The organism is Qipengyuania sp. B-5 (genome assembly GCF_056857815.1).
On record NZ_JBSXNU010000052.1, the window covers coordinates 54,151 to 167,152 of the forward strand.

Below are 113,002 nucleotides of genomic sequence, written 5' to 3' on the forward strand. Positions count from 1 at the left end.
GGACGGAAAACGGGCCTCTTCGACCACGAGCCTGACAGGTATCGAGACAATCGATCAGGGCATCGTCGCCAAGTGGCGCAAAAACCCGGGGCTCATGCTCTACAAATTGCAAACCAACTTTTACAAATTCAGCTGGCTGCTGATCCCCCTATCCATCCCCTTTGTGTGGTTACTGTTTGCCTGGCGACGCCGCTTCAAGGCGTATGATCACGCCATTTTCGTGACCTATTCGCTCAGCTTCATGAGCTTGCTGGTGCTAGCAGTGACTCTGGCAGGGCTTGCAGGGCTGCATACGGCTCTGATCGCACTTGCCCTCATGCTCGTCCCGCCTCTCCATATCTACAAGCAGCTTCGGGGGGCTTACGGGCTGTCACGCTTTTTAGCGTTCTGGAGGCTCGCGGTCCTTACTGTGTTCATCATGGTGATTCTGACGCTGTTTCTCCAGCTGCTGCTGGTGATGGGCGCCTTCTAGTTCACTCGTTTGGATCGGCCCGATCGGCATTCAACTCATCGCCGAGCACAGGCGCCGGCCCCGGAGTTTCCGTATCGTTTTCCTCGATATGGCGTTCCAGGTTAGAAGCACCTTCCGCAACCGCACCGGCGGCTTCCTTCGCGCCTTGTTCGAGAACCTCGCCTGCGACTTCGGCATTTGCCTTGATGTCGTCGCCCGCAAGATCAGCCGTGCGTGCTGCATCTTCCTGCGTTTGATCCGAACATGCGGCAAGGCCGAGGAGGGTTGCGGCAGCGAGGCTGGCAGCGATCATGCGTTTCATCGGTTCGTCCCTGTATTCTGGCGACCGTTCAATCGGTCCGTGTCTATAATGAACGCAAAAAGGGCGCCGAGAGTTTCCCGCTCGGCGCCCTCATTGCTTCGAAATGTGAAGTTCAGGCTCCGGCGGGGGCGCCTTCACCCGATCCGCCGAACTTCTTGCCGGCTTTCGGAACCGTGCTGCCGCCGGGCTGGCGGACTGCAACCGGTCCCTTCGATTCAGCGGGACGGTCGATCTTGCCATCTTTCATCAGCTGATCGATTTCCTCGCCGGTCAGGGTCTCGTATTCGAGCATGGCCTGGGCGAGGAGGTGCAGCTTGTCCTCCTGCGCGGTGAGAATCTCGCGCGCGCGGGCAAGGCCACCTTCGACCAGTGACTTGATCTCCGCATCAATGAGCTTGTTGGTTTCTGCCCCGCCCATGGTGCGAGCGGTCTGACCCATGCCGAGATAGCCTTCCTGGCTTTCCTCATACATCAGCGGGCCGAGCTTGTCGGACATGCCCCACTTGGTCACCATGTTCTTGGCCAGGTCGGTAGCGTACTGGATATCTCCGGAAGCGCCGCTCGATACCTTGTCGTGGCCGAAGATGATTTCCTCCGCCACGCGGCCACCCATGGCCACGGCAAGGTTCGCGTGCATCTTGTCGCGGTGGTAGGAGTAGTTGTCCCGTTCGGGAAGGCGCATGACCATGCCCAGCGCGCGGCCGCGCGGGATAATCGTCGCCTTGTGGATCGGGTCCGATGCCGGCTCGTTGAGGCTGACCAGCGCGTGGCCTGCCTCGTGATAGGCGGTCATCTTCTTCTCGTCCTCGGTCATGACCATGCTGCGGCGCTCGGCGCCCATCATGACCTTGTCCTTGGCGTCCTCGAATTCCTGCATGGCAACGAGGCGCTTGTTGCGGCGCGCAGCCAGAAGCGCGGCTTCGTTACAGAGGTTTGCGAGATCCGCGCCCGAGAAGCCGGGGGTACCGCGCGCGATGGTGCGCGGGTTTACGTCGGGTGCGAGCGGAAGCTTGCGCATATGGACCGCGAGGATTTTCTCGCGCCCGTCGATGTCGGGCACGGGCACGACGACCTGACGATCGAAGCGGCCCGGGCGCAACAGCGCGGGGTCGAGCACGTCGGGGCGGTTGGTCGCCGCAATAATGATGATACCTTCGTTGGCTTCGAAACCGTCCATCTCGACCAGCAACTGGTTCAGCGTCTGCTCGCGCTCGTCGTTCGAATTGCCGAGGCCATGACCACGGCTGCGGCCGACCGCGTCGATTTCGTCGATGAAGACGATGCAGGGCGCGTTTTTCTTGGCCTGTTCGAACATGTCGCGCACGCGGCTCGCGCCGACGCCGACGAACATTTCAACGAAGTCCGAACCGGAAATGGTGAAGAAGGGAACGCCCGCCTCGCCAGCGATGGCGCGGGCGAGCAAGGTCTTACCTGTACCCGGGGAGCCGACCAGCAGCGCACCCTTGGGGATTTGACCGCCCAGCTTGGAGAAACGGCTCGGATCCTTGAGAAACTCGACGATTTCTTCCAGTTCCTCGCGCGCTTCGTCGATACCGGCCACGTCTTCGAATGTCACACGGCCCTGCTTTTCGGTGAGCATTTTGGCCTTCGACTTGCCGAAGCCCATGGCACCGCCTGCGCCGCCACCCTTTTGCACCTGGCGCAGCGCGAAGAACGCGATGCCCAGGATCAGCAGGAATGGCAGGATATTGATCAGCGCATAGACCAGCATGCTGCCGTTTTCGGCTTCCTTGCCGGAGAACTGGACGCCGTTTTCCTCAAGCAGAGGAGTCAGCGTAGTATCGCCCTTGACGGGGATGGTGCTGAACGGTTCGTTGTCGTTGGTTACCCCGGTTATCTGCTCGTCGGAAATCTCGACCGACTTGATCGTCCCTTCGGCCACCTTCTCCTTGAAGTCCGAATAGAGCAGCTGGGTGCCTGCGCTCTGCCCTCCGCCTCCGAACATGGAGACGACCAGCAACAGGCCGAGGAATACACCGCCCCAGACCAGTAGGCTCTTGATCCACGGGTTGGGACCGTTTCCTTCCGGATCGGGTGTGCGGTTGTCATTATCATCGCGCATTGCGGGGGCAATCCTTTCCTAGCGTGTAGAATGTAGGATGGCCCAGGTGAATGGCAAGTTTAGAGGGCGGCGAATTCTCGCTTATTTCCGCTCACACTTATCGACGGCATAGGCGCGGCAAAACACCTCGACCGCCCCCTCGATCCGCTTGCTATTGTATTCAGGATCGTTCGGCTGGCCGAAGCGCCGCTCCATATCGCCCATCCCCTTGCACATGCTGGCAAACTGTTCGGCAGCAAGTTCCGGATCGTCGAGGTCGAGCTCGCCTGCTTCGGCCATGGCCGCAAGTAGCATGCCGAAATTGCGCTTCATGCGGTGCGGGCCAGCCGCAAGAAAGGCGGCACCAATCTCCGGCTCGTGCTCGGTTTCCGCAGCAATTCGACGATCAAACCGAATCATTTCCTCGCGGGAAAGAAACGCCACCATCGCTTCTCCGATGATACGCAGCCGATCGCGCAGGGCTCCGCTCGGAATTTGCCGGAGCGTAAAATACTCGCGCATGCGCGCGCATTCTGCCCCCACCGCTTCCGCAAACAGCCCGCGTTTGTCTCCGAAATGATTGTAAACCGTGACCTTCGAAACCCCCGCATCTGCCGCGACCTGCTCGATAGAGGTCGCCGCAAATCCGCCTTCGAAAAAGGCTTGCGTGGCAGCGGCGAGAATGGCCTTGCGCTTGGCGGCATCCGCTGGCCTGCCTGCCTTCTTCGACTCGCTTGACAAAATGAACGCTCCCGTTCAATTAAACGTAATCGTTCAATAATGGACGAGTCGGGACAGTGTGGCAAGCTCGGCCAAGCAGGAGGCAGCGACGACATGATCTGGATCGCGATCCGCATGCTCACCGGCGATGCCCAGAAATTCTTCGGTCTCGTATTCGGGATCGCCTTTTCGACGCTGCTGATAACGCAGCAGCTGACCATTTTCGTGAACCTGCTCGAACGCGGCGCCAGCGGGGTCTACAACGTGTCGAGCGCAGATATCTGGGTCATGGACCCGGTTAGCCGCACCACCGATGTCGCCTATGCCATGCCCTCCACCGCACTCGATAAGGTTCGCGGCGTGCCGGGGGTTGAATGGGCTGTGCCCCATATCCGCGCAAACGCCTCCGTGCGTACGAAAGATGGCGATCTGGAAGGTGTCGCGGTCATCGGGGTCGACGATGCTACCCTGATCGGGCTGCCCAAAAATATGGTCGAAGGTTCGACCGACGTTCTTTCACGCCCCGACAGCGTCATCATCGACGACGTTGGAACCACGCGCATGTTTCCCGATCAATCACCCATCGGCGAGCGGCTCGAGCTCAACGATCAGCGCGCCGTGATCCGGGGAATCGCGGATGCCATCCCGAGCTTCACCAGCACGGTCGTGCTCTATACCAAATACAGCAATGCGCTGAACTATGTCCCCGGCACGCGCAACCGGCTGTCGTTCGTTCTCGTGGGCGCCGAGGATCCTGCGGCGGCGAAAACGCTCTCCGAACGTATCGAACGCGAGACAGGCCTGAAGGCGCAAACGCGCGAGGAATTCGCGCGCGATGGCGTCCAGTTCATCATCGACAATACGGGCATACCGCTCAACTTCGGGATAACCGTGGCGCTCGGCTTTATCGTGGGAGTCGCCATCGTCGGCCTGACCTTCAGCCTTTTCATCCGCGACAACATCAAGCAGTTCGGCGCGCTCAAGGCCATCGGCGTGACCAACGGCAAGATACGCAGGATGGTCGCGGCGCAGGCAGGTCTGGTCGGATTGATCGGCTACGGGCTCGGCGTGCTCGGCACCGTGGTATTCATCTCCGCCTTTTCCTCCGACCCGACCTTCAAGGGCTTTTACATTCCGTGGCAAATCCCGCTTATCAGCCTGGTCGCGGTCGCGCTCATTCTCGGCCTGACCGGCTGGCTGGCCTTGCGGAGCGTGCTGAAGACCGAACCCGCGGCGGTGTTCCGGTGAGCGCGCCCGCCATCTGCACGCGCGCAGTCACGCGCGACTTCCAGGCGGGGCAGCAGACCATCACCGTGCTGCACGGGATCGACCTCGATGTGAAGGCGGGAGAGATGACCTTTCTCGTCGGCGAGAGCGGGTCGGGCAAGACCACGCTCATCTCGATCATGTGCGGTATACTCTGGCCCACGCAGGGAGAGGTGAAGGTCTTCGGCACCGACATTTACGATCTCAGCGACGACGAACTCGTCGAATTCCGGTTGAACAACATCGGCTTCATCTTTCAACAGTACAATCTGATCCCGTCTATCGATGCCGCGAGCAATGCTGCCGTGCCCTTGATGGCGCAGGGCATGGACCGTGAAGAAGCGCGCATGCGCGCGGTCGCCATGCTGGAAAAGCTGAATATCGGCGATCAGGCCGCCAAGCTGCCGAACCAGCTTTCGGGCGGACAGCAGCAGCGCGTCGCCATCGCGCGCGCTCTTGTGCACGAACCCCGTCTGGTAGTGTGCGACGAGCCTACCGCTGCGTTGGATGCTTCGTCGGGACGACGGGTGATGGACCTTTTACGAGAAGTGGCCGTCGCCGAAAATCGCGCCTGCATCATCGTAACACACGACAATCGTATATTCGATCTCGCCGATCGCATCCTCGTGCTCGAGGACGGCGTGGTTACTCATGACGGCACTGAAATGCCGGAGGATCACTGATGGCCCTTGATATCAAATCGCTTAGCTTCACCCGCCAGATATTGCCCCTAATCGCGGTAGTCGGGCTTGTGCTTGCTGCCTTCTACATCTTGTCCGGCCAGCCCGATCGGGAACTGTCGGATCCCGACCGCGAACCACCGCGCGCACCCGAAGCGCTGGCGAACGAAGCACGCGTTGCAGGATCGGGCGTGGTAGAGCCGTCGAGCGAACTGGTGCAGATCGGCTCCGCGCTTTCGGGACTGGTCACCGGAGTATTTGTCCAACCGGGGGAAAGGGTCAGCGAGGGGCAGACCCTGTTCACCGTCGATGACCGTCAGGTGCGCGCTCAATTACGCGAGGCCGAAGCCGCCATTGGCGAAGCACGCGCAGCAATAGCGGAAGCGCAGAGCGCCGAGGCGACTGCCAGCCGTCAGCTTGCGCTGTACCGCAGTGTCGACGATCCCGCCGCCGTAAGCCGCAGCGAAGTCATCCGCGCAGAGGGCGAAGCGAGCGCAGCGGCAGAACGCCTGCGGCTTGTCCGCGCCCGGCTCGATGCGGCGCAGGCCCGGGCGGCTTCGGCACGCACCGAAATCGGCCGGTTGACCATACGCGCACCTATTGCCGGCGAAATCCTGGCGGTGAATATCCGCAAGGGCGAATATGTCTCGACCATGGGCGGAGGCGGATCACAGCCCTTCATCGAGATGGGCCAGACACAGCCGATGCATGTGCGCATCGATATCGATGAGGAACAGGCTCCCCGTATCGCACTAGGACAGCCTGCCACCGTCTCACCCCGCGGTGCAGCCGAGCAGCAGGTGAAAGCCAGCTTCGTGCGTGCCGAACCGCTCGTCGTGCCGAAGCGGTCGCTGACCAATTCGGCTGCGGAACGCGTCGATGTGAGGGTGTTGCAGGTCATCTACGAACTGCCTGCCAGCGCAACCGGCGACACTGGCATATTTCGGGTCGGCCAGCAGGTCGATGCCTATATTCCGGCCAGGCAGAGCAAGTGATGCGGCAAATCCTCCTCCTCGCGGGCACGGTGGCACTGGCCTCATGCGCTGCCGGACCACCGCCAGAAGTAGCGACCCCGACACCGGTGCTGCCTCCCCAATTCCTCTATGCGCCTGACGTCCAGACTGATGCGGAGCTGGCCGCTCTCCTTCCGCAAGACGACCCCGGCTTCGGCACACTCGCGGCCCAGGCTCTGGCCAGCTCGCCAACCCTGGCGGAAGCACTCGCCCGCATCGACCAAGCCCGCGCGGGCGCGAATCGAGCTGGGGCGGAACGTCTGCCCTCGGTCGGGGCGAACGCTTCGGTCACGGGCCAGCGCACAAATCCCCGACAGTTCGGCGCCTCGCTTCCTCCCGGCGTGAGTATCGATACCGAACGGGTCAGCTACGCCGCCAACCTCACCGCTCGGTGGGACCCTGACCTGTTTGGTCGCTTGCGAGCACAGGAACGCGCAGCGTTGGCGCGGATAGATGCCGCCAACGCCTCTTCACGCGCAGTACGCAACGCTCTCCTCTCGGAGATTGCCGCCAGCGTTATCGACTGGCGGACACTCGAGGCGCGACAGAAAGCAATCGAAGAAGATATTGCCGCTGCCGAAGGTCTTGCTCGATTGGCGGGTGTGCGCGAACGGGCAGGCATCGCGCCTGGCTTCGACAGGGTCCGCGCCCAAAGCGCCGCCGATGCCTCCCGTAGCCGCCTAGCCGCTTTGGAGAGCGAGCGCGCCCGGCTGACCGGCAGGCTGGTGACGCTGACGGCACAGGGAGCAGCGCAGGTTCACGCAGCGCTGGCCCTTGATCCGCCTGTTGCCGAACTTCCTCCCCCTCCAGCCGCCCTGCCATCGACGCTGCTTGTGAACCGGCCCGACGTGCTGTCTGCGGCTGCAGAGCTTGCAGCAGCGGATGCCGAACTCGCTGCAACTGCACGTCGCAGGTTTCCCTCTTTTGACCTCTCTGCTGCGCTCGGATTGCTCGCTTTCAGTCCTGCCGACCTGTTCGACGAGGATAGTCTGGTAGGATCGCTCGCCGCTTCGGTTGCCGCACCCCTGTTCGACTTCGGTCGGATCGAAGCGGAAATAGACGGCGCAGCCGCCACAAAGCGAGCGGCGTTCCAAGCCTATCGCGGATCGGTCTATACCGCACTTGGTGACGCGGAGGCCGGATATGGGCTTGTCGCAGCTGCAGACCGCGAATTGGCGGCAGCACAGGCGGAGGCAACCAGTCTGCAGCGCGCCGCACGTCTGGCGGAAACGCGCCAGCGGGCGGGACTCGCCGATTTCCTAACGGTACTGGAGGCTCGCAGGGCAGCCGACGCAAGCGGTGAGCGGGCGGCAGCGGCACTTGGCCGCGCAAGAAGAGCGCGGGTCCTGCTGTGGCAGGCCTTGGGCGGAGAGGTTCAGCCGGACGATTGAAAGATGCCGGCGGATTTACGCTGAAATAATAAGCGCGTTGCTCGTCATTAGGGTGAAGCGATCAACCCACCCGAAGTGCAGTGTCTGCCGAAGTCACGATCGCCAAGCCCCCGGCTCCACCTTCCTCGTCATCCGACGTGTAATAGTAATAGGTCCCACCACCTATCGCGGCGACTGCCAATAGCAATGCAAAGAGCATCACCAGTCCATCGTGCACGATCAAGGCGAGGCCGATGGCAGCAATCGCGAGCATAGGGCCGGAACTGGCGAAAGGGAGGAACTCGAGCGGCGGAACTGTGACGCACAGAATGATGACTGCCAGTGCCGCGACCTTAAGCCCGATCCCTCCGGTCAGTTTCCCGAGCCGGTCCTTGCTGTGCCCGTCCAGCCAGTGTGCGATGCCGCGCAGCTTCTTGACCGACTTGTGCAGCTTCTTAGCGCCGACCGCACGTCTCTGAATGAATTGCGGCATCCATACGTGGTCCTTTCCAAACAGCATCTGGACCGCGACAAGCGCGATGATCACAGCAAGAAAGGTCGGTACGCCAGGGATACCGCCCACGGGGGTGATCTCGATCAGGGCGGGCAGCATAATGAAGGGTCCGAAGCTGCGCCCGCCGAAATCGTCGAGCACATCGCCGATGCAGACCTTGTCGTTATGCGCCGCCAGCTCGTCGAGTTCGCCGATCACGTCCTCAACGCTTTTCGGTTCGTGCCGGGTCTTATCGTCGCTCACTCGCTATCCCCTTCGCCCCTCAACGCACGATGGGACAAAAGAGGTGCCAACGGTCGTTCAGCCGCTTTTCCTGAGCAGCGCCGAACGTTCGCACCGGCATACGACCTCGCTGCGCTGGTTCACTGCTTCGTGCAGGAAAGTGACGATACCCGTGTCGGGCCGCGACTTGCTTTCGCGCAGTGCAATTACCTCGCTGGTGGCATGCAGCGTGTCGCCTATGAACACCGGTTTCGGCATGATCAGCTTGTCGTAGCCCAGATTGGCAACCAGTGTGCCGAGCGTCGTATCCCCTACACTCAGCCCCACCATCAGCGAGAAGGTAAAAGTCCCATTGACCAGGATCTGCCCGAACTCGCTTTCCTTCGCCGCTTCCACGTCGAGGTGGAGCGGCTGCGGATTGTGGGTCATAACGGTGAAGAAGAGGTTGTCCGCTTCCGTCACCGTACGCCGGATTTCATGCGTCAGCCTGTCACCGACCTGCCATTCGTCGAAGAATTTGCCTGCCATCAGCTATGGCCCATCACGGCTTTCACCTCGAGGAAATCGTGGAAGCCCCACTCGCCCCATTCGCGGCCGTTGCCGGACTTCTTGTAACCGCCGAAGGCCGCATTCATGTCATAACCGCCATTGATAGCGACACGACCAGCACGGATACGTTTGGCGAGGCTGCGGGCGATTTCGATGTCTTCGCCGGTGATCGCACTGGCAAGCCCATATTCGGTGTCGTTGGCGATGCGGATGGCATCGTCATAATCGTCGTAACCAAGGATACAGAGTACCGGTCCGAAGATTTCCTCCCGCGCAATGGTCATATCGTTGTCGACATCGGCGAATACGGTCGGCTTCACATAATGGCCGGTCTCCAGACCTTCGGGCTTGCCGGGGCCGCCCACCACCAGCGTCGCACCTTCCTCGATACCTTTTTCGATGAGCGCCTGAATCTTGTCCCACTGCGTGCGGCTGACAACCGGCCCGATGGCAGCGTTGCCTTTCGGATCACCCGGGATGACGCCTTCTGCGGCTTCCTTCGCCACGGCCTTGGCTTCTTCCATACGCTTGTGCGGCACGAGCATACGGCTCGGCGCGGTACAGGTCTGGCCGGAATTGCCCATCATCGAGACTGTTCCCTTGGCCACCGACTTCGCGAAAGCGCTGTCGTCGAGAACGATGTTCGGGCTTTTCCCGCCCAGTTCCTGCGCCACCCGCTTGACGGTGTCGGCAGCGTTCTTGGCGATTGCGATGCCCGCGCGCGTCGAGCCTGTGAAACTGACCATGTCGATGTCGGGATGACCGCTGATGGCTTCGCCCACACCCGGCCCATCGCCATTGACCAGGTTGAATACACCTGCAGGCACGCCCGCAGCATCCATGATCTCTGCAAATATATACGCGTTGAAAGGCGCGATTTCGGACGGTTTGAGAATCATGGTATTACCAGTCGCCAGCGCGGGGAACACCTTGCAGGCGATCTGGTTCAGCGGCCAGTTCCACGGGGTGATCATGCCGACCACGCCGATCGGCTCCCACACGTGGAGCGTCGGGCCATCCTGACGTTCGAATTCGAAACCTTCCAGTATCTCGATTGCCTTCTGGCAGTGTCCGGCGAGCAGGCCCACGTGTGGTCCGTTGGCAAGGCTCATCGGCGCGCCCATCTCGTCGCTGACAGCGGTCGCGAGTTCTTCCTTGCGGCTTTCGATTTCGGCCTGGATTGCACGCAGCAGCGTGAGCCGTCCTTCCCTGCTGGTCTGGCTGAAGATCTCGAAAGCTCGGCGCGCGGCGGCAACTGCCTTGTCGACATCGGCCTTCGTGCCGAAACTGATGTGACCGATGGTCTCTTCCGTCGCGGGGTTTTCGACCGCTACGGTGTTTTCCGTGACCGGATCGACCCATTGGCCGTCGATGTAGAACTTCGTGAATTCGCGCATGAGGTATCTCTCCTTTTGCCCGCTCCACTAGCCCCTTGTCGCCCAGCGCGCCACCACCTCTTCGCCATCTTCTGCACTGTCGCGGATCGTCCCTGGCGTGCGACCGAAACGCGGTGCCGGCGCCGTGTGCGAAAGACCGCCGTGCTCGACGAATGCCCCGCGCGCTTTCATATGCGGATGATCCTTAGCTTCATCCAAAGGCACGACCGGGGCGAAGCACGCGTCGGTTCCTTCGAGCAGCGCCACCCACTGCGCCTGAGTCTTGGTCTTGAACAGCGCGGCGAGCTTTTCGGCGTAGTCGTCCCAATTCTTCGGATCGAGCTGTCCCTCGGCAAGCTCCTTCGGCGCGTCTGCACGAGCCAGCAGTTCTGCATAGAATTGCGGCTCGATAGCACCCACGCTGATCTCGCGGCCATCGGCACATTCATAGCAGCGGTAGAAATGCGCCGCCCCCCCCAAAAGCCCTGCACCCCGCTCGGTCGTTCGCAATGCGCTATGCGGCTGGCCGTAGAAAAAGCTCATCAGACTGGTCACGCCATCGACGATTGCCGCGTCGACGACCTGGCCCTTCCCGCTCTTTTCGCGTTCGTAGATCGCCGCAAGGATCCCGAAGGCGCAGTACATCGAGCCGCCGCCGAAATCGCCGACGAGGTTTTGCGGCGGAATGGGCAACTGCCCCTTCGCCCCGATGCTGTCGAGCGCCCCGGTGATGGCGATGTAATTGAGATCGTGGCCAGCTGCCTGCGCGAGCGGCCCCTCCTGCCCCCATCCGGTCATGCGAGCATAGACGAGCCGCGGGTTGAGCGAGAGCATTTCATCCGGACCGAGCCCCAGCCGTTCCATCACTCCTGGGCGGAAACCTTCGACGAGAACATCGGCATGCGTAAGCGCCTTCTTGACGAAAGCCTGACCGTCCTCGCTCTTGAGGTCGACCGCCGCCCTGTTGCGCGCCCTTTCGACTACCGCATTCATTGGCTGGTGTCCGGGCCGTTCGATCCGCACTACTTCCGCACCCAGATCGGCAAGGAGCATCGCCACGTGAGGCCCCGGCCCAATCCCCTGAAACTCGACAACTTTGAGGCCTGCCAGAGGTCCGTTGCTCATTTTTCTCTCCCGATCTTGCGTTTAGTCCACACAAATCCAAACAGTCCGTAATTGCAACCGAAATGGCTGTACCCCCACGCCATAGCGAACGGTGGCCTTGTTGCAGGGGAGCGTATATGCCTCGGGTCAATGGCACTGTTCGCCCCTCAAGCCGACGAGACGCATATGGATCGAATCGCTGATCGCGTCCCTCTTCACGACGGATTCGGACGGCGCTTCACCTATCTTCGCCTCTCCCTGACCGAGCGCTGCAATTTCCGCTGCAGCTATTGCCTGCCGCAAGGCTTCGTGAAGAAGAAAGGCTTGCCGACCGAACTTTCACCTGACGAAATCCGCCGTGCGGTGAGCGCTTTTTCGCAACTTGGCCTTCGCAAGGTGCGGCTGACGGGCGGGGAGCCCACGGTTCGTCCGGATTTCACGGAGATCGTACGCGAATTATCCTGCATCGAAACGGTCGAGCGCATCGCGATGACGACCAATGGCTACCGCCTCGCCGAACGGGCGGCCGAATGGCGCGAGGCGGGGATCGACGCGGTAAATGTCAGCATCGACACACTCGACCGTGATGGTTTCGCCAAACTGACCGGCCATGATCGTCTGTCCGAAGTCGTCGCCGGTGTCGATGCAGCGATCGGTACCGGATATTCCTCGGTCAAAATCAACAGCGTCCTTCTCCGCGAGATGGAAGGCACCGGCTGGGAAAAGGTGCTGGACTTCGTCGCCGAGCGGGACGTTACCTGGCGTTTCATCGAATTGATGCGCACCAACGACAATGCGCAATATCATGCACAACAGTCGACGCCGGGAGAAGCCATCCGCGAACGGCTCCTGAATTCTGGCTGGACCCCTGTTGCGCGGGAGCGAGATGCCGGACCGGCAATCGCATACCGCCATCCACACTACCGCGGTCGCATCGGCCTGATCGCGCCCTACTCGCCCGGCTTTTGTGACAGCTGCAATCGCCTGCGCCTTTCCAGCCGGGGCCGGCTGCATCTTTGCCTTTTCGGGAAGGAAGGTTTCGACCTACGGAATTACCTCCAGCACAAGGACCAGCAATCCGAGCTGATCGATCGCATAGTCTCGGCGATGCCATACAAGGCTATTGGGCACCGCCTCCATGAAGGCGACAGCGGGGCCACGCCAAATCTCGCCTCCATCGGCGGTTGAGAAGACGAGCGATGCTGAGCTTTGACGAAGCCATCGCGCTATTGGCTGAGAATGTCAGACCTCTGGGTACTGAATCAGTACCACTAGAACAATCGGCTGGCCGCTTCCTCGCTGAAGACCTTCTTGCGCGCAGCGATGCTCCGCGAAGCGACGTCTCGGTCATGGATGGTTATGCCGTAAGGCTTGATTCCCTCGGCGAAACGGACTCGCTGGAGGTGGTCGGTGAAGCGCGGCCCGGCGCTCCTTTCAAAGGCAGCTTGGGAAAGGGCGAAGCGATCCGTATCTTCACCGGCGCGGCCATTCCCCCGGGTGCCGACTGCGTAATCATGCAGGAATATGCGCGCGCCGAGGGTAACGCCGTATCCTTTTCCCCAGGTCATGGACCGGAGCGACATATCCGCACCGCAGGGAGTGATTTTCGCGCTGGCGACGTAATCCTCGAACGCGGAACTCACATTACACCGCCGATAATCGTGCCCGCCTCCGCCGCCGATCAAGCCACAGTAATGGTCGCAAGACGGCCGAAGATCGCCATCATAGCCACTGGCGACGAACTCGTATCCCCCGGCAAGGCATTCGCGATCGATTCAGGGGTGCCGGATTCGATCAGCTACGCAGTTGCCTCCCTGTGCAAAGTAGGGGGAGCGCAGGTGATATCTCGAGTCAGGAGTCCCGACGAGCTTGCCGAACTCACCAAGCATGCTTGTGTAGCAGCCGCGATGGCCGACTGTATCGTGGTGACCGGCGGCGCTTCTGTCGGCGAACGCGACCTTGCGCGACCAATGTTCGCGGACACAGGAATGGACCTGATCTTTTCCAAGCTCGCCATCAAACCGGGAAGGCCGGTATGGTTCGGTCTGGCCGGCGCGAAGCCCGTTCTGGGATTGCCCGGCAATCCTACCTCGGCCATGGTGACGGCACGCTTGTTCCTGCGCCCACTATTGGCAAGATTGCAGGGCGGACCGGTTGAAAAGGAACTAAACTTCGTCCCGGTAAGGCTGGCGTCGTCCCTGCAGAGCTCCGGAAAGCGGGAAACATTCGTACGAGCGTCATCGACGGCAGAGGGATTGGTACCAGTCGGCAATCAGCAGAGCGGCGCTCAATCGCCGCTCGCCGTTGCCGATTGGCTTATCCGAATTCCTCCGGGCTCTAACGCATACACTGCAGGTGCTTTCGTAAAGGCTTTGGCGCTGTGATCGAATAGGTTGGCGCAGATGCCGAGGGAGTAATCGTTGGCATTTTACAGAGTAGTTAGGGTCCCCCCGACACTGCCTACGACAGAAGCTTTAGCAATGTCGCGTGCGTCAGGACCTCGGTACTTCCGGCGTGCACCGCCCGGGTCGATTGCCTGAACGGCTTTCAGCGAATAAGGCGCGCAGATGTCTGCAACCCAAGAATCCGGATTCAATTCTATTCTAGGCGAAAGAGCCGCATTTTTCTGGCTCGGTTGCGGGGCCATCAGTGCAGGTATCCTGCTTCACCTCCCGATGCTGTTCCATGCACATCACATGGGCGACAACCGTCTCGTCGGCATGCCGATGGATCCCTGGATGTATCTGGGAATGGCGCTGATCGCGCTCGGTGTTCCGCTCTCATGCTGGGGGGCCCTGCCCAAGCATCGGACGCCGCATGGCGATGCAGCGGGCACAAGCTATGAAGCGGACGATACCACTCCCCTTACGCGCTGGCATGCCGGCGTGCTGGTCGTTTTGACTTTGGGCCTGGTCATCGATGTCATGAAGCCTGCGACCCTTGGCTTCGTGCTCCCAGGCATGAGCCGTGAGTATGAAATCTCGCAATCGAAGGCAGCGCTGCTGCCTTTGATCGCCCTGACGGGAACCACTATCGGCTCCTTCGTCTGGGGCTGGCTAGCAGATATCTACGGACGCCGCGTGTCGATCCTGCTGTCGACGATCCTGTTCGCCTCGACCGCCATTTGCGGAGCGATGCCTTCGTTCTTCTGGAACGTCGTGATGTGTTTCCTGATGGGTCTGTCTGCGGGCGGGATGTTGCCGGTGGTCTATACGCTTCTTGCCGAGGTGATGCCGCCGCGCCATCGTTCGTGGGTCTTGGTCCTGGTCGGCGGCACCGGGCTTATCGGCGGATACCTTGCGGCCAGCGCTGCCGCCCATGCGTTCGAGCCCGATTACGGTTGGCGGGTCCTCTGGCTTCAGGGCTTTCCGAGTGCGTTGCTGCTTCTGGCGCTTGCGCGCCTAATCCCCGAATCGCCTCGGTTCCTGGCCGAGCAGGGCCGGACGAGCGAACTCGCCAGAATGCGGGAAAGGTTCGGAATAGTACCCCGCCCCAAGGTCGTCGCACCGCAAGATGCCGCCACCGCCCACCAGCGCCACAACGGGCTGACCACCGCGTTGACGATAGCCGCTTTGTCGTGGAGCTTCGTCAATTTCGGCCTTCTCCTATGGCTTCCGAGCGACCTCCAGCAGAGGGGCTATTCCTCGGAGCTCGCCAGCGGGATCCTTGCCAGCTCTGCCCTTCTGGCCTTGCCCACGGTTGCACTGGCAGCCTGGCTCTACAGCCGCTGGAGCAGCAAGTGGACGCTTGTCGGAACGGTGGTGCTTACCCTGATCGGTCTCGTCGGCGCCCTCCTTCCTCCTTCTCTGCTGTCGTGGCCTCCGCTGCTGGTGGCGGTGATCGCCATTCTCATCGTCGGAACCAACGGTATGATCGCCGTGCTGTTGCCTTATACTGCAGAGAATTACCCGCTTGGCGTGCGCGGGCGGGCGACAGGACTCATTGCGGGAAGCAGCAAGTTCGGCGGTGTAGCGGTGCAGGGATTTGCACTTATCGGCCTTATTCCGACACTGGGAGGAGCCGCGCTCGCCCTGTTGGTCCCTATGACAGTTTCTACAGGGCTAATCGCCTGGGCTGGCCGTGAAACGCGCGGACGCAGCCTGCGTGAACTGGAGGCCTAGCCGCGGTCTCATCATCACTAGGACCCGTAAAACGAAAACACCCGTGCTGGAGGTCGAGTCGAGCCGGTTGAGCAACGGATCGTCCCGTTTAGGGTTGTGCCAAGGCATGTGGCCAATAGGTCGGCAGCACCTTTCACGCCAACCAGCGAGATTTTCATGAGTTTCAAGTATCTTTCCGCCGCCGCGCTTGCCATAGGAATTGCCAGTCCGGCCATCGCACAGGATGTTGCAGTACCCAGCAGTGCGGCCACGGTAGACGCCGGCACCACGATCTACGGTTCCGATGGTGCCGCGATTGGCACCGTTGCGCGCGCCGAGGGCGAACTGCTCCTGCTTAATGTCGATGAGCGCGCAGTACCGATTCCCCGCAACGCCGTTACCAGCGGCGAAAGCGGAGCGACGATCAATATCACGAAGACTGAACTGGTTGCGCAGTTCGACCAGCAGATGGCCGCTTTCGAAGCGAAACTCGATGCCGCTCTTACTGCCGGCGCAGCCGTGAAGACGGCCGACGGTCAGGCGCTGGGCACTATTCAAGAGGCTTCCAGCGCAGCCGTTGTTGTCGAGAGCACCGAGGGACCGGTCACGTTGCCGCGCGAACTGATGACCCTCGATAATGAGGGAACACTGATCGTTCGGGCAACGCTGGATCAGATCAAACAGGCGATGAGCGCCGAACAGAGTCAGGGATAAGGAAAAGGCAAGGGGCGTGAATTTGACCTCACGCCCCCTTCAGGCCATAGTCGCCACACTGCCACTTCCGAGCAGATACAAGGGGATATGTAATGAAATTCAAGCCCGTAACACTGGTGGCTTCGGCCTTTGCCTTCGCCGCACTCGGTGCCTGCGCTGAAAGCGAGCAGGAAGCCCAGGAAGACCTGGTTGAACAGGAATACGAAGCTCAGGAAGACGTCCTTGAGGAACAGGCCGATCTTGCTGAAGCCCAGGGCGATGAAGCAGCCGAAGAAGCGCTTGATGCCGAAGCGGATGCCATGGGCGAAGCTGGGGATCAGGCTGAAGACCAGGTCGAAGAACAGTACTGAGCTTAGCGTCAGCACGTTCTTGCGTGCTGGTTTAAATCTGGCGGCATCTGTCTCATTCGACGGGCGCCGCCATTTTCATGCGTGAGCGCGAAAAGGCCGCGCTGCAGATCGGCAGGTCACAAAGCGCCTGAAAATCGGAACTCGATTAACCGGACTGGCTGGAATTAGTTTCGAGTTCCTGGCAATTCGCGTTGTCTGCAACCTCCCATACGCGATCCGATCGGCCGTCCCGTTCCCTCGCGTAGTTGACGACGGGGACAAAATCCTGCTGCACGTTGCGCGTTTCGTTGTCGCACAAGATGGTGAGAACCCGATCCTTAATTCGGGCGTCTTCCGAAATCGATGGAGATTGCTCGCGGCTACGGGTGTCCTCGACGGTACATGATGCCAAGGTTGCTCCGGTGAGAGAAAGAAGCAGAAAACGCAGTTTCACGAAGCGTATTCTGACCGGAGCGAGCGGACTTGCAAGTGCCATTGCTTCAGCTCGTCAGGCGGAAAACTCCACTTGCCGCAGTTTGATTGTAGAGGTTTTCATCCGAACAGGAATTGGGCTTTCCCTGATCACCCTTTGTGGCAGCCACTACTCTTCGAAAAAGGTGTCTTCTTCGTCATCCATATCGGCATTCTGAGGTGTATCGTCCAGACTGAGGATTCCCCACACAATTGCGCCCGTGATGAGCCCCGCAATCAGCAGGGCCCGAAAACACCCTCGATTGTAATCCTTAAGTCTGGGAATTTCAGTCATTTCTCTTGCGGTACGGATACTGTGCTTCGAGTTCCATTTCAGTACACTATCGCGAAACATACAGGGTGGCCATAAGCTTCTCTTCAGGCCGGAAGAGCGGGCGCAGGTCTTCGGGCCCGACCGCCCCTAGGCATCCGTTTGCCCGGAACCAGACGTCTCACGGGGGTGTAATCCCGGTGAGGAGATTTGAAATGGCAGAAGAGAATACAGAAGCCGGACAGGACCGGCATTCCGCCAAATGGCCCACTTTCGCGGCGATGATTGCGACGTCCATCGTCACGATGTTCGTCCTCAAATACTCGAACGTCTACGAGACTGGCCACATATGGTTCAGCCAGACCCGTATGTGGATGGCCCTGATGATGGGCATGGCAATGATAGCCATCATGCTCGGCTTCATGTGGGGAATGTATCGCACGCTTCTAACCAAGATTCTGGTCATGGTCGGGGCAGCAGTCGGCTTTGTGCTGTTCCTGTACCTCGCCCGGAGCCAGTCGATGGTCGATGATCGGGCCTACATGAAGGCGATGATTCCGCATCACTCGATCGCTGTGCTCACCAGCCGGCGTGCGGAAATCACGGATCCGCGTGTACGCGAGCTTGCCGATGCCATCATCGAGGCGCAGGTGAAAGAGATAGCGCAGATGGAATTGCTGCTCGAGGACATCGAGGCAAATGGCGAGATGGGCGGAGATACACCACTGAAGCCGCGCACGGCCGAACTGACACCATCGTTACGCGCCGAGGCGGAGTCGACGATCACGAGGTGACGGCGGAAATGCACGAGAAACTCGCTTACCTGCCGTGATCAGATCACAATCCAGCCAATGGCTTTCGCGCCCATCCACAGGCCCATACCGATCATGAACAGATTCTCGGTGAGCGAGACGAAACCGAGCGGTACATTGCTGTTGCCCCCCACGCAGGCACATTTGAGTTCGCGCTTGTCGATATAGACGGCCTTGAAAACGCTGACTGCCCCGACGGTGCCGATGAACAGCGAAACAGGAACTGAAATGATCGGCAGAGCATGCGCCACCATCAAAATCCCTGCCAGAGCCTCACCGAACGGGTAAACGTATCCATAGCGGACCCAGCGCCGCGCCAGCAGATCGTAGTTCAGGAACATGGTCGAAAAACTGCGAATGTCCTGGAGCTTCTGGATAGCAAGCAGTGCCATCGACAGGCTCACGAACCATTCGATGGCTTGCACGGTGAAGATCGTATCGAAGACATACCAGCTAATCGCGAGACCAAGCAGGAAGGCCACGCCAAATATGGCCATGACGGGCTGGTAACTCGTATCGCCTTCCTTCGGTTGGCTACGCGATTTGCCGAGAAATACGCGCAGGTCCTCGTACCCACCGATTCGCTTCCCATCAATGAAGGTCTGCGGCGTGGTTTCGACCCCGTGCTTCTCCTTGAAAGCGTCGGTTTCTTCGCGACTTGCGAGATGATGGTCGTCGACTGAAAAGCCTTCCCGCTTCAGCAGGTCGACGGTCTTCAGCCCATAGGGGCAGACATGGCCGGGCATGACCATCCGATATACGGTCGCGGTCTTTTCGCTCATGAGGCGTTACCCGGATAGCTGGCCCAGACGCTGCGACCTTCGGGGCCGAACGCAATGACCCGGAAGGGCTGGCGATGATTGCCATGCTCCATGCCGGGCGAACCCATGGGCATGCCGGCGACCGCAAGACCGGTTACGCCTTCGGGACGCTCGGCCAGAAGGCGCTCGACATCGGCAGCGGGGACGTGGCCTTCGATCACGTATCCGTTGGCCAGCACGGTATGGCAGGACCTGAGATCGTCGGGTACGCCATTCTGCGACTTCACCGATGCCATGTCGGGATGGTCCACCGTCTCGACGACATGCTTTTCGCCCTGCTCCATGTGGTCAGCCCACGCGAGGCAGCAGCCGCAATTCGGATCGCGGTACATGGTGAAGGTTGCAGCTTGCGCGGCACAGGCGGAGAGTGCGGTCCCCAGGAGCATTGCCCCGGCGAAAGAGCGGCGGGCAATCGCGCTGCGAAGGAAATGAAGCATGGCAAACTCCTTTTGGATTGACGGAAAGAGGATAGAGGCGAACGGCATAGTGGCGGGATCTGCGTTCACCTCCGCGCTTTTTCGAAAAGAACGACCAGTTCCTCGAATTTCTCCCGCTGCTCATCCTCGTCACCGCTAGCGATTGCTTCAGCGACGCAGCAGGCTGCGTGGTCCTTCAGCACCTGGCTTTCCACCTTGGCGAGAGCCGACTTCACCGCCTGCATCTGATGCAGGATGTCCATGCAGTAACGATCATCCTCGATCATCTGCGCGACCCCGCGCACCTGGCCTGCAATCCGGTTCAGCCGGTTGATTTTCGCAATCTTCGTTCCGGTCATGCTCGAATCCTGCTTGTAATACCCTAGGGGGGTATATAATAGACCGGTCGAAGGATCAATGATGCATAAAGTTTCCCGCCGTCGCCTGATCAAAAGCACCGCAGCGCTGGCCGCAGCAAGCGCACTGCCCTTGCCAGCCTGGGCGCGGGGCGCGTCACTCACCCATGCGGGAAAGGGCTTCGGTGAAGTGTCGGGCGAAGACATCGAACTCGCCATCGGAAACCATCACTTCACAACGGGCGGGCGTTCGGGGCATGCAGTGGCAGTCAACGGCACGGTGCCGGGGCCGCTGGTTCGCCTGCGGGAAGGCCAGACCGCCAGGCTCCACGTAACCAACAATCTGGACGAGGACAGCTCGATCCACTGGCACGGATTGTTGCTACCGTTCCAGTTCGATGGCGTACCCGGCGTAAGCTTTCCCGGTATCCGTCCTGGCGAAAGGTTCACTTACGAGTTCCCGATTCGTCAAAGCGGGACCTATTGGTGGCATTCGCATTCGGGCTTGCAGGAGCAGGCTGGCCACTACGGCCCGATAATCGTCGAGAGCGCAAATCCCGATCCGCGCTACGACCGCGACTACGTCGTTCTGCTTTCCGAATTCACCCCGATGCACCCGCACGAAATCATGCGGAAGCTAAAGGTCGGTGAACATTACTTCCAGCGTGACATGCTCACCGCGAGCGAAGGCGAGATGTCGGGCGAGATGCGGCGCATGTGGGGCAAGATGCGGATGAACCCGCGTGACATCTCCGATGTGACGGGCAGCACCTACACCTTCCTCATCAACGGGCACGGGCCGCAGGATAACCTGCAGCTGGCGTTCCAACCCGGTGAGCGCGTGCGGCTGCGGGTCATCAACGGGTCTGCCATGACCTTTTTCAACCTACGTATCCCCGGCGTGCCGATGACCGTGATCCAGGCCGACGGTCAGGATGTGGACGAGGTCGAGGTTGACGAGTTCCAGATCGGCGTGGCGGAAACCTATGACGTGATCGTTACCCCGCCGTCCGGCAGCCACGCCATCGTTGCCGAAGCGATGGATCGTAGCGGCATGGGTGTCGCCAGCCTGACGAGCCACAAGGGCCATATCGCAACCCCTCCGCCGCTGCGTGAAATCCCCACACTGACAATGGTCGATATGGGAATGATGGACCACTCGGCGCATGAGGGCGGCATGGACCACTCGATGCGGGACAAGTCGCTCGTGCCCGACGATGTCGAGGTGGGGCCGGGCGTGGACATGATCGCGCCGATGCCAATGGACCGGATGGGTTTCCCCGGCCTTGGCCTCGACGGGGTAGGCCACCGCGTGCTGCGCTACACCGATCTCAAGGCCAGGCGGATGAATCCGCATCGCGAGATCGAGCGCGAGATGGAAATCCATCTCACCGGCAACATGGAACGCTACATGTGGTCGTTCGACGGCAAGAAGTTCACCGCGGTCACCGACGATCCGATCCGTTTCGGATATGACGAACGGGTTAGGGTCAAGCTGGTCAACCAGACAATGATGGCGCATCCGATCCATCTGCACGGCCATTTCTTCGAACTGGTCAACGGCGCGGACCACATGCACCAGCCGTTGAAGCACACGGTGATCGTGCAACCGGGCGGCACCGCCACCTTCGATCTGACCGCCAACGAGCCTGGCGACTGGGCTTTCCACTGTCACCTGCTCTACCACATGCACGCCGGCATGATGCAGGTCGTCACGGTGCGCCCGTTCCCCGAAGGAGACGGTGCATGATCCGCGTCGCGCTGCTCGCCGGGTCGATGCTCGCGGTTACGCCGCTCGCCGCTCAGGACCATTCCGCGCACGGTGCGGCTGCCCGACCGCAGCCCGAGATGGATCACTGCGCGATGGGGCATCTTCTACCCGAGCAGTGCCCCCCCAAGGGCGAGCCCGCACCCGAACAGTCTCCCGAACCGGAGATGGACCATTGTGCGATGGGTCACCTTCCGCCCGAACAATGCCCGCCGAAGGACGAGCCGGAGCCTGACACGGGAACGGATGGCGAAATGGCGGGCATGGACCATTCCTCGCACGGTGGGATGAGCGACAAGTCCGCCCCTGGCGCGGCACCCGAAAGCGCCTTACCGCCACGCGCGCTGGAAGGGCCGCGTCACGCCGCCGATGCCGTCTGGGGTGAAGCAGCCATGGTTCCTGCCCGCAATCAGCTGGCACGCGAGAACGGCGGCATGACCACGGGTATGGTCCTGGTCGAACGGCTCGAGGCGCGCATCGCCATCGATGGCGGCGAGGACGGTTATCTATGGGATGCGCAGGGCTGGTATGGCGGAGATATCAATCGTTTTGTCCTCAAAACCGAGGGCGAAGGCGAATTCGGCGGCGCGCTGGAGGATGCTGAGATCCAGGCCCTCTACAGTCGTGCCATCGGCCCGTTCTTCGATCTGCAGGCGGGTGTGCGGTTCGATCCGGAGCCGGATAGCCGCACACACCTCGTCATCGGCACTCAGGGTCTCGCGCCCTACATGTTCCATGTCGATGGCGCGCTGTTCCTGTCCGACCGGGGTGACCTGACTGCGCGGCTGGAAGCGGAATACGATCAGAAAATAACGCAGCGGCTAATCCTCCAGCCGCGGATCGAAATCGAATTGGCCGCCAATGACATACCGGAGCGTGAAATAGGGTCTGGTCTCACGAAGATCGAACCCGGGCTTCGTCTTCGCTACGAAGTCATGCCGGAGTTCGCACCCTATATAGGGTTCGAATACGAGGCCAAGGTCGGCGAGACGGCAGATTTGACGCGTTTGGCCGGCGAAGATCCCGATGGCCTCAAGGCGGTGTTAGGGCTGCGCGCCTGGTTCTAGCGAGGCGCGCGATGAGCCTTGCAATGCTCACTTGGGTTGAACGCACTTCCATCCGACTCGGCTCATTCAGCGAAGGTTAGTCGGCGGCCCTCCAGCGCGCAGATGTTGTTGCAGTGCAACACATTGTAGCAGCCCCGCGCTGGTAATCGCTGCAGGAAACGTTACATAGACATGACAAAGTGTGACTCTTCGAAGAAACATTTAGGTTTGCCCTCTGCGCTCAGGCAAAGGCGACGGGATCATGAAACGCACCATATATCAGTTTGATCATCTTTCCCGCATTGCGGAGGGTATCAGGAGTGCGCCCATCTCGTTGCAGCCCGGTCATCGGGTTGGCAATGCGGTGCGGGTCGGGGTCATCCTCAATCGTCGCAGTCACCAAAATACTGCCGAACGGCGAGAATGCGAAGACCGCAGCAATGTCTCCGTCGCGTGTCCGGAAACTCGCCTCGACATCGCGCATGAACTGGCGCGGTTCGCCGAAAACGGGATAGATCTGCTCGTCATCAGCGGCGGCGATGGCACTGTGCGCGACGTCCTGACCATGGGCCAACCGGTCTTTGGTTCGCGGTGGCCGAAGATTGCTGTACTGCCCAAAGGCAAGACCAATGCACTGAATGTCGATCTGGGATCGCCTTCGGACTGGACGCTGGCGCAAGCAATCGATGCCTATAATGGCGGTCGTACCGTCAGGCGCCGTCCTTTGGCCATCCGTAAGATCGGTAGCGATGATCCGGCCATGCTGGGTTTCATCTTTGGAGCGGGTGCATTCTCGCTCGGTGTCGAAGCGGGACAGGACGCGCACCGGATCGGGTTTTTCAATTCGCTTGCGGTCGGCATGACCAGTGCCTGGGGCGTGTTACAGGCGCTGTTCGGCAGCGACGCCAACCGCTGGCGTCGTGGCACACAGATGGAACTGGCCTATCTTCCTTCGGGTGAAGCGATGTCGCATTCACGCCACGGCGATCCGCGTCGTCGGCATCTCATGCTGGCATCGACGCTGGAGACCATGCCGCTCCATATCAAGCTGTTCGGCAAGGGACAGGCCGGTATCAGGATGGTCGTGCTCGACCGTCCGCTCCGCCGCATTCTCTTCTCCGTTCCAGCCATCCTCGCCGGCTGGCATCCTCGCTGGTTGAGCGATGCAGGGCTGCACCATTTGTCCGCCACTGGCTTTGCGATTGAACTCGATGCGCCCTTCATCCTCGACGGGGAGCATTTCGCGCCGGGTAGCTACACTATCGAGCAGGGCCCCGAACTGACCTTCGTCGCGGGGTGAGCGAAAGCCTGCAGGATCGGGTTCGCCGGACGCTCGCGCAGGAGGTGCGTAGCGAAGTGGCCGGTTACGCGCGCATGCTGGGCGAAGAAGCCGGGGCCAGCGCAGTGCTGTTCTATGGTTCGAACCTTCGGACAGGTTCTCTCGAGGGCGTGCTGGACTTCTACGTCCTCTTACCCGGGCCGCAGCGCGAGCGGATCTGGCCGCGAGTCAGTTATTGCGAACGGCCTTTCGAGGGACACATTCTTCGCGCCAAGATCGCCACGATGAGCCTTGATAAGTTTGCGCAAGCGGCCACTGGTCGCAGCCGCGACACCACAATCTGGACGAGGTTTGTCCAGCCAAGTGCTCTTGCCTGGGCGAAGGACGAACCCTCGAGATCGGCCGTGGAGGATGCCATCGGACACGCGGCACGAACTGCAGCCCGGTTCGCAGCGGTGCTTGGTCCGGAAAGTGCGCGCGCGAAGGATTACTGGCGAGCGCTTTTTCAAGCCACCTATCGTGCCGAATTCCGCGTCGAAAAGCCCGGCCGCGAAGATTCGATACTGTCAGTCAATGCTGAACACTTCGACGGCCTTTTGCCGCTTGCCTGGGATGCCGAGGGCGTGCCGATCGAACGCGGTCCTGACGACACACTCAAGCCGGGCATGGGGGACAGGCGCCGTGCCAAGATCATGAAAGCATGGCGGGCGCGTCAACGGCTGGGCAAGCCACTTAACATCCTTCGCCTGGCCAAAGCGACGACGACCTTCGAAGGTGCTGCGCGCTACGGTGCCTGGAAGCTGGAGCGACACACCGGGATTGCACTAGAAGTCACGCCTTTCCGTGAAAAGCATCCCCTGCTCGCCATGCCGGGAGCGGCATGGGAGCTATGGCGCAAACGCAGGCGCTCCGGCTAGAAATCAGCGGTAGCGCATGCGGATCGAGATGTTCTCCACTCCGCTGCCGACATCGAAGCCTACCTTCTTGTAGCTCGGCTTGCCGAGGTTGAAGAGATTGATGCTAGGATCGTTCGACATGGCGCCACCGTCTCCGAAAATATCTGTTTCGCCATCCCCGTCGACATCGTGGCGAACGGCAATACCGTAGTGACCAGCCTTGGGAAGCGGCATGCAGAAGCGCATGGTGCCGGCCTTCGCAGGAGCTTCCATTCGATAAATCCAGCGGCCCTTCTCCAGCCAATCTTGCTTGGTGGCACGGTAAGACTGGATACGGATCGTACCCTTGCTTTCCTTTATCCCCGTAATGGCGACCGACACAGCAGGGCCCTTGCCTGCCGCGCACAGGCCCGGATTATTAGTGATTTTTTCGCGGTATTGCGCTTCGGCAGGTGATGCCAGCGTCAGAGCTACAAGCGCAAACGTGCCGGTACCTGCAATGGCAGCAATCAGTTTCTTCATACGGAAAGCCCCGTCAATTCAGTGTCAGTGTGAGTGCAGAGAAATCTCTGCATCTTGTTGGCGGGATTCCCGCCTCGATACACTGAGCTGTTTGCCAAATTTCCGCTGAATTGCGGCTGAATTTCCCGTTCAGCGACAAAAGAGGGCGAGCAAAGGAGGCAAGCTGCTACCAACGGCAGCGGTGGTTCGTGGATAAGCCGGGGGACAAGCTTGTGGAGACTTACGGGAGAAGGGTATTTCGAATGCTCCAAGGCTAACTCAATCCGAAGCCGGACAACGCGATCATGACTGCCCCACTGATTTCGCCCTCCATCCTCTCAGCCGATTTTGCCCGGTTGGGTGAGGAAGTGCGTGCGATTGACGAGGCCGGAGCCGACTGGATCCATATCGATGTAATGGACGGACACTACGTGCCAAATATCACCATCGGGCCTGCGGTGGTGAAAGCATTGCGTCCACATACCGGCAAGCCCTTCGACGTCCATCTGATGATTCAGCCGGTCGATCCTTACCTGGAGGCTTTCGCCGAAGCCGGCGCGGATATCATCACCGTCCATCCCGAAGCGGGGCCGCACATCCATCGCACGCTGCAGGCTATCAAAGGGCTCGGCAAACAGGCGGGCGTAGTGCTCAACCCGGGCACCCCGGCAAAGATGCTCGATTATCTTATCGAGGAAGTCGACCTCGTTCTTGTAATGAGCGTCAATCCCGGCTTCGGCGGACAAAGCTTCATCCACTCGCAGCTGCGCAAGATCGAGGCGATCCGCAAAATGATCGACAAGACGGGCAAAGACATTCGGCTCGAAGTCGATGGCGGGGTCGATCCGAAGACTGCGCCGCTCTGCATCGATGCCGGGGCCGATGTGCTCGTGGCTGGCTCTGCCACATTCCGCGGCGGACCCGAAAAATATGCCTCGAACATCGCCGCGCTGAAGGGCCGGAAATGAGCGAAGGGCACGTCGATCTTCTGAATGCCGCGCGTGAAGATGCACCGGGCGGAATGCAGGCGGCCTTGCCGTTGTTCGACGAGCCCGAACCCCATGTAGAAGCGAAAGATCGCGAACCGGAGGTCGAGGTCTGCCACGTTGCCGAACCGCAGCCCGTTGCGAAGACCCCAGCTCCTCCATCAGAACCAATCGTCGATCCCGAACCCCTCGAGCCTGCTCGGGCTCTCGTGCCCGCCGATTTTGCGCTGCCTGATACCGGACCGGTCGAAATGGCGATGCGCTGGGCCTATAGACTGGGCGTACCCGGCTCGATCCTTTGTGCCCCGTTGCGCAAGCCTGCACGCCCGCGTTTTCTCGCGATGGTCGAAACTCCTCTTGCCGGCGATCGCGCCTCGGGAATGGCTCTGCGTGCCGGGTATCTCCAGGTTGCGGGGCACAAGACGCTCACCACCAGGCTTGATTTCGCCTCACCCTCCAAGCTGGCCCTGCCCGTCGCCCGCGCTGTGCATGGCTTCACCTGGATGCGCGACCTGTCTTCCTGTGCGCCGCGCGGACAATGCGCCGATACGTCGGGACGCCTCTTTCGCGAGTGGCTGAAGGCGAATCCCGAGCCCGGAAAGGGGCCCGCATGGGATGTAGAACTTGCCGGTTTGCGCCTGCTGAACTGGCTGGTCCATACACCGGTCCTGCTTTCAGGTGAGGGCGAGAAACTCAAGACTCCTCTTCTGGGTGCGATCGAGGTGACGGCGCGCTGGCTCGACCGGCACGTACCGAACGGGAATGATGGCCTCGCGCAGGTGACAGGCTGGACGGGTCTGGTGGCGGCCGGACTGCTGCTGCCCGATGGCAAGCCGCGCCGTTTGCATGCAGAAGCGGGCCTCCTGCGGACGCTCGGCGAACTCGTTAGCGACGATGGCGGTGTACTCTCCCGCAGCCCTTCGGCGCAGGCGCAGGTCATCGCACTGCTTGTCGACCTGCGGGCCTGCTACGAAGCGGTTAAGCAGGATCCGCCTGCTGCGTTTGCTGCGCTTCTCAGCCTGCTCGTCCCCGCGCTCCTGTCCCTGCGCATGGGCGACAAGGGCCTCGGCAGTTGGCAGGGTAGCTCCGCCATGAGTGAATCTGCGCTCGATGCCCTCGTCACCGCGAGTGGAGTACGTGCACGCCCCATGATGGATGCTCGCCACTGGGGGTATCAGCGGGTGCGATCGCGCGACGGACTGTTGGTCATGGATGCTGCACCACCGCCGAAGCCCCGCCACGCACGCCACGGCTGCGCTTCTACGCTGGCCTTCGAATTTTCTCACCGGACGCAGCGAATCATCGTCAATTGCGGTGGCGCAGAACTTGCGGGCGCGCTGGTCCCGGCGCGAATCGAGCAGGGTCTGCGCGGAACCTCGGCCCATTCGACGCTGGTACTCGACGAAGCCAATTCCACTGCCGTCCTCCTCCACGGACAGATCGGCAAGGGGGTCGAGGAAATCGAGTTCACTCGCGAGACCATCGAGCAGAGCGGGCGTAAGGCGGTCAAGCTGGAGGCTTCGCACAACGGATATGTTGCGCGCCATGGCCTGCTCCATCGCCGCATTCTTATCCTCTCCGACGACGGCAGCGAACTGCGCGGCGAGGATGTGCTCGAGCCGTCGGGTCGCAAGGGCAAGCGCGGCAAGATCGCCTTCGCCATTCGGTTTCATCTCGGTCGCGGGATCGAGGCGAAACTGACCGAAGACGCTATGGGCGTGCATCTGGCGCTTCCCGACGCAAGCTACTGGCAATTTCGGCTCGGGGGTATTAGCGGCGAAGCGCACTGCACGCTGGAGGACAGCCTGTGGGTCGATGGCCATGGCCGTCCGCACGGCGTGCAGCAGATCGTGGTCGAAGGCATGGCCGCGCGCGGCGGGGAACGCTTCCCCTGGCTGCTCAAACGAATGGGGTGAATTTTTCGGTGACTGACGTGGCGATCAAGCGGGCACTGCTTTCGGTGTCCGACAAGAGCGGTTTGGTAGATCTGGGCAAGGCGCTTGCAGCCAAGGGTATAGAGCTGGTCTCGACCGGCGGCACTGCCAGGGCGCTGCGCGACGCGGGCCTGGAGGTGAAGGACGTCTCCGACCTCACCGGTTTTCCCGAGATGATGGACGGACGCGTCAAGACGCTGCACCCCATGGTACATGGCGGTCTTCTGGCCGTGCGCGACAATCCCGGCCACGCAGCCGCGATGGCGGAGCACGCGATCGGTGCAATCGACCTAGTGGTGGTCAATCTCTATCCTTTCGAAGCCACTGTCGCAAAAGGCGCCGGGCGCGACGAGATCATCGAGAATATCGATATCGGCGGGCCGAGCATGGTGCGCAGCGCGGCGAAGAACCATCAGTTCGTCACCATCGTCACTGACCCTGCGGACTACGGCACGCTGGTCGACGAGTTGGAAGCGGCGGGCGCTACCTCGCTCGAATTTCGCCGCAAATGCGCAGCCAAGGCCTTTGCTGCCACTGCGGCTTACGATTCGATGATCAGCCAGTGGTTCGCTTTCGCCGACCAGGGCGAAACCTTCCCCGGAATGCTCGCCGTGAACGGCAAGGAGCCGACCGAGCTGCGCTATGGCGAAAACCCCCACCAAAAAGCGGCGCTCTACACGCCGGTGGGACCGCATGCGAAAGGCATCGCGCAAGCCGAACAGCTGCAAGGCAAGGAACTCAGCTACAACAACTATAACGACGCCGACGCCGCGCTGGAACTCTGTGCGGAATTCGCAGGCGGCGATCCCGCGGTAGTGATCGTGAAGCATGCCAACCCTTGCGGTGTGGCGCAGGCATCTTCGTTGATCGAAGCCTGGAACGAGGCCCTGGCATGCGACAGCGTTTCGGCCTTTGGCGGCATCGTGGCCGTGAATGCCGAACTCGACGGCGAGACGGCAGCGGCGATCTGCGAGATCTTTACCGAAGTGGTCATCGCGCCCTCGGTCAGCGAAGATGCACGCGAAGCTTTCGCGAAAAAGAAGAACCTCCGCCTCCTGGTTACCGGCGAGCTGCCCGACCCTCGTCGCGGCGGCTTGATGGTCAAGCCGATCACGGGTGGTCTGCTGGTCCAGACGCGTGACAATGGCGCAATCTCGCAGGACGACCTCAAGGTGGTTACCCAGCGCGAACCCACCGAGCAGGAACTCAGGGACTGCATTTTCGCCTGGACCGTGGCGCGGCATGTGAAATCGAACGCCATCGTCTATGCCAAGGACGGGGCGACCGCAGGCATCGGCGCAGGCCAGATGAACCGCCGCGATTCGAGCCGGATCGCCGCTATGAAGGCTGCGGAAGCTGCGGAGAAATACGGCTGGGACACAAGCCGCACCGTCGGTAGTGCCGTCGCATCGGACGCCTTCTTTCCCTTTGCCGATGGCCTGCTTGCCGCGGCCGAAGCGGGCGCTACGGCGATTATCCAGCCAGGCGGTTCGATCCGCGACGAGGAAGTTATTGCCGCAGCGGATGAACACGGCCTCGCCATGGTGTTTACCGGAATGAGACATTTTCGGCACTAATACGGCGGCTCGTTTCGCCAATTGGCTGAACGCTGCACAACCTGATCATTCAGCACGTTGCAATCGGCGCGTGCGTACCCACGTGGGAAAGACCACGAAAGACCGTAAGATGAACCTGTTCAGCCCTGACCTTTATCGCAACTTCGGCATCGGTTTTCTTGCCGGTGCTATCATTGTCGCCTTTTCCAATGGCGGGGAGATCGTTTCCGCCGTCGCCGCGATAATCTGATGCGCCTGGCCGCCCTTCTTGTGGCGGCTGGTACCCTCGTACTGACCAGCGCCTGCCAGCAGCCTGCCCTTGCCGCCGAAGAGGTGGTCGAAGCTCCCGCTGCCGTTCGCACCGCTAGAGAAGGAGCCGGTCTGAAGACCGCCATCTTCGCCGGGGGCTGTTTCTGGGGCGTGGAAGCGGTGTTCAGCCACACGAAGGGTGTCCGCAGCGCGGTGTCCGGCTATCACGGCGGAACCGAACGACAGGCGGATTATAAGCTCGTTTCATCCGGCGTGACTGATCATGCAGAGGCGGTAAAGGTCACCTATGATCCGCGTGTTATCCGCTACGATCAGCTGCTACGGATTTTCTTCTCCGTCGTCGCGGATCCGACGCAGCTCAACCGCCAGGGGCCCGATCGCGGCGCACATTATCGCAGTGCACTGATACCGCTGTCTGCGGAGCAGAGTGCAGTCGCCAGGACCTATCTCGCCCAGCTGAAGAAGGCGGGCCTGTGGGACAGACCGATCGTCACGCGTATCGAACGTGCGCAGGCATTTTACCCGGCCGAAGCCTACCACCAGGACTTCGCCGCCAAAAACCCGCGCCATAGCTATATTCAGCGCTGGGACGCTCCCAAGATGGCTGCGCTGAAGCGACTCTATCCCGGCGTCTACCGCTCCGAGTTCCAGCGCGACTGACTTGCGCGGGGGCGCAGGCGGGCCTACCTCTCGTCCATGGCAGGACACGCGCACGCACATAAGGAACATTCGGGCGACGATCTGATCGACGCAGCCCGGCTCACGCTCACCGATGCAGGCGAACAATGGACGGGTATGCGCCAATCCGTGTTCGAAGAGCTGGCTCGGCACGACAAGCCGGCGAGCGCCTATGACATCGCCGACAATCTGTCCGCTGCGCGCGGCAAGCGGGTCGCCCCGAACAGCGTCTATCGCATTCTCGACCTGTTCGTGCGGACCAATCTCGCCAACCGGATCGAAAGCGCGAATGCCTATCTCGTCAATACGCATCCCGGGTGTCGCCACGATTGCATCTTCCTGATCTGCGACGATTGCGGGAAGGCGACGCATATCGACGATGACCGCGTGACCGGCGCCCTGCGGGTTGCAGGCAAGGAAGCGGGCTTCACCGATGTGCGCCCGGTGGTCGAACTGCGCGGACTGTGTGACGATTGCGCGGCCTGAGGCGGCGCCAAGGCGTGCTTTTCCAGCGACCAAGCGTTCATCGACAGTTCGGAAAACCGCGTGTAAGGCATTCGTATGACTAGCCGACCCGATACGCCGTTACTCGACACGGTCGATACGCCCGCCGATCTCCGCAAGCTCGACAAGAGCCAGCTACGCCAGCTTTCTGACGAGTTGCGGGCCGAGATGATCGACGCCGTGGGGACGACGGGCGGGCACCTCGGCTCCGGCCTCGGCGTGGTCGAGTTGACCACAGCCATCCATTATGTGTTCAACACCCCGGAAGACAGGCTGGTCTGGGACGTGGGCCACCAGTGTTATCCGCACAAGATCCTGACCGGACGGCGCGACCGAATTCGCACCTTGCGCCAGGGCGGAGGCCTGAGCGGCTTCACCAAGCGCGCCGAAAGCGAATATGATCCCTTCGGTGCTGCACATAGCTCGACCTCGATTTCAGCCGCTCTCGGCTTTGCCATGGCCAACAAGATGCAGGGACGTCCGGGCCGCGGGATCGCGGTGATCGGCGATGGCGCGATGAGCGCCGGCATGGCCTATGAGGCGATGAACAATGCCGAACAGGCGGGCAACCGGCTGGTGGTGATCCTCAACGACAATGACATGTCGATCGCCCCGCCCGTGGGCGGTCTTTCCGCCTATCTCGCGCGGATGGTGTCCTCCAGCGAATACCTCGGCCTCAGAAGTATGGCCTCGAAGATCGCCAGAAAGCTCAGCCGCCGCGTGTGGTCGGGGCTGGAAAAAGCCGAGGAATATACTCGCGGCATGGTCACTGGCGGCACGCTGTTCGAGGAATTGGGCTTTTACTACGTCGGACCGATCGACGGGCATAATCTCGACCACCTGATCCCGGTGCTCGAAAATGTACGCGATAGCGAACAGGGCCCGGTCCTGATCCATGTCGTGACGAAAAAGGGCAAGGGGTACGCCCCGGCCGAAAACAGTGCCGACAAATATCACGGCGTCGCAAAGTTCGATGTCGTCACCGGCGAGCAGAAGAAGTCCTCAGGTGGTCCGCCCGCCTACCAGAACGTTTTCGGAGAGACGCTGGCGAAGCTGGCGAACGACGATCCGCGGATTTGCGCAATCACCGCCGCCATGCCGAGCGGTACGGGTGTCGACAAGTTTGCCAAGGCACACCCGGACAAGGCTTTCGATGTCGGCATCGCCGAACAGCACGGCGTGACTTTCGCCGCAGGACTTGCTGCCGAGGGCATGCGCCCCTTTGCGGCCATCTATTCGACCTTCCTCCAGCGCGCCTACGACCAGGTGGTGCACGATGTGGCGATCCAGAACCTGCCCGTGCGTTTTGCCATCGACCGCGCCGGACTGGTCGGCGCGGACGGCTGCACCCACGCAGGCAGTTTCGACATCACCTATCTCGCCACACTGCCCAATTTCGTGGTTATGGCCGCCGCCGACGAGGCGGAACTGGCGCACATGACCTACACGGCGGCCGAGCATGACGACGGGCCCATCGCCTTCCGCTATCCGCGCGGCAGCGGCACCGGCGTGGAAATACCGGAGAAGCTGGAAAAGCTCGAGATCGGCAAGGGTCGCATCGTACGCGAAGGCACCAAGGTCGCGATCCTGTCGCTCGGCGCGCGTCTGGAAGAAGCCAAGAAGGCTGCCGACCAGCTCGAAGCCAAGGGGCTTTCGACTACCGTCGCCGATATGCGCTTCGCTAAGCCGCTCGATACCGATCTGATCGAGAAACTTATGCGCAGCCACGAAGTCGTGGTGACAATCGAAGAAGGCGCCATCGGCGGTCTCGGCGCGCATGTGCTGACCTTCGCTTCGGACGAGGGACTGACCGACACCGGACTCAAGATCCGCACCATGCGCCTGCCCGATATCTTCCAGGACCAAGACGAACCGGCAAAGCAGTATGACGAGGCTGGGCTAAACGCGCCGCATATCGTTGATACCGTGCTCGACGCATTGCGACACAATTCGGCAGGCGTCGAAGAGGCGCGCGCCTGAATCAGGGACGGCTCGCACGTGCCATGGCGATTGTGCTAGCGAGCATTCTGGCAATCTACCTCGCGCTGGTCGGTTTCCTGTATGCCGCACAGGGTCCGATCATCTATCCTGCACCGCGCACCATCGGTCCCGCGGCCGGCGGTTTCGAGGAAATCGTCTATCGAACCAGCGATGGGCTCGACCTGCGCGCTGGATATCGTGCCGCAAAATCCGGCTATCCGACCATCGTCCATTTCCACGGCAATGGCGCCGACTGGGTTTCCAGCGTCGTGGCAACGGACCGGCTCGTTCCTGAAGGTTACGGCGTTCTGGCCGCCGAATACAGGGGCTACCGCGGCAACCCCGGCACACCGAGCGAAGAGGGGCTGTACCGCGACGGTAGAGCGGCCATAGCGTTTCTCGCGGAGCGCGACGTGAGTGCAAACGATCTGGTCATCATTGGTAATTCGATCGGTTCTGGCGTGGCCGTACAGATGGCGAGCGAGACTGAGCCCGCAGCGCTGGTCCTGATTTCCCCCTTTGCCAGCCTGACCGGGCTAGCCGCCGAGAAATTAAGCTGGCTGCCAACCGGGTTACTCCTTCGGGACCGTTACGAGAACGTCCAGAAACTGCACGCGATCAATGCGCCGACACTGCTATTGCATGGTGATGCCGACAGTTTGATCCCGCATCGACATGCTTTAATGCTGGTCGAGGCCAATCCCCGAGCGGAGTTGCGCATCTTTCCTGGTGTCGGCCATGACCTTGCATGGCACGAGACAGCCGAAGAGGCTGTGTTGGAATTTCTGGCGCAGCGTATTGAAAAGGATGAGAGCGAATGAACCTGCTCACAATCGAAACTGCCGCTCACATTACCACCCTTACGCTCAACCGGCCGGACACGATGAACCCGCTTGGCGCCGCGGGCGATGGCGATGCCTTTGCTTCAGTCTGCGATGCGATCAATGCGGACATGGATGTACGCTGCGTGATCCTGACCGGCGCCGGACGTGCCTTCAGCGCGGGAGGGGACATCAAGGCGATGAAAGAGAAATCCGGCGCTTTCGGCGGCACCGCGCCGGAGATCGCCGATGGCTATCGCAATAACATCCACAAGATCCTGCGTGCGCTCTATTCGCTGCGGGTACCTCTGATTGCAGCAGTCAACGGACCGGCGATCGGGCTGGGGTGCGACCTTGCCTGCCTTGCCGACATGCGGATCGCAGGGGAGAAGGCGAAGTTCGGGGTGACCTTCCTTAAGCTCGGTATCATCCCGGGTGATGGCGGTACCTGGATCCTGCCGCGCATCATCGGCGAAGCGCGCGCGGCAGAGCTTTTCTACACCGGAGAGGTGATCGATGCCCGAACGGCGCTCGACTGGGGACTGGTCAGCCGAGTGGTCGGGCAAGGCGCTTTGATGGACGAAGCCCGGGCGCTCGCTGCCAGGGTCGCGGCGATGCCGCCGCATGCACTCAGGCAAGCCAAAAACCTCATGCGGCAAGGACGTTCGGTGAGTTATGATGCCGCACTGGAGATGGCGGCCAATGCGCAGGCGCTGATGCACTCGACGCAGGATCATATGGAAGGCGTCGACGCTCTCCTCGAAAAGCGCGCGCCCAGCTTCACGGGCAACTGACCTAGCCTATCCAGCGCCAGATCCCGGCTGGAATGCCTCCTGCAGCGATGTGCCACCATGTTATACCTAGCCAGACGGCAATCGCTGCGAGCCATAAGACCGGGCCCGCGCCCGGCAGTTTGGACCACCTTGGCCAGTAGCCGGTCTTCGCCTCCCAGCCTTCCCATGCCGCGCCCATCAGGGCTTTCTTCTTGCGGTCCTGCATGTGCGCGCCGACCAGCGCCAGCACGAGTATGGCAAGAGCGACGATATTGGTGCGCCAGCTCCACCAGAGCACTATGTGCGATATAGCCCAGAGCGCGAACCCCCACATCATCGGGTGGCGAGTCACGGCGAATACGCCAGAGGGATCGCGCTGCGCCAGCTTCTCCGCGCCAGGAGCCGGGAGCGCGGGATTGCCTCTCAGCGAGCCCAGAAAGAGCACCAGTGCGGGCAGCGTCAGCACGGTGGAAATGGCCCATCCTGTCTCGCCCGTACCGCCTAGCCCTCCGGCAGGAGCGGCGACGAAGGCGAAATACATCCAGACCATGCAGGCCGCCGCAACCACGCTGTAGAGCAGGCTGAACCCCGCAGTCCCGAGGGCCTTTACAAGCGGCGCGCGAAACGGATGCGCCAGGGCGAAATGCGTACCGACGAAAGCGATCGAGGCAGCAAGAAGCGAGGTAAGCGGTTCCATGAAAGCCCTCCCATCGGTTCAGGCTATCACGCTCCAGTTTTCAGGCAAGCTCTACTCTGACGGATCGATAGCCAGAAGCTTCACTTTGAAAAGCAGAGTTGCACCTCCCGGAATCGGCCCCTTGCCCTTCGGGCCATAGGCAAGGTCGGCAGGCGCGGCGATCTCGATCGTATCGCCCACGCCCATTTGCGGTATTGCCATTTGCCATGCCTTTACCAGTCGGCCCAGCGGAAAGGTGGCGGGCTCCCCGCGGTCGAAACTTGAATCGAAGGTTTCGCCATCGATGAAGGTGCCCGCATAATGCACGGTCACCGTGTCAGAGACCGTCGGACGCTCTGCCTCACCGGCATATTCAGTATAGCGCCAGCGCAGTCCGCCATCCATGTAACGCCAGCCCTCTTCGGCTTTGAGACCAGAGAGATAAGCTTCCTGCGCGCTCATCCACGCAAGATCCTGCGATCGGTCGGGCGCCTCCTGCTGCGCAACCGCTGCATGGAAGCCAACCGCCACGAAGGCCGCGCCGAGCGCAATCAACATCGAACGCATTATCGGTCTCTCCTTACCAGTCGTAGCCTTCAGGCAGTTCGCTCTCGTCGATCTCGCGGTAGCGGTCGCGCAGGCGGCTCTGGTGATTGTCCAGCGGTTGCCTTACTCCGTCGATATAGACGGCCGTCGGCATGGAGCCGACCTCGAGCGGATCCCCGTCCCAGACGACGAGGTCGCCCATCGCGCCTGCGGCAAGCGTACCGGCGCGGCCACCCATGCCGCTGATCTCCGCCGGAACGGAAGAAATCGCGGCAAAAGCCTGGCCCCAGCTGAGACCCGCAGCCCCGGGTACTCGGGTTAGGGCAACGAGATTGCCTGCATACTGGTTGAGGTTGCGCGGGTTTTCCATCGCGGAAGCATTGATCGCGACCTTCACTCCTGCCTGGACCATACGGCCGATGTTGGATTGCGTCGCGGCCAGCTCCTCGAAACTCTGAGGCAGGTCGTCGAGCCCGTCGGCGATAACCGGCACACCGGCTGCGGCAATATCCTGCGCCGCAAGCCAGCCTTCACTGGCTCCGACCAGTACCATGTCCAGGCGCGGAAATTCGCGTTTCAGGGCCAGGGTGCTGCGGATATCCGAAGCGCGCTCGACCATGACGTAGAGCCGCTGCTCCCCGCGTACGACAGGAACCAGAGCGGCTGCATCGAACCGGGTGAGCAGCACGTCGTCGCCGCGCTCGGCATCCTCGCCCGATAAGCGCGGATCGACCGGCAAATCGTCACCCGTGGTGCTCGCCGCAGGTCGCGAAGCGCGGCTCGGGATGCTCGCGTCCTCGCCGAACTGGCTCGCTTCGCGCAGTGCATTGCGGAACAAAGCATGGGCGGAAGCCCGGCTCCCACCGGAGAGGCGCGCGCCGCCTTCGCCCAGTGCCACGACCTGGAATGCACGCGGTGTTACGACGGGGTCGGCGTCCGCTCCGAGGTCGATAATGGCGCCCTGACCGCCGAAGATCGAACTCGATGGCATGGTAACGCTCGCCGCTCTGGTCACGCCGGCCGCGCGGTGGATGGCAATATGCTGCGAGTTCGGATTGACGATAGGCGCCACGTCGAGAGCGGCGCTGAAGGGTGAATTGCCTGCGCGGGTATCGTTCGATTCGCTGACCGCACCGACATCCCAGAGGCCAAGCGAGGTGACAGTCGCGAACAGGCCAGGGGTGACCCATGCACCCGTGCCATCGACGGTATCGATCCCTGCGGGCACGGCGACGCCGGTCCCTGCTGCGACGATCCTTCCGCCGCGTACGACCACCGTCGCTCCCTCAATGGGTTCGGAACCGTCACCTGTGGCCACAGTGGCATTGGTAATGGCGACGTCCTGGGCCGAAGCGGACGAGGCGGCGAGAGCGACCGCGCTGGCCGCGAGTGCGAGAAGGCGCTTCATTTCACATCTCCTTCGCCCGGCTGGCCGAGCTCGAAATCGCTTACCGGCCGGCGTTTGCGATCCATCGCATCAAACATGAGCGCACCGTCGATCCAGACCTTTTCGGGCCGCGAATAAACACTCAGCGGATCACCATTCCATAGCACGACGTCGGCCATCTTGCCCGGCTCGAGGCTGCCGGTCATCTTATCGATTCCCATTGCCTTGGCCGCGTTGAGGGTAAACCAGCCGACCACTTCCGCATCGGGAATGTCGATGCCAACCCGGCGTCCGGCCGCCTGCGCTTTCGCGGCTTCCTGGTTGAGGCGCTGGATGCCATTCGCATCGTCGGAGTGGATGACCACACAGGCCCCTTCGCGCTGCAGGTAGGCGGCATTCTCGAGGATGCCGTCATAGGCTTCCATCTTGAAGCCATACCAGTCTGCCCAGATCGCGCTGCACACGTCATTTTCGCGCAGCAGATCGCCGATCTTGTAAGCTTCGACGGCATGGTGGAAGGCGGTGACCTTGTAGCCCATCTCCTTGCCCATATCGATCACCAGCGCCATTTCGTCGGCGCGGTAGCAGTGATTGTGGATGAGGATATCACCATCGAGGACGCCCTTGAGCGTTTCCTTGCCAATGTCGCGTTTCTCGCCGTCATAGTCCTGCGCATCGAGCCACATCTGCCGGTTGACCGCGAAATTTCCCATCCGGGTAGAGGGCGCGCGGCCCCTGCCGCCATAGACTCGCTTGGGGTTCTCGCCGCAGGCCATCTTCATGCCGTAGGGCGCGCCGGGGAACTTCATCCCCTGCACCGTACGTGACGACACGTTTTTGAGTGTTACCGAACGTCCGCCGGTAAGGTTCGCCGAGCCGGGGAGGATTTGCAGCGAGGTGACGCCGCCATTGGCTAGCGCGCGGGTAAAGCCGGGGTCCTGCGGCCAGACCGAATGTTCCGCCCATACTTCGGGCGTGGTCGGGCTGGTCGCTTCATTGCCGTCCGAATGCGCCTCGACGCTGGGGGTGGGATAATCACCGAGGTGCGAGTGGATGTCGATCACGCCCGGCGTCACGAACTTGCCGCCCGCATCGATCCGGTCGTAGCCGTCGGTGGGGAGCGAAGCATCGCCGATCGCCACCACTTCGCCATCGCGAAACAGGACCGTGCCGTTGTCGATCCGTCCCCCTGCGCCATCATAGACAGTCGCGCCGACCAGTGCAGTCGGGCGCCCCGGATAGCGCTGGTAAGTGCTGGCATAGGGTGCGCGGCCGTCTTCGCCCTTGGGCGCGGTCCAGTCGGCATCCGATGCCGAGGCGCGACCCGTGTTGGAGCCGGTCGTGGCGCAGGCGGCGAGGCTCGCAGCAAGCGCGAGCGGAACAAGTCTTTTCATGCAATCCCCCAATCGAGAACGGGCCGGAGCATTGCTGCCCCGGCCCGTACCGTCAATGGACATTGGTCGAGGAAAATCGCCTTTCGGACGATACCCCTCTTCTACTCAGGTGCGCGTCGTCGGGTGGACGCCGGCTTCCTGAGCTTCGAGACCGGCCTCGGCCTGACCTTCCAGATTGTCGTCGCGGATCGTATCGAGATGCATCAGCTTCTTGATCAGCGGGCTGACGACCATCACGGCGACGCCGATACCGACTGCGTACCAGCCGACCGTGCTGTAAACACCGAGCACGACTTCCTTGCCGGATTCTTCCCCGACGCCTTCCGCGCCCGTGGCCGAAGCGATCAGACCGGCGGCGAAGTTACCTGCGGCCGAGGCGAAGAACCACGTGCCCATTATGAGCGAAGCCATATGGGTCGGACTCAGGCGGTTCATGGCCGAAAGTCCGACGGGCGACAGGCACAGCTCACCAGTGGTATGCAGCAGATAGATGAGGAAGATGAAAATGACCGGCGTGGGCACATTCACTCCGGCGCTTTCTGACCCCCAGACGAGGACGAGGAAGCCAAGACCCACCTGAATCACGGCTAGGCCGAACTTCAGCGGAGTGCTGGGTTCCTTACCCTTGCGTGCCAGCCCCTGCCACAACATCGCGAATATCGGAGCCAGCAGCACGATATAGATCGCGTTGATCGACTGGAACATAGATGCATTCACGCCCTGCGTGTCGACATGACGATCGGTGAACAGGTTGAGCGACGAGCCCGCCTGCTCGAACAATGCCCAAAACACGATCGAAGTCAGGATGAGGAACATCGCGGCAAAGATGCGGTCCCGCTCTTCGCTGGGGAGCTTCGTAACAGCGGTGAACAGCACGAAGAGGACCAGACCACCACCGAAGATGCCCAGCACCACACCGACAAGTTCCTGATACTGGATCGCGGCCCAGCAGAGCGCAACCATGGCAAGACCGGCGCCGTAGATGGCCCATTCCTTGCCGCCCTTGATCTTCGCCGGATCCTTGGGCTCGCCCTTGCCGAGAAGCAGAGGTTTGCCGATCACGAAGAACACGAGGCCGAGCAGCATGCCGAAACCGGCAAGGCCGAAGCCGTACTGCCAGCCATAGGTCTGACCGAGATAGCCGCAGATGATCGATGCGGTCGCCGCGCCGACGTTAATGCCCATGTAGAAGATGGTGTAGGCCGGGTCGCGGCGCACGTCGGTGCGCGAATAAAGCTGGCCGACGATCACCGAGATGTTCGCCTTCAGGAAGCCCGAACCCACGATGATGAGGGCAAGCGCGAGCCAGAAGACGTTGATGATGGGATCGGCTTGGCCGCCGCTGCCTTCGAAGGCCATGAAGAAGTGACCAAATGTCAGGAGTATTGCGCCAAACAGTACGGCTTTGCGCTGCCCGATATACTGGTCGGCAAGATAGCCGCCCACCACGGGAGTGATGTAAACCAGAGCAGTGTAGGCACCGTAGATGATCGATGCTTCGCTATCCGAGAACAGCCAGTGCTGTACGAGGTAAAAAATAAGCAGGGCGCGCATGCCGTAGTAGGAAAAGCGCTCCCACATTTCGGCCATGAACAAGAGAAACAACCCCTTGGGGTGTCCGATAACCTCTTCCTGCGGGCGCGTGATAAGCACCGTGCCGCCAATAAGAAATGCTGCAAGTGCGACCACTGCAACTCTGAAAGTCCACATTTCGAACGCTGAGTCGAATGTGAAGAACATGCCTTCGACCATAAGATTCCGGTGTCCCTCTGATATTATCCGGAAGGCCGCGCTGTTGCGCTGCTGCTCCCCTCGAAGGCGGGCACACTAGCGTCTCATGCGCTCATGTGAAGCATTAGTTACACTCGCGACCACATTGTAGCGATAGCATCTGTAAGGCCCGGGAACCTTGCGCGCCGCGCTGTATTATGGCACTGACGCACTATATGTTGTCCGGGAATTCTCAATGAGCAACCAGTCCAAACCGGTTTATCTCAAGCTGCGCGATATGATCGCCGCCGCGATCATCGACGGCCGCTACAAGGAAGGCGAAATGCTCCCGTCGGTACGGGCGCTAGCTGCCGAACAAGGGGCCAATCCACTGACGGTTGCGAAGGCTTACCAGCAGTTCCAGAACGACGGGCTGGTCGAAGTCCAGCGCGGGGTCGGCATGTATGTCGCGAAAGGCGCCGCGTCGGAGTTGCGGCAAAGCGAACGCAAGGCGTTTCTCTCCGAAGAATGGCCCGAAATCCGCGAAAGGATGGAGCGCCTGGGAATCAACCCCGCCGAGCTTATTGCCGAAATCTAGATCTTCGGACTGTCGTGTGGCAGACTCAGACATTACGCATCTTGCGGAAATGGCGAACTTCTGCCAGTCAACGTGACCAGGGGCGCGCATACAACCGATCGGCAGGTCGGCTTGAACTAACGATGTGATCGCACATCAGCGATCCGGAGAGAGCGCAAAATGATCCGATCCGAACTTCTTGCTGCAATCGCGGAAGGCAATCCCGAACTGCGTGCCGAAGAGGTGGAGCAGGTCGTCGATATCTTCTTCGAAGAAATTTCGGAACGACTTTCGGAAGGCGGACGTGTGGAATTGCGCGGTTTCGGTGCCTTTTCCGTTCGCGACCGCCAAGCCCGCCAAGGTCGCAATCCCCGAACCGGCGAATTGGTGGACGTGCCGGCAAAGCGCGTGCCCTATTTCAAGCCGGGCAAGGAAATACGCGAGCGTCTGAACGAAAATTGATCGTGCATGGCGATGCGCTTCGCGATTGCGGCTTATCAATCAATTGACTAGGCACGCCGCTGGCCGGACAGCGGGTGTGGCGGAATGGTAGACGCCGGGGACTTAAAATCCCCTGAGCTTTGCTCGTGTGGGTTCGAGTCCCACCACCCGCACCAGTTCCAGGAAGGGCCGGAAATGCTCCCTACGGGCCTGTCCGGAATCGAGCAGTGGCCGGACTGCCCACAGGGCAATCCGGCCGTATTCAAGTTTGTTTTCTGATTATTCGCCAGTATCGTTGCTGGCGCGGGCATCATTCGCGGTGGAACCGTCGACCCCGCCTGCTACCAGCGCATTTCCGCTGACAGCGAGATTGCCGGCCGAAATCGTGGCCAGGCCATCATGGGTTTGGACCACCAATTCACGGATTTCGCCCGCTCGTGTCGCGACAATATCGCGCACGGTGCCCAGCTGCTCACCCGAGGGGAGCAAGACCGGCATGCCGGAGGTAACGCCGAAGGCGCCTTCACCTTCCGCAGAACCGCTACCGGCGACAGCAAGCATGGAATTGCCGATCGTACCGGCACCCGAGGCGGAGCCTCCGGCCGATCCGGTCGCGTTGCTCGTCAAACCGCGTGTCTTTGAAACGCTGTCGCGAACCTGTCCTACTGACTCTTGGGCTACGCCACGCACGGCATCCGTGCCGATCAGGCTGGCATTGGCGCTGCCGGAACCCGAAGCGCGGCCCGATCCGGTCGCGTTGCCGCCAGCGGAGCCGGTCGGGGTCTCGATAAGCTGATTGGTCGTGCTGTCTAGGCCCGCGTCGAGCGAGCGGTCGACCGATACATCGCCCGATCGCCGGTCGACCTTTTGATCCCCGCGAGTGGCAGCATCGCCGCGCACGGTGCTTCTTGTGGCCGAACGCATTGTGTCGGTCGAACCGCGAAGGGTCGAGTTAACGGTACCGTTGAGTGAACCGCTTACGCCGCCCAGAGCGCCACCACCACCTCCGAGAAGCTGGGCGTGGGCGGGGGCTGCAAAGATTGCGAAAGCCGAAGCTGCAAGCATAAGATGTTTCATGGTCGTTTCCTTTCTGCTTGCGGATGCTGAAATCGGGAGCATTGCATCCGCTCGAAAGGTAAACGGCCAGGGTAGTCCGCTTAATCCAAAATACTTCCGGAAATTTTCTATCGCCCGCGGCAACTACCGCAGACCAAGCCCCGCCCATAGACATCGTCCGGTCCTTTGCGACCGAGGTCTTCCGCCTCTCTATCAAGAGCGCCGCGCCAATTGCGTCCCGCGCCAAGCGCATGCGCCACACGTGCGGCAACCAATGGGGTGGCGAATGACGTTCCGCGTAGCCGGAAGCGCTTACCCTTCGCGTTAAGGCCACGAATGTCCGCCCCAGGTGCGGCATAATCCAGATGCAGCGCGCGTCCCGCTTCGATAAGTGCGCGACGTTTGCCGTCGACGGCGGTGACAGCGACCACACCGTCATAGGAGGCCGGAAAGGCGGGTGGCGCGGCGGGGCCATCATTGCCTACAGAAGCCACCACCACCACGCCCTTGCGCTGTGCGGCGGCGATCGCGCGTTCAAGTACAGCATTGCGCGGCCCGACCAGACTGATCGTAACGACCCTGCTGCCGCGTGCGATGAGCCAGCCGAGCCCTTTCACCATGGCCAGCGCGTTTCCACCCGCCTTATCGGTCCCATATACATCAGCCACGCGGATTTCGTTCGCTCCTGCACTCGCCAGAAGCGAAGCAACCGCACTTCCATGATTGCTCGGATAGGGCGCGCCTTTCGCGAAGCCGCGCGTCTCGGCGACTGGTACGACTGCACCAGGCGCACCGTCAATCATCCCGACAGGTGCCGACTTGCCATGGGTGCTGCCTGCGGCAGAGGCGATGGCAAGTGCAGGACTTTCGGTCGTGCCCGATTGGAAGTGGAGGTGATCGGCTGAGATTTCAGCCTGGGGAAGAAGGCCGCGTAATTCCACTTCGGCCTCGGTCAGCGTCATGCCGCCGGGCGTACGCAGCCGCGCCACATAGAAATCTAGTCCTTCGACACGTTCGCGAGAAATGAGTGCGAAGCCGCTCCGCGCAAGGCGCTTTTCTAATTCGGGCCCAGCATCCATGACCAGCATTTCGCCGCGTCTTGCCGGCTCGCCCCGCGCGTCCAGCTCAATGATATTTCGATTGCGGCTGACCAGGCGATCGATCATGCGCAGACGTGCGCGAACGAGGTCATCTGCTTCCCTTCTAGCCGCCTCGGCAGTCCGGTCGACAGTCTCGCGCAGTGGCTGGATGACCTCCCCCACACCCGGGAGGCGCACACCGGGAAGCGAGATTTGCGCAGCCAAGGGGGCCGCAAACATCGCAGCCAAAGCGAATATGAGGGAAAAAATGCGCATTGGTATGTCGCCTATCGATTATTTCGCCTTAAGCATGGATGAAACGCGCAGGCACATTCGTTTAATCCCCGGAAGGCAGAGATTCTGAGTACCTCTTTCGAATCCGACTTGCTTGACCTCTTGCCCCGGCTGCGTCGTTTCGCGGTCGGACTGGCAGGCAATGCATCGGACGGAGACGACCTCTGCCAGATGACAATCGAGCGCGCGCTCGCCAACCGTTCGAAATGGGCGAAGGGTACGCGCCTCGACAGCTGGATGTACCGGATCATGCGCAATATCTGGATTGATGAAGGCCGCAAGCAAACGCGTAGCCGCCAGACATTCGTGATCGAGGATGCCGGTTCAGGCGTTGGTGGAGACGGTGCGCAGGAAGCATCGGTCGAGCTTTCGAACATCGATCGCGCAATGCAGAAACTGCCCGAGGATCAGCGCGAGGCGGTGCTCTTGGTGATGGTCGAAGGCTATGCCTACAAGGAGGCTGCCGAGATCGTCGGCTGCCCCGTGGGGACGCTCAATTCGCGGCTGGTGCGTGGCCGGGACGCTTTGATGGGACTGCTCGGAGAAGTAGGATGACGATTACTCCCGAAGACATCGCAGCCTTTGCCGACGGCGAGTTGAGCGGCAAACGCAAGGCGGAGGTTGCGGCCGCAATCAACGCCGACCCCGACCTTGAACGCGAGGTCGAACGGCATCGCCAGCTAGGAAACATGCTGTCGCGGCATTTCGATCCTATCGCCGATCAAGCGATACCGGACCGGCTGGCGGAAATGCTTGCAAAGCCACAGCCTGCCGAAGTGGTCGATTTCGCCGCTGCAAGGGATAAGCGCGAAGCAGGACGCGCCATTCCGCGCTGGGGCTGGATTGCAGGTCCGGCGCTTGCCGCCTCGCTGGCACTGGCGATCTTCCTACCCGGAACCGGCGAAACGCCCGGTTATGTCGACGGCGAACTGGCAGCGACGCTCGATCAGAGACTCGTGGCAGAACAGGATCCGAGCGCGGATATGCGCATCCTTCTCTCCTTCCGCGACGATACCGGCCAGTTCTGCCGCGCATTCAGCGGCAGCGAGGGAGGCGGGATTGCCTGCCGCGACGACGAGGGCTGGAAGCTCGAGGTTCTTGGCGAAGGCAGTGAGGGAGGCGATGCCGAATATCGCATGGCAGGCGCCGGCGATGGAGACATCCTTGCCCTCGTCCAGGAACTCGCCGCAGGCCCTGCGCTCGACGCCGAGGCCGAGGCTGAAGCGAAGGCACGCGGCTGGCGCTGAACTGCCGTTACGCAGCGAATTCAAGATTTGGGTGCAAAAAAGGAAGGACCGGTGGGACTTCCGGTCCTTCCTGGCGGATGGCCGTGCAGGGACGGTCACGGCCAAGGGAGTGGCAGGGTTCAGTCGACCACGATCACGCGGCCGAGGCGATAACCGCGCTCGGCCATTTCTTCGACATAGTGTTCGCGCTCTCCGCGCAGTTGGTGAGCATATTCTTCCCAGGCATCGCGCAGGTCTTCGACATCGCTGGCGCGGCGCAGATCGCTGGACAGTTCCTTTTGCGCCTCTGTCACGTCGATGCGATAATCGAACCAGAAGCGGTTCTCGATCCCGGCAATGGGATGAGTAATGATGCGCGCTTCCTCGTCGCGCGCCATTTCTTCCTCATGAAGCATGGAGATTGCAGCGCTGGAAGCAGTGGCGACACCAAGGCCCAGCATTGGCAGGATAGCGAACTTCTTCATCTGGATACTCCTTCGTTGTGCGGCCCGCGGGACGCTTGAAAGAGAAACGGAAGGCTGGTGCAGTTTAATCCCGGGACCAAAAAATTTTCAGGTCATCAGGGCCGATTTTCATAGTGGCCTTCCTGAGAAGGCTTCGCTTTCGGTCCAGTGAAGAATGCGTTTCCGTTTCCGGTCGCCTAAAATCCAAGACCCAGCCGCAACCCTACACGCGCATCGGGAGCATCCTTTGACAATCCAGCGCTTCCGTCGAGGCCAAGACGGACCTGAGACGATAGATTGGTTCCAAGTCCGATTCCGATGTTTTGCCGATCGCCTATTTCGGCTGTCGCCGATTGTTCATATCCATAAGCTAGCGAAATCGAGGTGGATTCGCCGACCAGATAGTATGCTCCGGTCGTACCCGAGATGGTGTTCCTCACATCAAAGCCTTCTGGGTCACCAAGGATGGTATAGCCCACGCCAACGAAAGGAATTACTGCGCCCAACCGTTTGGAAATCTGGCCAGATGCGCCGAAATCCAATTTGCCACTTCCAAGTCCCTTTCGGCGTGACGCGGTTGGCACTTTGACCGAGCTGGCAACCTGTGCGTCCAGGCCAGCGACCGGGAAGATATAAGCGCCCTGAATAAGTAGATCGCCCAGCCCTTCGCGAGTTGTTTCCCTTGTGGCAGACGTGGGTGTGGCAAACAGCGACGTACCCAGCAGCCCTCCACCACTGACAATCAAATCTTCCGGTGCAGTGGTAGAGACGTAAGGAAGCGATGCCGAAAACGTGAAGCGTCCCTTTGTCACAATGACCCCCGCTCCTATCGAAATCGTTTCGTAGTCGAGTTCGCCAAGATTTCCGGTAACGTAGTCGGTTGCGCCAACGAATTGCACATCAGTGACAGAGCCTGAACTTTCGTTTGAGTTGCCGGGATCTTCCTCGGCGAAAGATGGCGTCGAGATTCCAATCAGCATCAGAAGGCAATTTGCGGCGCGCACTGGCATATTTCTCCATCCCTAGAGACCTAACCAAAAGGTCTTCACAGAAGAGGGAACGGATGGGCGGACACAAAGCATCCATCTGGAAAGCACGTCGTAGTGTAAGATGCTCCGAACAAACTTGAACTTTGTTCGGGGCTATAAAGAGCACAGCAAGAGCGGGCAGAACCGCTAGCCCTGTGCCTTTGCAGGCGAAGCCCATTCAGCCGTTGATGCACCTGTTCCTCGAACAATGCAGACGCCGAGCGATATCAGGCAAACGAGCCAGAAGATCACCACGAAAGGCGCTTCATTGCCGACCAGAATACGCGCCGCCAGGGTCGCCGATAAGGCAAGCGGCACTCCGACAACCAGGCCCCACCATGCGGAACGCAGCAGAGCGGATGGTACTCCGCGACGCTCGCGCTTGTTCAGCCAAATAAATGTGCCGGTTGCGATGACCACGCTGAGCGCGATGCCGAACAGGATATAGGCGATCTTCACCGGCAATCCGCCATAATTCCCGAAATGCAGATTATAGGTCGATGCGGCGAGTTGCTGCCCGATCGTGCCATCTGCCATGCCCACCGTGCCCTTGAAATGCCCTTGCGCATCGAAGGCATAGTATTCGCCGAAGATCAGGCGCTGCGAATGCAATCCGACGATCTGGATGTGCTGACCCACGGTCCCAGGATCATGCAGGATGACGTAGGATGGGCGGATTTCCGGGAATTGGCTGGCCATATGGGCAAGCGCGGGAACCGTATTTGCAAGCGGTGCCTTGGTGGCGTCGGCTTCCGGTTCGCTCCCGAAGATCGGTGCGATGGCAGCCTCGCTATCGCCGGAATATGCGGTCGCTGCCATGCTGCCACCGCTTACATAGAAAAGGCCGATCATAGAGCCGGTCAAGGCAATCGCGATTGCGAATGGCAGCGTCCAAACCGCCAGGCGGTTGTGCCAGTCGACGGTCGAAACCTCGTCCCCGCGACGGGCCCTCAGGCGGAATGCGTCGCGAAAGATACGCGGATGCGCCAATACGCCGGAAATCGACAGGGCTACGATCATGGCACCGAAAGCACCAACCAGGGTCATCCCGATTGTCGCGGGCAGATTGAGCCGGTAATGCAGCGCGAGGACAAATTCCGCCCAGGCATTTTCCTCGGGCACGGCGATCTCGCCGTCACGATCGATATGGAAGGCTTGGGTATCCGTAGTGATCGTCGTTCGCGGCAGCGCGGGCGTCGGCAGATGGACGAAGACATGCGTCGTGGTTGCCCGGTCGCTTTCGCTTTCAAGCACGTTTTCGATCGCACGCTGCACGGTGGGCGCGTCGATGGATGTCATTTCGGGCACGGCCGGCTGCTCGATCCGTTGCCATTCTTCGTAAAGAACGATCGCCGTGCCGGTGACGCAGATGAGATAGAGCAGTGCACAACACAGGAGCCCAATCGACGAGTGGGCCGACAGGCTACGCTGGACGATTCCGCTTTCTGCTTTGCCGTTCATGCTGTCATTCCCTGCGAAAGTAGAAGTGGAACGGAAATGGCCGCTACCCCGGCTATCAAGGCCAGCTGGTAAGAGCGTCTCTGCATCATCATGACCGCAAACGCCAGGACGGGCCAAACCAATGGCACGACGCCAAGTACTGCAACATTCCCGTTCGCTTCGGCACCCCCCCCGATCAATATGAGTTCACGGATCGCCAGAGCGAGAGTCAGAGACGCGAGAAGACACAATGGGCCGGCGACAAGAAACGTGACGCCTGCACCCCATTTCGACATTTTCCCACCCGCAATTTCGCCATTCTGATTGCGCAATATCCGCTTTGCGCTGCGGCGCCTTGCGCTGGGTTGTGAAGCCGCAACAAGTAGTAGCGCCCCTGCAGCCGTCATCGCTCCGAGGGAAACCACAGATACGCCCCACGCGCCGGCACCTGCTCCCCCACATATGATGGCGAGACCCAACAAGCTCCATCCGGTCAGGTTAAGCTCGGGCGAGCGTGTGGCACGACCCCAGGAAAGGCGTAATACGCCAATCCCGGTAATCGCGAGGCAGGTGCCTAGCCAGATGTAGACTTGATTCCCCATCAGAAGTTGTAGGTGAGCGCGCCGTTGATGCTGCGCTTTTCGCCGGGGAAGCAATCGCCGCGAACGAGGCAGACAGAGTAATACTCCTCGTTCGTGACATTGCGTGCGGTCACCCGCAATTCGAACGGACCGAAATCATAGCCTGCGGACAGGTCGCCAACCGTTCGGCCGTCAACGCGATAGGTCAGCAGGCTGCCGTCGATCGCCGAAAGACCGCTGCTTTCATTGCCGCCTACATAGCGCACGCCGCCGCCCAGGCTGAGTCCCTCCAGCGCACCCGAAAAGGAATAGAGCGCGAACAGCGAAGCCTGCCAGTCGGCAATCGAAGTCAGGCGGAGGTCGTTGGGATCTTCGGCATCGAGATAGCTTACATTGCCATCGAGCCGGAGGCCGCCAAGGAATGCGTTAGCTTCCAGTTCCACGCCGCGGACCTTTGAAACGCCTTCCTGCTGGCTGTTGCCCCCGACCAAAGAATTGGGATTGGGAAGATTGGAAACCTCGATGTCGAACGCGCTCATAGTGACGAGAGCATTTACGCCGGGCGGCTGATATTTGACGCCGACTTCATACTGACGGCCCTCTTGCGGGAGAAGCTGCTTGTTCGTGATCGTATCGACGCCGACGACAGGTTCGAAACTCTCCGCATAGCTGGCGTAAGGCGAGATACCTTCCGGGCCGCGCCACAGAATGCCAAAGCTGAGACTGGTTGCGTCGTCTTTCTGCGTGCTGCCATTCTGCACGCGGTTGGTAACATCATCGAAGCGAATGCCAGCATTGGCGACAAAATCGCCGAAGCTCATCTGGTTGGATATGTAGAAGCCCGTGGAGTCTACATAATTCTTGGGACCGTCGCCCTTGAACTGCTCGACTTCGGCAACCGTCGGTACATCCAAATATTGGGGATTGAACGCGTTGAGGGTGCGGTAGGCATACAGATAAGCCGTATCGGAATCCGTGAAGACGTTCTGATGCTGGACCCCGGCCAGAAGTTCGTGTTCTATCGGTCCTGTGGCGAAGTCGGCCCGCGCGCGCACGTCGAACGCCAATTGCTCGCTACGGTTATCGGCCAAGTAGAAGGTCCAGCCACCGTTGCCATCGGCATCTATGCGCGGCACGCCATTGCCGGTGAAGGCTATCCAAGCCTGGCGATAATCTGCCTGAGTATCGAGATAGCGCCCTATACCTTCGATAGAGATCGCTTCGCTGATTTGCTGTTCCGCGATCAGTGTGAGGGCAAAGCTTTCAGTATTGTAAGCGTTGAACCCGGGTGCACCGTGATAGACATATGGATCTATTTCCTGTCCGTCTGCGGAGGGGAACAACGTGCCCGTGACCGGCAGGAACTGGTGCGCAGTATCGGAATCCTGGTCTGAATAATTGGCAAGAATCGTGATTTCGGTGCCCGGCGCGGGCCGGGCAGTGAATGCCGGGGCGATCACCAGCTTATCGTCAGCCACTTCCTCAATCTGCGTATCCGAATCGCGCAAAAGGCCTACGAAGCGGAATTGCGCACTGTCTTCGGCGCCGGGAATGGCGATGTTGAAATCCGTTGCAATCTGCTTTCGGTCGAAGCTGCCATAATCCAGCCGGACCTCGCCTTCGGTTGTGCCGTGCGGGCGCTTTGTCACAACGTTGATGATCCCGCCAGGCGATCCTGCCCCGTAAAGGACGGATGCCGGACCTTTCAGCACTTCGACCTGCTCCAATGTGTAAATGTCCTGGCGCGTGTTGTTGTAGAAGCCGAACAGATACTGAAGGTTGTCGCGGTATTCCGGTGCATCGAGGCCGCGAACCTGGGCAAAGTCGCCCCGGGTCGAGAAGCCGAAAGGCTCTGCGGTAACACCGGCAGAGTAGGTCAGGACATCGTCGAGCGACTGCGACCCTTTTATCACGAAGTCGCGTTCCGTCTCGATAGAGATCGAACGCGCGGTTTCCACGATCGGGGTATCAGATTTGGTGGCGCCAAAATCGGTCAGGGCCCCGGTTACGACAATTGTATGCTCGTCTCGTTCATCGGAGCCCCCGGTCTGGGCTTCCTGTGCAAATGCGGGTGTTGCGGTCAGTACGGCGAGCGGCGCTATTGTGGCTAAAAGCGAAAGCCTCATCTCAATTTATCCCTGTTTTTTTATTCACGAGTCGCGTGATGCGACCTTGCCGGCCTCCGCTATTGCGAATGAGTAGCATTTACAACCCCTGAGTTGGCAGATAGCTTTCAACAGGTGAGTAAGGAGGATGAGGAATGGTCCGGGAAGTGTGCAGAGATTATGCCGAGATCATCTTTGTGCGCCTGTTCAGGCTTTGGGAGATGGAGAGGCATGGATCCGCGAATGCTGCTGCTCAAAAGATCTCTCCGCCGATGAACGGGTACTTCTTGGCATCGTAAAAGTAGCCGCGCATCTCGAACCCGGCAGCGGTTCCACCGATATTCCTCACGGCCTCCCGGGCGCAATCCATTGGGCGGCGCTGGCTGTTAGACGAGCTTTCGGCGTCTCTGACCGGGATGCAGTATCCGAAGGGACATTCTGCCCTTTTTCGCGGTCTGCCGCGTGATCGATTAGGCTGCCTTGAAATCCATTGCCGCGCCGTTGATGCAGTGGCGCTTGCCGGTCGGTTTCGGGCCATCGGAGAAAATATGGCCGAGGTGTCCGCCGCAATCGGCGCAGTGCACTTCGGTGCGGGAATAACCCAGCTTGAAATCCGTGGTGGTGCCGCCCGCGCCCGGCAGCGCCTTCCAGAAGCTTGGCCAGCCGGTACCGGAATCGTATTTCGTTTTGGAACTGTAAAGCGCGTTTTCGCAACCAGCGCAGATAAAGGTCCCCGCCCGGTTCTCGTCGTTAAGCGGTGACGAATAGGGGCGTTCGGTCGCCGCATTGCGCAGCACGTTGAACTCGCTCTTGGTCAGCTTCTCCCGCCATTGCGCCTCGGACAGCTTGACGGGGAAGCTCTTGGCCTCAGCCCGGCCCGACCCGCAGGCTGCGAGTGCGGCAAAGCTGGCGGTTGCACCGATCCAGCCCAGCAGGCCGCGGCGGGAAGGACGGATATCGGCAAGTTCGGTCATGCGAGACACCTAGCATACTCAGCATGAACAGCCGGTTTCGGCGTCAGAACTCGGTGATCTCCACTTCGAGCTTGCGAAAGCCATGCACGAAGTTCGCCCGTACCCGTTCGACATCGCCTGCGACATGCACACGCATTCGGCGTTTGTGCATTTCTTCAAGAAGGACGCGCAGTTGCAGTTCTGCCAGCCGCGCACCCACGCAGCGGTGTATGCCATAGCCGAAAGCAAGGTGGCGGCGGGCGTTTTCGCGCGTGATGTCGAGCTTGTCGGGGTTTTCGAAGACTTCTTCGTCGCGATTGGCGGATAGGTACCAGAGGACGACCTTGTCGCCCTTCTTTATCTGTTGCCCGAATTGCTCGGTATCCTCCGTGCAGGTCCGGCGCATATGCGCAAGCGGGGTCTGGTATCGGATGCATTCCTGCACCGCATTGGGGATCAGTTCGGGCTTCTCTTCGAACAGCTTCCTTTGATCGGGAAACTTGTCGAAGGCATGGATGATTCCGCTCATCGTGTTGCGCGTTGTGTCGTTGCCGCCAACGATCAGCAGCACGAGATTGCCCATGAATTCTTCGGGGCTCTGCTGGTTCATAGCTTCGGAGCGGATCATCATCGAGATGAGATCTTCGCCCTCGGGGTTCTGCGCGCGTTCGCCCCAGAGCGACATGAAATACCCGGCCATTTCGTGCAAGAAACCGCGGCGAAGATCGTCGAGCGCCCGCACACTGGCGAGTTCCGTGTCCCCGGACCAGTCGGACCACAGCGTCAGCAGGCGGCGGTCTTCCCAGGGAAAGCCAAACAGGATCGCCAGCATGCCGGTGGTCAGTTCGATCGAAACCTTGTCGACCCAGTCGAAGACTTCCCCGCGCGGCAGCGAATCGAGGCATTCGCCCGTGCGCCGCCGGATTTCCGTCTCCATATCGGTCATCGCCGATGGGGTGAATTTGGGTGCGACGGTGCGGCGCTGGCCGGTATGCTTGGGCCGGTCCATCGCAATGAACATCGGCAGCTCGAGCCGCTCTTCCTCGGGAATGTCATCGGGACGTTCGAGGATGGTGATCCCGCCATGCTCCCAGCTGGAGGAGAACAGTTCCGGCAGGGCCTCGATATGCTGGATGGGCTTGTGCTGAACGACCGCCCAATAGGGGCCGTAGGGGCTTTCCGGGATATAGTGCATCGGGCCCGCCTCGCGCATTTCCCTGAAAATCGGGTGCCAGGTGTCCTCGGCATAGATGTCCGAGCGGCTTACATCCCATTTGTGCGTGTGCCGCAGATGGTCTTCGGGATGTTCGTCGAAATGCTTCTTGAGCGATTCGTAGGCTGTGGGGCCCGTGCGGACCTGCGGTCTTTCCGGCGCGGTTGTTGCCATCGTCATCTCTCCCGTTTGGCGCGCGCCTGTTCGGATGCGCATCGTTCTCTCTCGTGTGCATCCTGCCTTAACTAACAGGTGTGTCAATAGTGCGTTTTAAAAGCGAACCTAATCTGATCGGTGCGCAAATTCGTCTGCCCCATGACCCTATTTCGTGGGGGCGGAGACCGGCTGCGCTCTTTTTCCTCTCGGTCCGCGCCCACCCTTGCCCGACTTCATTACGCGGCGCCGAAACAAGGTGGCACCGCCCTTGACGAATACTGCGACGCAAAGGGCCTGCCAGACTATTGCCAGCAGATGAGGCCAGATTTCGCCAGACTGCGCAGCGCGGGCCAGCATGGCGAAGGGAGAGGAAAGCGGAAAGATCGCCGCAGTGAGTTCAAGCGGCGAACCAGGATTCGTCATCGCAAACGCGGCGAGAAAGAAGACCATCAGCTGCGCCATCGTTACCGGCATCGAGAGCGTCTGGACCTCGCGTACGGTGGTTGCCATGCCGCCGATCGTGAGGAACAGCGAACCGAGGATGAGATAGCCCATCGAGAAATAGACCACGCCGAGAAGTATGAAGAGCGGCCAGCCAAGCGCAGGCTCCGGCAGGCTCGGTAGAGATTCCCCCGCCAGCGCGCCGATCCCGGCACCAAACACCCCCCATACCGCAATGCCGACAAAACTCACGCCCAGCATCGCAAAAAGCTTTCCGAAAAAGACCGAATCCATCGGGATCGCAGCGGCGAGTACTTCGATGACCTTGTTCGCCTTCTCCTCGACAAGGTTGGACAGCACCATCCCGGCAAGCAGCATCATCAGCAGGAACAATAGCAACTGGCCCGCCTGTGCCGTGCGGATGCGGGTGGATTTCGCGGCGGCGGCCGTGGTCTCCACCCGACGTTCGATAACCTTCGGAAAACTGGTGGGCGCGGTGCCCGAGGCCATTGCCGCGAGCAGGGATATCGCGCCGTCCCAGCGATGGATCTGCACATGCGTGCCGGTAAGTTCCGGTTCTGCAAGCGTACCGGTTACGACCACCGCATAATTCGATGTGCGCAGAACGGCCTCGGGCGAGAAATCGGAATTGTCGCGACTGGCCTGTTCGATCACAGCTATCTCTGGCAATCCGTCCACATTGCCCTTCGCGGTACGACTTGCAGCAAGCAAAGCCTCGTTGTCCGCATCCGACATCGCCAGCGCGACGGTGTTCACTATCGCTTCCCGCTGGACCTGTCCGCCGATACCCCCGGCCAGCGCGCCGACGATAATCGGAAATAGAGGCCCGAGAAGAAAGAAGAAGAACGCGCGACTGAACAGGATTGCCTTGAAGTCGCGGCGCGCGACAACCCATGCTGCCTGGAGGAAGCCGAGGCGTGAGGCTTCGTTCTCGCCGCTCATTGCTGGATCTCCGCCTCGAGCTGCCTGGCCGCTGCCTCGCCGGCGATCTCGACGAAAGCATCATGCAGTCCGGCGCGTTCTATCGAGAGCGAAAGAATTCCGGCATCGCCGTCGATCAACCGCTTGAGCAAGGTTTCGATGCCGCTGTCGGGTATCGGAAAGTACCAGAAGTGACCACCGCCAGACTTCGCATCGTGCCGCGCTTCGGCTGGCAGGGCGGAACGCCAGTCGCCTGTCGCATTGCGTGTTTCAAGCCGAACCTGGGCCGGGATACGGTCACGCGCCACATCGACCGATCCGGCATAGGGCACGCGACCTCCTGCGATGATTGCGACATCGTTACACAGGCGCTCGGCATGGTGAATCACATGGGTGGAGAAAATCACTGTCGTGCCTTCTTTGGCCAATTCACGGATCATGGCTTCCAGCTTGCCCTGGTTGATCGCATCCAGACCGCTGAATGGTTCGTCGAACACCACCAATCGGGGGCGGTGGACCAGTGTGCCGAGAAGCTGCACCGTCTGCGCCATGCCCTTCGACAACTGGCGAATCTGCCGATCGATGGCATGGCCCATGCCGTGACCCTCGAGAAGTTCGCGCCCCCGCCTGCGGCCTTCGTCCAGCGGCAGCCCGCGCAGCGCGCCCATGAAGGCGATAGCCTCGTCGCATTTCATTGCCGGATAGAGCCCGCGTTCCTCGGGAAGATAGCCGATCCATTTGGCGATTTCGTGCGGCCGGTCGTGCCCGAATACCCGCCGAACACCCTCATCGGGATCGATGATACCCAACAACATGCGCAGCGTCGTAGTCTTGCCTGCACCATTGGGGCCCAGGATGCCGTAAATCGCGCCTTGCGGCACGCTGATATCGACGCCGTCGACCGCCAGCGTGTCGTCGAACCGTTTGACCAGTCCGCGCGCCTCGATGGCAAGCGGTCGGTTGTAATGATCGTCGTTTCGCGACATCGCCTGCGTATGGCTCCCCTGAATGGTGAGCGAGTTAACCCTCCGAAGTGAACGGGAGCAACAGCAAGCTTGGTTAAGAAAGACACATTGTCCGAATTGCAGCAGGCGCTGAAGCGTGAGGCGCGCGCATTGGGCTTCGTGGCTTGCGGCTTTACCGGCGCTGGCGCCGACCCGCTGCGAGCGGAGCGGTTTGAGGAATGGCTGGGCAAGGGCCGCCATGGCTCGATGGAGTGGATGGAGAGCCGCAAGGATCAACGGGCGTCACCCCAGGGCCTGTGGCCCGAAGCCAGAAGCGTGATCGCACTGGGGATGAGCTATGCGCCCGATGTCGATCCGCTGGCGCTGGAGGGTGATGACGAAAAGGCTCGCATATCGGTCTATGCGCAAGGGCGCGATTATCACGATGTCGTGAAGAAGGCGCTCAAGGCTCTGGCACGCTGGCTGATCGCCCGGGCGCCGGAAAGCCAACTCAAGGTTTTCGTCGATACTGCACCGGTGATGGAGAAGCCGCTGGGCGAAGCCGCAGGGATCGGCTGGCAAGGCAAGCACACCAATCTCGTCAGCCGCGAGCATGGCAGCTGGATGTTCCTGGGCGCGATCTATTCGACGCTCGAATTCATCACGGATGCCCCGCATCGCGACATGTGCGGATCATGCCGCGCCTGCCAGGATGCTTGCCCCACCGATGCCTTCCCCACGCCCTACCGGCTCGATGCACGGCGCTGCATTTCCTACCTCACCATAGAGCACAAGGGACCGATCCCAGAGGAGTTCCGGGAAAGTCTCGGCAATCGCATTTATGGCTGTGACGATTGCCTGGCGGTCTGCCCCTGGAACAAGTTCGCCGATACCGCGCATCGTCACATCAAACTTGCCCCGCGCGCGGAATTGACTGCTCCACTCCTCGCCGAATTCCTCGCCTTCGACGATGCGGGCTTCCGGAAGTTCTTTTCCGGCTCTCCGATCAAGCGCGTGGGGAGAGACCGCTTTGTGAGGAACTGTCTCTATGCTGCGGGAAACAGCGGCAATGTAAAACTGGCATCGATTGTCGAACGGTTGAGGCAGGATCCGGACCCGGTCGTTGCGGAAGCTGCGGGCTGGGCGGCAAGTAAGCTCAGCCCATCTCCTTGAGCGGTACTCCGGTGTCCGCCAGCAGTTCGGGATCGATCTCCGCACGGTTCATCACTAGTTTCCGCCCCTGGGCATAGTCACGCGTGTTGTTGATGCAGTCGAGGGCGATAACTTCACCTTCCCTGAGATAAACGAGGCTGAACTTGCGCTCTGCGGGATCGCCGCGCATCACCGTCTGATCATATCCCGTGGCGATGCCGACGGTCTGGAGGCGCAGGTCGTACTGGTTCGACCAGAACCATGGCACGGCATCGTAATCCTGCTTGTCGCCCATGATGGCCTTGGCCGCAACGCATGCCATGTCATTGGCATTCTGAACCGATTCGAGGCGAATGACGGCATTGGCGGCATAGGGATTGGAGTGCGCAGCACAATCGCCGATGGCATAGATATCGTCGAGCGAAGTACGGCAATAGCTGTCGACATCAACGCCATTGCTTCCCGCGGCACCTGCAGCGATCAACGGGCCAACTGCGGGCACGATTCCAATTCCCACGATCACCAAGTCGCAGGCGATCGTTTCGCCGCTCGACAGGGTAACGCCGGTGACCTTCTCGTCGTTGCCTTCGATCCGCTCGACTGCGGTTTGGAGCCGGAGGTCGACCCCTTGCCGCCGGTGCTCCTGGGCGTAGAAGTCTGAAACTTCCGGCCCTGCGACACGCGCCAGCACCCGCTCTTCCATCTCGATTACTGTCACTTCGAGGCCTTTGCTGCGAAGTACCGCAGCCGCCTCCAGGCCGATATAACCGCCCCCAACAACGACCGCTTTCCGCGCTCCGGCATCCAGCTGGTCCTTCAGCGCATCGGTATCGCGCCTTCCCCGGATCGTGTGAATCCCGGTCAGCTCCGCTCCTGGACAACTGAGCCTCCGGGCATCGCCGCCGCCTGCCCATATGAGTTTGCGATAGGTTACGCTGGTATTGTCGGAAAGGATCAGCACGTGCTTCATCCAATCGACTTCGTTCACGTTTGCACCGAGCCTCAGCGTCACGTCGCGCTCGGCCCAGAAAGCTTCCGGTCTGATGAGTATTTTTTCGAAGGGCTTGTCGCCAGCAAGATATTCCTTCGAAAGCGGCGGACGCTCGTAAGGGGGATTGCGATCGCGGCTGACCATGAGGATGGTATCCTCATGGCCCGCCTGGCGCAGGGCTATCGCCGCCTGCGCGCCGCCGTGTCCCGAACCCACGATGACGACGTCATAGTGCTCCATGGCGCTAAGGGCTGGCGTCAAATGGCCGCGCGGTCAAGCGAAGAGCGAGGCATCATCGCGCCAGAAGGTTGCGCGCCATGCTCGCAATCTGCGCGAGCATGGCGGGTGCAACCGGCGTCTGGCCTTGTGCGCGTTCCACCATCGTGCGGAACTGGCGTACCGCGACTTCATGATCGGACAGCCAGCCTTCGACGACCCGCGGCATGTCTTCCTTGGCCCCCTTCCGGCGCGACAATCGACGCAGAAGTTCGAGTCGCATCTGCTGGAAATCGCGGGCCAGGCCGGAAACCAGCAGGCGTTCCCAGACGTCGGACGGGTTCATCGTCGCTGCCGTGCTCTGCGCCCAGTCGATACCCATCTTTCCGCCGATAACGGTGAAGCCTTCGGTTATCATCCGCGCTCCGATGTCGGTGTCACTCGCCAGTTGCGCGAGGCCTACCGAACCGTCGAGATCGAACATATGGGTGACCCGGTCAGCCACGGCATCCGGGGCTCCGGCCTTGGTGAAAGTTTCATGCAGCCTGGCAGACTGACTCTTGAGCTCGCTGCCGAGCAGCTGCTGCGATGAATCGACCAGCACGCGCACGCCCTTGCCAAGCTGGGCGACCATTTCGGCCGGCTTTACCTGACCCGCGCCGGTCCGCAGGACGTCGGACATGAGATTGCCCGTCGCTGCCGCCAGCCGGTCGAACATGAGCAATCGCGCGCCTTCCTCCATCTGGGCGGTATCGAGTTCGGCCCACAGGCTGCGAAGATCGAACAAATGTGCCACGGCGACGAAAGCTGCGGCGACTTGCGACAGTTCGACGCCCTCTTCTTCGGCCAACTCGAACGGATGAATCATCCCGAGGCGATTGACCATGGCGTTGGCGAGTTTGGTGGCGATGATCTCGCGGCGCAGGCGATGGTTTTCGATCTGCGCCTTGAATTTCTTGCGCATCGGTGTCGGGAAGCTGCGCAGCAAGAGATCTTCCAGAACCGGATCGTCGGGCAGGTCACTCGCCTCGATTGCATCCTGCAGGACCAGTTTGCTGGACGAGAGCAGCACGGCGAGTTCGGGCCTGGTCAGGCCTACGCCGTCGGCTGCGCGCCGCTGGAGTGTCTGGTTGTCGGCCAGCCCCTCGGTCCGCCGATCGAGATTGCCGCCCGCCTCGAGCGTTTCGATCAGATGCAGTTGCGAGGCCATCGCGCGATCTCCGCCGATTTCGGCGATCGACAGCGCTAGCGCCTGGAGGCGGTTGTCTTCGAGAACGAGCTCCGCGACCTCGTCGGTCATTTCCTCGAGCAGTTTCACACGCTTGGGTTCGGTGAGCTTGCCCGAACGCTTGGCCGCGGCGAGCGCAATCTTGATATTGACCTCGTTATCCGAACAGTCGACGCCGGCCGAATTGTCGATGAAATCGGTGTTGCAGCGGCCACCGCTCTGCGCGAATTCGATCCGGCCTGCCTGCGTGACGCCGAGGTTGGCGCCTTCGCCGATAACCCGCGCCCGCACTTCCCTCGCATCGACACGTAATGCATCGTTCGCCGGGTCGCCGACCTGTACGTTGTTTTCGGCCGCTGCCTTGATGTAGGTACCGATCCCGCCAAACCAGACGAGGTCGACCGGCGCTTTCAAGATGCCCGAAATCAATTCTTCCGGTTCGATCTCGGACACGTCGATATCGAGCACCTTCTGCATCGCTTTGGACAGCTTGATGGTCTTGGCATCGCGCGGATAGACGCCGCCGCCGCGCGAGATGAGATCGGCGTTGTAGTCTTCCCAGCTAGAACGCGGCAGGTCGAACATACGCGCGCGTTCCTTCCAGCTCTTGGCCGGATCGGGATCGGGATCGAGGAAGATGTGGCGATGGTCGAAGGCGGCGACCAGCTTGATCGCTTTCGACAGCAGCATGCCGTTGCCGAACACGTCACCGGACATGTCACCGCAGCCGACCACCCGGATGGAATCGGTCTGGACGTCGATACCCATCTCGAGGAAGTGACGCTGGACGCTGACCCAGGCGCCCTTGGCGGTGATGCCCATGGCCTTGTGATCGTAGCCCTTCGAACCGCCCGAAGCGAAAGCATCGTCGAGCCAGAAGTCCTTGCTTTCGGCAATCGCGTTGGCGACGTCTGAGAACTTCGCCGTTCCCTTGTCCGCAGCGACTACGAAATAGGGATCTTCCCCATCGGTGATAACGACGCCTTCGGGATGTACGACCTTGTCATCGACGATGTTGTCTGTGACCGAAAGCAGGGTGCGAATGAAGACTTCGTAGCTGGCCTGGCCCTCGGCTGCCCAGCCCTCACGGTCGATTGCGGGATCGGGCAATTGCTTGGGATAAAATCCTCCCTTCGCGCCAGTGGGCACGATCACCGCGTTTTTCACGCGCTGCGCCTTCATCAGGCCCAGAATCTCGGTGCGGAAATCGTCGCGCCGGTCCGACCAGCGCAGGCCCCCGCGTGCTACCGGACCCGAACGCAGGTGGATGCCCTCGACGCGGCGCGAATAGACGAAGATTTCGCGCCAGGGGATCGGCTTGGGCAGGTTGGGCACGAGCGAGGAGTCGATCTTGAACGCCAATGCTTCGCTTCCCGCAGGGATAAAGCAATTGGTGCGCAGGATAGCATCGATCAGCGCGTTGTAGAGCCGCAGCAGACGGTCGTCGTTAATCGCCTTGACCTTGGCAAGACCGCGCTTGATGCGGCCCTTTGCATCCTCGACCGCACCTTCCCGATCGCCCTTGAATGCGGGATCGTGGCGTGCGGTGAAAAGATCGATCAGTGCGGCGGTGATTTCGGAATTCTTGGCCAGTGCATCGACCACCGTATAGATGGTAAAGCCCATGCCGGTCTGGCGCAGGTAACGATAAAAGGCGCGCAACCAGTCTGCCTGAGCCGCACTGAGTCCGGCTTCCGCGACGAGACGGTTGAACACGTCGTTTTCGGCATGACCGTTGAGCACAGCGGCCACCGCAGCCTCAATCGCGTCGGATCGTTCGACGAGGTCGGAGGAATCCACTCCCGGTGCCAGCTCCAAGGCGAAATCATGAACCGTGCCGAGCTGGCCGTCGTTCAATACCGTCGGCATTTCGGACTGAACGTGGAAGCCGAAATTTTCGAGCACCGGAACTGCATCGGAAAGCGGCAGGCTGCCTTCGGCCTGATAGAGCTTCAACCGCAGACATGCCGGATCGTCGCGCTCGCACAGGTAAAGGCGAGCGCCGCGATGCGGAGCGTCATCTTCCTCGTCCTCTTCGGCATGGATGCCGAGTGCGCGCAGCCGGGCGATGTCCTCGGCTGCCTCGCGCGGACCGAAACGCGCACGATAGCCGGTGGGGAAGCTTTCGGCGAAGCGCATGGCGAGCGCCGCGGCACGGCCCTTCTCGACCATCGTGCCGAGCTCGTTCTCGACGGCCTCGCTCCAGCCTCGAAGGAGTGTCTGCAGTTGTTCTTCCAGCAACGCCTCGTCGGGTGCCTTGGCACCGTCGCGAATGTCGAGAACGAAACGCAACATGGCGAGATTGCCGCCTTCGACCTCGAGGCTCCAGTCGAGCAGGCGCGCGGCCGCGTTTTCTTCCAGCAGCGATTTGATCTGCAGGCGCACCTGCGTCGCCAGCATGTCGCGGGGCAACCAGACGAAAGCGAAGAGGTGCCGCGCAAGCGGCGCTTCGACCAGCGCAAGACGCGGCCGCGGACGATCCACCAGCGCCATCATCGTGGTTGCGACACGTTCGGTATCGGCGACGCTGAAACCGATCAGGAGATCGTGCGGTAGCGCCGTCATCGCATGGACCAGCGCCTTGCCGGCGTGCCCACCTTCGTCGAAATTGAGCTTCTTGCGGATACCGTCCAGCCGCTCGCGCAGAATTGGCACGGCACGCGGCGGCGCAGCCAGCGCTGCGCTGGTCCATACGCCGGCATGAACCGATAGCGCGACCAGCTTGTCGCCCTCGCGCCGTGGCAGGATGAAGAGGTCCAGCGGTACGGAACGATGAACGCGCGAAAGGTGATTCGCCTTGATGATCAGCGGCGTTCGCCTGTCACCCTTGGTCTCGAACCATTTGAAGGCGCGATCGAAATTCGCATCAACCAACAGCTGCGGTTCGCCCGCGCGGCAGATACCGAGCGGATTTTCCTGTTTTCCGTTGCGCAGACGCACGACATGCCCAAGCTGGGTCAGCATGCCCGAATCGAGCCATTCCAGCAGGGCGCGTCCTTCCGCATCCTCGATTGTCGCGGCATCCGATTGCATCTGGTCCCGCAGCTTGGGCCAGTCGTTCACTGCGGCGCGGACATCTTCGAGCGTAATTTGCAGCGCTTCATCGAGTGCGCGCCGCTGCTTTGCATCGACGCGCGCAGTCTCGATATAGATCATCGATTCCCAATAGGCGTCGTCGGGTTCGCCCTCGAGGATGCTGGCGAGCTTGCAGTCTTTCGTGCGCTCTACCGGCACGACCGGGTGGACCAGCCGGTCGATCGAAATGCCCAGGGCTGCGATCGCATTGGCTGTCGAATCGACGAGGAAAGGCATGTCGTCGTTGATGATGGCGATGCGCGTGTAGCGCTGGCCTTCGGTGACCGATTCGATCGCGATCGCCGCTTCGCCATATTGCCGCTGCTGCGCGGTTTCGATAACGAATTCCGCGGCTTCCTTCATCCGCGGACCATCGAAGGGGGTATCGCCAGGAAGCAGCGAATCGCGCATGTGCTGCACGAGCGCCTTAGTCTGGACGGCGGGGGTGGCGGCGGTCTTGGAACCCATCGGGGGCCTCTCGCTTGCGACGCGCGATAATTGCGGCGCCTTGAAATATCCGAGTCGTGCCCGGACCGGTAAGTGGCGGCGATTAGGCCTCTTGAGAGGGCACTGCAAGACGCCGTTCGTGCATTTTTGCAAACCTATGCGCGAACCTGTGCCGTAACGTCAGACCAATGCGGCCATTGCGCTTTCCAAGCTGTCGATACGTGCCTGCGGGTCGAAGGTGGGACCTGCAAAAATAATCTCGTCGGCACGGGTGCGCTGGACGAATGCCTGCACCGCATCCGCACATTGCTGTGGCGTTCCGATGGCGCTCGCCTGGCCAATATGCGCGAGCATGGCTTGCGCCGTCGGCGGAAGCTGGTCGCGATAACCCGCGATCGGAGGCTTCAGCTTCGAAGGCTTCCCCGTGCGAAGCGCGACGAAGGCCTGCATTTGCGAGGTGGCAAGCGTGTCGGCTTCCTCTTCGCTATCCGCGCAGAACAAGTTCATCGCCGCCATCACATGGGGCCTTTCGCACGCGTCACTAGGCTGGAAGTCGCGGCGGTAAAGTTCCAGCGCGGCATCGAGATGGTCGGGCGCGAAGTGGCTGGCAAAGGCATAGGGCATGCCCAATCGTGCGGCGAGTTGCGCCCCGAAAAGGCTCGATCCGAGCATCCAGAATTCCGGTTTTGCCCCGAGGCCGGGTGTCGGATGAACCGCACCATCGCCCGCCATGAATGCCTGCAGTTCGACCACGTCCTGCGGAAACATTTCGGCTGCACGGTGGAGGTCCTTGCGCAGAGCCCTTTGCAGCTCGGGACCCGCCCCCGGCGCACGTCCGAGACCGAGATCGACCCGTCCCGGAAACAGTGCGTCCAAGGTGCCGAATTGCTCGGCGATCTGGAACGGCGTGTGATTGGGCAGCATGATCCCGCCCGAACCGATGCGGATAGTGCTCGTTGCATTGCCGATGTGCGCGAGCACTACGGAAGTCGCCCCGCCGGCGATGCCCTCCATCGCGTGATGCTCTGCCACCCAGTATCGCTTGCAGCCGGCGTTCTCTGCCGCTCTGGCCAAATCGACGGCGGCCGCGAAAGCTTCACTCAGGGTTCCGCCTTCGCGGACGGGGACGAGATCGAGGATGGAATATTGGGTCATTCGGCAGCGGGGGTTTCCAATTGTTCGAGATAGATCTGTGCGCGTTCGGCTTCCGAGCTGCCAGGTGCGACGTCGATTACCGATTCAAAGCTCGCCCGTGCATCCTCTGCGCGGCCGGACATTGCGGCAATCACGCCCGCCTCCAATCCGATTTGCGCATCACGCGGGGCCAGCATGGCTGCATGCTCGATCTGGCCTTGCGCCTCGCCCAACCGTTCCAGCCTGCGGGACAGAGTAGCGGACAATAGCCACGCCTCCGCGTCCAGTGGGTCTGCGTCGCGCGCTTCGGCAAGGGCCGAAGCTGCATCCTCTGGACGACCGAGACGAACCAGCACCCGGGCGAGGTCGACCCTTAGATCCGCACCCAGTTCATCGTCTTCCGCTGCAAGTGCCAGTTCGCCAGCGCGGTCGAGCAGCGGGAGCGCCGCTTCGGCATCCCCCTGAGCCATGGCCGCGTTTCCCGCCATGGCGGCAAGCCTGGCGCTGTAGGCAAGATTGTCGGCCGGAGCCTCTCCGCTGGCCAGTTCGAATGCCTCCCGGGCTTCGGTCATCCGGTTCGACTGAACTAGCGCGAGACCAAGGCAATGCGCGGACTGGGCCATTTCCAATTGGGTCTGCGCCCCTTCGCGCCATCGCTGCGCGGTATCGAGTGCCGCTTCGGGATCCGTAGAGGCCTGCCTGAGGCACTTCGCCAGTTCGGATGGCTGGGCCTGCTCTACAGGCTCGGAACGCGGCGGCCGGTCTCTCAGTTCTTCGGGAACTTCGGGCATGGCGCCATGGCCCGGGAAGGGGCCGACCTGGAGGACCGAAAGGGCGACGGAAGCGAGAAGGTTGGTCAAACTGTATCCCTATCCTGGAGGAGACCGTCCACCGTGCGCAGCAGCAGGGCGATATCCTGCGAACGCGAAAGGCGGTGGTCGCCATCCTTGACGTAGGTCACTTGAACATTGTCCGAACGCAAAGCTTCAGCGAGGCGCTGGCTGGTTTTCCACGGCACGTCGGTATCGCGCTGGCCGTGCAGCAGGCGCACAGGTGCGTCGATGGCTATCGTTGTGCCAAGCAGGCACTGGGCCTGGCCATCGGCGAAGAAACCGGCATGGGTCGGCGTGGGTTCGGGTCCGTAGGGGTTGGCTTCGAACACGGTTTCACCAGCGGCCATCTGCGCCTTCTGGGCGTCCGAATAGCCCCAATCGGTAAAGTCCGGTGCGGCGGCGATACCTACCATGCCCGCCAGCCTGTCCCCCAGTTCCCGACCCACCAGCAGCATCAGCCAGCCACCCATCGATGATCCGAGGAGCACGACCTCGTCCCCGATATATGCCTCGACCAGCGCCATCACTTCCTCGCGCCAGCGAGTCAGGGTTCCGTCGGCGAAATCTCCTTCGCTGCGCCCGCATCCGGAATAATCGAGCAGCAGACAGGCGCGGCCGTGTGCCTGCGCCCAGTCGAACAAAGCCGTCGCCTTACCGCCATCCATGTCGGACATGTAACCGGGCAGGAAGACGAGCGTCGGGCCCTTGCCCTCTAGGTGGCGAAAAGCGATCCGTCGCCCGTCGGGCATGGCGTGATATCGAACGTCGTTCATGCTGGGCACGATGTCGGGCCGTTCACCGGCCAATGCAAGTCTAGAAGAAATCGAACTCTTCCACGTCCGGGTCTTCCTCGCACATAGATTTGAGCGCGGCGAATTCCTCATCGGTCAGGACCGGGGTAAAGCTCTTGCCCTTCGCTGCCGCGCGATAGGCCTGCGCCCTTTCGCGCGGATCGGGATGGCTCGACACCCAGCCGATCACGGCATTCTGCTCTCCCTCGGCATCGCCGCCGATGCGTTCGAAAAACCTCGCGGCACCGAGCGGCGAAACATTGCTTTCCGCCATGCGATCGCGGGCATACTCGTCCGCCTCGCGCTCGGCATCGCGCGAATAACCCATCGACGCCAGCCCGAAAACCGTTTCGCCCATGCTCGAATTCGCGCCCGACAGCAGGATCGACAGGCCGAACTGTCGCAGCAATGCCGTCATGACATGACGTTCGCGCACGTGGCCGACCTCGTGGCCGAGCACGCCCGCGAGCTCCTCTGGACTTTCGGCGTCCTGCACCAGACCATCGAACAGCAAGACCTGCCCGCCCGGCAGGGCGACCGCGTTGACCATCCCGATATTGGCCACTCCCGCGCGGACTTTCTGCTGTTCCGGATCGACCGCTTCGAGCAGTTTGGCCAGCGCGGCATCGCCTTCCTTGGTATGACACAACCGGTTGCCCATATCGCCGACCAAGGCATCGCCCAGGTTCCGCTCCCAGCTTTGCGGCACACGCGGGCCCAGCCATTCGGGGGCGGTCATGAACAGCGCCACGGCCGCGATACTCACGGCCGCGAAGATCGCCGTCGCCTTGCCGATCCCTAGCTTGTCCACCCAGGCTCCGTAGACCTGTTTGGCCGGCAGCTTCGAAGCGAGGCCCGACGGCAGGCCGGTGGGCAGAACGAGCCGGAAGTCTCTATTGCTGGTGCGTGTGTAGATCAGTTCTCCGGCACGCTCCTCGCCATATTCCAGATCCGCGAAAGGCACTTCCATCGAACCGCTGGAGCCCTGCAAGACCAGCAGGTCGCCCCCGTCCCAAACCGCCTCGCCCTCGTGGCGGATGGCGGTGTGGCCGTCGTACCATTGCGCGGATGTCTGGAAGGCTTCGTCCATGCTCCTAGATCGCCCCGATGTCGAACGCGTCCAGCAAGCCTTCGCCGTGTCTGGCGGTCGCGGTAGTGGACTGGGTCAGTTCGTCCAGCAGGATATCGCCGCCCGCTTCCATATGGGTGACGAAGAATTTCCAGTGCCGATAGGACAGGAAAATGAAACCGAGTCCCAGGGTGAAGACCACGATCAATACATCTCCGATCAGTAGTTTGACCCAGTCCATGGTCGAGGCTTCGAAGCCGAAGTGCAGGTCCTTCCAGTGCGTCGAGCCCACCGCTTCGCGGTAGAACTTGGCGAAGAAGGCCACAGCGATAAGGCCGAGACCGAAATAGAAGAACAGGCCGAGGAGGATGAACGAGGTCACCAGGCCGATCCCGGCGCCTTCCTCTCCACCGATCCCGTATCCGGCAAGTCCGCCGGTCGCCGCTGCGATCACCCCGCCGATGAAGAAAACGAAGGGAGACAGATAGAAAAGCAGGAAACGCGCAAAGACATTTGCGGCATCGGCATTTGCTTCGAACCGGTAGGGGCCGAAGCTCATCTTGCTCCAGCGCTCGTTCCACAGGCTGGTCATGGACCAGGGGATGAGCAGGCCGAGGGCGAGATAGCCCACGAAGGTCTTCCACATATAGGAAAGGCCGAAGGTGAAACCCTGATCGTCGCTACCGCCACGGATGCCGCGCCAGCGGGTGCGCGACAGGCGATAACGCAGCGCACGGAATCGGGCGAGACCGGTTAGATAGAAGATCATGAACAGCGGCAAGAGCCCGAGCATTATCCCTGCCGCCTCATAACCACGCAGTACCAGCGCCTGCGAAACGAACTGGATGCCGAACAGAGGGATAGCGAAAAGCAGCATCACCAGCACGAAGCCGATGAAAAGCTCCTTGCCGGTTCCGGTCCATTCAAGCCGTTCGTCGACGAAGCGCGTATGCGACCACAGATACTTCCGCTCGCGCGTGGTCGCCCAGAAGCGGTAGATACCCAGCGTCACGATGGTGAGCAGCAGATTGGGCAGCGCGATCTTGGCGAAATCTTTCCAGTTGCCGTCGAAACCGAACGCACTTTCGGCCTGTATGTCATCGTAATGCATGAAAAGGCGACCCCCCAGTCAAATGTCGGTTCACTATCCCCGTCCGGGTTCGACATTCGATGGGAGGGCCGTCCAAGTCAAGCGACCCTCTTTCAGTCGCGCTGGAATATTTCCTCGATAGCCATTTCAAAGACGTCGGCGATCCTGAAGGCGAGCGGGAGCGAAGGATCGTACCGTCCGGTCTCGATTGCATTCACGCTTTGCCGACTGACTTCGAGCAGGTTGGCAAGGTGCTGCTGGCTCCAGTCGCGCTCGGCGCGAAGGACCTTGAGGCGGTTCTTCATTGCTCGCGCACTTTCTGCCACAGCTGGCCGATCCCGAGGCCAACCGCCCACACCGGCAGGACCCACCATGCCCATATATGCGGCACCAGTTCAAAGGTTTCGAGGAAGCCGTAGAAGATGCCGAGCGTCAGCACGAGGCCGAGACCGAACAGGGCGCCCATGATCGTACGATGCCGAAGGTACTCGTCCTTCTCGTCGACCAGATAGCGGCCCATGGCCCAGATGATCCCGAGCGTGGGGAGCGCGGGCAGCATGGCGAGACCAAAAAGAACGGGCCCGGTGATTTCGTAATTGCGCCACAGCGTGATCGCGATGCCGAGGCCGAGCACATAGCCGATGCTGCTGACGACGACACGCTTGTTATAGAGCCGCAGGGCCTCGCTCGAACAGCCGCTCTTGGCCTGCGCCCGGATCATCGGAACGAGCAGCACGCAGGCCAGCGCCATCAAGATGAAGCCGGTCGGGCCATTGATTGCGCCGCCGAGCTTGAGGGCTCCGATGATGGCCACATTGGCAAGGTAGAGGCCGGCCCAGAAGGGGACCGACTTCGTGAAACTCTTCCCGGCGCCGGCGCTCATGCTGCACCTCGCTTCAGAAGATTGCAGGAACAGTCACGACGCAGCCAAGCGCCGGAGAACAGGGCAAGGAGGAGAAAGGGCGAAAACTGCGCCACCTCCTCGGGCACGATGTCCAGGATAGCCAGGAAGGCGATGCCGATCATCGCTGAAGACAGAAGCAGCGCTTTGCGGATTTGCGTCATGGAAAGTGTCCTTTTCTCGATGTAAAGGATGTTTGTCATATCGCCTTCCACTTGTCAAGTACGCTTTCCAAATAGGCGTGGTTTCTTGTCATGACTCAATGCCCGGGCTTGTCATCTGGCTGCCATCAAGCGCAGTCATGGATCGCATAGGGAGTATCGCCGCATGTCATTCACCGAACTGCCTGAATCACCCAAACTCGCGCCGCTCGACCGGCGAACTCTTCTCAAGGGTGGCCTGCTTGGCGCAGGATTGGCCGGGGCGCCGCTTGCTGCGCAAATCCCGGAACGCCAGCAGGGCTTCACCCACGGCGTCGCGAGCGGCGAGCCGGGCGCGGATCGCGTGCTCTTGTGGACGCGCTATGCCGGTGGCCAGGAAACCTCGCTGACCTGGCAGGTGCTGACGGCGGACGCGAATATGCGTGTCGTGGCCGAAGGGCCTGTCGCGGCTTCTCCTGAAAACGACTTCTGCGCCAAGGCCTGGGCGAACGGGCTCGAACCGGGCCGCTGGTATCACTACCGCTTCGTGGCGCCGGACGGGTCCATGTCGGATCTTGGCCGCACGCGGACCCTGCCCGAAGGACCTACCGCGCGCTGGCGCATGGCGGTGTTTTCCTGCTCCAACATCGGTTTCGGCTGGTTCAACGCCTATCGCCATGCAGCCGAAGCCAACGAATTCGACTGCGCCCTGCATCTGGGCGACTATTTTTACGAGTATCCGCAGGGCAGCTATCCCTCCCAGCGCGAATTCCTGGATGGCCGCGCCCCGCTCGATCCAGCATCGGAAACGGTCGCACTGGCCGATTACCGCGCGCGGTTCGCCCAGTATCGTTCCGACGGGGATTTGCAGCGTCTGCATCAGCTCTATCCGATGATTGCGGGCTGGGACGATCACGAAAGCACGAATGACAGCTGGGAGGGCGGTGCGCAAAACCACCAACCGGAAACCGAAGGGTCCTGGCCGGTCCGCAAGGCAGCGGCGATGCGCGCCTATCGCGAATGGATGCCCGTATCGGACGAGCCATGGGCCGCTTACGAGGTGGGCGACCTTGCCACGCTGTTCCGTCTCGAAACCCGGCTTACGGCACGCTCGCAGCAATTCGATTACAACAGCCTGCTTCGCGGCATGGCGTCCCCCGAAGAAGGCGTCGCACGTCTCGCTGCCTTTCGTGACGGTGAGTATGTCGATCCTTCGCGTGAAGTCCTGGGCGCGGCACAACAGGCCTGGCTTGCCGAAGGCATGAAGCGTTCGCGCAGGGACGGGAAAATCTGGCAGGTACTCGTGCAGCAAGTGCTGCTGGGAAAGGCCGCCTCCGCGACATCCCTCACCGACAACCTCCCCGATGGCCTGCCCGAGTACGTGCTTGAAAGGGTCAGGGCAAGCGCGCTCGCCAGCAGCGCCGAGCTGCCGCTCAACATGGATGCCTGGGATGGCTATCCCGCCGCCCGTGCCCGCCTGTACGAGGCAGCGCTGGCCGCGGATGCCAACCTCGTCAGCCTTGCTGGCGACACGCATAATGCCTGGGCTTTCGACCTGGCTCACGGCGGGGAAGCGGTCGGCGTGGAATTCGGCGGCCAGTCGGTAACTTCGCCGGGCTTCGAGAATTTCCTGCCGCAGGTTGCGCCTGGCGACATTGCCAACGCACTTGTCGCGCGCAATCCCGAACTGAAATGGATGGATTCGTCGAGGCGGGGGTACATGGCCGTCGAACTGACTCCGGGCCGATCGACCAGCGAGTATCGTTTCCTTTCCAGCGTTCGCGAAAAGGGGGCAGGTGTGGTCGCTACCCATAGCATTTCCACCCTCGCCGGCGCGCGCCGCCTCGATATCGGTTGAGATTTTAATCTCTCCCGGTTATCGCGAAAGACATGACGCAAATGCGCGACACGACTACGACTACTACCACCCCGGCTTTCCGGGGGCGGATGGTCGCGATCTGACGCGATACTCCGCCGCCCGGTTTCGGGCGGCACGGCGTTACCTCCCGAAATCGCGAAATTCTCCCAAACGCCGCTTCAAGGCTGCGCCTAGCTGTGCCATGGCGCGTGCAACCAAACGGATGAGACGATGACGGAACTTCTGAAGATCAGCCTGCCCGACGGCTCGGTGCGCGAAATGGAACCGGGCAGCACGCCTGCCGATGTGGCCGCGGCGATCGGCCCCGGCCTCGCCAAGGCGGCGATTGCCGCGCGCGTCGACGGGGAATTGCGCGACATCAACCGCCCCTTCGAAGGCGATGCCGAACTGGCGCTGGTCACCTCGCGCGACGAGGAAGACGCGCTCGAACTCGCCCGGCACGATTTCGCGCATGTCCTGGCCGAGGCGGTGCAGTCGCTCTGGCCGGGCACGCAGATTACCTTCGGTCCGGCGACCGATGACGGCTTCTATTACGATGTGAAGGCCCCCGACAGCCGCGAGCCGTTCTCCATGGACGACCTCCCCGCGATCGAGGAGGAGATGCGCCGGATCATCAAGGCCGACAAGCCGCTTCGGCGCGAAGTCTGGAGCCGCCAGCAGCTGATCGACAAGTGGGAAGCCGAGGGCGAGGCCTTCAAGGCCGAATGGGCCCGGGAACTGCCCGAGGACGAGGAGCTGACCGTCTATTGGAGCGGCGAGGACTGGCTCGACATGTGCCGGGGGCCGCATCTTGCCAGTACGGGCAAGCTCGATCCGCAGGCTTTCAAGCTCATGCGCGTGGCGGGCGCATACTGGCGCGGCGACCAGAACAACGCACAGCTCACGCGCATCTACGGCACCGGCTGGCTCAACAAGAAGCAGCTCGACGCGCATCTCACGCGGCTGGAAGAAGCGGCCAAGCGCGACCATCGCAAGCTGGGCCGCGAGATGGATCTCTTCCACCTTCAGGAAGAGGCGCACGGATCGGTCTTCTGGCATCCGAACGGCTACCGCATCTGGCGCGAGCTCGAAGCTTATATGCGCCGCAAGATGGACGGCGCGGGTTATCGCGAGATCAAGACGCCGCAATTGATGGACGTGCGCCAGTGGACCCAGTCAGGCCACTGGGGGAAGTATGCCGAGAACATGTTCGCGGTCCCCGACATCGTGCCCGAGGTGGACGACAGCGGTGCCGCTTCGGCCTCGCCCAAGGTGGCCGACGATGCCGACTGGATGGCGATCAAGCCGATGAACTGCCCCGCGCATGTGCTGGTCTTCAAGCAGGGCATCACCTCCTACCGCGACCTGCCGATCCGTTTGGGCGAAATGGGCTGCTGCCACCGCAACGAGCCGCATGGCGCGCTCCACGGGCTGATGCGCGTGCGCCAGTTCACGCAGGACGATGCGCATATCTTCTGCACCGAAGCGCAAGTGGTCGAGGAAGTCCGCGCTTTCTGCAAGCTGGCGGACGAGGTCTATTCCGACTTCGGCTTCACCTACGAAATAAAGCTGGCGCTGCGCCCCGAAAAGCGGCTCGGCACCGATGCGGACTGGGACCGCGCCGAACAGGAACTGCGCGATGCGGTCGAGGAAGCCGGCATGGCCAATGCGGATTACGGCTGGGAAGAATTGCCCGGCGAGGGCGCCTTCTATGCCCCCAAGCTCGAATGGCACCTTACCGATGCTATCGGCCGCACCTGGCAGGTCGGCACGATCCAGGGCGACCGGGTTCTGCCCGAACGGCTCGATGCGACCTATGTCGGCGAAGACGGCGAGAAACATCGCCCGGTCATGCTGCACCGCGCGATCTTCGGCAGTTACGAACGCTTCATCGGCATATTGATCGAACACTTCGCCGGTCGGCTTCCCGTGTGGCTTGCACCGACGCAGGCGGTGGTGGCGACCATCGTCTCGGACGCGGACGATTACGCGAAGGAAGCGGTCGCCAAGCTGGAAGCTGCGGGCATTCGCGTGTCCAGCGATCTTCGCAACGAGAAGATCAACTACAAGGTGCGCGAGCACAGCCACGCCAAGGTCCCGCACCTGCTGGTGGTGGGAATGCGCGAAGCCGAGGAAGGCACCGTCGCGGTGCGCACGCTGGGGCAGCAGCACCAGAAGGTGATGCCGCTCGACGAAGCGATCGCCATGCTGCGCGCCGAGGCGACACCGCCGGACCTGCGCGAAGGCTGATACGCCGGTGGAATTGTTCGCCGGTTATGGCACGGCGGCGGTAATCGCCGCGCTGCTGGCTGCTTTCGGTTCCGCCTTCGTGCGCGGACTGACGGGGTTCGGCATGGCGATATTGCTCGTGCCGATCCTCGCGCTGGCGCTCGCGCCGGTGGACGCGGTGCTGCTAGCAAACTTCCTCTCTGTTTTCATCGGCCTGACAGAGTTCCGCCGGCTGCTGCGCGGTGCGGAACGTTCGGCATGGGTCATCATCGCGCTGGTCGCCGTGACCACACCCCTCGGCCTCTATGCACTTACCGTTACGAGCCCCGATATTGCGCGGCTGGTGATCGCCGTGATCGCTCTCTCCGCCTTCCTCGCAATCCTGCTTCCCCGCCGCGGAGCGCTGGACCACCATCCGGCGACCACCACGGGTGTCGGCGTGCTGAGCGGCCTGATGACAGGTTATGCCGGAATGCCCGGCCCGCCCGTCGTGCCCTATTACGTGGGCCGGGACATCCCGCGCGAGGTGGCCAAGGCCTCGATGATGCTGATCTTCACCTGCGCGTCGAGCGTGGGATTGGCGAGCGGCGCGGCGATCGGCGTTCTCGACTGGTCTCTGGTCCCGCTGGCTGCGCTGCTGTTTCCCGCCGTGCTGCTGGGCAACCGGTTGGGCGACAAGGCATCGGGCCGGATAGAGGACCGGACCTGGCGCATCAGCGTGGGTGTGGTGCTTGGCGGAGCGGCCGTGGGCGCGCTGTGGAAGGCGTTCGGCTAGCTTACGAATTTTCCCGCGCGCGATCTTCAGAAGGGAAGCGCGGGCCCGGCCAGGATCAGCGCAAGCCCGCATCCGCTCACCATGACGGCGCGCGCCGCTTCGCCCAGCGGCAATGCCGGGACATGAATGCGTGCGAGAGCGATAGCCTTTGCCATGCGGGCATTCTCCGCCCAATTTCCTAACGAAAGGTTAACCCTGCACTATGGCCGGGGCATTTGCTGGCTGGCGCAGTGGAAACCGCCCCCGCCTGCAAGCACCGCATCGCCGCGTAATCCGATGGCGGCGCGGTCGGGGAACAGTTCGGCAATGGCCGCCACACCTTCCTCGTCATGTGGGCTTCCGAAAGTGGGCACTACCACCAGATGGCTGGTAATCGCGAAATTGGCATAGCTCGCGGGTTCGATCCGGTCGCCGCTCGTGACGAGGCCGGGCGAATGGATTTCCTTGACCGTCACCCCGGCCGCCTCTGCCCGGGCCCTGGCGTCGGCATATATACCGGCGTTGGGATCGTCCTTGCCGGTGGCTCGCGGCAGGGCGAGCGTATTGGGCCCGACGAACCGCGCCAGATTGTCCACGTGTCCGTCGGTATGATCGTTTATCAATCCATCGCCGAGCCACAGCACGCGGGTGAAGCCCAAATCCTGCTTCAGGCGGTCCTCTATCTCGGTGCGGGAGAGCTGCGGATTGCGATTGGGATTGAGCAGGCACTGCTCGGTCGTCGCGACAAGGCCGGTGCCGTCACCATCGATCGCGCCGCCTTCGAGGATCCAGTCTAAGACTTCCAGAGGGAGACCGGCGTCCTCGGCCAGTTCCGCACCGACTGTCTGGTCGCCATCCATCAGATACTTGCCGCCCCAGCCGTTGAAGCCGAAACGCCGCGCGACCCGCCGGCCCTTGCCGTCGGTCAGCACCAGAGGGCCGGTATCGCGCAGCCAGACATCGCCATAGGTCCGGCGCTCCAGCCTTACGCCGCCGCCCACCAGATCGCGTGCGCGCTGTTCGTTGGCCGCATCGCGGACCAGAAGGCGCACCTCCTGCCCGCTTTCGGCCACGGCATTGGCGAAGGCAGCAATCTGCTCCTGCGCCTGCGGAAGCACCTCTGGCCATTCCTCGGCGTCGTGCGGGAAGCCGATCCACAGCCAGTCTTGCGGGGCCCATTCGGGGGGCATCGTCCATCGGGGCGTATCGCTCATGCACGGCGGTTAGAGCCAGCGGAGCGGTTCGCGCAACGAAAAAGGGGACGCCGAAGAAGTGGGGTGATCGCGGATCAGGCCGCGAGGCCCAGCCGTTCCATTTCCTGCGCGAATTCGAAGCAAAGTTGCTCGGCCTCGTCCTCGGGCAGCCATTTCGCCATATTGGGGAAGACGATGCGCCATACGCGCTGTTTCTTTTCCGGCCATGGCACGTCCGGCGCGGCGCGCGCGGTTTCGAGAACGCCGCGCAACCGGCGGCGCACACGGTCGGGATCGGGCAGGATGTCGGGCTGGCGCTGCTCTTCCATCCGGCCATCGCCGTCTCCGAACATGCTGATCTGGTTGCCGCTCATTCGCCTTGGTCCGCTAAACCGAGTCCCTCACGGCTGAGAGTATCGCCAAGCACCTGTTCGAGGACAAGGTCGGCTTGGTCGAACCAGTGGAGAAGCTCGTCCGCGCGTAGGATTTCAGAATATCGGCAGTCCTCGGCGCTTCCCCCTCGTCTCCCCCGTTCTAGCGCAGCGGAGTCGCGCCGCAAGTGGCGGTATTTCCTACTGGCGCACGGTCTGTCAGCTTGACAGCGGCTCTTTCATCCCGTCGATCACCCGCATTCGCGCGCATCCTCCGGCCGGCCGCAAGCCGACATGCGTCCCTCGCAAACCGACATGCCGCCAGCGCAAGCCGACAGGCTGGCGGCACAAGGTGACGCCTTTCCTGCGCAAGCCGACGCGCATTTGCCGCAAGCTGACGCTTTTTGCACAAGCCGACAGGGTTTTGGCCCTGGACAGTGTAACACCCGGCCCATGTCTCAGGCTTCGCAGCGCGAGGCCGAACGCCGATCGCCGCGAATCAGGCGGGGAAGCGCGGAGTCCAGGTTCCGGGCGCGCGCTCAGTCGCTGTCACGCCCGTTCTGTTTCGACCTCCGCCTTAGCCAGATATTCGTCGCGCAGTTCGCGCTTGTAGAGCTTGCCGTTCGCCTCGCGCGGTAATTGGGCGCGGAAGTCGAACAGCTTGGGCATCTTGATCTTGGCCAGCCTGGGCGCAAGGAAATCGCGCAGCTCCGCTTCCAGATCGGCACCCGCTTCGGCCATGTCCTTGGGCTGGATCACCGCGACCACCTTTTCGCCGAAGTCCGGACAGGGCGCGCCGATCACCGCGGCATCCATTACCTTGTCGTGCGTGACCAGCAGGTTCTCGATCTCCTGCGGATAGATGTTCACCCCGCCAGAGATGATCATGTGGCTCTTGCGGTCGGTGAGGTAGAGATAGCCGTCCTCATCGACATGGCCGATATCGCCCAGCGTCATCCAGCCTTTCGGATGCATGGCCTCGGCAGTCTTTGCCGGATCATTGTGATAGCTCGGAATCTGGTCGTTCTCGAAGAACAGCAGCCCGTCCTGACCGGCGGGGAGTTCTTCGCCGTCGGGGCCGCAGACATGGAGCTTTCCGTGGATGGCCTTCCCCACACTGCCGGGGTGCTGCAGCCAGTCCTCCGCCTTGATCAGTGTCATGCCGATGCCCTCGGACCCGGCATAATATTCATTGATGATCGGACCCCACCATTCGATCATCTCGCGCTTGATCGGCACCGGGCAGGGCGCGGCGGCATGAAGGGCGCGCTGGTGGCTGGACAGGTCGTAGCCTTCGCGCTCCTCCGGTTCGAGCTTGAGCATGCGGACGAAATGCGTCGGCACCCACTGGCTGTCGGTTACCTTGTATTTCTGGATCGTGTCGAGGGCGTGCTGGGGCTCGAACTTCTCCATCACCACGACCGTGCCCCCCAGGCGATGGGCGGTGGTGCACCAGCCCAGCGGGGCCGCGTGATAGAGCGGGGCGGGCGACAGATAGACCATGCTTCCGTCGGCTGGCATTCCCGCGCCCATGATCGCCAGGCCTACCAGCGGGTTGACCGCCTCGATATCGTCACTGTCCGGCGGTGCAGGGCGCACGCCCTTGGGCGCTCCGGTCGTTCCGGAAGAATAGAGCATATATTGCCCCGGCGCCTGGTCCGGAATCGGCTCTGCAGGCTGCAGGTCCAGCGCGGCCTCGTAATCTTCCGCGCCTTCGCCGCCTAAGATCAACAGGTCGATGCCGCCGCATTCCCCCCGGATCGCCTGCAGAACGTCGTCGAACTTCCTACTGGTGACGAGAACTTTTACACCGGCGTCTTTCAGGATGTAGCATATCTCGGGAGCGGTGAGGCGGGTCGAGACAGGCACCATCATCGTGCCTGCGCGCTGCGATCCCCAGACCAGCGGCAGATAATGGATGTTGTTCTCCATCAGCACACCGAAGTGGTCGCCGCGCCCAAGACCCCTGGCGCGCAGCAATTGCGCAAAGCGATTGGCATAGGCGTCCATCTCGCCATAGCTCATCGTCTCGCCACTCCCGGCCATGATGATGGCGGGGTGGTCGGGGCGTGATCTGGCATGCGATATTGGATGCATCGGCGGTCCTCTCTCCTCCGGCGGTCCGCTTGAACGGGACTCGTCCGGTTGCAGGAAGAAACCTAACCGACCAGCGCGTGCGGGCAAGAAAAAAGGCGGCCGGGTCTTCCCCGCCGCCTTTTTCCGCAGTCCCGAAGGGCTTTCCGCCCGGGATTATTCTTCGTCGTTACCGCCCTGGCCACCTTCGGCCATGGCCAGCGCGAAGGCCTGCTGCGCCTGCGATTCGACCATGTAGGGAACCGGGTTCACCGCTTGGCCGTCGATGCGGACTTCATAGTGGAGGTGCGGACCGGTCGAGCGCCCGGTCGAACCGACGTAGCCGATGACGTCACCCTTTTTGACGCGAGTGCCGGCAGCAACCGCAATGCGCGACATATGGGCATAGCGCGTCTGGATGCGGGCACCGTGTTCGATCGAAACGTAATTGCCGTAGCTGGAGAACGGCTCGGCCTTGGATACATAACCGTCCGCCGTCGCATAGATCGGCGTGCCGGTGGCGGCTGCAAGGTCGACACCCTTGTGGCCCATGCGGCGCTTGAGCACCGGATGGGTACGCGTGCCGTAACCGCTGGTCATGCGTGCTTCCTGGAGCGGCATGCGCGAAGGAACCGAAACCTGGGGACGAATGGCAGCCACCGGCTGGCTGGGGTTTTCCCAACGGGCGAACAGCTCGGTGAACTGTTCATCACCGTCGTCCGAACCCTGCGCCGTTACCTTCGACATGTCGATGGCACCCACTGCGGCAGCGGCATTCGTGTCCGCCTGTGCCGGAGAAGCAGCGATGGTAAGACCTGCTGCAGCCATGGTGAAAGCCAGCGTGGTACGCTTGGTAATCATGCTAAACCCGTCCATCCGGCACGGTTTCCCGCGCCTTTTCGTCCCGGATCGAAAGAGGCGTCCCGGCCTTTTTCGATCTCTTTTCAACTCCGCCGGAACCCCCCGGCATCTCGTGAGTTTGGGTTTTGCTGGAAAAGGTTAATCAAGCAATACCTGCATAAAAGTCCCGCGATAAACCGGCTGCCGAACGCGCTGAGTCGTTGAATGGGGGCTTCAGCCCCCCCGAAAAATGTCTTTTGACCAGATTTCGCCATGATTTTGGTGGGTTCTCGCCGCGGGCTGCACAAATTGCACGGAAATGCTTGGCACCGAAGGCGACATGACGAATTTCATCGTCAAGGATTCGTTGGAGAATTTTCGCCCCGTTTTCATCTCCTTGCGCACGAACACGTGTCAGGGTGGCGGGTGTGACATCCAGCCCCCGCGCCTCGAGCACCATCGGCACGATGGCCAGCCTAGCGGCAACATCATGGGCCGTGTCCCGCGCCGCACTCCACAACCCGTCGTGCGCAGGCAACGCCCCATAGAAGGAGCCGAGCGAATCGAGCTTTCGTTCGAGAATCGCGAAGTGCATCGCCTCATCCGCGGCAACGGAAAGGAAATCCGAAACAAAGGCCTGACCCATCGATTCGCCGAACCGTCCGGCCATGTCGAGTGCGAGGTCGATGGCGACGAACTCGATGTGGGCGAGCGAATGCCATAGTGCGATGCGGCCCTTTTCCGAACCGCCCCGTCCGCGCCTTGGCATGTCACGCGGCAAGCGCAGTTCGACCTGGGCCGGCCATGCAGGCCGATCCGGCATGGCGCAGTCAAAGGTGAAAGTCAGCCGCCCGAGCCGCCAGTCACGCGCCACCTTGCGGGCAGCGAAGACCTTTGCCGTCTTGTCGCCGGTCAGCAAGGCGTCACGGATGGCACGGGAGACCGAGGTCATACGGTGCGCACGGCCTCCAGTACCTCCTCGGCATGACCCTTCACGCGGACCTTGGGCCATATGCGCAGGATCTTGCCCTGTTCGTCCAGCAGGTAGGTCGAACGGATCATGCCCATATAGGTACGTCCGTAATTCTTCTTCTCGCCCCACACACCGAGCCGGTCCGAGAGCCCGTCCACCTCGGCGTCGGTGGCGAGATCTACCGTGAGATCATGCTTGGCGATGAAGTTCTGGTGCTTCTTTGCGGAATCCTTGCTCACGCCCAGCAGCGCGGCACCCGCCTTTTCGAACTCCGGTTTCAGTTCCGAAAAGTCTTTAGCCTCCGTCGTGCAGCCCGGGGTGTTGTCTTTCGGATAGAAGAAGATGACTGCCTTCCTGCCAGCCAGGCCGGATTTGGTTATCGTTCCGCCATCGGGTGTTTCCATCTCGAAGTCGGGAAAGGCATCGCCTTCTGCATAAGTCGTCATTGGTCCAGCTCCAGTGTCTCGTCGAATACCGATTGCCATGTGTCTGCAACTTGCCGTCTTGCCTCGCCGAAGTTGCGAAGCAGCGCGGCGAGATCCTCCGCCTCGCACAGCCGCGCGAGGATATTGGAGGGCGCTTCGCTCGGAACAGAGAGGCCGGGGGCAAGCAGTCGGGTACCCACCAGCAGCCGTGTCATCAAGCGGTGCGCGCCCGCGAGCCCCTGTAATTCCGGAAGATTGGAGAGAGCGTCTTCGAGACGCGGAGTGAGTCCCCGCCGGTCGCGAAGCTGGAAGAAGTGGACGAGGAATTCGAGATCGACCAGCCCGCCGCGCAGAAGCTTGGCATCCAGCGGGCCTTTTGCAGGCTTATGCGCTGCCATTTCTGCGCGCATCTTGAGCAGGTCGGCGCGCAATGCAACCTCATCCCGCTCGCGGCAGAGCACTTCTCCAAGAATGGCCTTCACCTTGCTTCTGGCTGCATCGCTTCCAGTCAGAACCCGGGCGCGGGTCAGCGCCATGTGCTCCCAGGTCCAGGCGTCTTCCAGCTGATACCGCTCGAAACTTTCGAGACTGACTGCCAGTGGGCCCTGGGCACCCTGCGGGCGGAGCCGGGTATCGACTTCGTAAAGCGCCCCCTCCGCGGTCGGGACGGAAAGCGCGGCGCTGACGCGCTGTGCAAGGCGATTGAAATAGAGCGTCGCGCCCAGCGGTCTCTCGCCATCGCTCTCCGCTTCGTGATTGCCTGTGAACAGATAGACGATATCGAGATCGGATTCATGGGTCAGTGCCCCGCCTCCGAGCCTTCCCAGGCCAAGCACCAGCAATTCGGACCCATCGATCCTGCCGTGCTTTCGCGTGAACTCTTCTACCGCTGCTTCCTGAGCGGTTTCGAGGGCGGCTTCCGCAACGCGCGACAGGGCTGCTGCTATATCGAGCGGATCGTGCGCGGCCTCGATCATTTGCACACCCAGCGCGAAGCGCGTTTCGCCAGTCACGATGCGGATGCGGTCGAGCCTGTCCTCGTATGTGTCTCCGCGTTCGCTTCTGCGCATGGCGGCGGCGAGATCTTCTCGGCTACCGGGCAGGTCGAGCGCGCTGCGATCAATCAGCGTATCCACCAGTTCGGGACGGCGCGCTATGGCATCGGCCAGCGGCGGAGCAAGGGTCAGGCAATCGGCCAGCAATTGCATGAGACCGGGGCGGGCTTCGAGCAGCCGGAAGAGGTTGATCGCGCTCCTCAACCTTTCGAGGAGACTCTCCCAGCGCGCTACCGCACGTTCCGGATCGTCCGAAGCGGCTAGCGAGGAAATCAGTGTGGGGCGGATAGCCTCGAAGGCTGATAGGGCGGCGGTGCTTCTAAGCGGCGGATACCTGCCGTCGGTCCAGCCGAGGACGCGCTCCTCCAGTACGGGGTCGAGCTTCGCTTTGGCTTCGCCGGCAGCAAGGTGGGGACTGTCGGCAGGAACCGAGATCCTGTCTTCCGCCAGCAAGGCATCGTATCGCTCGGCAACCGGTACGGTAAGGCTGGCGATATGTTCGAGCCACGCCGCTCCATCGGGAAATCCGTCCAGCCTGGCGACGTTATTCAGTGCCTCGCCCGCGGGCAGCGTATGGGTCTGCTGGTCGGCCACCATTTGCAACCGATGCTCGATCTGGCGGAGACCGTCGTAGCTTTCGCCCAAGGCGCGTGCGTCGTCCGCGCCGATGCGGCCGGTGGCGGCCAGCGCATCGAGTGCGGCGCGGGTGTGTTTGCGGCGGATCGAGGGATCGCGCCCGCCATGAATCAGCTGGTGAGTCTGGGCGAAGAACTCGATCTCGCGAATTCCGCCGCGACCAAGCTTGACGTTGTATCCCGGCGCGGGTTCACCCGGACCCGACTGCTTGTCGCGGATCCGGTGGGTCAGACGGCGGACCTCGTCGATGGCGCCGAAATCGAGGCTCCGCCGCCAGACGAAAGGCCGGATGTGATCGAGAAAGGCTTCGCCCGCCGCGACATCGCCTGCACAGGCGCGCGCGCGAATGAATGCCGCCCTTTCCCAGGCAAGCGCAGAGCTTTCATAATGCATGATCGCCGCGTCGAGCGGGATGGCCAGCGGGCTGACTTCCGAAGCCGGACGCAAGCGCAGATCGACACGGAAGACATATCCCTCGCTGGTAACTTCCGACAGCATTCGCACCACTTCGCGCACATATCGCTGTGCCGCTTCGCCCGGCTCGTCTCGTTCGCGGCGCGGCAGGATTGCGGGATCGTACAGCAGGATAGGATCTATATCGGACGAGTAATTCAGTTCGCCTGCGCCATGCTTGCCCAACGCAAGACCGATCATGCCCTGCACCTCGGCACTTTCGACCCGCCGCGCGATAGCGGCCTCGATTGTCCTGTGCAGCGCGCGATCGGCGAAGAGCGACAGTTCCCGCATGACTTTTTCGAGCGGGAATTCGCCGGCGAGATCGCAGATCGCCAGCACCAGGGCCAGTGCGCGCTTCTCCCGGCGCAAGGCAAGGCCGGTATCTTCGATGCCCTCCCCTGCGGCCTTGGCCAAGGCAAGCGCTGCATCCCCCTCACCCTGATCGAGCAATTCTGCAAGGTCGGGATGCCGTTCCAGTCCTCGCGCCAGGAAGGGAGCGTAGCTCCGCGCGCGATCCAGTGCATGGTTCCAGTCGGCAGGCATCGTGGCCCGCTGTGCCGAAGCTCGCGGGACGGCGCAAGCTTGCGTCACCGGGCGGAGCAGTGCAACAAGCGCGTCACGGATAACGCAAACGAGAGGTTGCCCCCCAAATGATCCGCACGACACTGGTTGCAGCATCGGCGCTACTGCTTGCCGCCTGCAACGCTTCGCTCGAGGATGAGGCGAATACCGCCACAGGCCTCGACATACCCGATATCGCCAGCGGCGAAATCTCCGAAGAGACGATGAAAACTATAACCGAGCGTCTCTCCTCCGACGAATTCGAAGGACGCATGCCGGGAACGGCGGGCGAGGAGAAAACCGTCGCCTATCTGATCGAACAGTTCGAGAAGGCTGGGCTGGAACCGGGGAACAATGGCAGCTGGACCCAGAAGGTGCCGCTGGTCGAAATCACCGGTAGAGACTTCGCCCCGCTGACCATTTCCGGCGGCGATGGCGAGCCGATGGAATTCGAATATGGCAGCGACTGGGTCGGCGTATCCTATCGCGAGGAAGCCGAAACTGCGTTGGAAGACAGCGAGCTCGTGTTCGTCGGCTACGGCATCGACGCGCCCGAGAAGGACTGGAACGACTACGAAGGCATGGACATGACCGGCAAGACCGCGGTCATCCTCGTCAACGATCCCGATTTCGGCACGCAATCGCTTGATGGTCCCTTCGGCGGCAAGGCGATGACCTATTACGGCCGCTGGACCTACAAATACGAAGAAGCCGCACGCAAGGGTGCCGCAGGCGCGATCATCATCCATGACACCGAACCGGCAAGCTACGGCTGGAACGTAGTCGAAAGCAGCTGGTCTGGTCCGCAGGCCTATGCCCAGCGCGGAGAGAATGCGCCGCCGCTGACGACGATGAACGGCTGGGTGCAGAACGAAGTCGCCCAGCAGATCTTCGAGGCTGCGGGCAAGGATTTCAGCAAGCTGGCAGCAGCGGCGAAAAAGAAGGACTTCAGGCCGGTACCGCTGGGCCTGACCGCCTCGACCAGTTTCTCGAATGATATCCGCACCTTCGAATCGCAGAACGTGATCGGCATTCTTCCCGGCACCGAGCGACCCGAGGAATACGTCATGCACACGGCGCACTGGGACCATCTCGGCCGCTGCACGCCGGCTCCCGACGGCGACGATATCTGCAACGGCGCGGTCGACAATGCGACCGGCACGGCCGCACTGGTCGCCCTGGCAGAAGCCCAGGCGAAGACGGGGCCCACGGCTCGCAGCCTCGTTTTCCTTGCTGTGACGGCAGAGGAATCGGGCCTGCTCGGCGCAGACTACTATGCCGCCAACCCGGTGTTCCCGCTCGATCAGACTGTGGGGGGCATCAACATGGACGCCTTCCTGATCGCAGGGCCGAGCAAGGACGTGACCGTGGTGGGACCGGGCAAATCGCAGCTCGACCAGTTCCTCGAAGCAGCGCTCGAGGCGGACGGGCGCGTTTCCACGCCCAACCCCAATCCGGAAGCGGGATACTATTACCGTTCCGACCACTTCGCCTTTGCCAAGCGCGGCGTACCGATGCTTTACGTCGATGGCGGCGAGGATCTCGTCGATGGCGGGACAGAAGCAGGTGCTGCGATCGCTAAGGACTATCGTGACAATCGGTATCACGGACCCAAGGATGAATATGATCCCGAGTGGGACTGGTCGGGCGTGATGGCTGACCTGCAGCTGTTCTACCGTCTCGGCCGGATGCTGGGCATGAGCACCAGTTGGCCCAACTGGAACGAAGGCGACGAGTTCAAGGCGACGCGTGACGAGACCTGCACCGCAGAAGGCGCCGCTTGCGGAACCGTCTGATCAGATAAAGTCTGACGCAAAAAGGGCCGGTTCGCATTCATGGCGAGCCGGCCCTTTCTGTGTACCTTGACAAGATGAGTCGCTCTATTTCGCCAGCAGCCTCTCGGCTATCGCGCGAACCTCCTCGCCCATATCCTCTCGCTGGAGCGCAAGGGCAAGCGTCGCCTCGACGAAACCGGTCTTGCTGCCGCAATCGTAACGGCTTCCGGCAAACGTCACGGCGTGGAACGGCTGGTTCCCGATCATCTTCGCCATCGCATCGGTGAGCTGGATTTCGCCTCCCGCGCCCTTGCCCTGGTTTTCCAGTGTGCGCATGACTTCGGGTTGAAGGATGTAACGACCGGAGATTATCTTGTTCGACGGGGCTTCGGCGACCGGCGGTTTCTCGACGAGCCCGATGACCTCGGTAAGCGTATCCGAAACGCTCGCACCCGGGGCGATGACCCCGTAGCTGGGCACCTCCTTCTGCGGCACCTCGAGGACCGAGATGAGGTTCCCGCCGACTTCATTATAGGCTTCCACCATCTGCTTCATGCAGCCCGGTTCGCCCACCATCAGCTCGTCCGGCAAAAGGATTGCGAAAGGTTCGTCGCCCACGATCGCACGGGCGCACCATATGGCGTGGCCCAGCCCCAGCGGCACCTGCTGACGTACCGTGATGATATCCCCCGGCGTCGCCCGTGTGGGCTCGAGAACGCTCATGTCCTTTCCGCGCTCTTTCATCGTGGTCTCGAGTTCGAACGCCACGTCGAAATGCTCCACGATCGCCGTCTTGCCGCGACCGGTGACGAAGATGATCTGTTCGATTCCTGCCTCGCGAGCTTCGTCCACGGCATACTGGATCAGCGGGCGGTCCACGATGGGAAGCAGTTCCTTCGGGATCGCCTTGGTGGCTGGAAGGAAGCGCGTGCCGAGTCCCGCAACGGGAAAAACGGCTTTTTTGATTGGCTTCTGCTGGCTCATGGATAAGTGGGGTAGGTCCGGGGCTGGAACAGGTCAATCTCTGGTCGGTTGAGGGGGCGATTGACGGGTACAGTGACAGGTGCATGACGCTTGCCACGAAGCCCGCGAGGATTAAAGGCAGGGGTCCATGGACAAACTCATCATACGCGGTGGAAACCGGCTTTCCGGCACCATTCCCATTTCAGGCGCAAAGAACGCGGCCCTCACGCTCATTCCCTGTGCCCTGCTGACCGAAGAAGCGGTGACGCTGCGCAATTTGCCGCGGCTCGCCGACATCGACGGTTTCCAGCATCTGATGACGCAATTCGGGGTGAGTCACACGATCCCCGGCAAGCGCCCTGAAGAATTCGGCAGCAATGTGACCCTGGCCGCAACGCGTATCACCAGCTCTGTCGCGCCCTATGATCTGGTGCGCAAAATGCGCGCCTCGATCCTCGTGCTCGGGCCCCTGCTGGCCCGTACCGGAGAGGCGACGGTTTCGCTGCCGGGTGGCTGCGCTATCGGAAATCGTCCGATCGACCTGCATCTGAAAGCGCTGGAGGCATTCGGCGCGCATATCGAGCTTGCACAGGGTTATGTGAAGGCGACTGCGCCCGATGGCGGCCTGCCGGGCGGCGAATTCGACTTCCCCGTTGTATCTGTAGGCGCGACCGAAAATGCCTTGATGGCGGCGGTCCTGTGCAATGGGACGAGCAAACTCATCAATGCCGCGCGCGAGCCAGAGATTGTCGATCTGTGCAACCTTCTCACAGCCATGGGCGCGGAAATCGAAGGTATCGGCTCATCCGAAATCACCATCCACGGTGTGCCCCGTCTTCACGGAGCCACTTACCGTGTGATGCCCGACCGGATCGAGGCCGGGTCCTATGCCTGCGCCGCTGCCATCACCGGCGGCGAGGTACGGCTGGAAGGAGCCGACGAGCACGACATGGGGTCGACTGTCCACGCCTTGCGCAACATCGGCGTCGAAGTCGAAACCGACAAGCGCGGCATAACAGTCGCGGCCAACAGCAAGCTCAAGGCACATAATCTCACCACCGCGCCCTTCCCAGGGCTCGCAACCGATATGCAGGCCCAGCTGATGAGCCTGCTATGCAAGGCCGAGGGCACCAGCGTCCTCCAGGAAACGATTTTCGAGAACCGCTTTATGCATGTGCCCGAACTGGCGCGCATGGGCGCCGAGATCGAGACCACCGGCCGCACCGCGATTGTGCGGGGTCCGGTCGAGCTGACCGGGGCGGAGGTCATGGCAACCGATCTGCGCGCCTCGATGAGCCTCGTCATTGCCGGACTGGCCGCCAAGGGCGAGACGACGGTTCGCCGCCTGTACCATCTCGATCGCGGTTACGAGCGGCTGGAAGAAAAGCTGCAGCTTGTCGGCGCGGATATCGAACGGGTTGGCGACGACTGAACCTCTGTGGTGGACCTTTCGTGTTGGCCGACCGTTGGTTGGTGTAAGTCACTTACTCGAAAGGAAAGTTATCATGATCCTCAAGCTCGCAGCACTCGGTGCCCTCGGCTATGCCGGCTACCGCTATTACGAAAAGAACCGCGTCGACAGAAATGGCGTCGCCTTTGCGGGCGGTGAACCGGAAGGCAATTTCCGCAATGCCGGATCGGAATCCACGGCTTCGCACGACAGGATGAGTTCAATCGACGAAGCGCTGGACGAGACCTATCCGGCAAGCGACGCGACCGCAAAATACTGATCAGATGGTTTCGACTTTATTCCGGAAGGGTGGCGGGAGCGATTCCGCCGCCCTTTTCATATGAAGGCACCAGCTCATGTGTGACCAGCCAGAGCCGAATGGCTCCCGCAAGGCCTGGGGGAGTACTGCTGCGAATACGGTCGGCATCGATGCTGGCTACCAGCGTGTTGACCGCAATCCCGCGCCGCGCCGCCGCCTGGCGCAATAACTCCCAGAAATACGGCTCCAGGCTGACGGACGTACGATGCCCTTCGATACGGAGCGAGTATTTGACGGGCGGATGATAGGGAGTCGTCATTCGAACCTTCTGCCACGGGCGCACTTGCGATAAAACATGCAGTAGTCGATACCTTGTTCCTTACAAACGGCAGACTGCGCGGTTTATGTGAGCGAAGACAAGGCAAAAGGCGGAAAGGATCGGGGCGCGCCGGGGCAGCCCGCGCTCCCGCCTGACCCTCTGCCTCCCCGGCCGGTAAGTTACACGGCCAAGGAACTTGCCGAGATGGAGCGCCGCGAACGATTGAGCGGGTGGCTTATGCTGTTCTTCGGCGGTGCGGCAATCGCTACCGCCGCCCTTGCAATCTATATTTTCTCCGACGAAATCGAACTCAATGACGAATACGTGCGGCTTGATCCCGATGAACCGGTAGAGCAGAACGACACGCCTTTCATCTGGGGAGAGGCCGAGCCGGAGCCTGCGCAGGTCGACGAGAGCGAGAACACAGTCCCAATTCTGCAGGAACAGTCCGACCGACTCCGGAACGAAAGCGAATTGCGGACCACCGAACAGACCTTCAATTTTCCCCCTCCACCCCGCGAAGATCCCGCCCCGGCATTCATGGGCCCCCCAGCAGGCTCGGTCGACCGCGAGACATCTCGGGCCTTGCGCAGCGGCAAGGCGCAGCTTTGGCGCGAGGATGGCGAACGTGGCTATGTACTGGTGAGCGGGATCGTTACCTACGGAACCCGTGAATGCCGCCAGGTCAGCTACTCGCGATTCGAGCAGGGCCTGCAGGCCACCTCCCCGGCAACCCAATGGTGTCGTCAAGGCAGGAGCGGAAGATGGCGTCCCGACTCGCGCGGACCCGAATAGCGCTAGGGAATGGGCGCCTACTAATTTTTCGGGGTGGCTGGCAGAAGGGGCTGTCGATATTCCTTTGCCCATTGTGGCAAGTTGCGCGACCATATCCCGGATGGACGGCCTCGAAGAACTCACGGACAAGGAGAAGGAAACGCTCCGTCTGATCGTTCGCGGGCACGATGCGAAATCGATGGCGAACGAGCTTTCGCTCTCGGTTCACACGATCAACGAGCGCCTCCGGATAGCTCGTCGCAAGCTTGGGGTCACCAGCAGTCGCGAGGCCGGCCGCATGCTCCTCGAAAGCGAGGGTACCGCACCTCAAAATCTTGCAGACAAAGAATTCGGGGCTGCTCGTCCCGCCGAATCCGGCGAAACGGGACAGAACGCGGCAAGCAAACCGGCTCGCCGCATCCTTGCAGGAGTTCTTGTCATGATGACCTTGTTTGCCGCCGGGCTTATTCTCACGTCACATTTCGCCCAACCACTACAGCAAACCGCGCCCATCGAAACGCCGGCGAGCGATGCTGCCGTCGTTGCGGCTGCGCGCGATTGGCTGGCATTGACCGATGCAGGCGACTGGCAGGCCAGCTTCGATGCGGCAGGCAAGGCCTTCCGCGACGTGAATACCGTGACGGGCTGGACGAGTGCCGCAGAGCAGGTACGCGCCCCGCTCGGCGCTCTTGTTTCACGCGATTTGCTCACGATCCGCTATCTCAACGCACCGCCATACGGTTATCAGGAAGTCGCCTTCGCGACGCGTTACGCAAACAGCAAGGACGAGATTATCGAGACCGTCACCCTCCAACAGGAAGAGGGCGTGTGGAAGGTCGTCGGGATTATGGCTGACTGACGCTGGGCGGGCTTCCGGCACGCGCCGGGAGCCCGCCCCGAGCCTCAATACATATGCTGGCCGCCGTTGATGCTCATGGTCGAGCCGGTGACGAATTCGCCATGTTCCGACACCAGGAAGCTTACGCCGCGTGCGATCTCACTGGCCTTGCCGAGGCGGCCCACGGGGATTTTGGCGACGATCTTCTCCAGCACCGGTTCGGGGACGGCGGCGACCATATCCGTATCGATATAGCCCGGTGCGATGGCGTTGACGGTGATGCCGAAGCGCGCGCCTTCCTGGGCGAGTGCCTTTGTAAACCCATGAATGCCGCTTTTCGCTGCGGCGTAATTGACCTGGCCGTATTGCCCTGCCTGGCCATTGATCGAACCGATATTGACGATCCTGCCCCAGCCGCGCTCCTTCATTCCGGCGAAAGTGGCCTTTGCCATGTTGAAGCAGCCGCCGAGATTGGTGCGCATCACCGCATCCCAATCCTCATAGCTCATCTTCAGGAGCGTGCCGTCGCGGGTGATCCCCGCGTTATTGACCACGATTTCGATCGGGCCATGCTCCTGTTCGACTTTCTTGCAGGCATCCTGGACCGCGTCGAAATCGCCGACATCGAATTTGACGGTGGGGATGCCGGTCTCGTCGGTGAATTTTCTCGCCGCTTCCTCGTTCCCGGCGTAATTGGCGATGACTTTGCAATCGCGCTCGTCACGCAGTCTCTCGCAGATTGCGCGCCCGATGCCGCGCGTTCCACCGGTTACGATGGCAACACGTCCCATAAAATCTCTCCCTGGCCGTTCCGTAGCGTTAGATAGTGTTCTACGCACGCGAACACGACAGCGTAAAGTCAAACCGCCTCCGATCGGTGGCGAACAATCGTATTTCTTCGAGGGAGAGTGCGCGTTCTGCGCGAATCAGAAGCGGATCTGGGTTCCGACGTAAACCGCTTGGTCGTCTTCCAGGCCGTCGGTGAGCGGTCCCAGGCGATCGCGATCCTGCGATAGTCGAACACCGGCCGTCACGTCGAGATTGCGGCTCAGGCGATACGAACCACCGAGGTCGACACGCTGGGTGCCCGCACCTTCGAGCGTCCGTGGCGCACTGCCGGTGCGACCTTCCTGCTGCAGCGCAATTCGCGACTGGAAGCGGTCGGGCTTTCCATCATCTTTGCGGCTGTCGAACTTGGACAGATCGGGCATCGAAATGTCCTTCAGCCCTTCGGCGACGGCGGCAGCGGAAACGCTCCGCGTCGGTTGGGCGAAGCTCTGGTAACCGCGCGCGATACCCAGATTGTACCGAGTGGGTGCGACAGGCAATCCAGCCTGTTCGGAGCCGCTCAGGGTAAGCGATTCGAATCCGCCCCGACCGGAGAGGGTGCGGACGGCCGCTTCGTTCACGCGGACGGCGAAGTTGACCGTGCGGTCACGCTGCGGTGCCGGTTTGCTGGCGGGGGTGAAACGCAGTGCGTCTTCCCCGACGATCTCGGCCACTTTCTGGGCCAGTTCCGGATCCGCACCGGCTGGGGTGAAAGGGAGGAAATCGATCGAACTGGAGGCCGGGAGGTTTTCCGAAGACGTGACGGCGAAACCTGCTGCCGGAACAACCAGCGCAAGGCCTGCGACAGCAAGCATGGCCGGCGCTAACCGTCCCTTACTCCTGCTGATCTTCGCATTGCCCATCGAACGCCTCTATATCCCCAATCTCGCGGAGTTCGTACCTTAATAAGGCATTTCCCCCTTAACCGTTCCCGAACGACTCCGGAAACATCAGGAATGTAAGGCTTCGTCCCTGCCTTGACCAGCTTTTCCACAGGGCCGGGCCAATACGGGACAAGGGTGTTGCGCGAGTCACACAGGAGCGCCACACGATTAAGGGCGCATTCACGCGCGAGGGGCGTCTATGCCAACTCTCGCCGATGGTGGGGAAAGCCAATGCTTGCTCCCGTCCACGCAGTCTTTATAGAGCCGCAACGTTATTACCCGATCCGAGGACCGTTCATGACCGCACACCGTAGCTTCCGCCGTCCCGCCGCCATCGCCATCCTCGGCGTGGCCAGCATCGGCCTTGCGGCTTGCTCGAGCAGCGACCGTCCACGGGCCGATCTCGCTGCGGCACAGGTTTCGACCATCGGCGTGAATTCCTATCTCTGGCGCGCTGCGCTCGAAGCGGTCGGCTTCGCACCCCTGTTGCAGGCGGATTCGGCGGGCGGCGTCATCGTTACCGACTGGTACGCCAACCCGAGCAATCCGGGCGAGCGGGTCAAGATGACCGTTTCGATCCTCGATACCGACCTGCGCGCCGATGCCCTGCGCGTCGCCGCCAGCCGCCAGGTGAACCAGGCCGGAAGCTGGGTCGATGCCCCGGTTCAGGCCGCCACGGTCCAGAAGCTGGAAGACATCATCCTGACCAAGGCGCGCGAACTGCGCCGTCAGGCGATCGCCAACTAAGCAAGCGGGTTCCATTCGCGTCTGAAATCCTTACAGGCGTCCTCCATGAGTGACACCCGTTTCGATCCGGCGCAGGCCGACGCACGCTGGCAGGCCGCCTGGGACAAGGCGCAGACCTTCCGCGCCGACAGCAATTCAGCAAAGCCCAAGAGTTACGTGCTCGAGATGTTCCCCTATCCTTCGGGGCGCATCCATATCGGCCATGTGCGCAACTACACGATGGGCGACGTGCTGGCCCGCTACAAGAAGGCGACTGGGCACGAGGTCCTGCACCCGATGGGCTGGGACGCCTTCGGCATGCCGGCGGAAAACGCGGCGATGGAAAAGGGTGTGCATCCCGGCGGCTGGACCCGCGACAATATCGAACACATGAAGGCGCAGCTGAAGCGCCTCGGCTTCGCGCTCGACTGGAGCCGTGAACTCGCGACCTGCGAGCCCGACTATTACGGCCACGAGCAGGCGCTCTTCATCGATCTGTATGAAGCGGGCCTCGTCTATCGCAAGGAAAGCGAGGTCAATTGGGACCCGGTCGACATGACCGTGCTCGCCAACGAGCAGGTAATCGACGGCAAGGGCTGGCGCAGCGGTGCGGAGGTCGAGAAGCGCAAGCTCAACCAGTGGTTCCTCAAGATTACCGACTTCGCCGAGGAACTGCTTGAAGGGTTGGGCAGCCTGGAGAACTGGCCCGACAAGGTCCGGCTGATGCAGGAAAACTGGATCGGCAAGTCGAAGGGGCTGGAGTTCAGCTTCGATCTTTCGAACGGCGAGAAGCTGCCGGTCTACACCACGCGCCCCGACACGATTTTCGGCGCGAGCTTCGTCGCGGTGGCGGCGGATCATCCGGTGGCGCAAGGCGTGGCGATGAACAATTGCGATGCCGCGAAATTCATCGAAACCTGCAAGAAGGGTGGCACGACAGCAGCCGAACTCGAAACGGCCGAGAAGCTCGGCTTCGACACCGGAATCGGTGCGGTTCACCCGTTCACCGGAGAACACCTGCCGGTCTATATCGCGAATTTCGTGCTGATGGATTACGGCACCGGCGCGATCATGGCGGTGCCGGGGCACGACCAGCGCGACTTCGAATTCGCGACGAAATACGGTCTCCCGATCCCCCGCGTTGTCGCGCCCAGCGTGGAGGACGCCGACAAGCCATTCGACGGCGAGGCCGAGGCGGGCGAAGGCGTGATCGTCAATTCGGATTTCCTCGACGGCATGGAAGTCGAAGACGCCAAACGCGAAATCATCCGCCGGATCGAGCAGCAGGGTCGCGGCCGGGGCAAGACCGTCTGGCGCCTGCGCGACTGGGGCGTTTCGCGCCAGCGCTACTGGGGCACGCCGATCCCCTTCATCCATTGCGAGAGCTGCGGCGTTGTGCCCGCTTCCAAGGACAGCCTGCCGATCAAGCTGCCCGAAGACGTCGACTTCAAGACACCCGGCAACCCGCTGCTGCGACACCCGACGTGGAAGCATGTCGATTGCCCGAAATGCGGCGGCAAGGCGGAACGCGAAACCGATACCCTCGACACCTTTGTCGACTCGAGCTGGTATTTCCTGCGCTTCGCCAGCCAGCCCGCGGACAAGCCCTTCGACAAGGAAGAAGTCGCCAAGTGGCTGCCGGTCGAACAATATATCGGCGGGATCGAGCATGCGATCCTGCACCTGCTCTACGCCCGCTTCTGGACCCGGGCGCTGGCGCATATGGGCCAGATCGAGGTGACAGAGCCCTTCGCCTCGCTGTTCACGCAGGGCATGGTGACGCACGAGACCTATTCGCGCCGCGAGGGCGGCAAGACGGTCTATTACGCGCCCGACGAGATCAGCCGCGAGGCAGAGCGGGCACTGCTGACCGCCGATGGCGGCGAGGTCGAGATCGGCCGCGTCATCAAGATGTCGAAATCGAAGAAAAACGTCGTCGACCCCGACACGATCATCGACACCTACGGCGCCGATGCAGTGCGCTGGTTCATGCTCTCGGACAGCCCGCCCGAGCGCGATTTGCCGTGGTCCGAAGCGGGCATCGAAGGCTGCAGCCGCTTTGTCCACCGTCTCTGGCGCCTGTTCGCGGCCTATGATGCCGGGGCGAAGGGCGAGGACAAGGTGCTGGCGCGCAAGACGCACCAGACCATTGCCGCCGTGGCCGAGGATATCGAGGCGCTCGGCTTCAACAAGGCGGTCGCACGCATTTACGAACTGACCGGCGCAGTCGAAAAGGCAGCGCCTTCCGCCAGCCGCAGCCATGCCATCCGCACGCTGGTCCAGCTCGTGGCCCCTATGATGCCGCACCTCGCCGAGGAAGCGTGGGCCACGCTCGGCGAAACGGGCATGGTCGCCGATGCCGCATGGCCCGAGGTCGATCCGGCGCTGCTGGTCGAGGACGAGGTGACCATCGCCGTCCAGCACAAGGGCAAACTGCGCGATACGCTTACCGCACCCAAGGGCGCTTCGAAGGAAGATCTCGAGGCGATGGCCCTCGCTTCCGAGAACGTCCAGCGTTCGATCGATGGTGCAGAAATCCGCAAGGTCATTGTCGTGCCGGACAGATTGGTGAATATCGTCACCTGATGCGGATATTCCTTGCCCTTTCCGTCGCGCTGGCACTGCCTGCCTGTTCGCTGTCTCCCATGTATGCGGGCGGCAGCGGCGGGGTTGCGCAGAGCCTGGCGGCGGTCGACGTGCCGCCGATCCAGGGCAAGGCAGGCTGGCTGGTCCGCAATGCCCTGAACGAAAAGCTCGGCGCGGCGGGTGTCGCAAACTCCCGCTACCGGCTCGACGTTCGCCTCGACGATAGCCTCGCAGGTCTCGGCGTGCTGGCCGACGATACCATCAGCCGCGAACGCCGCACCCTGCGCGCGCGTTACCAATTGGTGGATGCTTCGACAGGCGAGATACTGCTCGACGCGACCGAAGGCGCAGATGCCGGAATCGATGTCGTTTCCAGCGAATATGCAACCATCGCTGCGGAGAATACCGCGCTGGAGAACCTGACGAAAGAAATCGCCGACCGCATCGTTACCCGCGTCGCACTGACGCTTCGGGACCGGTGAAGCTCACCAGCCGCGATTTCGCCGCCAAGGCCCGGAATGCAGCGGAAAGCTGCACGATATTCTTCTTCTGCGGACAGGACGAGGCAGGGGCAAGTGCCGCAGCGAACGACCTTGTCGCTATGCTCCCCGAACCCGGCGAGCGCGTCGAGATACCCGGTGCCGAACTGCGCGCCGATCCGGCGAAACTGGGCGATGAAGCACGTTCCACCTCGCTCTTTGGCGATAGCCGCCACATCTGGTCCCGCGTTGCAGGCGACGAGGCGCATGAAGCGCTGAAGACGCTCGTCGAAACGGGTGATATGGGAGCTGGCGCAGCTTGCCCGGTAATCGTCGTCGCCACTTCGGCCACCGACAAGTCGCGCACCGCGAAACTGCTCGAAAAGCGCAAGGATGCGCTTGTCGCGATGTTCTATCCGCCCGATCTGCGTTCGGTCACCCAAGTCGTCCGGGGGATGGGCGATACGGCGGGCGTGCGGCTGGATGGAGCGGTGGCGGAGCGAATTGCGCGCGGTGCCAATCTGGATGTGAGGCTGGCACAGAGCGAGGTGACCAAGCTTGCGACCTATCTCGATGCCAGCCCGCAAGCGCCCAAGCCCGCGAATATGGAACACCTCGATGCCGTCGGCGCGGCGAGCGAGGAGGAAGGCTTCGCCTCGCTGGTCAATGCGGTGATGGCGGGGCAGGGCGCGAAGGTCGCCACCGAAATCGCGCGGATGAAGCAGATCGGGCTCAACCCCGTCGGTACCCTGCTCGCGGTGGAACGGCGGGCGGCCCAGCTTGCCCGTATCTCTGCAGCGCTGGGCAATCGCCGTTACCAGGATCTCGACAAGGGCGAGAAAGCGCGGCTCGGCATCTTCTGGAAGGAAGAGCGCGACATAGCAGAGCAGGTCCAGCGCTGGCGCGGCCCCAAGCTCGACCGGCTGACGCTGCGTCTGACCGAACTGCACCGTGAACTGCTGACGAACAGCCAGTCTTCCGAATTGCTGCTTGCCCAGGGCCTGACCGGCATCGCACGCGTTGCTGGTGCGGGGCGGCGTTAGCGCGGCCTAGTCCTGCGGGACGGAGAAGGTCCCGGTTACGCGACCGTTCGATGAAGTCGATCCGGTGCCGGTTACGCCCGAGGAACCGCTGGCCCGGCCGTCGACGCTCGACACGCCGCTGGCCAGATCGATCACAAGCCGTCCGCCATTGAGCGTGTCACCGCCGCGATTGAGCCGCACATTGCCGGCCATGGTAATGATCCGGCGATTGAAATCATAGACTGCCGTATCGCCCCGCGCGCGTTCGTTGCCGCGGGTGACGTTGACGCCGCCGGTCGCCATGATGCGCTGGATACTCAGGTTGCCCGTATCGGAATAGTTCACGATGGTGCGCGCCGCATTGAGGTTCAGCCCCGCCTGCGTGATCTGGACGTTGCCCGACAGGACCACGCGGTTCTGCCGGTCCTGCAACTCGATCCGGTCGGCGGCGTAGGATACGGGGGCGTTGGAATTGTGCCCGGCGATGGCCTGGGCGGACAGCTGCATTCCGGCAAGCGCCGCGAGCGTCAGTGCGAAGCCTGCAGCAGCGCTCTTGGCCATGGTGGGCAAATGACTCTTCATCAGGGCATCCTTAGCTTTCCGGGCTCCATACGTAGCCGCGCATTCCCCGAAAGGGTTATCCGGCGTTCGGCCAGATCTGCATCGAGCCGGTTGGCGCTGAATGTGCCTGCGGGAACTGCTCCCTCGACTCCGCCCGCTCCTTCCAGCGTCTTGTTGTTGAGGTCGAGCGAGACCCCGCTGGCGCGCATGCGGTAACCGTCGGCAGCTACCATGCGCATGGTCCCGTTCACGGCGACCACTTCTTCATTGATGTCATATTGCCCGCCGGGGGCCTCCACCCGCGCGGGTCCCTCGGCCAGCAACATCCGTGCGACGAGCTCGTCCATCCGCACGATCCCCTCGATACTCGATCGCTGGACCGCTTCCCCGGCAGTCAGCGAAAACGGCCGGCCTTGCGCATCCTGCCCGCGGTAGAGCGCATTGTCGACGCGCAGCCGTTCCTGGATGACAGCCACTTCGTTGCGATCGAGAAGGAAGCTGATCTCTCCGCGAGGGGAAAGCGGCGTGATGATCATCAGCGCGGCAAGTACGCCAACGCCCATCGGCAGGGCCCGGACGAGGAAGCTGACCAGCCGGTCGTGGCTTCCGCCGGGCGCGGCGAAATGCTGGCGGCGCGAGCGCAATTGCTTCGCCTCCTGCGTTTCGATCCTGCGCTTGCGGAATACCATGCCGGCTTACCTGCTCCCCTCAGGCTGACGCGTGGCTGAAGATATCGTGATCCTGCCAGCCGAGAATATCGAGATGCGCCCGGGCGGGAAGGAAATCGAAACAGGCCTGTGCCAGTTCCATCCGGCCTTCGCGTTCGAGACGGCGGTCGAGTTCTTCCTTCATCCGGTGGAGGAAGCGCACGTCGGAGGCTGCGTAATCGCGCTGCGCCTCGTTCAGTTCGGGGCCGCCCCAATCCGAGCTTTGCTGGACCTTGGACATGCTTTCGCCGAGCAATTCCTCGACCAGGTTCTTGAGGCCATGCCGGTCGGTATAGGTGCGGACCAGCTTGCTGGCGATCTTGGTGCAATAGCAAGGCGCCGCGGTGACGCCGAGGTAATATTCGATCGCCGCAAGGTCGAAACGCGCGAAATGGAACAGCTTCACACGCTCCGGATCGGCGAGAACCGCCTTGAGATTGGGCGCGTCGTAATCGCTATCGGGGCCGAAGCGGACGAGATGTTCGTCGCCCTTGCCGTCGCTGATCTGCACAAGGCACAGCCGGTCGCGGATGGTGACGAGGCCCATGGTCTCGGTATCGACGGCCACCGGGCCATCGGCGAGCACGCCTGCGGGAAGGTCTTCTTCGTGGAAATGAACTGCCATGCCCTGCGCCTTAGAAGCATTGGGGATTGTAGGAAAGGGCGGACTGGCCCCCTGCGACAAGGGCGGGCAGAATGGGCTGATGAGTGACAGCGTACCCGAAAGCTGGAAGCCGGTTCTGGATCCCGTGCTGGAGGCCGAAGAAGCGCGCCGGCTGGGCGGCTGGCTGCGCGCGGAGGAAGGGGCCGGCAAGATCGTCTATCCGCCACGCGGTTGCCGGCTGAAGGCGCTCGAACTGACCCCGCTCGACAAGGTCAAGGTCGTGATCCTCGGGCAGGATCCCTATCACGGGCCGGGGCAGGCGATGGGCCTCAGCTTCTCCGTCCCGCAGGGCGTGCGTCCGCCGCCGAGCCTGGCGAATATCTACAAGGAACTGGAATCCGATTGCGGCATCGCCCGTCCTCGGGATGGCGATCTTACGAATTGGGCCAGGCAGGGCGTGCTGCTGCTCAACAACACGCTGACGGTCGAGGCGGGGCGGGCCGGCAGCCATGCTGGGCGCGGCTGGGACGCGGTAACCGATGCCTGCATCGCGGCGGTGGCGGACCGGCCCGTTCCCTCTGTCTTCATCCTCTGGGGAAGCCACGCACAGGCGAAGGCGAAACGGATACCGAAGCTTCGCAGCGGGCCGCATCTCGTCATCGAAAGCCCACATCCCAGTCCGCTGTCGGCTCATCGCGGCTTCTTCGGTTCAAGGCCTTTCAGCCGGACCAATGCTTTCCTGGAAGAACAGGGGCGCGGGGCGGTGGACTGGAAACTCTAGCTTCCAAGCCGGGAGGCGGCTGCCGGGAAATGCGACTGCGAACGTTTCCAGTTGCATTTGACTGCAGGATCGGCATTTTTGTTGCAATGCAGCATGAAACCAACTTCCAAACCACGCAGGCCGTCGTCGGGCAGGCGATGCACGAACGGCTGATGATCCGCGCGATCTACAATGCCTCCGAACTGACGCTCGCCCCGCACCAGATCGTCCTGCGCAACGATGCGCTCTACCTGGGGGCGGTGAACCCGAAGAAGAACCGCCGCGTCGACGAGGAGCCGAGCCTCGGCTATTTCAAGCTCGACGGCCTGTCCGACCTCGCGCTGACCGACGAGCGGTTCGAGCCGCTCCCGGCGGAAGCCTGCGGGCCTGCGCGCGAAGGCGATCAGGTCATCGTCGCGCTCGACTGACCGGGCGCCGTCCTACCTTGGCAGTTCGCTGACGCCCATCAGCGCTTCGTCCACCGCGCGGGCACACTGACGGCCTTCGCGGATGGCCCAGACCACAAGGCTCTGCCCGCGCCGCATGTCGCCGCAGGCGAAGACATGCGGTTCGCTGGTGGCATAGCGGCTGGTGTCGGCTTTCACATTGCCGCGCTCATCCAGTTCCACGCCTGCCCGGTCTAGCAGCCCGCGGCGCTTGGGGCCGGTAAAGCCCATGGCGAGCAGGATGAGATCGGCCTTGAGCGTGAACTCGCTTCCCTCGACCTCGATCATCCGGCCGTCCTTCCACTCCACCCGCACGCATTCGAGCCCGGCGACATCGCCGCCGTCCTCGACCACGCGCTTGGTCAGTACGGCCCAGTCGCGCTCGACGCCTTCCTCATGGCTGGAGGAAGTGCGCAGCTTCAGCGGCCAGTCGGGCCAGGTCAGCGCCTTGTCTTCCTTTTCAGGCGGCTTGGGCATGATCTCCAGCTGGGTGACGCTGGCCGCGCCCTGCCGGTTGCTCGTACCCACGCAGTCGCTGCCGGTGTCGCCGCCGCCAATCACAATCACGTGCTTGCCGGTCGCAGTGAGTGAACCGCGGGGGGCGGCGCGCACTTCGTCGTCGCCCGCATTGCGCTTGTTCTGCTGGGTCAGGAATTCCATCGCGAAACGCACGCCGGGAAGCTCCGCGCCCGGAATGTCGAGCATGCGCGCTTCCTCCGCTCCGCCCGCCAGCACGATGGCGTCGAAATTCTCCTGCAGCGCGGTGAAACTGACCTCCACGCCGACTTCGCTGGAGGTGCGGAACTGCACACCCTCGGCTTCCATCTGCACCGCGCGGCGGTTGATGAGATGCTTTTCCATCTTGAAGTCGGGAATGCCGTAACGCAGCAGCCCGCCGATCCGGTCGGATTTTTCGAACACGGTCACGGCATGGCCCGCGCGCGCCAGTTGCTGTGCGGCGGCAAGGCCGGCGGGGCCGCTGCCGATCACCGCGACCGACTTGCCGGTCTGCTTTTCCGGCACTTCGGGCTTGACCCAGCCTTCGCGAAAACCGCGGTCTATGATCGCGCATTCGATGCTTTTGATCGTCACCGGCGCATCGACGATGTTGAGCGTGCAGGCCGCCTCGCAAGGTGCGGGGCAGATGCGGCCGGTGAATTCGGGGAAATTGTTGGTCGAGTGGAGAACCTCGAGCGCATTCTTCCAGTCGTCTTCATAGACCAGATGGTTCCAGTCCGGGATGATGTTGTTCACCGGGCAACCGTTGTGGCAGTAGGGAATGCCGCAGTTCATACAGCGCGCGGCCTGCTTCTTCAGCACGTCGTCGCCCTGCGGAAGGACGAATTCCTTATAGGTCTTCAGCCGCTCTTCCGGTGCGACGTAAGAGCGCTCCTCGCGCTCATATTCGAGAAAGCCGGTTTCCTTGCCCATCAGCTTGCCACCAAGTCCAAAGTCAAAATTTCCGTTCGTGCTGAGCTTGTCGAAGCACCGCATTTTCTTTTGAGCGCAGCGCCGGGAAAGAAGGACGGCCCTTCGACAAGCTCAGGGCGAACGGGATGGAGGAGGCAGCTCATTCCGCAGCCTCCATCGCTGCTTCCTCACGCTCGGTTTCGAGCAGCTTGAGCGCGCGCGCATAGTCGCGCGGCATGACCTTGCGGAAGTTCTTCAGTTCGTTCGTCCAATTGTCCAGCAGCGCCTTCGCCCGCGCCGATCCGGTGTGAAGCAGGTGGCGTTCCACCAGCAGCTTGAGCCGCTCGGCATCGTGGTAGAGCGGATCGCCCATGCCGGGATTGTCGACGCTGACGGCGCGCTGCTGCGGCTTGCCCCAGCTTTTCTCCGCGCCTTCCCCGTCGCCCGGTTTCACGTCGAGCACATCGACCTGCGCGTGGTTGACGAGACGGGTGAACTCGCCGTCCGGATCATAGACATAGGCGATGCCGCCGCTCATGCCTGCGCCGAAGTTGCGGCCCGTCTTGCCGAGCACGCAGACCACGCCGCCGGTCATGTATTCGCACGGATGATCGCCCGCGCCTTCGACCACGGCGACCGCGCCCGAATTGCGCACGGCAAAACGTTCGCCCGCCACCCCGGCGAAATAGGCTTCGCCCGCAATCGCGCCATAGAGCACCGTGTTGCCGACGATGATGTTGTCGGTCGGCTCGCGCGGCACACCTTGCGGCGGCTTTACCGCGATGCGCCCGCCCGAAAGGCCCTTGCCGACATAGTCGTTGGCATCGCCGGTCAGGCTCATGGTCACGCCGTGGGCCAGCCAGGCACCGAAGCTCTGCCCGGCAACCCCGGTCAGGTCGATCCGGATCGTGTCTTGCGGCAGGCCGTGATGGCCATAAGCCTCTGCAATCCGGCCCGACAGCATGGTGCCGACCGTGCGGTTCACATTGCGGATGGTGCGGGTAATCTGGACCGCCTGACCGCTTTCGATGGCGGGCTTGCAGGCCTCGATCAGCTCGACGTCCATCGCCGCGGCAAGGCCGTGGTCCTGGTTCTCTGTGTGATGGAGTGACCGGCCCTCTTCGACCGGCACGGCATGCAGGATGCGCGTCAGGTCGATGCCATGCGCCTTCCAGTGACGCCGCACGCGGCGCATGTCGATCTTGTCGACGCGGCCGATCATTTCCTCCACCGTGCGGAAGCCCATCTCGGCCATGATCGCCCGCAGCTCTTCAGCGACGAAGAAGAAATAGTTGATCACGTGTTCGGGCGTGCCGGTGAAGCGCTTGCGCAGCACCGGGTCCTGCGTCGCCACGCCGACCGGACAGGTATTGAGGTGGCATTTGCGCATCATGATGCAGCCCGCGGCGATCAGCGGGGCGGTGGCAAAACCGAATTCGTCCGCGCCCAGCAAGGCGCCGATGGCGACATCGCGCCCGGTGCGCAGCCCGCCGTCGACCTGCACTGCGATGCGGCTGCGCAGATCGTTGAGCAGCAAGGTCTGCTGCGTCTCGGCAAGGCCGATCTCCCAAGGGCTGCCGGCATGGGTCAGGCTGGTCAGCGGGCTCGCGCCCGTGCCGCCTTCATAGCCCGAGATGGTCAGATGATCGGCCTTGGATTTCGACACGCCTGCAGCCACCGTGCCCACGCCCACTTCGCTGACCAGCTTCACGGAAATGCGGGCCTCGGGCTGGACGTTCTTGAGGTCGTGGATCAGCTGCGCCAGATCCTCGATCGAATAGATGTCATGGTGCGGCGGGGGCGAGATCAGGCCCACGCCCGGGGTCGAATGCCGCACCTTGCCGATCCGCTTGTCCACCTTGTGGCCGGGCAACTGCCCGCCTTCGCCGGGTTTCGCGCCCTGCGCCATCTTGATCTGGATATCGTCCGAATTGACGAGATATTCGGTGGTCACGCCGAAGCGCCCGCTGGCCACCTGCTTGATCCGGCTGCGCATCGAATCGCCGTTTTCCAGCGGACGGAAACGCTCGGGCTCCTCGCCGCCTTCGCCCGTGTTGGAACGGCCGCCCATGCGGTTCATCGCGATCGCCAGCGTGGAATGCGCCTCGTGACTGATCGAACCGAAGCTCATCGCACCGGTGCTGAAGCGCTTGACGATTTCGGCAGCCGGTTCGACCTCGTCGAGATCGAGCGGGCGTTCGGCCTTCTTCAGTTCCATCAGCCCGCGAATGGTCAGCAGGCGTTCGGACTGCTCGTTGATCGAGGCTGCGAATTCCGCGTAATTCTTCGGATCGCTGCCCCGCACCGCGTGCTGGAGGTTGGCGATATTCTGCGGCGTCCAGGCATGGTCCTCGCCGCGGATACGGTACTGGTAGATGCCGCCCACATCGAGCATGCCCTTGTAGAGCGGGCTGTCGCCGAATGCCTGCGCGTGGCGGCGCACGGTCTCTTCCGCCACCTCCTTCAGGCCGATGCCTTCGATGGTGGTCGCAGTGCCGGCGAAATAGGCGTCGACGAACTCGCTCGACAGGCCGACCGCATCGAAGATCTGCGCGCCGCAATAGGATTGGTAGGTCGATATGCCCATCTTGGACATGACCTTGAGGATGCCCTTGCCGACCGCCTTGACGAAATTCTTCTGTACCGTGTCGGGATCGAGATCGGGCATCTTGCGGCTACGCAAATCCTCCAGCGTCTCGAAGGCGAGATAGGGGTTGATCCCTTCCGCACCGTAACCCGCCAGCGCACAGAAATGGTGCACTTCGCGCGCCTCGCCGGTTTCGATGACCAGCCCGGTCTGCATCCGCAGGCCCTGCCGCACCAGCTGGTGATGGACCGCCGCCGTTGCCAGCAGCGCGGGCATGGCGATCCGGCCCGGCCCCTGCCCGCGGTCGGACAGGATCAGGATATTGGCATCGCCCAGCACTGCTTCGGTCGCCGCCCAGCACATTTCCTTCAGCGCCATGGCGAGGCCATCCGCGCCGGTGCTCGCATCCCAGGTGATGTCGATGGTCGCGGTGCGGAAGGCGCCGTCCAGCGCCACTTCGACCGAGCGAATTTTCGCCAGGTCGATGTTGGTGAGGATGGGCTGCGAAACTTCCAGCCGCTTGTGCGTGCCCCCGTCGCGGCCGAGCAGGTTCGGGCGCGGGCCGATCATCGACAGCAGGCTCATCACCAGCTCTTCGCGGATCGGGTCGATCGGCGGATTGGTCACCTGCGCGAAGTTCTGCTTGAAATAATCGTAGAGCAGGCGGCTGCGCGTGGAGAGCACGGCTATGGGCGTGTCAGTGCCCATCGATCCGATCGGGTCCTCCCCATTGGAGGCCATCGGTTCGAGGAAGCGCTGGATGTCTTCCTGCGTGTAGCCGAAGGCCTGCTGGCGGTTGAGCAGCGCGATTTCGCTTTTCGCGATTTCGGACAGGTCGGGTTCGATATGGTCGAGATCGGCGAGCTTGTACTGCGCCTTTTCCAGCCATGCCTCGTAAGGCTCTGCAGCGGCGAGGTCGGTCTTCAGCTCCTCGTCGGTAACGATGCGCCCTTCCTCGAGGTCGATCAGCAGCATCTTGCCCGGCTGGAGCCGCCATTTGCGGGTGATGTCTTCCTCTGCAAAGGGCAGCACGCCGCTTTCCGAGGCGAGGACCACGAGGTCGTCCCTGGTCGTGCACCAGCGCGCGGGGCGCAGGCCGTTGCGATCGAGGCAGGCGCCGATCTGGCGGCCATCGGTGAAGCACACCGCTGCGGGGCCATCCCAGGGCTCCATCAGCGCGGCGTGATATTCGTAGAAGGCGCGGCGCGCGGGATCCATCAGCTCGTTCTTTGCCCAGGCCTCGGGCATGAGCATCATCATCGCATGGGCCAGCGAATAGCCGCCGGTCAGCAACAGCTCGAGCGCATTGTCGAGGCAGGCGGTGTCCGACTGGCCGTGCGGGATCAGCGGCCACATCTTGTCGAGATCCGCGCCCAGCAACTCGCTTTCCATCGTGCGGCGGCGGGCCTCCATCCAGTTCACATTTCCGCGAACTGTGTTGATCTCGCCATTATGCGCCATGAAGCGATAGGGATGTGCCAGCCGCCAGCTGGGGAAGGTGTTGGTGCTGAAACGCTGGTGCACGAGGCCCAGCGCGCTGACGCAATCGGGGTCGCGCAGATCGTCGTAGAAGCTGCCGACCTGGTTCGCCAGCAGCAGTCCCTTATAGACTACGGTGCGGCTGGAGAAGCTCGGGATATAGGCCTGGCTCAGGCCCGGGATGTCGTGTTTGGCCTCCAGCGCGGCGAGCGGGTTCAGCGTCTGCTTGCGGATGACCACCAGCTTGCGCTCGAAAGCATCCTGGTCGGGGCAGTTCTGGCCGCGCGCGATCACGCACTGGCGGATGACCGGCATCGATGCGACCACGGCATCGCCCAGCCCGTCGAGCGTGGTCGGCACGTCGCGCCAGCCCACGACCCGCTGGCCTTCCTTGGCTACGAAGCGTTCGAGCTGCTTCTCGACGAAATCAAGCGCTTCATTCACCTGCGGCATGAAACACATGGCGACCGCATAATCACCCGGTGCGGGCAGGTCGCGCCCTTCCTTTTCGGCCCATTTGCGGAACAGCGGGTCGGGAATCTGCAGCAGGATACCCGCCCCGTCGCCCAGCAGCGGATCCGCGCCAACCGCGCCGCGGTGGTCGAGATTGGCAAGTATTTCAAGGGCTTGCGTTACAATCGCGTGGCTCTTCTGCCCCTTGATATGCGCGACCATGCCGACGCCGCAGGCATCGTGCTCGTTGCGCGGATCGTAGAGGCCCTGCGGAAGAGGGCCTTCACCGGGGGTATGATGAGCCAGAACCTGCATTCGCCGAAGCGTCCTCCTTGCCCGCGCCCCCTGCGGCCCTCCTGGCCGGAAGTGGAAGCGCGGAAATTGTGCAGCGCCGCACGGGCGCCCGCCAAAATGTCGCGAGGCTTCCTTTTGCAGGCAACAAAGCGGTTTTGCAACCGCGTCAGGGTTTAGGAAAATTTCACCGTGGCCAAGAATTGCCGGTTCCTGCTGCGATGCAGCATCGCAAAGGCGTCTCCGTCAAGGCCTCGGATCAAGGGCCTAGTCGCGCCGGTTGACCTGGCCCAGCCGTTCGAGCGCGCTCCGCAGCGCGGCCTGCGCTTCCGTAGGTGCAACGCCGCCCGCCGTGCTATCTTCTTCATCTGGCGAATCGGGGCCATCAGGTGCTTCGGGCATCCGGCGGCTGGCCTCGCGGCGGAGGAAGGCGATGACCGGATCGTCCTCGGAAACTTCGGGCAAATCCCGATCATCAGCACCAGTATCCTCGGCAGGAATTTCGCGCGTCATCTGGACCGGTTGCGGAGCGGGCTGCTGCGCCGCCTCCTCGCTTTCCGTTACCATTTTCTTGTGCTGTTCCAGCGCACCTTCGAGCCGATCGAGCAGACCGCCGAGGCTCATATCACCCAATGGTTCCGGCGATTCGTCGAGAGTGTCTGGCTCGGCGCTGTCTTCGGCGTAATCCGCAGGGACCGGCTCACGCCCCGGATCGAATTCCGGCACGTGTTCGATCTCGGCGTCTTCGGGGATCTCGCCATCTTCGGTTCCAAATGCGGTATACTCGGCAGTCTCGTCCTCTTCGGACCATGTATCCTGCACTGCCCCCTCTTCCGCGACGTTTGCCCCACCTTCCATATCCGCATAGACCGCTTCGAATTCCTCTACCGGGCCGGCCGGCGGGATATCGTCGATGGAATATTCGGTCTCGTAACTGGCTTCCCCGGTCGGGGCGCTGATCGCGATGCCTTCCTCGCCAATGTCCTCGCGGGCCGAGAAGACCCGGCGGCGGCGCGGTTCTTCCATGCCGTCTGCCGGCATTTCGGCCTCATCCTGCCAGGCGCTGTCTTCCAGAAATTCGAATCCCGGCGCAAAGGCGCGGGGCGCAGCAGCGGCGGCAATGCGCCCGGCTACCGCGATGCCGAACAGCAGGCCGAACAGCGCAACGACGATGCAAAGTACCGCCACCCCAGCCCCACTCACGGGCGGCGCGAATATCGCGTGTAGCGGCGCAAGCCCTGTGCTGCGGGCGATCAGCGCATGGACATGGGGCGGCATCAGCCACATCCCGCCGCCCAGAAGCAGCGCGAACCACGCTCCTACCAGCGGCTTGAACCATGCCCGGCCCAACAGGCCGGTATTGCCATGATGATCGCTCATTCGGTTCCTGTCAGCTTCGTACCTATCCTAGCACGCCGCCCGCGCTAGGCTCGCTTGGTTAACTTCGCGCTAACGATGCCTGTTCCGCCTCTGCGATGCAATTGCCCATTCGCAGGGAGCCGCGATGCCGTAACGGCAGATTCCGGGCGGTTGCGCACCCCTGTTCCATGCGCCATGAGTCCGCCCGCAAGCGCGCTCATGGAGTCGCGCATTCGGGTGATTTGAAGGAGAGCGAGGCATGACCCCCCAGGACGTAGCAGCCAAGATCGGCGAACAAGTCGGAACCAGCGAATGGGTCGAGATGAGCCAGGAGCGTATCAACCAGTTTGCGGAAGCCACTGGCGACCACCAGTTTATCCATGTGAACGAGGAAGCGGCCAAGATGACGCCCTTCGGCGGCACCATCGCGCATGGCTTCCTGACTCTGTCGATGATCCCTTATCTTACCGCGAACAGCGATGTTCCGCGGGTCGACGGGATCAAGATGGCGGTCAACTACGGCGGCAACAAGACGCGTTTCATCAACCCCGTCCGTTCTGGCAAGAAGATCCGTGGCCACTGGAAACTGCTCGAAATGACCGAGAAGCGCCCCGGCCAGTGGCAACAGACCATGGAGATCACCATCGAGATCGAAGGCGAGGATAAGCCTGCGCTGATCTGCGAATGGATGACCATGTATTTCGTCTGATTCCCTTCTCCTCCCCCGGAGGAACAGACGTTCAACACTTTGAGAGAATTAAGGAATGACCATGCGTGACGCAGTCATCGTTTCCACCGCCCGCACCGCCATCGGCCGCGCCTACAAGGGCGGGTTCAACGACACCAAGGGCCCGACGCTGGGTGCCTATTCGCTAAAGCCCGCGATCGAGCGTGCCGGCATCGAAGCCGGTGAGGTCGACGACGTGCTGTGGGGCGCTGCACTCCAGCAGGGCACGCAAGCCGGCAATCTCGCCCGCCAGGTCGCGCTGCGCGCCGGTTGCCCCATCGGTACTAGCGGCATGACTATCGACCGCCAGTGCTCTTCGGGCCTGATGAGCATCGCCACCGCCGCCAAGCAGATCATTACCGACCGGATGGATGTGGTCGCTGCCGGCGGCCAGGAATCGATCAGCCTCGTGCAGACCAAGGAAATGCGCGTGATGCCCGATCCCGAACTGATCGCGATGCACGGCGCCATCTACATGCCCATGCTGCAAACGGCCGAAACGGTTGCCCAGCGCTATGGCATCAGCCGTGAAGCGCAGGACGAATACGCTCTGCAGAGCCAGCAACGTACTGCCAAGGCACAGGAAGAGGGCCGTTTCGACGACGAGATCGTCCCCGTTTCCACCACGCACAAGGTGCAGGACAAGGAAACCGGCGAAATCTCGGATGTCGACATCACCATCGCCAAGGACGAGGGTAACCGTCCCTCAACCACGCTCGAAGGCCTTCAGGGTCTGAAGCCGGTAATGGGTGAAGGGACCACCATCACCGCAGGCAACGCCTCGCAGTTGTCGGACGGTTCATCGGCCAGCGTACTGATGGAAGCCAAGGTCGCCGAACAGAAGGGCCTTCAGCCGCTGGGTCGCTATGTCGGCATGGCAGTCGCGGGCACCGAGCCCGACGAAATGGGTATCGGCCCGGTCTTCGCCATTCCGAAGCTGCTCAAGCGGTTTGATCTCAATGTCGACGACATCGGTATCTGGGAATTGAACGAAGCCTTTGCGGTGCAGGTGCTCTACTGCCGCGACAAGCTTGGCATCGACAATGACAAACTCAACGTCAGCGGTGGTTCGATCTCGATCGGCCATCCCTATGGCATGACCGGCGCACGCTGCACCGGCCACGTCCTGCTCGAAGGTAAGCGCCGCGGCGCGAAATACGGCGTCGTCACCATGTGCGTCGGCGGCGGTATGGGCGCAGCCGGCCTGTTCGAGATATTCTAGACCGAAAGGAACTTTCGATGACCGAACGGTGGCCCAAACTCGATTACGAGGCCGATCGTCCGGTCATCGAGAGTCTCCATGCCTATCTGCAGGTCATGGGTAAACTGCCGACCCGCGCCCTGCCATGGTGCAACCACAGCTGGCATCTTGCACTGCGCGTGGTACCGCGCGGCTTCCGAAGCTATCCGGTGTTTACCGCCAGCGGCGAGGCGGAAGTGCTGTTCGACTGCCTTTCGAGCAAGGTGATGGTCGAGACATCGGGCGGACTCGTCGACGGTTTCGATGTGACCGGACAGAGCGTTGCGCATTTCTTCGGCCAACTTTCCTCGCTGCTCGACAGGGCCGATGTCGGGACCTCGGTTGCGGGAAGGCCCAACGAAGTCGAAACCGCCATTCCCTTTAGCGAAGATACGACCGAAAGGATTTGGGACCCAGCTGTTCTCGCCCGCATCCACCGGGCGTTTTCCGACGCCAACCGCGTGTTCGAGCGTTTCCGCACAGGTTTCGTCGGCAAATCGAGTCCCAGCCACTTTTTCTGGGGCAGTCTGGATCTGGCCGTAACGCGCTTCTCGGGTCGCGAGGCGCCCCTTCATCCGGGCGGTTTTCCCAACCTGCCCGATGCAGTGACCCGCGAAGCCTATAGCCACGAGGTCGCCAGCGCGGGCTTCTGGCTCGGCGGTGGCGGCGTCGATCAGGCCGCCTTCTATGCCTATGGTTATCCGACGCCCGATGGCCTTGCAGATATTACCGTGGAGCCTGCTGGAAGCTATTGGCAGGGCGAGCTCGGCGAATTCATCCTGCCCTATGAGCAGGTGCGGAACAGCATCGATCCCGAACAAGAGCTCATGGCTTTTCTCGAAAGTACCTATGCTGCCGTGGCCGATCTCGGCGATTGGTCCCGCAAAACCCTCGAAGTTCCGCTTGGTACATTCGGAAAGCCCTACGATGTCGAGGCCTGTCGCAAGGGGTGACTTGCCACCGACGCCCATTGCGCGCAGGATCGCGCAATGGGCGTGATGGAAATTATCGGGATCGCGGGCAGCGTCAGCCTGCTGGCAGGGTGGCGGCTGTACCTGAGTATCTTTGCCACCGGTCTGGCGATGCGACTCGGCGCGCTGCCTCTGCCCGAACATCTCCAGAGTCTCGATGCGCTGGCCAATCCATGGGTGATGGGCATTGCCGCCATCGCCGCGATTGCGGAATTCTTCGCCGACAAGGTGATGTGGCTCGATAGTGCTTGGGACGCGGTCCATACCTTCGTGCGTCCCGTGGGCGGGGCGTTGCTGGCGCTGGCGATCGTCGATCCGTCGGACCCGGCTACCCAGGTGGTCGCTTTCCTGCTCGGCGGCGGCGCGGCGCTGACGGCGCATGCCGGCAAGGCCGGCGCGCGAGGAGTGGTGAACGCCAGTCCCGAACCGGTCAGCAATGTCGCCGTATCGACCGCTGAGGATGTGGTGACGGCGGGATTGCTCTATGCCGCTTACGAATACCCCTATGTTGCCGGTGGTATCGCGCTGGTGCTGCTGGCGCTGGTCGTCTGGCTGATCTGGCTGGCGCGTAAGGTGGTGCGCAGGCTGTTCGGGCGAAAGTCTGCCGAACCGCCGCCTAGCGGCTAAGCTGGAAGACAGCGAATTCCGCACGCCAGTTGCTGCCCCCAGCCACGGGCCTGCTGCCGGAAAAGAACCATTCGCGCTCGATCTTCGCGCCTTTCTCGCGCGCCAGTTCGCGGAAGTCCTTCACCGTCACGTGATGGATATTGGGCGTTTCGTACCAGCTTACGGGGATCGCCCGCGTCACCGGCATCCGGCCGCCCAGCATGAGTGCCGCCCGAGTGCGCCAATGCGCGAAATTGGGAAAGCTGACGAAGGCCTGCCGCCCGACCCGCAGCAGTTCTTCGAGCATGAGGTCGGGTCGCGTGGCAGTCTGCAACGTCTGGCTGAGCACTGCGTAATCGAACCCGTTGTCGGGATAGTCGGCGAGTTCGCGATTGGCGTCGCCCTGAACCACCGAAAGGCCCTGCGCCACGCAGCGTTCGACACAAGCGCCGTCGATCTCCATCCCGCGCGCATCGACACGTTTGCAATCTCGCAACTCGGCCAGCAGCGCCCCGTCGCCGCACCCGATATCGAGCACGCGTGTTCCCGGTTCGATTGCTTCGGCGATGGCGGCGAGATCGGGGCGCAGGCTCATTCGAGGAACCCTTTCACCACCCGGTCGAGCGCAGGCACGTCGAGCAGGAAGCTATCATGGCCATGCGGAGCGGATAGTTCGACGAAGCTCACCGCCGCCCCAGCCGCATTGAGTGCGCGCACCACATGGCGGCTTTCACTGGTGGGATAGAGCCAGTCGCTATCGAAGCTGACGAGGCAGAAGCGCGCGCTGGTGCCGGCAAAGGCATCGGCGAGCTTTCCGCCATGCTCTTCGGCAAGATCGAAATAATCCATCGCGCGGGTGATATAGAGATAGCTGTTGGCATCGAACCGCCGCGTAAAACCTCTGCCCTGATAGCGCAGGTAGCTTTCGACCTGGAAATCGGCATCGAAGCCGAAACTTTTGGCCTCACGGTCCTGCAGGTTCCGCCCGAATTTCCCGGTCAGCGCCTCTTCGGAGAGATAGGTGATATGCGCCGCCATGCGCGCCACTGCGAGACCCGCGTCGGGTTGTTCGGCGGAATCATAGTAATCGCCCAGCTGCCAGTTGGGATCGGCCATGATCGCTTGCCGTCCCAATTCGTGGAACGCGATATTTTGCGCCGAATGGCGGCTGGTCGAGGCAATGACCAGCACCCTCGCGGCGCGATCACGCCAGTTCGCGGCGAGGCTCAAGGCCTGCATTCCGCCCATCGATCCGCCGACCACTGCGTGAAGCCGCTCGATACCGAGTTCGTCAAGCAAGGCCACCAGTGCACGGACCATATCGCGAATGGTGATGACGGGAAAACGCATTGCATAAGGCTTGCCGTCGCTCGCCTCGCTCGCAGGCCCGCTCGAACCCATGCAACTGCCGATCACATTGGCGCAGACGACATGATAGCGATCGGTGTCGATGGGCTTGCCGGGGCCGACCATCCGCTCCCACCAGCCTGGCTTTCCGGTGACCGGATGCGGTGAAGCGACATACTGATCGCCGGTCAGAGCGTGGCACAGCAGGATTGCATTGGAGCGGTCTTCGTTCAGCTCGCCATAGGTTTCAAAGGCGATTTGCGGAGACGCCAGTTCGCCCCCGCCATCGAGGGCGAGCGGTTTGGGCAATTCCAGCGTGAAGGATGTCCCGGCCATGGCTCCGCCTCTAGCCGTGCGACAGGCGCTTGTCGAAGGGCGGTTTTTCTTTCATGCGCCGAAGCCGCAATGGCAGACAGACCCACGATGAAACCCTGGATCGAAAAGATCCACGCCTATGTCCCCGGCAAGAGCAAGGGGGCGGACGGGCGCGAACTGATCAAGCTATCGGCCAATGAAAATCCGCTGGGATGCAGCGTGGCTGCACTTGCGGCCTTGGCAGAACCTGCCGGACCCGCTCGCTATCCCGATCCCGATGCCATGGCGCTCAGGACTAAGATCGGCGAAGTCCACGGGATCGATCCGGCGCGGATCGTTTGCGGAACAGGCTCGGACGAATTGCTCAATCTGGCCGCGCAGGCTTTCGCCGGACCGGGCGACGAGGTGCTCTATGCGCGATTTTCCTTCGTCGTCTACGAGATCGCTGCGCGTCGCTGCGGAGCAACGCCGGTCGAAGCGCCCGATGTCGCGTACGCTACGGATGTGAACGCGCTGCTTGGCGCAGTGACAGAAGCCACCCGCGTGGTCTTTCTTGCCAACCCGAACAATCCGACCGGTACCTTTTTGCCGAGAAGCGAAATCGAGCGGCTGCATGCAGGATTGCCATCCGATGTGCTGTTGGTGATCGACCAGGCCTATGGCGAATATCTGGAAGAGAACGAGGACGATGGCGGTATTGCGCTGGCGGCGGCACACGAAAACGTTCTCGTCACCCGGACCTTTTCCAAGATTTATGGGCTGGCAGGGGAACGGATCGGCTGGGCGACCGGTGCACCCCATCTGATAGACGCGCTCAACCGTATCCGCGGGCCTTTCAATGTGACCACTTCGGGCCAGAAAGCTGCGATCGCGGCGCTGGACGACCAGGCCTTCGTTTCACAGTCCCGCGAAGCGAACAATCGCGGGCGCGCCCGCTTTGCGGAGGCGATTTCAGCGTTCGGCAATCATGGCCTGAAAGCCGTTCCGAGCAAGGCAAACTTCCTGCTTGTACTGTTCGAAGGCAGGCTGACCGCGGAGCGAGCGCTCGCCGCGCTTGCTGATGGGGGGTATGCCGTGCGCCACCTTCCCGGACAAGGGCTGCCGCAGGGTCTTCGGATCACCATCGGCACGTCGGAGCAAATGGATGCGATCTTGGATATACTGAGGGAGGCCGCCGAGGCCGCTTAACTAGGAGTTGAGAGCGTTGATTTCGCGAATCACGCGCGCCTCGATCTCTCCGCGTGGCAGTCCCGGCGGGATCGGTTCGCCGAATTTGTAGGTTATCGTCCCGGGCTGCTTGAGCCCGCGATGATAGAGCGGGCCACTGTTCACCGCTACCGGCACCACCGGCAGTGCAAGCATTTTGTAGAGGCCTGCAAACCCGGCCTGAAGAGGCCGGTTTTCGCCATGCGGAATGCGCGTGCCTTCAGGAAATATGACCAGCGGCCTCCCGTCCGCGATCATTTTTCTTGCGCTGCGGATCATGTTCATTAGCGCCTTGGCGCCCTGGTCACGCGCCACGGGAATGAGGCCATAGGCGAGCGCCGCCCGTCCCCAGCCGGGAATGGAGAACAGCTCCTTTTTCGCGAAGACCGAGGGGCAGTCGAGCAATGCTGGTGCATCGATCGCCTCGAAGAAACTCTCATGCTTGATCGCGTATAGAACCGGTTCTTCCTGCGGTTTACCTTCGATCGCCAGCCTGATGCCGATGATGTTCTCTAGACACCAGCGCTGCCATTGGGCCCAGTTGCGAACGCGACGGCGGAAAGCAGACACGGAGAACGGCGCGCAGATCAGCGAGGCCGATGTGATGAGGATCGAGCCAAAATAGAACGTCAGATAGAACAGTAGGTTACGAAGCAGTATCATCTGTTTCGTCCGACAAACCTTGCGATACTTCGGAGACGAGCAGCTTGTTGTATTCGAGGAACAATGTGGAAATATCGGGATGGGAGGTCACGGCGTCCTTCACGATGCTGGTTCCCGAAGGAAGAGTGTCGGCTACCTCCGAATAAGCGCGGGCCATGTGCCAGTCCGTCGTGACCAGGCGCGCAGAATCGAATTCCTTCTCCTTCAGCCATTGCGCAACTTCCCCTGCGTTGCTGCGGGTATCCACAGCAAGAAAGCCGAGAGTGACGCAGCACGCCATAGTACGTCCGGA

108 protein-coding genes and 1 tRNA gene (2 of these 109 running past the window's edge) are annotated in these 113,002 nt (G+C 61.8%); 49 read left to right on the forward strand and 60 right to left on the reverse strand.

Annotated features, from left to right (window positions below):
- Window positions 1-472: the 3' end of a DUF3667 domain-containing protein gene (locus AC13CE_RS11685; RefSeq protein WP_482972509.1), read on the forward strand. Its footprint begins 614 nt before the window's first position; the window shows 472 of its 1,086 coding nt (coding positions 615-1,086); its start codon lies off the left edge, out of view; it ends in the stop codon at window positions 470-472.
- Window position 473: 1 nt separating this feature from the next.
- Here AC13CE_RS11685 and AC13CE_RS11690 read toward each other — a convergent pair whose 3' ends face one another.
- The 3 genes from AC13CE_RS11690 to AC13CE_RS11700 form a co-directional block, all read right to left on the reverse strand.
- The gene (locus AC13CE_RS11690; RefSeq protein ID WP_482972510.1) at window positions 474-773 is read right to left on the reverse strand and encodes an entericidin EcnAB; all 300 of its coding nucleotides are present in this window, start codon (window positions 771-773) and stop codon (window positions 474-476) included.
- 112 nt (window positions 774-885) lie between these two features.
- Window positions 886-2,856: an ATP-dependent zinc metalloprotease FtsH gene (gene ftsH / locus AC13CE_RS11695; RefSeq protein WP_482972511.1), complete on the reverse strand. Its 1,971-nt coding sequence runs from the start codon at window positions 2,854-2,856 to the stop codon at window positions 886-888.
- Between the two features lie 81 nt (window positions 2,857-2,937).
- Window positions 2,938-3,576 carry a TetR/AcrR family transcriptional regulator gene (locus AC13CE_RS11700; protein WP_473821956.1) on the reverse strand — a complete coding sequence of 213 codons (639 nt, stop codon included), beginning with the start codon at window positions 3,574-3,576 and terminating at the stop codon, window positions 2,938-2,940.
- Window positions 3,577-3,615: 39 nt separating this feature from the next.
- Here AC13CE_RS11700 and AC13CE_RS11705 point away from each other — a divergent pair, with 39 nt between their 5' ends.
- From AC13CE_RS11705 to AC13CE_RS11720, 4 genes are read left to right on the forward strand one after another with little or no spacing between them, the layout of a single operon-like run.
- Entirely contained in the window at window positions 3,616-4,803 is a 1,188-nt protein-coding gene (locus AC13CE_RS11705) for an ABC transporter permease (RefSeq protein ID WP_482972512.1), read from the forward strand.
- On the forward strand, window positions 4,800-5,504 hold the full coding sequence (locus tag AC13CE_RS11710; protein WP_221538437.1) for an ATP-binding cassette domain-containing protein: 705 nt from the start codon (window positions 4,800-4,802) through the stop codon (window positions 5,502-5,504). The genes AC13CE_RS11705 and AC13CE_RS11710 overlap by 4 nt, the downstream gene beginning before the upstream one ends.
- Window positions 5,504-6,496 (forward strand): efflux RND transporter periplasmic adaptor subunit, encoded by a 993-nt coding sequence (locus AC13CE_RS11715; RefSeq protein WP_482972513.1) that lies wholly within the window; start codon window positions 5,504-5,506, stop codon window positions 6,494-6,496. The genes AC13CE_RS11710 and AC13CE_RS11715 overlap by 1 nt, the downstream gene beginning before the upstream one ends.
- The gene (locus AC13CE_RS11720; protein WP_482972514.1) at window positions 6,496-7,905 is read left to right on the forward strand and encodes an efflux transporter outer membrane subunit; all 1,410 of its coding nucleotides are present in this window, start codon (window positions 6,496-6,498) and stop codon (window positions 7,903-7,905) included. The genes AC13CE_RS11715 and AC13CE_RS11720 overlap by 1 nt, the downstream gene beginning before the upstream one ends.
- A gap of 61 nt (window positions 7,906-7,966) precedes the next feature.
- Here the strand turns inward: AC13CE_RS11720 and AC13CE_RS11725 are convergent, their stop codons facing one another.
- Genes AC13CE_RS11725 through AC13CE_RS11740 form a run of 4 tightly spaced genes read right to left on the reverse strand, consistent with a single transcriptional unit; the run spans window position 7,967 to window position 11,670 of the window.
- A complete protein-coding gene (locus AC13CE_RS11725) occupies window positions 7,967-8,641 on the reverse strand; it encodes an exopolysaccharide biosynthesis protein (protein WP_482972515.1) in 675 nt (224 codons plus the stop codon).
- Window positions 8,642-8,698: 57 nt separating this feature from the next.
- Window positions 8,699-9,148, reverse strand: a complete 450-nt coding sequence (locus tag AC13CE_RS11730; RefSeq protein ID WP_482972516.1) for a MaoC family dehydratase — start codon at window positions 9,146-9,148, stop codon at window positions 8,699-8,701.
- Window positions 9,148-10,566 (reverse strand): aldehyde dehydrogenase family protein, encoded by a 1,419-nt coding sequence (locus AC13CE_RS11735; protein WP_482972517.1) that lies wholly within the window; start codon window positions 10,564-10,566, stop codon window positions 9,148-9,150. Before AC13CE_RS11735 ends, AC13CE_RS11730 begins: the two co-directional genes overlap by 1 nt.
- 27 nt (window positions 10,567-10,593) lie before the next feature.
- Window positions 10,594-11,670 (reverse strand): CaiB/BaiF CoA transferase family protein, encoded by a 1,077-nt coding sequence (locus tag AC13CE_RS11740; protein WP_482972518.1) that lies wholly within the window; start codon window positions 11,668-11,670, stop codon window positions 10,594-10,596.
- Window positions 11,671-11,799: 129 nt separating this feature from the next.
- On the opposite strand from AC13CE_RS11740, the gene moaA reads away from it, so the two are divergent.
- The 5 genes from moaA to AC13CE_RS11765 all read left to right on the forward strand — a co-directional run bounded on the left by moaA (window position 11,800) and on the right by AC13CE_RS11765 (window position 16,813).
- On the forward strand, window positions 11,800-12,837 hold the full coding sequence (moaA, locus tag AC13CE_RS11745; protein WP_482972519.1) for a GTP 3',8-cyclase MoaA: 1,038 nt from the start codon (window positions 11,800-11,802) through the stop codon (window positions 12,835-12,837).
- A gap of 11 nt (window positions 12,838-12,848) precedes the next feature.
- Window positions 12,849-14,033: a molybdopterin molybdotransferase MoeA gene (locus AC13CE_RS11750; protein WP_482972520.1), complete on the forward strand. Its 1,185-nt coding sequence runs from the start codon at window positions 12,849-12,851 to the stop codon at window positions 14,031-14,033.
- A 183-nt stretch (window positions 14,034-14,216) separates the two neighbouring features.
- On the forward strand, window positions 14,217-15,770 hold the full coding sequence (locus AC13CE_RS11755) for an MFS transporter (RefSeq protein ID WP_482972521.1): 1,554 nt from the start codon (window positions 14,217-14,219) through the stop codon (window positions 15,768-15,770).
- A 156-nt stretch (window positions 15,771-15,926) separates the two neighbouring features.
- Window positions 15,927-16,463 carry a hypothetical protein gene (locus AC13CE_RS11760; protein ID WP_482972522.1) on the forward strand — a complete coding sequence of 179 codons (537 nt, stop codon included), beginning with the start codon at window positions 15,927-15,929 and terminating at the stop codon, window positions 16,461-16,463.
- Between the two features lie 92 nt (window positions 16,464-16,555).
- Window positions 16,556-16,813, forward strand: coding sequence for a hypothetical protein (locus AC13CE_RS11765; protein ID WP_473821484.1), 258 nt, complete (start codon window positions 16,556-16,558; stop codon window positions 16,811-16,813).
- A 145-nt stretch (window positions 16,814-16,958) separates the two neighbouring features.
- On the opposite strand, the gene AC13CE_RS11770 is transcribed toward AC13CE_RS11765, so the two are convergent.
- Entirely contained in the window at window positions 16,959-17,246 is a 288-nt protein-coding gene (locus AC13CE_RS11770; protein ID WP_482972523.1) for a hypothetical protein, read from the reverse strand.
- A gap of 147 nt (window positions 17,247-17,393) precedes the next feature.
- Complete coding sequence (locus AC13CE_RS11775; protein ID WP_473821483.1) at window positions 17,394-17,558, reverse strand: hypothetical protein; 165 nt, start codon at window positions 17,556-17,558, stop codon at window positions 17,394-17,396.
- A gap of 191 nt (window positions 17,559-17,749) precedes the next feature.
- On the opposite strand from AC13CE_RS11775, the gene AC13CE_RS11780 reads away from it, so the two are divergent.
- Window positions 17,750-18,328 (forward strand): DUF305 domain-containing protein, encoded by a 579-nt coding sequence (locus AC13CE_RS11780; protein WP_482972524.1) that lies wholly within the window; start codon window positions 17,750-17,752, stop codon window positions 18,326-18,328.
- A gap of 38 nt (window positions 18,329-18,366) precedes the next feature.
- Here the strand turns inward: AC13CE_RS11780 and AC13CE_RS11785 are convergent, their stop codons facing one another.
- The 3 genes from AC13CE_RS11785 to AC13CE_RS11795 form a co-directional block, all read right to left on the reverse strand.
- Window positions 18,367-19,128: a glutaredoxin family protein gene (locus AC13CE_RS11785; protein ID WP_482972525.1), complete on the reverse strand. Its 762-nt coding sequence runs from the start codon at window positions 19,126-19,128 to the stop codon at window positions 18,367-18,369.
- Window positions 19,125-19,604, reverse strand: a complete 480-nt coding sequence (locus AC13CE_RS11790) for a DUF411 domain-containing protein (protein WP_482972526.1) — start codon at window positions 19,602-19,604, stop codon at window positions 19,125-19,127. The genes AC13CE_RS11785 and AC13CE_RS11790 overlap by 4 nt, the downstream gene beginning before the upstream one ends.
- 65 nt (window positions 19,605-19,669) lie before the next feature.
- A complete protein-coding gene (locus tag AC13CE_RS11795) occupies window positions 19,670-19,942 on the reverse strand; it encodes a metal-sensitive transcriptional regulator (protein ID WP_482972527.1) in 273 nt (90 codons plus the stop codon).
- Window positions 19,943-20,003: 61 nt separating this feature from the next.
- On the opposite strand from AC13CE_RS11795, the gene AC13CE_RS11800 reads away from it, so the two are divergent.
- The 4 genes from AC13CE_RS11800 (at window position 20,004) to AC13CE_RS11815 (ending at window position 24,949) form a co-directional block, all read left to right on the forward strand.
- On the forward strand, window positions 20,004-21,689 hold the full coding sequence (locus AC13CE_RS11800; protein ID WP_482972528.1) for a multicopper oxidase domain-containing protein: 1,686 nt from the start codon (window positions 20,004-20,006) through the stop codon (window positions 21,687-21,689).
- Window positions 21,686-22,774, forward strand: coding sequence for a copper resistance protein B (locus AC13CE_RS11805; protein WP_482972529.1), 1,089 nt, complete (start codon window positions 21,686-21,688; stop codon window positions 22,772-22,774). The genes AC13CE_RS11800 and AC13CE_RS11805 overlap by 4 nt, the downstream gene beginning before the upstream one ends.
- Window positions 22,775-23,015: 241 nt before the next feature.
- Window positions 23,016-24,053, forward strand: a complete 1,038-nt coding sequence (locus tag AC13CE_RS11810) for a diacylglycerol/lipid kinase family protein (protein ID WP_482972530.1) — start codon at window positions 23,016-23,018, stop codon at window positions 24,051-24,053.
- Window positions 24,050-24,949: a hypothetical protein gene (locus AC13CE_RS11815; protein WP_482972531.1), complete on the forward strand. Its 900-nt coding sequence runs from the start codon at window positions 24,050-24,052 to the stop codon at window positions 24,947-24,949. The genes AC13CE_RS11810 and AC13CE_RS11815 overlap by 4 nt, the downstream gene beginning before the upstream one ends.
- Before the next feature lie 3 nt (window positions 24,950-24,952).
- On the opposite strand, the gene AC13CE_RS11820 is transcribed toward AC13CE_RS11815, so the two are convergent.
- Window positions 24,953-25,450, reverse strand: a complete 498-nt coding sequence (locus AC13CE_RS11820) for a DUF2141 domain-containing protein (RefSeq protein ID WP_482972532.1) — start codon at window positions 25,448-25,450, stop codon at window positions 24,953-24,955.
- A 284-nt stretch (window positions 25,451-25,734) separates the two neighbouring features.
- On the opposite strand from AC13CE_RS11820, the gene rpe reads away from it, so the two are divergent.
- The 9 genes from rpe (at window position 25,735) to AC13CE_RS11865 (ending at window position 34,952) form a co-directional block, all read left to right on the forward strand.
- A complete protein-coding gene (rpe, locus tag AC13CE_RS11825) occupies window positions 25,735-26,397 on the forward strand; it encodes a ribulose-phosphate 3-epimerase (RefSeq protein ID WP_473821302.1) in 663 nt (220 codons plus the stop codon).
- Window positions 26,394-28,331, forward strand: a complete 1,938-nt coding sequence (locus tag AC13CE_RS11830; protein ID WP_482972533.1) for a heparinase II/III family protein — start codon at window positions 26,394-26,396, stop codon at window positions 28,329-28,331. Before rpe ends, AC13CE_RS11830 begins: the two co-directional genes overlap by 4 nt.
- An 8-nt stretch (window positions 28,332-28,339) precedes the next feature.
- The gene (gene purH, locus AC13CE_RS11835) at window positions 28,340-29,926 is read left to right on the forward strand and encodes a bifunctional phosphoribosylaminoimidazolecarboxamide formyltransferase/IMP cyclohydrolase (RefSeq protein ID WP_482972534.1); all 1,587 of its coding nucleotides are present in this window, start codon (window positions 28,340-28,342) and stop codon (window positions 29,924-29,926) included.
- A gap of 82 nt (window positions 29,927-30,008) precedes the next feature.
- A complete protein-coding gene (locus AC13CE_RS11840) occupies window positions 30,009-30,155 on the forward strand; it encodes a hypothetical protein (RefSeq protein WP_482972535.1) in 147 nt (48 codons plus the stop codon).
- On the forward strand, window positions 30,155-30,835 hold the full coding sequence (gene msrA / locus AC13CE_RS11845; protein ID WP_482972536.1) for a peptide-methionine (S)-S-oxide reductase MsrA: 681 nt from the start codon (window positions 30,155-30,157) through the stop codon (window positions 30,833-30,835). The genes AC13CE_RS11840 and msrA overlap by 1 nt, the downstream gene beginning before the upstream one ends.
- A gap of 36 nt (window positions 30,836-30,871) precedes the next feature.
- Entirely contained in the window at window positions 30,872-31,339 is a 468-nt protein-coding gene (locus AC13CE_RS11850; RefSeq protein ID WP_482972537.1) for a Fur family transcriptional regulator, read from the forward strand.
- Window positions 31,340-31,414: 75 nt separating this feature from the next.
- The gene (dxs, locus tag AC13CE_RS11855; protein WP_482972538.1) at window positions 31,415-33,337 is read left to right on the forward strand and encodes a 1-deoxy-D-xylulose-5-phosphate synthase; all 1,923 of its coding nucleotides are present in this window, start codon (window positions 31,415-31,417) and stop codon (window positions 33,335-33,337) included.
- Between the two features lie 23 nt (window positions 33,338-33,360).
- Complete coding sequence (locus AC13CE_RS11860) at window positions 33,361-34,158, forward strand: alpha/beta hydrolase (RefSeq protein ID WP_482972539.1); 798 nt, start codon at window positions 33,361-33,363, stop codon at window positions 34,156-34,158.
- A complete protein-coding gene (locus AC13CE_RS11865; protein WP_482972540.1) occupies window positions 34,155-34,952 on the forward strand; it encodes a crotonase/enoyl-CoA hydratase family protein in 798 nt (265 codons plus the stop codon). Before AC13CE_RS11860 ends, AC13CE_RS11865 begins: the two co-directional genes overlap by 4 nt.
- A gap of 1 nt (window position 34,953) precedes the next feature.
- On the opposite strand, the gene AC13CE_RS11870 is transcribed toward AC13CE_RS11865, so the two are convergent.
- From AC13CE_RS11870 to AC13CE_RS11890, 5 genes are all read right to left on the reverse strand, one after another.
- Window positions 34,954-35,628 carry an NnrU family protein gene (locus tag AC13CE_RS11870; RefSeq protein WP_482972541.1) on the reverse strand — a complete coding sequence of 225 codons (675 nt, stop codon included), beginning with the start codon at window positions 35,626-35,628 and terminating at the stop codon, window positions 34,954-34,956.
- 51 nt (window positions 35,629-35,679) lie between these two features.
- Window positions 35,680-36,174 (reverse strand): FKBP-type peptidyl-prolyl cis-trans isomerase, encoded by a 495-nt coding sequence (locus AC13CE_RS11875; RefSeq protein ID WP_482972542.1) that lies wholly within the window; start codon window positions 36,172-36,174, stop codon window positions 35,680-35,682.
- Between the two features lie 13 nt (window positions 36,175-36,187).
- On the reverse strand, window positions 36,188-37,561 hold the full coding sequence (locus tag AC13CE_RS11880; protein WP_482972543.1) for an amidohydrolase family protein: 1,374 nt from the start codon (window positions 37,559-37,561) through the stop codon (window positions 36,188-36,190).
- Complete coding sequence (locus tag AC13CE_RS11885; protein WP_482972544.1) at window positions 37,558-38,934, reverse strand: amidohydrolase; 1,377 nt, start codon at window positions 38,932-38,934, stop codon at window positions 37,558-37,560. Before AC13CE_RS11885 ends, AC13CE_RS11880 begins: the two co-directional genes overlap by 4 nt.
- A 105-nt stretch (window positions 38,935-39,039) precedes the next feature.
- Window positions 39,040-40,686, reverse strand: a complete 1,647-nt coding sequence (locus tag AC13CE_RS11890; protein WP_221538469.1) for a peptide MFS transporter — start codon at window positions 40,684-40,686, stop codon at window positions 39,040-39,042.
- A gap of 214 nt (window positions 40,687-40,900) precedes the next feature.
- Between AC13CE_RS11890 and AC13CE_RS11895 the strand changes: the two genes are divergently transcribed.
- From AC13CE_RS11895 to AC13CE_RS11905, 3 genes are all read left to right on the forward strand, one after another.
- A complete protein-coding gene (locus AC13CE_RS11895) occupies window positions 40,901-41,242 on the forward strand; it encodes a GntR family transcriptional regulator (RefSeq protein WP_221538470.1) in 342 nt (113 codons plus the stop codon).
- 159 nt (window positions 41,243-41,401) lie between these two features.
- Window positions 41,402-41,683 carry an integration host factor subunit beta gene (locus tag AC13CE_RS11900; protein ID WP_221538471.1) on the forward strand — a complete coding sequence of 94 codons (282 nt, stop codon included), beginning with the start codon at window positions 41,402-41,404 and terminating at the stop codon, window positions 41,681-41,683.
- A gap of 70 nt (window positions 41,684-41,753) precedes the next feature.
- Window positions 41,754-41,838 (forward strand) — tRNA-Leu (locus tag AC13CE_RS11905).
- Window positions 41,839-41,941: 103 nt separating this feature from the next.
- Here the strand turns inward: AC13CE_RS11905 and AC13CE_RS11910 are convergent.
- On the reverse strand, window positions 41,942-42,739 hold the full coding sequence (locus AC13CE_RS11910; protein ID WP_482972545.1) for a hypothetical protein: 798 nt from the start codon (window positions 42,737-42,739) through the stop codon (window positions 41,942-41,944).
- A gap of 107 nt (window positions 42,740-42,846) precedes the next feature.
- Window positions 42,847-44,073, reverse strand: coding sequence for a S8 family serine peptidase (locus AC13CE_RS11915; protein ID WP_482972546.1), 1,227 nt, complete (start codon window positions 44,071-44,073; stop codon window positions 42,847-42,849).
- Between the two features lie 108 nt (window positions 44,074-44,181).
- On the opposite strand from AC13CE_RS11915, the gene AC13CE_RS11920 reads away from it, so the two are divergent.
- Both AC13CE_RS11920 and AC13CE_RS11925 read left to right on the forward strand, forming a co-directional pair.
- Complete coding sequence (locus AC13CE_RS11920; RefSeq protein ID WP_482972547.1) at window positions 44,182-44,646, forward strand: RNA polymerase sigma factor; 465 nt, start codon at window positions 44,182-44,184, stop codon at window positions 44,644-44,646.
- Window positions 44,643-45,338, forward strand: a complete 696-nt coding sequence (locus AC13CE_RS11925) for an anti-sigma factor family protein (protein ID WP_482972548.1) — start codon at window positions 44,643-44,645, stop codon at window positions 45,336-45,338. The genes AC13CE_RS11920 and AC13CE_RS11925 overlap by 4 nt, the downstream gene beginning before the upstream one ends.
- A gap of 119 nt (window positions 45,339-45,457) precedes the next feature.
- On the opposite strand, the gene AC13CE_RS11930 is transcribed toward AC13CE_RS11925, so the two are convergent.
- From AC13CE_RS11930 to AC13CE_RS11965, 8 genes are all read right to left on the reverse strand, one after another.
- Window positions 45,458-45,802: a hypothetical protein gene (locus AC13CE_RS11930; protein WP_482972549.1), complete on the reverse strand. Its 345-nt coding sequence runs from the start codon at window positions 45,800-45,802 to the stop codon at window positions 45,458-45,460.
- A 176-nt stretch (window positions 45,803-45,978) separates the two neighbouring features.
- A complete protein-coding gene (locus AC13CE_RS11935; RefSeq protein WP_482972550.1) occupies window positions 45,979-46,761 on the reverse strand; it encodes a hypothetical protein in 783 nt (260 codons plus the stop codon).
- Window positions 46,762-46,956: 195 nt separating this feature from the next.
- Window positions 46,957-48,270 carry a PepSY-associated TM helix domain-containing protein gene (locus AC13CE_RS11940; protein WP_482972551.1) on the reverse strand — a complete coding sequence of 438 codons (1,314 nt, stop codon included), beginning with the start codon at window positions 48,268-48,270 and terminating at the stop codon, window positions 46,957-46,959.
- 580 nt (window positions 48,271-48,850) lie between these two features.
- Window positions 48,851-50,956: a TonB-dependent siderophore receptor gene (locus AC13CE_RS11945; RefSeq protein WP_482972552.1), complete on the reverse strand. Its 2,106-nt coding sequence runs from the start codon at window positions 50,954-50,956 to the stop codon at window positions 48,851-48,853.
- A 449-nt stretch (window positions 50,957-51,405) separates the two neighbouring features.
- On the reverse strand, window positions 51,406-51,909 hold the full coding sequence (gene msrB / locus AC13CE_RS11950) for a peptide-methionine (R)-S-oxide reductase MsrB (RefSeq protein ID WP_482972553.1): 504 nt from the start codon (window positions 51,907-51,909) through the stop codon (window positions 51,406-51,408).
- 43 nt (window positions 51,910-51,952) lie between these two features.
- Window positions 51,953-53,275 carry a cytochrome P450 gene (locus AC13CE_RS11955; RefSeq protein ID WP_221538660.1) on the reverse strand — a complete coding sequence of 441 codons (1,323 nt, stop codon included), beginning with the start codon at window positions 53,273-53,275 and terminating at the stop codon, window positions 51,953-51,955.
- A 147-nt stretch (window positions 53,276-53,422) separates the two neighbouring features.
- Entirely contained in the window at window positions 53,423-54,661 is a 1,239-nt protein-coding gene (locus AC13CE_RS11960; RefSeq protein WP_473821984.1) for an ABC transporter permease, read from the reverse strand.
- On the reverse strand, window positions 54,658-55,626 hold the full coding sequence (locus AC13CE_RS11965) for an ABC transporter ATP-binding protein (protein ID WP_473821985.1): 969 nt from the start codon (window positions 55,624-55,626) through the stop codon (window positions 54,658-54,660). The genes AC13CE_RS11960 and AC13CE_RS11965 overlap by 4 nt, the downstream gene beginning before the upstream one ends.
- A 69-nt stretch (window positions 55,627-55,695) precedes the next feature.
- Here AC13CE_RS11965 and queG point away from each other — a divergent pair, with 69 nt between their 5' ends.
- Complete coding sequence (gene queG, locus AC13CE_RS11970; RefSeq protein ID WP_473821986.1) at window positions 55,696-56,757, forward strand: tRNA epoxyqueuosine(34) reductase QueG; 1,062 nt, start codon at window positions 55,696-55,698, stop codon at window positions 56,755-56,757.
- Here the strand turns inward: queG and AC13CE_RS11975 are convergent.
- The 10 genes from AC13CE_RS11975 to AC13CE_RS12020 all read right to left on the reverse strand — a co-directional run bounded on the left by AC13CE_RS11975 (window position 56,741) and on the right by AC13CE_RS12020 (window position 68,726).
- A complete protein-coding gene (locus AC13CE_RS11975) occupies window positions 56,741-57,967 on the reverse strand; it encodes an NAD(P)/FAD-dependent oxidoreductase (protein ID WP_482972554.1) in 1,227 nt (408 codons plus the stop codon). The two genes, queG and AC13CE_RS11975, sit on opposite strands and share 17 nt — an antisense overlap.
- Window positions 57,968-58,019: 52 nt before the next feature.
- The gene (locus tag AC13CE_RS11980) at window positions 58,020-62,714 is read right to left on the reverse strand and encodes an NAD-glutamate dehydrogenase (RefSeq protein ID WP_482972555.1); all 4,695 of its coding nucleotides are present in this window, start codon (window positions 62,712-62,714) and stop codon (window positions 58,020-58,022) included.
- Between the two features lie 159 nt (window positions 62,715-62,873).
- Entirely contained in the window at window positions 62,874-63,848 is a 975-nt protein-coding gene (locus AC13CE_RS11985) for an LLM class flavin-dependent oxidoreductase (RefSeq protein WP_221538486.1), read from the reverse strand.
- Window positions 63,845-64,687: a tetratricopeptide repeat protein gene (locus AC13CE_RS11990; RefSeq protein ID WP_473821840.1), complete on the reverse strand. Its 843-nt coding sequence runs from the start codon at window positions 64,685-64,687 to the stop codon at window positions 63,845-63,847. The genes AC13CE_RS11985 and AC13CE_RS11990 overlap by 4 nt, the downstream gene beginning before the upstream one ends.
- The gene (locus tag AC13CE_RS11995; protein ID WP_482972556.1) at window positions 64,684-65,433 is read right to left on the reverse strand and encodes an alpha/beta hydrolase; all 750 of its coding nucleotides are present in this window, start codon (window positions 65,431-65,433) and stop codon (window positions 64,684-64,686) included. The genes AC13CE_RS11990 and AC13CE_RS11995 overlap by 4 nt, the downstream gene beginning before the upstream one ends.
- A gap of 40 nt (window positions 65,434-65,473) precedes the next feature.
- Window positions 65,474-66,541, reverse strand: a complete 1,068-nt coding sequence (locus AC13CE_RS12000) for a M48 family metallopeptidase (protein ID WP_482972557.1) — start codon at window positions 66,539-66,541, stop codon at window positions 65,474-65,476.
- 4 nt (window positions 66,542-66,545) lie between these two features.
- The gene (locus tag AC13CE_RS12005) at window positions 66,546-67,631 is read right to left on the reverse strand and encodes a YjgN family protein (protein ID WP_482972558.1); all 1,086 of its coding nucleotides are present in this window, start codon (window positions 67,629-67,631) and stop codon (window positions 66,546-66,548) included.
- A gap of 92 nt (window positions 67,632-67,723) precedes the next feature.
- Complete coding sequence (locus AC13CE_RS12010; RefSeq protein WP_473821184.1) at window positions 67,724-67,915, reverse strand: helix-turn-helix transcriptional regulator; 192 nt, start codon at window positions 67,913-67,915, stop codon at window positions 67,724-67,726.
- The gene (locus AC13CE_RS12015; protein WP_473821185.1) at window positions 67,912-68,493 is read right to left on the reverse strand and encodes a hypothetical protein; all 582 of its coding nucleotides are present in this window, start codon (window positions 68,491-68,493) and stop codon (window positions 67,912-67,914) included. The genes AC13CE_RS12010 and AC13CE_RS12015 overlap by 4 nt, the downstream gene beginning before the upstream one ends.
- The gene (locus AC13CE_RS12020; RefSeq protein ID WP_482972559.1) at window positions 68,490-68,726 is read right to left on the reverse strand and encodes a hypothetical protein; all 237 of its coding nucleotides are present in this window, start codon (window positions 68,724-68,726) and stop codon (window positions 68,490-68,492) included. The genes AC13CE_RS12015 and AC13CE_RS12020 overlap by 4 nt, the downstream gene beginning before the upstream one ends.
- Before the next feature lie 112 nt (window positions 68,727-68,838).
- Between AC13CE_RS12020 and AC13CE_RS12025 the strand changes: the two genes are divergently transcribed.
- The 3 genes from AC13CE_RS12025 to AC13CE_RS12035 all read left to right on the forward strand — a co-directional run bounded on the left by AC13CE_RS12025 (window position 68,839) and on the right by AC13CE_RS12035 (window position 73,513).
- Window positions 68,839-70,509, forward strand: a complete 1,671-nt coding sequence (locus AC13CE_RS12025) for an alkaline phosphatase D family protein (RefSeq protein WP_482972560.1) — start codon at window positions 68,839-68,841, stop codon at window positions 70,507-70,509.
- A gap of 231 nt (window positions 70,510-70,740) precedes the next feature.
- A complete protein-coding gene (gene thrS / locus AC13CE_RS12030; RefSeq protein WP_482972561.1) occupies window positions 70,741-72,759 on the forward strand; it encodes a threonine--tRNA ligase in 2,019 nt (672 codons plus the stop codon).
- 7 nt (window positions 72,760-72,766) lie between these two features.
- Window positions 72,767-73,513 carry a sulfite exporter TauE/SafE family protein gene (locus tag AC13CE_RS12035; protein ID WP_482972562.1) on the forward strand — a complete coding sequence of 249 codons (747 nt, stop codon included), beginning with the start codon at window positions 72,767-72,769 and terminating at the stop codon, window positions 73,511-73,513.
- Between the two features lie 26 nt (window positions 73,514-73,539).
- Here the strand turns inward: AC13CE_RS12035 and AC13CE_RS12040 are convergent, their stop codons facing one another.
- From AC13CE_RS12040 to glnE, 8 genes are all read right to left on the reverse strand, one after another.
- A complete protein-coding gene (locus AC13CE_RS12040) occupies window positions 73,540-73,668 on the reverse strand; it encodes a hypothetical protein (protein ID WP_473821191.1) in 129 nt (42 codons plus the stop codon).
- A 45-nt stretch (window positions 73,669-73,713) separates the two neighbouring features.
- Entirely contained in the window at window positions 73,714-74,706 is a 993-nt protein-coding gene (locus AC13CE_RS12045) for an agmatine deiminase family protein (protein WP_482972563.1), read from the reverse strand.
- A gap of 74 nt (window positions 74,707-74,780) precedes the next feature.
- Window positions 74,781-75,059: a hypothetical protein gene (locus AC13CE_RS12050; protein WP_473821193.1), complete on the reverse strand. Its 279-nt coding sequence runs from the start codon at window positions 75,057-75,059 to the stop codon at window positions 74,781-74,783.
- 546 nt (window positions 75,060-75,605) lie between these two features.
- Window positions 75,606-77,153 carry an acyl-CoA synthetase gene (locus tag AC13CE_RS12055; RefSeq protein WP_473821194.1) on the reverse strand — a complete coding sequence of 516 codons (1,548 nt, stop codon included), beginning with the start codon at window positions 77,151-77,153 and terminating at the stop codon, window positions 75,606-75,608.
- Between the two features lie 153 nt (window positions 77,154-77,306).
- Window positions 77,307-77,990: a M23 family metallopeptidase gene (locus AC13CE_RS12060; protein ID WP_473821195.1), complete on the reverse strand. Its 684-nt coding sequence runs from the start codon at window positions 77,988-77,990 to the stop codon at window positions 77,307-77,309.
- 142 nt (window positions 77,991-78,132) lie between these two features.
- The gene (locus AC13CE_RS12065; RefSeq protein ID WP_482972564.1) at window positions 78,133-78,921 is read right to left on the reverse strand and encodes a ferritin-like domain-containing protein; all 789 of its coding nucleotides are present in this window, start codon (window positions 78,919-78,921) and stop codon (window positions 78,133-78,135) included.
- Complete coding sequence (locus AC13CE_RS12070) at window positions 78,918-79,388, reverse strand: peroxiredoxin (protein ID WP_482972565.1); 471 nt, start codon at window positions 79,386-79,388, stop codon at window positions 78,918-78,920. Before AC13CE_RS12070 ends, AC13CE_RS12065 begins: the two co-directional genes overlap by 4 nt.
- On the reverse strand, window positions 79,385-82,057 hold the full coding sequence (glnE, locus tag AC13CE_RS12075; RefSeq protein WP_482972566.1) for a bifunctional [glutamate--ammonia ligase]-adenylyl-L-tyrosine phosphorylase/[glutamate--ammonia-ligase] adenylyltransferase: 2,673 nt from the start codon (window positions 82,055-82,057) through the stop codon (window positions 79,385-79,387). Before glnE ends, AC13CE_RS12070 begins: the two co-directional genes overlap by 4 nt.
- A 107-nt stretch (window positions 82,058-82,164) precedes the next feature.
- Between glnE and AC13CE_RS12080 the strand changes: the two genes are divergently transcribed.
- Window positions 82,165-83,871, forward strand: coding sequence for a M28 family metallopeptidase (locus tag AC13CE_RS12080; RefSeq protein ID WP_482972567.1), 1,707 nt, complete (start codon window positions 82,165-82,167; stop codon window positions 83,869-83,871).
- Between the two features lie 84 nt (window positions 83,872-83,955).
- Here AC13CE_RS12080 and galU read toward each other — a convergent pair whose 3' ends face one another.
- Entirely contained in the window at window positions 83,956-84,834 is an 879-nt protein-coding gene (gene galU, locus AC13CE_RS12085) for a UTP--glucose-1-phosphate uridylyltransferase GalU (protein WP_482972568.1), read from the reverse strand.
- A gap of 127 nt (window positions 84,835-84,961) precedes the next feature.
- Here galU and murA point away from each other — a divergent pair, with 127 nt between their 5' ends.
- Together murA and AC13CE_RS12095 are read left to right on the forward strand one after the other, a co-directional pair.
- Entirely contained in the window at window positions 84,962-86,245 is a 1,284-nt protein-coding gene (gene murA / locus AC13CE_RS12090; protein WP_482972569.1) for a UDP-N-acetylglucosamine 1-carboxyvinyltransferase, read from the forward strand.
- A gap of 73 nt (window positions 86,246-86,318) precedes the next feature.
- On the forward strand, window positions 86,319-86,543 hold the full coding sequence (locus tag AC13CE_RS12095) for a hypothetical protein (RefSeq protein ID WP_473822566.1): 225 nt from the start codon (window positions 86,319-86,321) through the stop codon (window positions 86,541-86,543).
- Window positions 86,544-86,559: 16 nt separating this feature from the next.
- Here AC13CE_RS12095 and AC13CE_RS12100 read toward each other — a convergent pair whose 3' ends face one another.
- On the reverse strand, window positions 86,560-86,841 hold the full coding sequence (locus AC13CE_RS12100) for a ribbon-helix-helix domain-containing protein (protein WP_473822567.1): 282 nt from the start codon (window positions 86,839-86,841) through the stop codon (window positions 86,560-86,562).
- Window positions 86,842-86,928: 87 nt separating this feature from the next.
- Between AC13CE_RS12100 and AC13CE_RS12105 the strand changes: the two genes are divergently transcribed.
- Entirely contained in the window at window positions 86,929-87,636 is a 708-nt protein-coding gene (locus tag AC13CE_RS12105) for a hypothetical protein (RefSeq protein WP_482972570.1), read from the forward strand.
- A 100-nt stretch (window positions 87,637-87,736) separates the two neighbouring features.
- The gene (locus AC13CE_RS12110; protein WP_482972571.1) at window positions 87,737-88,474 is read left to right on the forward strand and encodes a DUF4019 domain-containing protein; all 738 of its coding nucleotides are present in this window, start codon (window positions 87,737-87,739) and stop codon (window positions 88,472-88,474) included.
- A gap of 44 nt (window positions 88,475-88,518) precedes the next feature.
- On the opposite strand, the gene phbB is transcribed toward AC13CE_RS12110, so the two are convergent.
- Together phbB and AC13CE_RS12120 are read right to left on the reverse strand one after the other, a co-directional pair.
- Entirely contained in the window at window positions 88,519-89,244 is a 726-nt protein-coding gene (gene phbB / locus AC13CE_RS12115; RefSeq protein WP_473821949.1) for an acetoacetyl-CoA reductase, read from the reverse strand.
- Window positions 89,245-89,379: 135 nt separating this feature from the next.
- Complete coding sequence (locus AC13CE_RS12120; RefSeq protein ID WP_482972572.1) at window positions 89,380-90,096, reverse strand: hypothetical protein; 717 nt, start codon at window positions 90,094-90,096, stop codon at window positions 89,380-89,382.
- A gap of 366 nt (window positions 90,097-90,462) precedes the next feature.
- Here AC13CE_RS12120 and AC13CE_RS12125 point away from each other — a divergent pair, with 366 nt between their 5' ends.
- The 4 genes from AC13CE_RS12125 to holA are packed head-to-tail and all read left to right on the forward strand — an operon-like array spanning window position 90,463 to window position 94,999.
- Window positions 90,463-90,912, forward strand: coding sequence for a DUF3576 domain-containing protein (locus AC13CE_RS12125; RefSeq protein WP_221538511.1), 450 nt, complete (start codon window positions 90,463-90,465; stop codon window positions 90,910-90,912).
- A 45-nt stretch (window positions 90,913-90,957) separates the two neighbouring features.
- Entirely contained in the window at window positions 90,958-93,477 is a 2,520-nt protein-coding gene (gene leuS / locus AC13CE_RS12130) for a leucine--tRNA ligase (protein WP_482972573.1), read from the forward strand.
- Window positions 93,477-93,959, forward strand: coding sequence for an LPS assembly lipoprotein LptE (gene lptE, locus AC13CE_RS12135; protein WP_482972574.1), 483 nt, complete (start codon window positions 93,477-93,479; stop codon window positions 93,957-93,959). The genes leuS and lptE overlap by 1 nt, the downstream gene beginning before the upstream one ends.
- The gene (holA, locus tag AC13CE_RS12140) at window positions 93,956-94,999 is read left to right on the forward strand and encodes a DNA polymerase III subunit delta (protein ID WP_482972575.1); all 1,044 of its coding nucleotides are present in this window, start codon (window positions 93,956-93,958) and stop codon (window positions 94,997-94,999) included. The genes lptE and holA overlap by 4 nt, the downstream gene beginning before the upstream one ends.
- Before the next feature lie 6 nt (window positions 95,000-95,005).
- Here the strand turns inward: holA and AC13CE_RS12145 are convergent, their stop codons facing one another.
- Genes AC13CE_RS12145 through AC13CE_RS12155 form a run of 3 tightly spaced genes read right to left on the reverse strand, consistent with a single transcriptional unit; the run spans window position 95,006 to window position 96,871 of the window.
- On the reverse strand, window positions 95,006-95,560 hold the full coding sequence (locus AC13CE_RS12145; protein WP_221538516.1) for an LptA/OstA family protein: 555 nt from the start codon (window positions 95,558-95,560) through the stop codon (window positions 95,006-95,008).
- Window positions 95,560-96,228 (reverse strand): LPS export ABC transporter periplasmic protein LptC, encoded by a 669-nt coding sequence (gene lptC / locus AC13CE_RS12150; RefSeq protein ID WP_221538519.1) that lies wholly within the window; start codon window positions 96,226-96,228, stop codon window positions 95,560-95,562. The genes AC13CE_RS12145 and lptC overlap by 1 nt, the downstream gene beginning before the upstream one ends.
- 19 nt (window positions 96,229-96,247) lie before the next feature.
- A complete protein-coding gene (locus AC13CE_RS12155) occupies window positions 96,248-96,871 on the reverse strand; it encodes a ribonuclease D (protein WP_482972576.1) in 624 nt (207 codons plus the stop codon).
- A gap of 79 nt (window positions 96,872-96,950) precedes the next feature.
- On the opposite strand from AC13CE_RS12155, the gene AC13CE_RS12160 reads away from it, so the two are divergent.
- Complete coding sequence (locus tag AC13CE_RS12160; protein ID WP_482972595.1) at window positions 96,951-97,631, forward strand: uracil-DNA glycosylase; 681 nt, start codon at window positions 96,951-96,953, stop codon at window positions 97,629-97,631.
- Between the two features lie 86 nt (window positions 97,632-97,717).
- Window positions 97,718-98,038, forward strand: a complete 321-nt coding sequence (locus tag AC13CE_RS12165; protein WP_482972577.1) for a WYL domain-containing protein — start codon at window positions 97,718-97,720, stop codon at window positions 98,036-98,038.
- A gap of 12 nt (window positions 98,039-98,050) precedes the next feature.
- On the opposite strand, the gene AC13CE_RS12170 is transcribed toward AC13CE_RS12165, so the two are convergent.
- The 3 genes from AC13CE_RS12170 to AC13CE_RS12180 form a co-directional block, all read right to left on the reverse strand.
- Entirely contained in the window at window positions 98,051-99,487 is a 1,437-nt protein-coding gene (locus AC13CE_RS12170; RefSeq protein ID WP_473821927.1) for a glutamate synthase subunit beta, read from the reverse strand.
- A 139-nt stretch (window positions 99,488-99,626) separates the two neighbouring features.
- The gene (gltB, locus tag AC13CE_RS12175) at window positions 99,627-104,300 is read right to left on the reverse strand and encodes a glutamate synthase large subunit (RefSeq protein ID WP_482972578.1); all 4,674 of its coding nucleotides are present in this window, start codon (window positions 104,298-104,300) and stop codon (window positions 99,627-99,629) included.
- Window positions 104,301-104,543: 243 nt separating this feature from the next.
- Complete coding sequence (locus AC13CE_RS12180) at window positions 104,544-105,656, reverse strand: hypothetical protein (RefSeq protein WP_482972579.1); 1,113 nt, start codon at window positions 105,654-105,656, stop codon at window positions 104,544-104,546.
- Window positions 105,657-105,894: 238 nt separating this feature from the next.
- Between AC13CE_RS12180 and AC13CE_RS12185 the strand changes: the two genes are divergently transcribed.
- The 4 genes from AC13CE_RS12185 to AC13CE_RS12200 all read left to right on the forward strand — a co-directional run bounded on the left by AC13CE_RS12185 (window position 105,895) and on the right by AC13CE_RS12200 (window position 109,200).
- Window positions 105,895-106,344: a MaoC family dehydratase gene (locus tag AC13CE_RS12185; protein WP_221538531.1), complete on the forward strand. Its 450-nt coding sequence runs from the start codon at window positions 105,895-105,897 to the stop codon at window positions 106,342-106,344.
- A gap of 61 nt (window positions 106,345-106,405) precedes the next feature.
- A complete protein-coding gene (locus AC13CE_RS12190; protein ID WP_482972580.1) occupies window positions 106,406-107,584 on the forward strand; it encodes an acetyl-CoA C-acyltransferase in 1,179 nt (392 codons plus the stop codon).
- Window positions 107,585-107,601: 17 nt separating this feature from the next.
- Entirely contained in the window at window positions 107,602-108,555 is a 954-nt protein-coding gene (locus AC13CE_RS12195; RefSeq protein WP_482972581.1) for a DUF5996 family protein, read from the forward strand.
- Window positions 108,556-108,591: 36 nt separating this feature from the next.
- A complete protein-coding gene (locus tag AC13CE_RS12200; protein WP_482972582.1) occupies window positions 108,592-109,200 on the forward strand; it encodes a DUF4126 domain-containing protein in 609 nt (202 codons plus the stop codon).
- On the opposite strand, the gene metW is transcribed toward AC13CE_RS12200, so the two are convergent.
- A complete protein-coding gene (gene metW / locus AC13CE_RS12205) occupies window positions 109,190-109,774 on the reverse strand; it encodes a methionine biosynthesis protein MetW (protein WP_482972583.1) in 585 nt (194 codons plus the stop codon). The two genes, AC13CE_RS12200 and metW, sit on opposite strands and share 11 nt — an antisense overlap.
- On the reverse strand, window positions 109,771-110,862 hold the full coding sequence (metX, locus tag AC13CE_RS12210; RefSeq protein WP_482972584.1) for a homoserine O-acetyltransferase MetX: 1,092 nt from the start codon (window positions 110,860-110,862) through the stop codon (window positions 109,771-109,773). Before metX ends, metW begins: the two co-directional genes overlap by 4 nt.
- Before the next feature lie 69 nt (window positions 110,863-110,931).
- Between metX and hisC the strand changes: the two genes are divergently transcribed.
- Entirely contained in the window at window positions 110,932-112,029 is a 1,098-nt protein-coding gene (gene hisC, locus AC13CE_RS12215) for a histidinol-phosphate transaminase (RefSeq protein ID WP_482972585.1), read from the forward strand.
- Here the strand turns inward: hisC and AC13CE_RS12220 are convergent, their stop codons facing one another.
- Window positions 112,030-112,710, reverse strand: a complete 681-nt coding sequence (locus AC13CE_RS12220) for a lysophospholipid acyltransferase family protein (RefSeq protein WP_221538546.1) — start codon at window positions 112,708-112,710, stop codon at window positions 112,030-112,032. It lies immediately after the preceding gene.
- Window positions 112,694-113,002: the 3' portion of a YdcF family protein gene (locus AC13CE_RS12225; RefSeq protein WP_482972586.1), read on the reverse strand. It continues 243 nt past the right edge of the window; 309 of the gene's 552 nt are visible here — the last part of the coding sequence; the start codon falls outside the window, past its right edge — the gene reads right to left on this strand; the stop codon is at window positions 112,694-112,696. The genes AC13CE_RS12220 and AC13CE_RS12225 overlap by 17 nt, the downstream gene beginning before the upstream one ends.

Excerpts from the sequence above, each read along its gene's own strand:
- AC13CE_RS11935 (WP_482972550.1), bottom strand. The coding sequence starts at position 46,761 with ATGCTGATTGGAATCTCGACGCCATCTTTCGCCGAGGAAGATCCCGGC.
- AC13CE_RS12070 (WP_482972565.1), bottom strand. The coding sequence starts at position 79,388 with ATGACGACTTATGCAGAAGGCGATGCCTTTCCCGACTTCGAGATGGAA.
- metX (WP_482972584.1), bottom strand. The coding sequence starts at position 110,862 with ATGGCCGGGACATCCTTCACGCTGGAATTGCCCAAACCGCTCGCCCTC.
- moaA (WP_482972519.1), top strand. The coding sequence starts at position 11,800 with ATGGCACTGTTCGCCCCTCAAGCCGACGAGACGCATATGGATCGAATC.
- AC13CE_RS12100 (WP_473822567.1), bottom strand. The coding sequence starts at position 86,841 with ATGACGACTCCCTATCATCCGCCCGTCAAATACTCGCTCCGTATCGAA.
- AC13CE_RS12185 (WP_221538531.1), top strand. The coding sequence starts at position 105,895 with ATGACCCCCCAGGACGTAGCAGCCAAGATCGGCGAACAAGTCGGAACC.
- AC13CE_RS11960 (WP_473821984.1), bottom strand. The coding sequence starts at position 54,661 with ATGAGCGGCGAGAACGAAGCCTCACGCCTCGGCTTCCTCCAGGCAGCA.
- AC13CE_RS12045 (WP_482972563.1), bottom strand. The coding sequence starts at position 74,706 with ATGAGCGATACGCCCCGATGGACGATGCCCCCCGAATGGGCCCCGCAA.
- AC13CE_RS11995 (WP_482972556.1), bottom strand. The coding sequence starts at position 65,433 with ATGAACGACGTTCGATATCACGCCATGCCCGACGGGCGACGGATCGCT.
- gltB (WP_482972578.1), bottom strand. The coding sequence starts at position 104,300 with ATGCAGGTTCTGGCTCATCATACCCCCGGTGAAGGCCCTCTTCCGCAG.
- AC13CE_RS11925 (WP_482972548.1), top strand. The coding sequence starts at position 44,643 with ATGACGATTACTCCCGAAGACATCGCAGCCTTTGCCGACGGCGAGTTG.
- AC13CE_RS11775 (WP_473821483.1), bottom strand. The coding sequence starts at position 17,558 with ATGACTGAAATTCCCAGACTTAAGGATTACAATCGAGGGTGTTTTCGG.
- AC13CE_RS11760 (WP_482972522.1), top strand. The coding sequence starts at position 15,927 with ATGAGTTTCAAGTATCTTTCCGCCGCCGCGCTTGCCATAGGAATTGCC.
- AC13CE_RS12170 (WP_473821927.1), bottom strand. The coding sequence starts at position 99,487 with ATGGGCAAGGAAACCGGCTTTCTCGAATATGAGCGCGAGGAGCGCTCT.
- AC13CE_RS11740 (WP_482972518.1), bottom strand. The coding sequence starts at position 11,670 with ATGAGCAACGGACCTCTGGCAGGCCTCAAAGTTGTCGAGTTTCAGGGG.
- AC13CE_RS12155 (WP_482972576.1), bottom strand. The coding sequence starts at position 96,871 with ATGGCAGTTCATTTCCACGAAGAAGACCTTCCCGCAGGCGTGCTCGCC.
- AC13CE_RS12180 (WP_482972579.1), bottom strand. The coding sequence starts at position 105,656 with ATGAGCGATCATCATGGCAATACCGGCCTGTTGGGCCGGGCATGGTTC.
- AC13CE_RS11755 (WP_482972521.1), top strand. The coding sequence starts at position 14,217 with ATGTCTGCAACCCAAGAATCCGGATTCAATTCTATTCTAGGCGAAAGA.
- AC13CE_RS11790 (WP_482972526.1), bottom strand. The coding sequence starts at position 19,604 with ATGCTTCATTTCCTTCGCAGCGCGATTGCCCGCCGCTCTTTCGCCGGG.
- AC13CE_RS11930 (WP_482972549.1), bottom strand. The coding sequence starts at position 45,802 with ATGAAGAAGTTCGCTATCCTGCCAATGCTGGGCCTTGGTGTCGCCACT.
- phbB (WP_473821949.1), bottom strand. The coding sequence starts at position 89,244 with ATGGGACGTGTTGCCATCGTAACCGGTGGAACGCGCGGCATCGGGCGC.
- murA (WP_482972569.1), top strand. The coding sequence starts at position 84,962 with ATGGACAAACTCATCATACGCGGTGGAAACCGGCTTTCCGGCACCATT.
- AC13CE_RS11715 (WP_482972513.1), top strand. The coding sequence starts at position 5,504 with ATGGCCCTTGATATCAAATCGCTTAGCTTCACCCGCCAGATATTGCCC.
- AC13CE_RS11940 (WP_482972551.1), bottom strand. The coding sequence starts at position 48,270 with ATGAACGGCAAAGCAGAAAGCGGAATCGTCCAGCGTAGCCTGTCGGCC.
- AC13CE_RS12015 (WP_473821185.1), bottom strand. The coding sequence starts at position 68,493 with ATGAGCGCCGGCGCCGGGAAGAGTTTCACGAAGTCGGTCCCCTTCTGG.
- glnE (WP_482972566.1), bottom strand. The coding sequence starts at position 82,057 with ATGCCTGCCGACTGGAACCATGCACTGGATCGCGCGCGGAGCTACGCT.
- AC13CE_RS12060 (WP_473821195.1), bottom strand. The coding sequence starts at position 77,990 with ATGATTACCAAGCGTACCACGCTGGCTTTCACCATGGCTGCAGCAGGT.
- hisC (WP_482972585.1), top strand. The coding sequence starts at position 110,932 with ATGGCAGACAGACCCACGATGAAACCCTGGATCGAAAAGATCCACGCC.
- AC13CE_RS11885 (WP_482972544.1), bottom strand. The coding sequence starts at position 38,934 with ATGAAAAGACTTGTTCCGCTCGCGCTTGCTGCGAGCCTCGCCGCCTGC.
- thrS (WP_482972561.1), top strand. The coding sequence starts at position 70,741 with ATGACGGAACTTCTGAAGATCAGCCTGCCCGACGGCTCGGTGCGCGAA.
- AC13CE_RS11705 (WP_482972512.1), top strand. The coding sequence starts at position 3,616 with ATGGACGAGTCGGGACAGTGTGGCAAGCTCGGCCAAGCAGGAGGCAGC.
- leuS (WP_482972573.1), top strand. The coding sequence starts at position 90,958 with ATGAGTGACACCCGTTTCGATCCGGCGCAGGCCGACGCACGCTGGCAG.
- AC13CE_RS11895 (WP_221538470.1), top strand. The coding sequence starts at position 40,901 with ATGAGCAACCAGTCCAAACCGGTTTATCTCAAGCTGCGCGATATGATC.
- AC13CE_RS12110 (WP_482972571.1), top strand. The coding sequence starts at position 87,737 with ATGGACGGCCTCGAAGAACTCACGGACAAGGAGAAGGAAACGCTCCGT.
- AC13CE_RS12120 (WP_482972572.1), bottom strand. The coding sequence starts at position 90,096 with ATGCTTGCTGTCGCAGGCCTTGCGCTGGTTGTTCCGGCAGCAGGTTTC.
- AC13CE_RS11900 (WP_221538471.1), top strand. The coding sequence starts at position 41,402 with ATGATCCGATCCGAACTTCTTGCTGCAATCGCGGAAGGCAATCCCGAA.
- AC13CE_RS12195 (WP_482972581.1), top strand. The coding sequence starts at position 107,602 with ATGACCGAACGGTGGCCCAAACTCGATTACGAGGCCGATCGTCCGGTC.
- AC13CE_RS12160 (WP_482972595.1), top strand. The coding sequence starts at position 96,951 with ATGAGTGACAGCGTACCCGAAAGCTGGAAGCCGGTTCTGGATCCCGTG.
- msrA (WP_482972536.1), top strand. The coding sequence starts at position 30,155 with ATGCGCCTGGCCGCCCTTCTTGTGGCGGCTGGTACCCTCGTACTGACC.
- AC13CE_RS11795 (WP_482972527.1), bottom strand. The coding sequence starts at position 19,942 with ATGACCGGAACGAAGATTGCGAAAATCAACCGGCTGAACCGGATTGCA.
- AC13CE_RS11965 (WP_473821985.1), bottom strand. The coding sequence starts at position 55,626 with ATGTCGCGAAACGACGATCATTACAACCGACCGCTTGCCATCGAGGCG.
- AC13CE_RS12145 (WP_221538516.1), bottom strand. The coding sequence starts at position 95,560 with ATGAAGAGTCATTTGCCCACCATGGCCAAGAGCGCTGCTGCAGGCTTC.
- AC13CE_RS11805 (WP_482972529.1), top strand. The coding sequence starts at position 21,686 with ATGATCCGCGTCGCGCTGCTCGCCGGGTCGATGCTCGCGGTTACGCCG.
- rpe (WP_473821302.1), top strand. The coding sequence starts at position 25,735 with ATGACTGCCCCACTGATTTCGCCCTCCATCCTCTCAGCCGATTTTGCC.
- AC13CE_RS12190 (WP_482972580.1), top strand. The coding sequence starts at position 106,406 with ATGCGTGACGCAGTCATCGTTTCCACCGCCCGCACCGCCATCGGCCGC.
- AC13CE_RS12010 (WP_473821184.1), bottom strand. The coding sequence starts at position 67,915 with ATGAAGAACCGCCTCAAGGTCCTTCGCGCCGAGCGCGACTGGAGCCAG.
- AC13CE_RS12065 (WP_482972564.1), bottom strand. The coding sequence starts at position 78,921 with ATGACCTCGGTCTCCCGTGCCATCCGTGACGCCTTGCTGACCGGCGAC.
- AC13CE_RS11975 (WP_482972554.1), bottom strand. The coding sequence starts at position 57,967 with ATGGAGCACTATGACGTCGTCATCGTGGGTTCGGGACACGGCGGCGCG.
- AC13CE_RS11820 (WP_482972532.1), bottom strand. The coding sequence starts at position 25,450 with ATGAAGAAACTGATTGCTGCCATTGCAGGTACCGGCACGTTTGCGCTT.
- AC13CE_RS11865 (WP_482972540.1), top strand. The coding sequence starts at position 34,155 with ATGAACCTGCTCACAATCGAAACTGCCGCTCACATTACCACCCTTACG.
- AC13CE_RS12005 (WP_482972558.1), bottom strand. The coding sequence starts at position 67,631 with ATGCATTACGATGACATACAGGCCGAAAGTGCGTTCGGTTTCGACGGC.
- AC13CE_RS12000 (WP_482972557.1), bottom strand. The coding sequence starts at position 66,541 with ATGGACGAAGCCTTCCAGACATCCGCGCAATGGTACGACGGCCACACC.
- AC13CE_RS11850 (WP_482972537.1), top strand. The coding sequence starts at position 30,872 with ATGGCAGGACACGCGCACGCACATAAGGAACATTCGGGCGACGATCTG.
- AC13CE_RS11765 (WP_473821484.1), top strand. The coding sequence starts at position 16,556 with ATGAAATTCAAGCCCGTAACACTGGTGGCTTCGGCCTTTGCCTTCGCC.
- AC13CE_RS11800 (WP_482972528.1), top strand. The coding sequence starts at position 20,004 with ATGCATAAAGTTTCCCGCCGTCGCCTGATCAAAAGCACCGCAGCGCTG.
- AC13CE_RS11730 (WP_482972516.1), bottom strand. The coding sequence starts at position 9,148 with ATGGCAGGCAAATTCTTCGACGAATGGCAGGTCGGTGACAGGCTGACG.
- AC13CE_RS12165 (WP_482972577.1), top strand. The coding sequence starts at position 97,718 with ATGCAGCATGAAACCAACTTCCAAACCACGCAGGCCGTCGTCGGGCAG.
- ftsH (WP_482972511.1), bottom strand. The coding sequence starts at position 2,856 with ATGCGCGATGATAATGACAACCGCACACCCGATCCGGAAGGAAACGGT.
- AC13CE_RS11910 (WP_482972545.1), bottom strand. The coding sequence starts at position 42,739 with ATGAAACATCTTATGCTTGCAGCTTCGGCTTTCGCAATCTTTGCAGCC.
- AC13CE_RS11690 (WP_482972510.1), bottom strand. The coding sequence starts at position 773 with ATGAAACGCATGATCGCTGCCAGCCTCGCTGCCGCAACCCTCCTCGGC.
- galU (WP_482972568.1), bottom strand. The coding sequence starts at position 84,834 with ATGAGCCAGCAGAAGCCAATCAAAAAAGCCGTTTTTCCCGTTGCGGGA.
- AC13CE_RS12220 (WP_221538546.1), bottom strand. The coding sequence starts at position 112,710 with ATGATACTGCTTCGTAACCTACTGTTCTATCTGACGTTCTATTTTGGC.
- AC13CE_RS11945 (WP_482972552.1), bottom strand. The coding sequence starts at position 50,956 with ATGAGGCTTTCGCTTTTAGCCACAATAGCGCCGCTCGCCGTACTGACC.
- AC13CE_RS11890 (WP_221538469.1), bottom strand. The coding sequence starts at position 40,686 with ATGGTCGAAGGCATGTTCTTCACATTCGACTCAGCGTTCGAAATGTGG.
- lptC (WP_221538519.1), bottom strand. The coding sequence starts at position 96,228 with ATGGTATTCCGCAAGCGCAGGATCGAAACGCAGGAGGCGAAGCAATTG.
- AC13CE_RS11985 (WP_221538486.1), bottom strand. The coding sequence starts at position 63,848 with ATGACCCAATATTCCATCCTCGATCTCGTCCCCGTCCGCGAAGGCGGA.
- metW (WP_482972583.1), bottom strand. The coding sequence starts at position 109,774 with ATGAGCCTGCGCCCCGATCTCGCCGCCATCGCCGAAGCAATCGAACCG.
- AC13CE_RS12200 (WP_482972582.1), top strand. The coding sequence starts at position 108,592 with ATGGGCGTGATGGAAATTATCGGGATCGCGGGCAGCGTCAGCCTGCTG.
- AC13CE_RS11875 (WP_482972542.1), bottom strand. The coding sequence starts at position 36,174 with ATGCGTTCGATGTTGATTGCGCTCGGCGCGGCCTTCGTGGCGGTTGGC.
- AC13CE_RS12040 (WP_473821191.1), bottom strand. The coding sequence starts at position 73,668 with ATGGCAAAGGCTATCGCTCTCGCACGCATTCATGTCCCGGCATTGCCG.
- AC13CE_RS11720 (WP_482972514.1), top strand. The coding sequence starts at position 6,496 with ATGCGGCAAATCCTCCTCCTCGCGGGCACGGTGGCACTGGCCTCATGC.
- AC13CE_RS11980 (WP_482972555.1), bottom strand. The coding sequence starts at position 62,714 with ATGGGTTCCAAGACCGCCGCCACCCCCGCCGTCCAGACTAAGGCGCTC.
- AC13CE_RS11860 (WP_482972539.1), top strand. The coding sequence starts at position 33,361 with ATGGCGATTGTGCTAGCGAGCATTCTGGCAATCTACCTCGCGCTGGTC.
- AC13CE_RS12080 (WP_482972567.1), top strand. The coding sequence starts at position 82,165 with ATGATCCGCACGACACTGGTTGCAGCATCGGCGCTACTGCTTGCCGCC.
- AC13CE_RS11780 (WP_482972524.1), top strand. The coding sequence starts at position 17,750 with ATGGCAGAAGAGAATACAGAAGCCGGACAGGACCGGCATTCCGCCAAA.
- AC13CE_RS12050 (WP_473821193.1), bottom strand. The coding sequence starts at position 75,059 with ATGAGCGGCAACCAGATCAGCATGTTCGGAGACGGCGATGGCCGGATG.
- dxs (WP_482972538.1), top strand. The coding sequence starts at position 31,415 with ATGACTAGCCGACCCGATACGCCGTTACTCGACACGGTCGATACGCCC.
- AC13CE_RS12055 (WP_473821194.1), bottom strand. The coding sequence starts at position 77,153 with ATGCATCCAATATCGCATGCCAGATCACGCCCCGACCACCCCGCCATC.
- AC13CE_RS11810 (WP_482972530.1), top strand. The coding sequence starts at position 23,016 with ATGAAACGCACCATATATCAGTTTGATCATCTTTCCCGCATTGCGGAG.
- AC13CE_RS11870 (WP_482972541.1), bottom strand. The coding sequence starts at position 35,628 with ATGGAACCGCTTACCTCGCTTCTTGCTGCCTCGATCGCTTTCGTCGGT.
- lptE (WP_482972574.1), top strand. The coding sequence starts at position 93,477 with ATGCGGATATTCCTTGCCCTTTCCGTCGCGCTGGCACTGCCTGCCTGT.
- AC13CE_RS12025 (WP_482972560.1), top strand. The coding sequence starts at position 68,839 with ATGTCATTCACCGAACTGCCTGAATCACCCAAACTCGCGCCGCTCGAC.
- msrB (WP_482972553.1), bottom strand. The coding sequence starts at position 51,909 with ATGACCGAACTTGCCGATATCCGTCCTTCCCGCCGCGGCCTGCTGGGC.
- AC13CE_RS11955 (WP_221538660.1), bottom strand. The coding sequence starts at position 53,275 with ATGGCAACAACCGCGCCGGAAAGACCGCAGGTCCGCACGGGCCCCACA.
- AC13CE_RS11830 (WP_482972533.1), top strand. The coding sequence starts at position 26,394 with ATGAGCGAAGGGCACGTCGATCTTCTGAATGCCGCGCGTGAAGATGCA.
- AC13CE_RS11880 (WP_482972543.1), bottom strand. The coding sequence starts at position 37,561 with ATGAAGCGCCTTCTCGCACTCGCGGCCAGCGCGGTCGCTCTCGCCGCC.
- AC13CE_RS11785 (WP_482972525.1), bottom strand. The coding sequence starts at position 19,128 with ATGAGCGAAAAGACCGCGACCGTATATCGGATGGTCATGCCCGGCCAT.
- AC13CE_RS12125 (WP_221538511.1), top strand. The coding sequence starts at position 90,463 with ATGACCGCACACCGTAGCTTCCGCCGTCCCGCCGCCATCGCCATCCTC.
- AC13CE_RS12095 (WP_473822566.1), top strand. The coding sequence starts at position 86,319 with ATGATCCTCAAGCTCGCAGCACTCGGTGCCCTCGGCTATGCCGGCTAC.
- AC13CE_RS11750 (WP_482972520.1), top strand. The coding sequence starts at position 12,849 with ATGCTGAGCTTTGACGAAGCCATCGCGCTATTGGCTGAGAATGTCAGA.
- AC13CE_RS11915 (WP_482972546.1), bottom strand. The coding sequence starts at position 44,073 with ATGCGCATTTTTTCCCTCATATTCGCTTTGGCTGCGATGTTTGCGGCC.
- AC13CE_RS11735 (WP_482972517.1), bottom strand. The coding sequence starts at position 10,566 with ATGCGCGAATTCACGAAGTTCTACATCGACGGCCAATGGGTCGATCCG.